101 protein-coding genes, 2 pseudogenes and 1 riboswitch (2 of these 104 cut by a window edge) are annotated in these 115343 nt (G+C 35.6%); of the genes and pseudogenes, 38 read left to right on the forward strand and 65 right to left on the reverse strand.

The window, feature by feature from the left end:
• Together rbsK and HP569_RS05740 are read right to left on the reverse strand one after the other, a co-directional pair.
• A protein-coding gene (gene rbsK / locus HP569_RS05735) for a ribokinase (RefSeq protein WP_182200209.1) crosses the window boundary here: on the reverse strand, positions 1–570 show its 5' portion. It extends 318 nt beyond the left edge of the window; the window shows 570 of its 888 coding nt (coding positions 1–570); its start codon is at positions 568–570; the stop codon falls past the left edge of the window.
• A gap of 2 nt (positions 571–572) precedes the next feature.
• Positions 573–1568, reverse strand: a complete 996-nt coding sequence (locus HP569_RS05740) for a LacI family DNA-binding transcriptional regulator (RefSeq protein WP_182200210.1) — start codon at positions 1566–1568, stop codon at positions 573–575.
• Between the two features lie 252 nt (positions 1569–1820).
• Here HP569_RS05740 and HP569_RS05745 point away from each other — a divergent pair, with 252 nt between their 5' ends.
• The 10 genes from HP569_RS05745 (at position 1821) to HP569_RS05790 (ending at position 12988) form a co-directional block, all read left to right on the forward strand.
• Positions 1821–2501 (forward strand): response regulator transcription factor, encoded by a 681-nt coding sequence (locus tag HP569_RS05745; protein ID WP_182200211.1) that lies wholly within the window; start codon positions 1821–1823, stop codon positions 2499–2501.
• A complete protein-coding gene (locus HP569_RS05750; RefSeq protein ID WP_182200212.1) occupies positions 2498–3877 on the forward strand; it encodes a sensor histidine kinase in 1380 nt (459 codons plus the stop codon). The genes HP569_RS05745 and HP569_RS05750 overlap by 4 nt, the downstream gene beginning before the upstream one ends.
• A gap of 75 nt (positions 3878–3952) precedes the next feature.
• Entirely contained in the window at positions 3953–4987 is a 1035-nt protein-coding gene (locus tag HP569_RS05755) for an ABC transporter permease (RefSeq protein ID WP_182200213.1), read from the forward strand.
• Position 4988: 1 nt separating this feature from the next.
• Positions 4989–5663, forward strand: a complete 675-nt coding sequence (locus HP569_RS05760; RefSeq protein WP_182200214.1) for an ABC transporter ATP-binding protein — start codon at positions 4989–4991, stop codon at positions 5661–5663.
• Positions 5664–5810: 147 nt separating this feature from the next.
• The gene (locus HP569_RS05765; protein ID WP_246366936.1) at positions 5811–6809 is read left to right on the forward strand and encodes a sugar-binding protein; all 999 of its coding nucleotides are present in this window, start codon (positions 5811–5813) and stop codon (positions 6807–6809) included.
• 95 nt (positions 6810–6904) lie between these two features.
• Positions 6905–8260 (forward strand): sensor histidine kinase, encoded by a 1356-nt coding sequence (locus HP569_RS05770; protein ID WP_246366937.1) that lies wholly within the window; start codon positions 6905–6907, stop codon positions 8258–8260.
• Positions 8261–8273: 13 nt separating this feature from the next.
• Positions 8274–9707 (forward strand): response regulator, encoded by a 1434-nt coding sequence (locus HP569_RS05775; RefSeq protein WP_182200217.1) that lies wholly within the window; start codon positions 8274–8276, stop codon positions 9705–9707.
• 108 nt (positions 9708–9815) lie between these two features.
• The gene (locus HP569_RS05780; protein WP_182200218.1) at positions 9816–11111 is read left to right on the forward strand and encodes an ABC transporter substrate-binding protein; all 1296 of its coding nucleotides are present in this window, start codon (positions 9816–9818) and stop codon (positions 11109–11111) included.
• A 90-nt stretch (positions 11112–11201) separates the two neighbouring features.
• Positions 11202–12167 carry a carbohydrate ABC transporter permease gene (locus tag HP569_RS05785; RefSeq protein ID WP_182200219.1) on the forward strand — a complete coding sequence of 322 codons (966 nt, stop codon included), beginning with the start codon at positions 11202–11204 and terminating at the stop codon, positions 12165–12167.
• Positions 12167–12988: a carbohydrate ABC transporter permease gene (locus tag HP569_RS05790; protein WP_182200220.1), complete on the forward strand. Its 822-nt coding sequence runs from the start codon at positions 12167–12169 to the stop codon at positions 12986–12988. The genes HP569_RS05785 and HP569_RS05790 overlap by 1 nt, the downstream gene beginning before the upstream one ends.
• 46 nt (positions 12989–13034) lie before the next feature.
• Here the strand turns inward: HP569_RS05790 and HP569_RS05795 are convergent, their stop codons facing one another.
• The 11 genes from HP569_RS05795 to HP569_RS05845 form a co-directional block, all read right to left on the reverse strand.
• Positions 13035–14015, reverse strand: a complete 981-nt coding sequence (locus tag HP569_RS05795; protein ID WP_182200221.1) for a tagatose 1,6-diphosphate aldolase — start codon at positions 14013–14015, stop codon at positions 13035–13037.
• A 42-nt stretch (positions 14016–14057) separates the two neighbouring features.
• Positions 14058–14999, reverse strand: coding sequence for a hexose kinase (locus tag HP569_RS05800; RefSeq protein WP_182200222.1), 942 nt, complete (start codon positions 14997–14999; stop codon positions 14058–14060).
• Between the two features lie 194 nt (positions 15000–15193).
• A complete protein-coding gene (locus tag HP569_RS05805; RefSeq protein ID WP_182200223.1) occupies positions 15194–16615 on the reverse strand; it encodes a PTS galactitol transporter subunit IIC in 1422 nt (473 codons plus the stop codon).
• 30 nt (positions 16616–16645) lie between these two features.
• The gene (locus tag HP569_RS05810; protein ID WP_182200224.1) at positions 16646–16948 is read right to left on the reverse strand and encodes a PTS sugar transporter subunit IIB; all 303 of its coding nucleotides are present in this window, start codon (positions 16946–16948) and stop codon (positions 16646–16648) included.
• 13 nt (positions 16949–16961) lie between these two features.
• The gene (locus HP569_RS05815) at positions 16962–17438 is read right to left on the reverse strand and encodes a PTS sugar transporter subunit IIA (RefSeq protein ID WP_182200225.1); all 477 of its coding nucleotides are present in this window, start codon (positions 17436–17438) and stop codon (positions 16962–16964) included.
• Positions 17439–17455: 17 nt separating this feature from the next.
• A complete protein-coding gene (gene lacB / locus HP569_RS05820; protein ID WP_182200226.1) occupies positions 17456–17974 on the reverse strand; it encodes a galactose-6-phosphate isomerase subunit LacB in 519 nt (172 codons plus the stop codon).
• Between the two features lie 11 nt (positions 17975–17985).
• Complete coding sequence (gene lacA / locus HP569_RS05825) at positions 17986–18414, reverse strand: galactose-6-phosphate isomerase subunit LacA (protein ID WP_182200227.1); 429 nt, start codon at positions 18412–18414, stop codon at positions 17986–17988.
• A gap of 37 nt (positions 18415–18451) precedes the next feature.
• A complete protein-coding gene (locus tag HP569_RS05830) occupies positions 18452–19228 on the reverse strand; it encodes a DeoR/GlpR family DNA-binding transcription regulator (RefSeq protein ID WP_246366938.1) in 777 nt (258 codons plus the stop codon).
• Positions 19229–19462: 234 nt separating this feature from the next.
• The gene (locus HP569_RS05835) at positions 19463–20323 is read right to left on the reverse strand and encodes a Cof-type HAD-IIB family hydrolase (RefSeq protein WP_182200228.1); all 861 of its coding nucleotides are present in this window, start codon (positions 20321–20323) and stop codon (positions 19463–19465) included.
• Positions 20324–20636: 313 nt separating this feature from the next.
• A complete protein-coding gene (locus HP569_RS05840; RefSeq protein ID WP_182200229.1) occupies positions 20637–21359 on the reverse strand; it encodes a sulfite exporter TauE/SafE family protein in 723 nt (240 codons plus the stop codon).
• An 80-nt stretch (positions 21360–21439) separates the two neighbouring features.
• Positions 21440–22282 carry a sulfurtransferase gene (locus HP569_RS05845; protein WP_182200230.1) on the reverse strand — a complete coding sequence of 281 codons (843 nt, stop codon included), beginning with the start codon at positions 22280–22282 and terminating at the stop codon, positions 21440–21442.
• Positions 22283–22502: 220 nt separating this feature from the next.
• Between HP569_RS05845 and HP569_RS05850 the strand changes: the two genes are divergently transcribed.
• Positions 22503–23753 (forward strand): dicarboxylate/amino acid:cation symporter, encoded by a 1251-nt coding sequence (locus tag HP569_RS05850; RefSeq protein ID WP_182200231.1) that lies wholly within the window; start codon positions 22503–22505, stop codon positions 23751–23753.
• 41 nt (positions 23754–23794) lie between these two features.
• On the opposite strand, the gene HP569_RS05855 is transcribed toward HP569_RS05850, so the two are convergent.
• A complete protein-coding gene (locus HP569_RS05855) occupies positions 23795–24718 on the reverse strand; it encodes a nuclease-related domain-containing protein (protein WP_182200232.1) in 924 nt (307 codons plus the stop codon).
• An 825-nt stretch (positions 24719–25543) separates the two neighbouring features.
• Between HP569_RS05855 and HP569_RS05860 the strand changes: the two genes are divergently transcribed.
• The 3 genes from HP569_RS05860 to mnmH all read left to right on the forward strand — a co-directional run bounded on the left by HP569_RS05860 (position 25544) and on the right by mnmH (position 28554).
• Complete coding sequence (locus tag HP569_RS05860; protein ID WP_246366957.1) at positions 25544–26302, forward strand: glycine betaine ABC transporter substrate-binding protein; 759 nt, start codon at positions 25544–25546, stop codon at positions 26300–26302.
• Positions 26303–26472: 170 nt separating this feature from the next.
• Complete coding sequence (gene selD, locus HP569_RS05865) at positions 26473–27516, forward strand: selenide, water dikinase SelD (protein ID WP_182200233.1); 1044 nt, start codon at positions 26473–26475, stop codon at positions 27514–27516.
• Between the two features lie 15 nt (positions 27517–27531).
• Positions 27532–28554 (forward strand): tRNA 2-selenouridine(34) synthase MnmH, encoded by a 1023-nt coding sequence (gene mnmH / locus HP569_RS05870; RefSeq protein ID WP_182200234.1) that lies wholly within the window; start codon positions 27532–27534, stop codon positions 28552–28554.
• Positions 28555–28606: 52 nt separating this feature from the next.
• Here mnmH and HP569_RS05875 read toward each other — a convergent pair whose 3' ends face one another.
• The 9 genes from HP569_RS05875 to HP569_RS05915 all read right to left on the reverse strand — a co-directional run bounded on the left by HP569_RS05875 (position 28607) and on the right by HP569_RS05915 (position 38636).
• The gene (locus tag HP569_RS05875; protein WP_246366939.1) at positions 28607–29527 is read right to left on the reverse strand and encodes a DMT family transporter; all 921 of its coding nucleotides are present in this window, start codon (positions 29525–29527) and stop codon (positions 28607–28609) included.
• A 241-nt stretch (positions 29528–29768) separates the two neighbouring features.
• Complete coding sequence (gene codA / locus HP569_RS05880) at positions 29769–31031, reverse strand: cytosine deaminase (protein WP_182200235.1); 1263 nt, start codon at positions 31029–31031, stop codon at positions 29769–29771.
• Positions 31032–31034: 3 nt separating this feature from the next.
• Positions 31035–32288, reverse strand: a complete 1254-nt coding sequence (gene codB / locus HP569_RS05885) for a cytosine permease (RefSeq protein ID WP_182200236.1) — start codon at positions 32286–32288, stop codon at positions 31035–31037.
• 307 nt (positions 32289–32595) lie between these two features.
• Positions 32596–33708, reverse strand: coding sequence for a DUF1648 domain-containing protein (locus HP569_RS05890; protein WP_246366941.1), 1113 nt, complete (start codon positions 33706–33708; stop codon positions 32596–32598).
• A 3-nt stretch (positions 33709–33711) separates the two neighbouring features.
• Positions 33712–34155 carry a GntR family transcriptional regulator gene (locus HP569_RS05895; protein ID WP_246366943.1) on the reverse strand — a complete coding sequence of 148 codons (444 nt, stop codon included), beginning with the start codon at positions 34153–34155 and terminating at the stop codon, positions 33712–33714.
• Positions 34156–34644: 489 nt separating this feature from the next.
• Complete coding sequence (locus HP569_RS05900; RefSeq protein WP_246366960.1) at positions 34645–36111, reverse strand: ABC transporter ATP-binding protein; 1467 nt, start codon at positions 36109–36111, stop codon at positions 34645–34647.
• A gap of 14 nt (positions 36112–36125) precedes the next feature.
• Positions 36126–36890, reverse strand: a complete 765-nt coding sequence (locus HP569_RS05905; RefSeq protein WP_425501827.1) for an ABC transporter permease — start codon at positions 36888–36890, stop codon at positions 36126–36128.
• 74 nt (positions 36891–36964) lie between these two features.
• Complete coding sequence (locus HP569_RS05910; protein ID WP_182200358.1) at positions 36965–37939, reverse strand: ABC transporter permease; 975 nt, start codon at positions 37937–37939, stop codon at positions 36965–36967.
• A gap of 19 nt (positions 37940–37958) precedes the next feature.
• Positions 37959–38636 carry an ABC transporter substrate-binding protein gene (locus HP569_RS05915; protein WP_182200239.1) on the reverse strand — a complete coding sequence of 226 codons (678 nt, stop codon included), beginning with the start codon at positions 38634–38636 and terminating at the stop codon, positions 37959–37961.
• 7 nt (positions 38637–38643) lie between these two features.
• Between HP569_RS05915 and HP569_RS14420 the strand changes: the two genes are divergently transcribed.
• The gene (locus HP569_RS14420; protein ID WP_182200240.1) at positions 38644–38844 is read left to right on the forward strand and encodes a hypothetical protein; all 201 of its coding nucleotides are present in this window, start codon (positions 38644–38646) and stop codon (positions 38842–38844) included.
• 255 nt (positions 38845–39099) lie between these two features.
• Here HP569_RS14420 and HP569_RS05925 read toward each other — a convergent pair whose 3' ends face one another.
• Entirely contained in the window at positions 39100–39990 is an 891-nt protein-coding gene (locus tag HP569_RS05925; RefSeq protein WP_182200241.1) for a MurR/RpiR family transcriptional regulator, read from the reverse strand.
• 163 nt (positions 39991–40153) lie between these two features.
• Here HP569_RS05925 and HP569_RS05930 point away from each other — a divergent pair, with 163 nt between their 5' ends.
• The 8 genes from HP569_RS05930 (at position 40154) to HP569_RS05965 (ending at position 48088) form a co-directional block, all read left to right on the forward strand.
• On the forward strand, positions 40154–41536 hold the full coding sequence (locus HP569_RS05930) for a 6-phospho-beta-glucosidase (RefSeq protein WP_182200242.1): 1383 nt from the start codon (positions 40154–40156) through the stop codon (positions 41534–41536).
• 236 nt (positions 41537–41772) lie between these two features.
• Positions 41773–43698: a BglG family transcription antiterminator gene (locus tag HP569_RS05935; protein ID WP_182200243.1), complete on the forward strand. Its 1926-nt coding sequence runs from the start codon at positions 41773–41775 to the stop codon at positions 43696–43698.
• Between the two features lie 326 nt (positions 43699–44024).
• Entirely contained in the window at positions 44025–44348 is a 324-nt protein-coding gene (locus HP569_RS05940) for a PTS cellobiose transporter subunit IIB (protein WP_182200244.1), read from the forward strand.
• Positions 44349–44424: 76 nt separating this feature from the next.
• Entirely contained in the window at positions 44425–44751 is a 327-nt protein-coding gene (locus HP569_RS05945) for a PTS cellobiose transporter subunit IIA (RefSeq protein WP_182200245.1), read from the forward strand.
• Positions 44752–44761: 10 nt separating this feature from the next.
• Positions 44762–45265 carry a hypothetical protein gene (locus tag HP569_RS05950; protein WP_182200246.1) on the forward strand — a complete coding sequence of 168 codons (504 nt, stop codon included), beginning with the start codon at positions 44762–44764 and terminating at the stop codon, positions 45263–45265.
• 21 nt (positions 45266–45286) lie between these two features.
• Complete coding sequence (gene celB / locus HP569_RS05955; protein ID WP_182200247.1) at positions 45287–46642, forward strand: PTS cellobiose transporter subunit IIC; 1356 nt, start codon at positions 45287–45289, stop codon at positions 46640–46642.
• A gap of 349 nt (positions 46643–46991) precedes the next feature.
• On the forward strand, positions 46992–47429 hold the full coding sequence (locus HP569_RS05960) for a VOC family protein (RefSeq protein WP_182200248.1): 438 nt from the start codon (positions 46992–46994) through the stop codon (positions 47427–47429).
• 227 nt (positions 47430–47656) lie between these two features.
• Entirely contained in the window at positions 47657–48088 is a 432-nt protein-coding gene (locus HP569_RS05965) for an alpha/beta hydrolase (protein ID WP_246366947.1), read from the forward strand.
• 204 nt (positions 48089–48292) lie between these two features.
• Here the strand turns inward: HP569_RS05965 and HP569_RS05970 are convergent, their stop codons facing one another.
• From HP569_RS05970 to HP569_RS05980, 3 genes are read right to left on the reverse strand one after another with little or no spacing between them, the layout of a single operon-like run.
• The gene (locus HP569_RS05970) at positions 48293–48892 is read right to left on the reverse strand and encodes a PepSY domain-containing protein (RefSeq protein WP_182200249.1); all 600 of its coding nucleotides are present in this window, start codon (positions 48890–48892) and stop codon (positions 48293–48295) included.
• Complete coding sequence (locus HP569_RS05975; protein ID WP_182200250.1) at positions 48885–50255, reverse strand: sensor histidine kinase; 1371 nt, start codon at positions 50253–50255, stop codon at positions 48885–48887. The genes HP569_RS05970 and HP569_RS05975 overlap by 8 nt, the downstream gene beginning before the upstream one ends.
• Positions 50252–50932, reverse strand: a complete 681-nt coding sequence (locus tag HP569_RS05980; RefSeq protein WP_182200251.1) for a response regulator transcription factor — start codon at positions 50930–50932, stop codon at positions 50252–50254. The genes HP569_RS05975 and HP569_RS05980 overlap by 4 nt, the downstream gene beginning before the upstream one ends.
• 169 nt (positions 50933–51101) lie before the next feature.
• Between HP569_RS05980 and HP569_RS05985 the strand changes: the two genes are divergently transcribed.
• Positions 51102–52007: a hypothetical protein gene (locus tag HP569_RS05985; RefSeq protein ID WP_182200252.1), complete on the forward strand. Its 906-nt coding sequence runs from the start codon at positions 51102–51104 to the stop codon at positions 52005–52007.
• A 100-nt stretch (positions 52008–52107) separates the two neighbouring features.
• Here HP569_RS05985 and HP569_RS05990 read toward each other — a convergent pair whose 3' ends face one another.
• From HP569_RS05990 to HP569_RS06040, 11 genes are all read right to left on the reverse strand, one after another.
• On the reverse strand, positions 52108–53124 hold the full coding sequence (locus HP569_RS05990; RefSeq protein ID WP_182200253.1) for an oxidoreductase: 1017 nt from the start codon (positions 53122–53124) through the stop codon (positions 52108–52110).
• Between the two features lie 191 nt (positions 53125–53315).
• Positions 53316–54632: a 6-phospho-beta-glucosidase gene (locus HP569_RS05995; RefSeq protein WP_182200254.1), complete on the reverse strand. Its 1317-nt coding sequence runs from the start codon at positions 54630–54632 to the stop codon at positions 53316–53318.
• Positions 54633–54672: 40 nt separating this feature from the next.
• Positions 54673–55578, reverse strand: coding sequence for an ROK family protein (locus HP569_RS06000; protein WP_182200255.1), 906 nt, complete (start codon positions 55576–55578; stop codon positions 54673–54675).
• 79 nt (positions 55579–55657) lie between these two features.
• Positions 55658–55975: a PTS sugar transporter subunit IIA gene (locus HP569_RS06005; protein ID WP_182200256.1), complete on the reverse strand. Its 318-nt coding sequence runs from the start codon at positions 55973–55975 to the stop codon at positions 55658–55660.
• A gap of 93 nt (positions 55976–56068) precedes the next feature.
• Positions 56069–56386: a PTS sugar transporter subunit IIB gene (locus HP569_RS06010; protein ID WP_343051106.1), complete on the reverse strand. Its 318-nt coding sequence runs from the start codon at positions 56384–56386 to the stop codon at positions 56069–56071.
• A gap of 322 nt (positions 56387–56708) precedes the next feature.
• Positions 56709–57140 carry a DUF3284 domain-containing protein gene (locus tag HP569_RS06015; RefSeq protein ID WP_182200257.1) on the reverse strand — a complete coding sequence of 144 codons (432 nt, stop codon included), beginning with the start codon at positions 57138–57140 and terminating at the stop codon, positions 56709–56711.
• Positions 57141–57149: 9 nt separating this feature from the next.
• Positions 57150–57320, reverse strand: a complete 171-nt coding sequence (locus tag HP569_RS06020) for a hypothetical protein (protein ID WP_182200258.1) — start codon at positions 57318–57320, stop codon at positions 57150–57152.
• A gap of 14 nt (positions 57321–57334) precedes the next feature.
• On the reverse strand, positions 57335–57559 hold the full coding sequence (locus tag HP569_RS06025) for a hypothetical protein (protein ID WP_182200259.1): 225 nt from the start codon (positions 57557–57559) through the stop codon (positions 57335–57337).
• A 77-nt stretch (positions 57560–57636) separates the two neighbouring features.
• The gene (locus HP569_RS06030) at positions 57637–59082 is read right to left on the reverse strand and encodes a PTS sugar transporter subunit IIC (protein ID WP_182200260.1); all 1446 of its coding nucleotides are present in this window, start codon (positions 59080–59082) and stop codon (positions 57637–57639) included.
• A gap of 1332 nt (positions 59083–60414) precedes the next feature.
• Positions 60415–61416: an LLM class flavin-dependent oxidoreductase gene (locus HP569_RS06035; protein WP_182200261.1), complete on the reverse strand. Its 1002-nt coding sequence runs from the start codon at positions 61414–61416 to the stop codon at positions 60415–60417.
• A 171-nt stretch (positions 61417–61587) separates the two neighbouring features.
• A complete protein-coding gene (locus tag HP569_RS06040) occupies positions 61588–62853 on the reverse strand; it encodes an MFS transporter (RefSeq protein WP_182200262.1) in 1266 nt (421 codons plus the stop codon).
• A 318-nt stretch (positions 62854–63171) separates the two neighbouring features.
• On the opposite strand from HP569_RS06040, the gene HP569_RS06045 reads away from it, so the two are divergent.
• A complete protein-coding gene (locus tag HP569_RS06045; protein ID WP_182200263.1) occupies positions 63172–63777 on the forward strand; it encodes a TetR/AcrR family transcriptional regulator in 606 nt (201 codons plus the stop codon).
• 175 nt (positions 63778–63952) lie between these two features.
• Positions 63953–64051: riboswitch (purine riboswitch) on the forward strand.
• Between the two features lie 75 nt (positions 64052–64126).
• Entirely contained in the window at positions 64127–65317 is a 1191-nt protein-coding gene (locus HP569_RS06050) for an MFS transporter (RefSeq protein WP_182200264.1), read from the forward strand.
• Positions 65318–65771: 454 nt separating this feature from the next.
• Here the strand turns inward: HP569_RS06050 and HP569_RS06055 are convergent, their stop codons facing one another.
• The 12 genes and pseudogenes from HP569_RS06055 to HP569_RS06115 all read right to left on the reverse strand — a co-directional run bounded on the left by HP569_RS06055 (position 65772) and on the right by HP569_RS06115 (position 82296).
• Complete coding sequence (locus HP569_RS06055; RefSeq protein WP_182200265.1) at positions 65772–66500, reverse strand: TatD family hydrolase; 729 nt, start codon at positions 66498–66500, stop codon at positions 65772–65774.
• Entirely contained in the window at positions 66487–67692 is a 1206-nt protein-coding gene (locus HP569_RS06060) for a 7-cyano-7-deazaguanine synthase (RefSeq protein WP_182200266.1), read from the reverse strand. Before HP569_RS06060 ends, HP569_RS06055 begins: the two co-directional genes overlap by 14 nt.
• A complete protein-coding gene (locus HP569_RS06065; protein WP_182200267.1) occupies positions 67692–68327 on the reverse strand; it encodes a hypothetical protein in 636 nt (211 codons plus the stop codon). Before HP569_RS06065 ends, HP569_RS06060 begins: the two co-directional genes overlap by 1 nt.
• Before the next feature lie 190 nt (positions 68328–68517).
• Positions 68518–70401, reverse strand: a pseudogene (locus HP569_RS06070) (DNA/RNA helicase domain-containing protein).
• A gap of 362 nt (positions 70402–70763) precedes the next feature.
• Positions 70764–71201: a MarR family winged helix-turn-helix transcriptional regulator gene (locus HP569_RS06075; protein ID WP_281366443.1), complete on the reverse strand. Its 438-nt coding sequence runs from the start codon at positions 71199–71201 to the stop codon at positions 70764–70766.
• Between the two features lie 188 nt (positions 71202–71389).
• Positions 71390–73081, reverse strand: a complete 1692-nt coding sequence (gene lpdA, locus HP569_RS06080) for a dihydrolipoyl dehydrogenase (protein ID WP_182200268.1) — start codon at positions 73079–73081, stop codon at positions 71390–71392.
• A 57-nt stretch (positions 73082–73138) separates the two neighbouring features.
• Complete coding sequence (locus tag HP569_RS06085; RefSeq protein ID WP_182200269.1) at positions 73139–73579, reverse strand: OsmC family protein; 441 nt, start codon at positions 73577–73579, stop codon at positions 73139–73141.
• A gap of 355 nt (positions 73580–73934) precedes the next feature.
• Positions 73935–75398 (reverse strand): glycoside hydrolase family 1 protein, encoded by a 1464-nt coding sequence (locus HP569_RS06090; protein WP_182200270.1) that lies wholly within the window; start codon positions 75396–75398, stop codon positions 73935–73937.
• Positions 75399–75445: 47 nt separating this feature from the next.
• Complete coding sequence (locus tag HP569_RS06095) at positions 75446–77308, reverse strand: beta-glucoside-specific PTS transporter subunit IIABC (RefSeq protein WP_182200271.1); 1863 nt, start codon at positions 77306–77308, stop codon at positions 75446–75448.
• A gap of 188 nt (positions 77309–77496) precedes the next feature.
• Entirely contained in the window at positions 77497–78339 is an 843-nt protein-coding gene (locus tag HP569_RS06100; protein WP_182200272.1) for a PRD domain-containing protein, read from the reverse strand.
• A 436-nt stretch (positions 78340–78775) separates the two neighbouring features.
• Positions 78776–80875: a tetratricopeptide repeat protein gene (locus HP569_RS06105; RefSeq protein WP_182200273.1), complete on the reverse strand. Its 2100-nt coding sequence runs from the start codon at positions 80873–80875 to the stop codon at positions 78776–78778.
• Between the two features lie 551 nt (positions 80876–81426).
• Complete coding sequence (locus HP569_RS06115; protein ID WP_182200275.1) at positions 81427–82296, reverse strand: SDR family oxidoreductase; 870 nt, start codon at positions 82294–82296, stop codon at positions 81427–81429.
• Positions 82297–82386: 90 nt separating this feature from the next.
• Between HP569_RS06115 and HP569_RS06120 the strand changes: the two genes are divergently transcribed.
• Both HP569_RS06120 and HP569_RS06125 read left to right on the forward strand, forming a co-directional pair.
• Positions 82387–83349 carry a helix-turn-helix transcriptional regulator gene (locus HP569_RS06120; protein WP_182200276.1) on the forward strand — a complete coding sequence of 321 codons (963 nt, stop codon included), beginning with the start codon at positions 82387–82389 and terminating at the stop codon, positions 83347–83349.
• Positions 83350–83366: 17 nt separating this feature from the next.
• Positions 83367–83615: pseudogene (locus tag HP569_RS06125) on the forward strand (DNA/RNA non-specific endonuclease); the annotation flags it as partial.
• Positions 83616–83956: 341 nt separating this feature from the next.
• Here the strand turns inward: HP569_RS06125 and HP569_RS06130 are convergent.
• From HP569_RS06130 to HP569_RS06200, 15 genes are all read right to left on the reverse strand, one after another.
• Positions 83957–84379, reverse strand: coding sequence for a hypothetical protein (locus HP569_RS06130; RefSeq protein WP_182200278.1), 423 nt, complete (start codon positions 84377–84379; stop codon positions 83957–83959).
• A 727-nt stretch (positions 84380–85106) separates the two neighbouring features.
• Complete coding sequence (pntB, locus tag HP569_RS06135) at positions 85107–86513, reverse strand: Re/Si-specific NAD(P)(+) transhydrogenase subunit beta (protein WP_182200279.1); 1407 nt, start codon at positions 86511–86513, stop codon at positions 85107–85109.
• A 3-nt stretch (positions 86514–86516) separates the two neighbouring features.
• Positions 86517–88067, reverse strand: coding sequence for a Re/Si-specific NAD(P)(+) transhydrogenase subunit alpha (locus HP569_RS06140; protein ID WP_182200280.1), 1551 nt, complete (start codon positions 88065–88067; stop codon positions 86517–86519).
• Between the two features lie 428 nt (positions 88068–88495).
• Positions 88496–90406, reverse strand: coding sequence for a beta-N-acetylhexosaminidase (locus HP569_RS06145; protein ID WP_182200281.1), 1911 nt, complete (start codon positions 90404–90406; stop codon positions 88496–88498).
• Between the two features lie 66 nt (positions 90407–90472).
• Positions 90473–92212, reverse strand: a complete 1740-nt coding sequence (locus tag HP569_RS06150) for a glycoside hydrolase family 35 protein (RefSeq protein ID WP_182200282.1) — start codon at positions 92210–92212, stop codon at positions 90473–90475.
• Between the two features lie 66 nt (positions 92213–92278).
• On the reverse strand, positions 92279–92920 hold the full coding sequence (locus HP569_RS06155) for a YesL family protein (protein ID WP_182200283.1): 642 nt from the start codon (positions 92918–92920) through the stop codon (positions 92279–92281).
• A 126-nt stretch (positions 92921–93046) separates the two neighbouring features.
• Entirely contained in the window at positions 93047–95113 is a 2067-nt protein-coding gene (locus HP569_RS06160) for a beta-galactosidase (RefSeq protein ID WP_182200284.1), read from the reverse strand.
• A gap of 58 nt (positions 95114–95171) precedes the next feature.
• Complete coding sequence (locus tag HP569_RS06165) at positions 95172–95993, reverse strand: carbohydrate ABC transporter permease (protein ID WP_182200285.1); 822 nt, start codon at positions 95991–95993, stop codon at positions 95172–95174.
• Entirely contained in the window at positions 95978–96910 is a 933-nt protein-coding gene (locus HP569_RS06170) for a carbohydrate ABC transporter permease (RefSeq protein WP_182200286.1), read from the reverse strand. Before HP569_RS06170 ends, HP569_RS06165 begins: the two co-directional genes overlap by 16 nt.
• A 223-nt stretch (positions 96911–97133) precedes the next feature.
• Entirely contained in the window at positions 97134–98492 is a 1359-nt protein-coding gene (locus tag HP569_RS06175; RefSeq protein ID WP_182200287.1) for an ABC transporter substrate-binding protein, read from the reverse strand.
• Positions 98493–98845: 353 nt separating this feature from the next.
• Positions 98846–100447, reverse strand: a complete 1602-nt coding sequence (locus HP569_RS06180) for a response regulator transcription factor (RefSeq protein WP_182200288.1) — start codon at positions 100445–100447, stop codon at positions 98846–98848.
• Between the two features lie 2 nt (positions 100448–100449).
• The gene (locus tag HP569_RS06185; RefSeq protein WP_182200289.1) at positions 100450–102234 is read right to left on the reverse strand and encodes a cache domain-containing sensor histidine kinase; all 1785 of its coding nucleotides are present in this window, start codon (positions 102232–102234) and stop codon (positions 100450–100452) included.
• A 416-nt stretch (positions 102235–102650) separates the two neighbouring features.
• A complete protein-coding gene (locus HP569_RS06190) occupies positions 102651–103676 on the reverse strand; it encodes a lysozyme inhibitor LprI family protein (RefSeq protein ID WP_182200290.1) in 1026 nt (341 codons plus the stop codon).
• A 261-nt stretch (positions 103677–103937) separates the two neighbouring features.
• On the reverse strand, positions 103938–104417 hold the full coding sequence (rlmH, locus tag HP569_RS06195) for a 23S rRNA (pseudouridine(1915)-N(3))-methyltransferase RlmH (RefSeq protein WP_182200291.1): 480 nt from the start codon (positions 104415–104417) through the stop codon (positions 103938–103940).
• An 89-nt stretch (positions 104418–104506) separates the two neighbouring features.
• Positions 104507–105073, reverse strand: coding sequence for an LOG family protein (locus tag HP569_RS06200; RefSeq protein ID WP_182200292.1), 567 nt, complete (start codon positions 105071–105073; stop codon positions 104507–104509).
• Positions 105074–105432: 359 nt separating this feature from the next.
• On the opposite strand from HP569_RS06200, the gene HP569_RS06205 reads away from it, so the two are divergent.
• From HP569_RS06205 to HP569_RS06250, 10 genes are all read left to right on the forward strand, one after another.
• The gene (locus tag HP569_RS06205; RefSeq protein WP_182200293.1) at positions 105433–106704 is read left to right on the forward strand and encodes a M20/M25/M40 family metallo-hydrolase; all 1272 of its coding nucleotides are present in this window, start codon (positions 105433–105435) and stop codon (positions 106702–106704) included.
• Positions 106705–106716: 12 nt separating this feature from the next.
• Entirely contained in the window at positions 106717–107505 is a 789-nt protein-coding gene (locus HP569_RS06210; RefSeq protein WP_182200294.1) for a DUF3100 domain-containing protein, read from the forward strand.
• Positions 107505–107996, forward strand: coding sequence for a hypothetical protein (locus HP569_RS06215; RefSeq protein ID WP_182200295.1), 492 nt, complete (start codon positions 107505–107507; stop codon positions 107994–107996). Before HP569_RS06210 ends, HP569_RS06215 begins: the two co-directional genes overlap by 1 nt.
• 461 nt (positions 107997–108457) lie before the next feature.
• Positions 108458–108841: a GNAT family N-acetyltransferase gene (locus HP569_RS06220; RefSeq protein ID WP_425501831.1), complete on the forward strand. Its 384-nt coding sequence runs from the start codon at positions 108458–108460 to the stop codon at positions 108839–108841.
• 6 nt (positions 108842–108847) lie between these two features.
• Positions 108848–109378: a DUF5412 family protein gene (locus HP569_RS14425; RefSeq protein ID WP_246366949.1), complete on the forward strand. Its 531-nt coding sequence runs from the start codon at positions 108848–108850 to the stop codon at positions 109376–109378.
• Between the two features lie 193 nt (positions 109379–109571).
• Positions 109572–110192 carry a YesL family protein gene (locus HP569_RS06230; RefSeq protein WP_182200296.1) on the forward strand — a complete coding sequence of 207 codons (621 nt, stop codon included), beginning with the start codon at positions 109572–109574 and terminating at the stop codon, positions 110190–110192.
• Positions 110193–110214: 22 nt separating this feature from the next.
• Positions 110215–112473 (forward strand): AraC family transcriptional regulator, encoded by a 2259-nt coding sequence (locus HP569_RS06235; RefSeq protein ID WP_182200297.1) that lies wholly within the window; start codon positions 110215–110217, stop codon positions 112471–112473.
• A 346-nt stretch (positions 112474–112819) separates the two neighbouring features.
• Entirely contained in the window at positions 112820–113806 is a 987-nt protein-coding gene (locus tag HP569_RS06240) for an ABC transporter permease (protein ID WP_182200298.1), read from the forward strand.
• 13 nt (positions 113807–113819) lie between these two features.
• The gene (locus HP569_RS06245; protein ID WP_182200299.1) at positions 113820–114731 is read left to right on the forward strand and encodes a carbohydrate ABC transporter permease; all 912 of its coding nucleotides are present in this window, start codon (positions 113820–113822) and stop codon (positions 114729–114731) included.
• A gap of 90 nt (positions 114732–114821) precedes the next feature.
• Positions 114822–115343 carry the beginning of an extracellular solute-binding protein gene (locus tag HP569_RS06250; RefSeq protein WP_182200300.1) on the forward strand. Its footprint extends 1080 nt past the window's final position, so the window shows 522 of its 1602 coding nt (coding positions 1–522); it begins with the start codon at positions 114822–114824; its stop codon lies off the right edge, out of view.

Raw genomic sequence — 115343 nt, forward strand, 5'->3', positions numbered from 1 at the left:
CAATTCAGCCGCTTCCAATTCATTTGGTGTAAGATACGTTATTTTTTCTATCATACTTTTTGATAACTTCTGATATGGGGCAGGATTTAAAATAATTGGTACTTGATGCTCCCACGCAATATCTACTGCGCATTTCACTGATTCCATTGGTATCTCAAGCTGTAGCAATAGGATATCCGCGTTCTTGATGATCTCCTCAAATTGCTTCACAACAATAGGCGTAACAGCATTGTTTGCTCCAGGTGCTACAATAATCCTATTGTCTTGTTGAGATAGAATAATATTAGCAACACCAGTTTCTAAAGTATCAGTTTCAATAATTCCCTTTGTCTGAATGCCTTCTAAATGCAGACGCTTTTTTAATTTTTCTCCAAACAAATCCTTACCTACAGCACCGATAAAATCAACTTCTGCACCAAGTCTAGAAGCTGCAACTGCTTGATTGGCACCTTTACCCCCGGGATACTCATTAAATCTTTTTCCTAAAACCGTCTGGCCTTTAGCAGGCATCTTGTCAGTTTCTATCGTTAGATCCATGTTAATACTCCCAACCACACATACCTTTCCCATTTCTATCCCTTCTTTCGTGTAGATTGACGTTTCATAAAGTTCACTTCTAGTTTTTCCATCCGTTTAGGCAAGCTTGGATCGTTTATCTCATCCATAATCATACTCGCTGCTTTTCTTCCCATTTCATAAATAGGTTGAGCCATTGTGGTTAAAGACGGTGAGGTTATTTCTCCAAGAGATATACCGTCAAATCCTATAATGGATAAGTCATCAGGTATTTTAATTTTCATCTCTTCCGCTACTTTCATAGTCCTAATCGCAATCGAATCATTTGCTGCAAATATTCCATCAACATCTGGGTGCTTTTGTAGCAGTGCTTTAATATTTTCTGTTGATGCTTGGAGTTTCATATCGTAATCAGATGTAATTATTAAATCATTAGAAAACCAAGATTCATAAGCAACTGCATCAATATAACCTTTCATTCTATCCTTTGCGTTTAACACAGAGGAAGGACCAGCAATATGAGCAATTTTTTTACAACCAATTTCTTTCAAATAATTTGTAGCGTTACACGCTCCTTCACGATTATTTACTTTTACATAAGAGTAATCCCCTTTTTCGAAAACTCGGTCTAGCAGCACAATTGGTACTTTTATTTTCCCTATATAATCTGGAGATATTGTATCAGAAACAATTATCATTCCATCAATTGACTTCTGTTGTAATGAGTTTAAATATGTTGCTTCTTTTTCATAAGAATTATCTGTATTACAGAGAATAAATGTATAACTATTCTGATTGCATAGATCTTCTACAGCTCTCGCAAGTTCTGGAAAGAAAGGATTAGTAATGTCCGGCACAAGTAACGCAATCATTTTAGATTTTCCTTTAAAAAGCGATCGAGCAACATCGTTAGGCTTATAATCAAGATCGTTTATTGCCTTTTCAACCTTTTCTTTAGTAGCTGACTGAACATAACCTTTCTTATTTAGAACCCTCGAAACAGTAGCAACTGAAACCTGAGCATATTCTGCCACATCTCTAATCGTTGTCATAAACTCTCCCCTTTTATGTAACGGGTTACATTTCTAAGTTTAGATTCGTGTAACCCGTTACATATATCCTAAAATAACAGCCAATTAATGTCAAGGTAAAAAATTCTTTTTTAACCAAAAAACTTAACAATAGATTTATTTGGACTTAAACCGCCCAAACATAGACAACCCACAAAACAATCATATACAATCTAAATAAGAGCAAAATGGGACAAAGGGGTCTGACCCCAATGTCCTAACTGGAGGATGGATATGGCTACGATTTTGATTGTGGATGATGATGTTCATATTTTGGATCTTGTTACGATTAATTTAACTCAGGCTGGCTATCAAGTTGTGCAAGCGAAGGACGGCATCGAGGCGCTTGCTAAATTAAAGCAACAGAAGTGTGACCTTGCTGTTGTTGATATTATGATGCCTTTTATGGATGGATATAATTTAACAAAGGAAATGCGAAAAAAATATGATATACCTATTATCCTTTTAACCGCAAAAAATCAAATCGAGGATAAAGAAGAGGGATTTAAAGCCGGAACAGATGATTACGTCGTTAAACCGTTTGAACCAAAAGAATTAATATTTAGAATACAAGCTTTGTTAAGAAGATACGGTAAGCAAGAAGATGAAACAATTATTCGTTTAGGAAATACAACTATTAATCAAAAGAATTATGAAGTACAAATTGGTCAACAGACTACTCTCTTACCCTTAAAAGAGTTTGAGTTGTTACATTATTTAGCTTCTCACCCGATGCAAGTATTTAGCCGTGAACAGCTGATCGAACAAATCTGGGGAGCAGATTATGAAGGAGATGACCGTACAGTAGATGTCCATATTAAACGTTTACGAGAACGTTTTTCAAAAATAACCGCTGATTTTCAAATTAAAACTGTACGTGGCATTGGTTATTTATTAGAGGAAAAGCAACAATGAAGTCACTTTATTTAAAATTCGTTGTTATTACCATCAGTATCATGATCGCAAGTGGTGTGATTTCTTTTCTATTATCTAATGCTTATTATCAAATAAAATTAAAACCTTATAATGACGAAAAAAACGCTCAAATTGCATTAGATATTGCAACTTTTGTAAACGAGAACCCTTCTATTGATTTAGAAGCATATTTAGAGAATATTGGACATGTTGGTTACCACCTTTATTTGGTCAACTCGAATGGTGAGAACCAATTTTTTGGCTCACCTTTTAGAGATAATACATTAAGTAAATCTACGATAGAAAATGTACTAAATGGTGAAATCTTTCATGGTATGCTTCAATTTTCTGAGGGTACCTTTGTAACTGGTTTTTTTGCTAATGAGTTGGCTAATACAATTGGCGTTCCACTAACATACAATGACCAAAATTATGCACTTTTCCTTAGGCCAGATATTGAATTACTTTTTAATGAAATGCGTAAGTTATTTGCATGGATGCTACTTTTTGCAATTATATTGAGTATTATCATGGTTGTTTTAAGCACAAAATACTTAATCAAACCAATAACAAAATTAACAAAAGCAACAAAAACATTGTCACAAGGCAACTTCAATGTAGCACTGGATATTAAGCGTCATGACGAACTAGGCGAGCTTTCCAAAAGTTTCTCAGATATGGCTAACAAATTAGAACAAACGGAAGATATACGGAAAGAATTTATTTCCAATGTTTCCCATGACATACAATCACCATTATCAAACATTAAAGGCTACACAAACCTATTGCATGATGACACGTTAAGTCCAGTAGAAAAGGAAAAATATATCTCAATTATAAATGGAGAAATAAAAAGACTTTCGACATTAACACGACAATTATTACTGCTTGCCTCTTTAGATCGAAATGAAGATGTTGTCAAAAAAGAAAAATTTCGTTTGGATACGCAACTGAAAGAACTTATTAAAAGTTATCAATGGCTAATTAGCGAAAAAGGGATCATGCTTGGTTATTCTTTACCAGAGACAGAACTCACTGGTGATCCATCTTTACTTTATGCGGTATGGGATAACTTACTTACAAATGCAATAAAATATAATAGTAAAAATGGCAACATAAACATCACGATTGAACAGAAAGAGAACACTGTCTCTATTCGTTTTGAAGATACCGGCATTGGTTTAAGTGAAACTAATATAAAAAGAATCTTTGACCGTTTTTACCGCGTGGATATATCACGCACTAGAACTATTGAGGGGACAGGACTTGGTTTATCTATCGTCGCTAGTATTGTGAAACTGCACCACGGTGAGATTAAAGTAGAGAGTAATGAGAATATAGGTTCCACATTTACTATTGAGCTTCCATTACAATAATTTTTTGGGCTGTTCATATTCCGTTCATATTATTGTTTTACACTTAGCTTGTGAAACAATTTTGGAGGGAATTATATGAAAATAGCATGGAAAGAAATGAAGAAAAACAAAGCGAAATTTTTAATATTAGGCTCAATTGTATTTTTAATTAGTTTATTAACCTTTATCATTTCAGGTTTAGCTAATGGCCTATCTGATGATAATGCTTCACTGATTAAAGACCTCCCTGACGGTCAATTTTATATGAGTGAAGATGCAGAACAAACATATAACTTATCGAGTATCGATAGTGAGACACAAGAAGAAATTCTTAATAAACACGAAGATGCTGCCGCCTTCTCAATACAAAGAGGTTTTGTAAATGATGATGCGGACAAACAGCACGGTGTTGTTTTTGTAACATCAACGGAATCTGATTTTTTCGAAAATGTTAAAAAAGGTGAAATCGTATTAGATCAGTCGTTAAAAGAAGATGGCATTAAAGTTGGAGACACATTAACCAATAATCAATTTGATGATGAATTTGTTGTTAAAGGATTTGTCGATCAAAAGAAATACAGCCACTCACCTGTCGCCTACATTAATACAGAAGATTATCAGCAAATGTATCGTGTAGAAGATATGCAGCTTATTATGATTCCAGATGCTGATGATTCCTTATCTTTTGACGGATTGGAGTCATTCTCGAATAAAGCATTTCTTAACACGATCCCTAGCTTTAGCGCAGAACAAATGTCATTAAATATGATTGTTTGGTTTTTAGTTGTTATTAGCGGTATGTTATTTGCAATTTTCTTCTACATGATGAATGTGCAGAAAATCGGTTTATACGGTATCTTAAAAGCAATCGGAATAAAAACTAGTACATTATTCAAAATGATGTGGACACAAATGTTTGTTATTACATCGATATCGCTTATTTTATCCGTATCATTAAGTCAACTCTTTAACTCTTTTGCTCCTGATGGAATGCCATTTAGTCTATCAATGGTAACTACTATACAGTTAGCGATCGTTTTCTTTGTTATTGGATTTATTGGTGCTACCCTTTCCGGATTACAAATACGAAAAGTCGGTCCACTACAAGCGATTCAACAAGGAGAGGTGTAAAATGAGTATTTTTGAAATAAAAGATGTTCGTAAATCATTTAAAAACGGTGAAATAGAGGAAGAAATATTAAAAGGAGTTAACCTTCCACTTCAAAAAGGAGAAGTTACCGCATTAGTTGGAGCTTCAGGTTCTGGTAAAAGTACACTACTCACTATTGCAGCCGGACTTCAACCTGCATCGAGTGGCCAGTTATTATTTGATGGAAAAAATCTGACTGACTTAAATCAAGAACAAATACGTCAAATTCGTGCGAAAGATTTTGGATTTGTCTTTCAATCATCACATTTGGTTCCTTTTCTTACTGTTGAAGAACAACTATTATTAATGCTAGAAGTTGCGGAGACAACATTAAGTAAACCAGAACAAAAGAAAGAAATCGATAAAATCTTGAAAATTGTAGATTTAGAACAAAGAAAGAAAGCTTACCCTTCTTCTCTATCAGGTGGAGAAAAACAACGTGTGGCAATCGCACGCGCAATCATTCATCAGCCTAAAATACTTTTTGCTGATGAACCTACCGCAAACTTAGATTCCAAGCGCTCTAAAGAAGTGATGGAACTTATTCGCGAATTAACCAATACACTTGGAATTACAACATTAGTCGTCACACATGATGAGGAAATGCTACCATACGTAGATAACATCATAAAAATGAAAGACGGCATCGTAATATAAGCAATGGGCCATTGGGGGCATCCCCAGTGGCCTTTTTTTGGGACAAAGGGGTCTGACCCCAATGTCCCATTTGCTTTACGGGGTAAAAAAGGGTATCTTAATGTTATCTATTATTTGAAGCGCTTACAACTAAAGGGGGAGGATTGGTTGACTACAGGTAGGAGATACTTTCTTTATGTTTTTGGTGGTGTTTTGTTTTTAGTGTGTCTTTTCTTAACGGTTCATTATGGAAGAGAGACATTTTACCTAGAAGGACAAATAAATAACAAAAAGGATTATGACTATCATTTTGTTCTTATTACAGAAGAGGTCGGGAATGATTATTGGCGTTTAGTTGAAAATGGTGCACGTGAGCAAGCAGCAGCAAACAATGTATATTTGGAATATATCGGACCTGAGCAAGCTGATTTAACGGAGAATCTAAACACGTTTGAACGAATGATTGCTGCAAAAGTAGATGGCATTTTTATACAAGGTTTACCCGATAAACGTTTCAATCACCTGGTAAATAAAGCAAAGGATCACAACATACCAGTTGCAACTATTGATGCTGATACGCCGGACAGCAATCGAGATTTTTATGTTGGTACAAATAATTATCAGGCCGGACAATTGGCAGGTGAAACACTAATTAAGAATACATCAGGAACTATAAATGTTGGTATTGTCGTCGGATCAAAAGAAAGTATAAACCAGCAACTTCGCCTACAGGGTTTGAAAGATGCAATCACCTCTGTCGAAAGAATAAATCTTGTCTCGATTGATGAATCAGCCATTAGTGAAATTGGCGCTGCACAAGCAACCTACGCACTATTAAAAAACAATCCAGAAATAAATGCATTATTTGGTTTAAGTGCATTAGATGGCATTGGCATCGTACAAGGCGTGGAGGAAATGAATCCTAATAAGTATCCATTAATTATAGCTTTTGATACCTTACCTGAAACCATCTCGCTAATTGAAAAAGAGAAAATTTTTGCGACAGTAGTACAATACCCCAATCAAATGGGTCAACAAGCAGTTGAGTTAATGCTTGATTTAAAAAAACAGCAAACCATTGATGAATTAAATTTCACCGATACTGGTGTTTTATTAAAAAACGATATTAAAGATGGCGAAAGTTTATTAATAGGTGATGCCAATTGAAATCCATTCGTAGTAAATTAATTTTATATTTTTCCGTCTTTATTCTATTATTTAATCTCGTATCTTTTTCCGTCTTTTTTAGCTCAAACAAATTAATGAACGACTATCATGCTAGCTTTGATGAATTTTTTGTTCTAAACTCTATTTCTCAATCTTCAACAAAGCTCTATGAAGCCAGCAAAAACTATGTTATGTCGCCTGAATCTAGTTATCTAGATGACTATTATGATGCATTAGGCCAACTAAAAGAAGAAAAGCACCTCATAGAGCAGCAGGCACAAAACCAAATGCGTGTACAACTTAAAAACTACCTCAATCTAGTTAACGCTTTTATATATCAAACTGAACTCACGATTGGTTTTGTTCTGAGAGATGACATTGAACGGTATACAGCACATCTAAAAGAAGCACAACGTTCAGCTAACTACATCCAAAATACGACATTAGAATTAATCGATATGGAATTAACCGGCTATCAAGAACTATATAAAGATTTACAAACACGGAATGATTCGTTTCGTCTGTTTATTCTATACCTAACTCTTACAACAGTGATCATTACTATTTTCATAGCTATTCACTTTTCTAGAGAGATTAGTCGACCTATTCAAGTATTGTCTCAAGCTTCTAAACGAATATCAGCTGGTGATTTTTCTGGTGAAGAAATTAAAATTCACTCCATTGAAGAATTAAAAATACTTGCAACTTCCTTTAATCAAATGCGTACAAGTATTCAGAACTTAATCGCTGAAATCAAACAAAAATCAGAGCAAGAAAAACTAATGAAAGAATTAGAGCTAAAGCATTTACAAAATCAAATTAATCCACATTTTTTATTTAATACATTAAATACTGTTTCAAAAACCGCTTACTTAGAAGATGCAAATTTAACCTCTAATTTAATTAATTCTATCGCTAGCATGCTTAGGTATAGCTTAGATGATATGAAGCGAACCGTTCAACTAAAAGATGAGGTCGCGATTATTCATGCATATATCCGAATTCAAAAAACTAGATTTGTAGAAAGAATTACATTTCAAACACAAATAGATGAGTCGTGTCTAGATATTCCTATCCCTCGTTTAACTCTACAACCTATTATAGAAAACGCTTGTTTACATGGTGTAGAGCCAAAAGAAGATGGTGGTGTCATTCTATTACACATTTACGCAACAGAGAGGAATATTGTTGTTGAGGTAAGAGATGATGGTGTAGGCATGACAAAAGAACAATTAAATAATTTATCAAAAGAAGAGCATGTCAATGAAGAACATACCGGTCATTCCACCGGATTAGGTTTAAGAAACGTAATAAGAAGATTACAGTTGTTTTATCAAAAAGAGCATGTGTTTGAAATTGATTCAACAGTAGGCAAAGGCACAACAATAAAATTATTGTTACCTAAGAAAAGCGGTACAGCAAGCCAATCACAAGAAGCCAATGATTCATGAAAGGGGTTAAATGATGCGTATTTTGATTGCTGAAGATGAAATGTTGGAAAGAAAAGCGATGCGTAAATTTATAAAACAACATTTTTCAGATATAGAAGTGGTTGGAGAAGCAGTTAATGGTAGAGTTGCGATTGAAATGACACTTGAATTGAAGCCTGACCTTGTTTTGATGGATATAAAAATGCCAGGAATCAATGGGATTGAAGCAATTGAGCAGATTCTTCAAAAAAATCCAGCAATAAAATTTATTCTTGTTTCTGCATATGATTCTTTTGATTATGCAAAACAAGCCATGCAACTCGGCGTTAAAGAATACATATTGAAACCTAGTAAAAAAGAAGAAACGATTCAAGCGATATTGCGAGTGAAGGATGAGTTAGAGCAAGACAGAAAAGCAGTAGAGAATCAGAAACAATCAAAGAAAATAGCTAAAGAATTGTTTATAAACAAGCTAATGCAATTTGAGGCATCTGATGAGGTACAAGCTTTACAAAATAACTTATTCCCTTCCATGCACACTGGATTTTTCCTTGTGATCGTTCCGTTTAACCAATCAGAGTCTGCTATTTTAGAAGAAAAGATGTTAAGCCATAAGGAATACATATGGCTAGATAAGCTTGAAGAGCAGCAATATAGCTTACTATTTATCAGTGAGAAGAAAATAACAAAAGCCGATGTTCTGAAACTGGCTAGAGAACTACAACTCGCAATAGGTGACCATGTTTACATTGGTGCAGGTAAGCCTTATCAAGCGCTTATTGATCTCTCTCACTCTTATTCAGAGGCAATAAAAGCAGCTACTCACCTATCTAAAGCAAAACAAAAAAATTACGGCTTTAAAGTAGACAAGATACGTGATGATTCAACAAAAACAGAACAACTCTTAGCAGAAATTGAAATGGGTAATGATAAATCCAGTGTTCGTTTATTTATGGAATTAACCGCTCATCATACTCAAGACATACATGAGGAATTAATAAATTTATATTACAAAATAAGAAAAATATTAGAACAAAGAGATATTCCTGTTCCTGAATTGAACTATAAACAACTAACTTCTAAAAAAAATTGGATGGCATTTATTAAGCTTTGCTGTATCAATGTAAAACAACATTATCAATCACAAGATAAAATAGAGCGTACAAAGAAATATATACAAGAAAACTTTGATCAAATGATTAGTCTAGAAGAGTTAGCGCAAATGAACGAATTGAGCGCTACTTATTTCTCTAATCTTTTTAAAGAATCAACCGGATACACGGTAATTGATTACATTACAAATGTTCGCTTAAACAAAGCTAAACAATTATTACAAGACAATCAACACAGTTTAAAAGAAATTAGTTACATGATTGGATACAACGATCCGAACTACTTTAGTCGTGTTTTTAAAAAGTACTATGCCCTTTCACCAAAACAATATCAACAAGCCATCATTAAAATGTGAAGAAAATCGTAAAATAGTGCAGTAGTTTTCGTCCATCACATACAGGTAAAAAATATATAATAAAGATTGTAAGCGGTAACATTAATTAAATACAAGGGGGTAACATGTGTGAAGAAGTTATTTAGTTTATTGTTGTTAGCACTAACAGCACTTATTTTCGTTGCTTGTAACTCTGATACAGCATCAGATTCCGATGGTGGTGATGCTAGTGGTGATGACGGTGGTGACGGAAATAAAACCGTTGAAATATTTAGTTGGTGGACTGGAGCTGGAGAAGAGGACGGCTTATTAGCATTAATTGATTTATTTAAAGAAAAGCATCCAGATGTAGAAGTTGACAACGCAGCCATTTCTGGTGGAGCAGGAACAAACGCCAAAGCAGTATTAGCTACTCGTATGCAAGGTGATGATCCACCATCTACATTCCAAGTACACGGCGGAGAAGAATTAAACGCTGGCTGGGTAGCAGCTGATAAAATGCAACCATTAAATGACTTTTTTGAAGAACAAGAATGGATGGATAAATTCCCACAAGACTTAATTGATATGGTTAGTAAAGACGGAAACATCTACTCTGTTCCTGTTAACATTCACCGTGGTAATGTGATGTTCTATAACATGTCTGTGTTTGAAGAACATAACATTGAAATACCAAAAACATTTGATGAATTCTTTGCTGTAGCAGATAAGCTTCAAGAAGCAGGAGTAACACCATTAGCACTTGGAGATAAGGAAGCTTGGACAGCGACACAAATTTTTGAAAACATTTTGTTAGGTGTTCTTGGCCCTGATGATTATACAGCATTATTTAATGGAGAAATTCCTTTTACTGATGAAAAAGTAGTTGAGGCTGCTGAAATCTTTAAGAAGACACTTGGTTATGTAAATGAAGACCACGCTTCCCGTAACTGGCAAGATGCATCACAGCTAGTTGGAGACGGTGAGGCAGCAATGATTAATATGGGTGACTGGGCAAAGGGTTATTTCTCTAATGACTTGAATTTAGAAACAAATAAAGACTTTGGATATTTCCCTAATCCAGAAACAAATGGAGAATTTGTTATTATCACTGACACATTCGGTTTACCTAAAGGTATCGAAAATGTAGAAGAAACAAAACAGTTCTTATCTGTATTAGGTTCTGTGGAAGGCCAAGATGTGTTTAATCCGTTGAAAGGTTCTATTCCTGCTCGACTAGATGCTGATCCTTCTAAATATGATCAGTATGGTAAAGATACGATGGAAGACTTTTCTGAAGCAACTTTAGTTCCTACACTAGCACATGGTTCTGCAGCTCCAGAAGGTTTTCTAACAAAGGTTAACCAAGCAGTGAATATCTTTGTTACACAACTAGATGTTGATACATTCATTGATACATTAAACAACGCGGCTTCTGAACTATAATTTTTATAAGGTTGCCCCGTATCGCTAGGTTGGTACGGGGCTTTCACTTTCAGACCAAAAACTATCTTCTGATAGGAGGGGCATCTAGTTATGGAACAACAAGTTGATATGAATAAAAAAGTAGCTACAAAACCACATAAAAAGAAAAAGCGAATAACGAAGGATCACTTGCTCGCTGTTAGCTTCCTTTTACCTTCTTTTATTTTAATCTTAATATTTGTATATGGTTTTATCGGATGGACTGGATGGGTTTCATTAAGTAATTGGAATACGTTAGTACCTGACTTTTCATTTGCTGGACTGAAAAACTACATCTATTTATTTGGTGATTATCGCTTCCAAGCAGACCTTAGAAACACAGTCTTTTTCACCATACTTTTTATTGGCGCAGTTATTGTAATGGGATTACTTTTATCTGCATTAATTGATTCAAAAATTAAAGGAGAAACATTCTTCAGAAATGTTTTCTTATTCCCAATGGCATTATCCTTTGTCGTTACAGGTGTCGTATGGCAATGGTTACTAAACCCTTCTACTGGATTTAATCAATTTCTCGAAGTGTTTGGCATTCAACCTAAATGGTATACAGACACAAATATTTTAGCAGGATTCGAATGGGGATCGATTGAATTCGGTTTACCTGTAGCCATTGTTGCTGTTGTTATTGCAGCAGTTTGGCAAATGACTGGCTTTTCACTCGCTATGTATTTAGCAGGACTACGTGGTATACCAGAAGAACTTAGAGAAGCTGCTCGTATTGATGGGGCATCTGAATTTCAAATCTATCGAAAAGTTATTTTGCCAATGTTAACACCAATCACAGTAAGTGTTGTTATTATCATGGCACACATCTCTTTAAAAATATTCGACTTAATTTACGCCATGACTGGTTCAGGTGCAAATTTCGTAACAGACGTTCCTGGTGTTTATATGTTTGAAACAACTTTCCGTGGTAACTATTATGCAAATGGTTCTGCAATAGCCATTATCATGCTATTACTCGTTGCAGTATTCATTGTTCCTTATTTAATAACGAATCGAAGGGGTGACAGCTAATGGCGAAAAATACTGTATTTAAAGTGTTAAAATATACTTTTCTAATAATGATGGCATTTCTCTTTTTAACACCTGTGTACGTCATTATCGTCACTAGTTTAAAACCTTTGGACGAGGTTTCATTAGCTGAAATGTGGACATTGCCATCTACAATTGATTTCACAAGTTACACACAGGCTTTCACTGAGCTTGCTCCTAACTTTATGAATAGTATTTATTTAGTTATACCCGCAACGTTGATCTCCGCTTTATTAGGCGCAATGAATGGTTATGTACTGTCTAAATGGCGTTTCAAAGGATCCGAGATTATTTTTACTGTCATGTTATTCGGTATGTTCATCCCATACCAAAGTATACTTATTCCGCTAATTCAGTTTTTGAGGACGATTGGTCTTTATAATTCGATCACGGGACTTATCTTTACTCATGTCGTTTATGGGTTACCTATTACGACACTCATGTTTCGAAACTTCTATGCGAACATTCCTGATTCGATGATTGAATCAGCCAAAATAGACGGGGCTAGTTTTTTAAGTATCTTTCGTCGAATTATTATTCCACTTTCAATTTCAGGGTTTGTTGTCGTTGCGATTTGGCAATTTACAAACATATGGAACGAATTTTTATTCGCTGTAACCATTACAAACTCCGGAAGCCAACCAGTAATGGTGGCGCTACAAAACCTTTCCGGAAGTCAAATTGTTCAGTGGAACGTACAAATGGCCGGTGCACTAATCGCCGCCATGCCTACCCTGCTCGTTTATATCATACTAGGTAAATACTTTGTACGAGGATTACTAGCAGGATCAGTTAAAGGATAAAATAGGAAAATGGGACATTGGGGTCTGACCCCAATGTCCCATTTTTTTATTTCCATGGTGTCGCTGTTTCGTTTACTGCTTTGATTACTTTATTTAGATTCTCTGTTCCTGTTGTTTCAAGCCAATCTTGGAAAGCTTTTTTGCCATCTTCAGCAAAGGTTTTTACACCGTCTTTCCAAATCGCTCTTCCACATAGACAACCATTGAACGCAGCACCTGCTTCTTTAGCGAAATAAAGTGTGTCAACAAACTGGTCATTGGTTACCCCACCACTTAAGTAAATAAACGGTAGCTTACTCTTTTCTGAGCAAGTGCGATAAAATCCAGCTGCATCTTCTTTGCTAAATACTGGCGCATAATTATCATACTGCTCATTCCCTTCAATATGATAAATAGAAACAGGAACTTCTACCTTTAACAAGTCAATGCCATACACTTCTTTAGAAAACTCTTCCATGAAGAATTCAATAATCTCAGGCTTTCTTTTTGCAAAATCAACACCTTTTGCATCAAGGCCGCTTGCATCATAAGATACAGGCTCTAAAATAAAGAACATGTCATTTTGACGACATTCATCACCTACACGCTTGATGAACGTTTTCTTAATGTCGTTATATTTTTCCTCTTCTGCAGTATCATAATATACAAGTAACTTCACCGCATGAGCACCTTTTTCAACCAGGTCTCTAATGGAGTAAAAATCAACAAGATTAGGTAATCGTCCTTTTTCAGTCGCGTCATAACCTGTCTTTTCATACGCCATAATTAAACCGACATCTTTATTTAATTTAGCAGCAGCTGGCCATCCGTATTCCGGATCAAGTAACAAAGAAGAGGATTGATTACCTAATACTTCACTAATTCCCTCTTTGAAACCAGCTAATCCCTCTTCATAGGAAATTGCTCCATTGTATGATGTAATTATCTTACCCAATGAACCACGCTGATCCATTGCTGTTGCTAAAACAATATTATTCTCATTAGAAATTGCTTCAAGTCCTTTTCTTTTTCCTGGTGTTAGTTGCATTTCATTACCTCCTGTTTTAATTTCGATTTTTATTTAAACGAATCACGAATGCTCTATTAACTCGATACCCATCTGACTCACACACCAATCTATTTTGGTCGGGTCTATACATCCAGTTTGATCTTCCATTACATTTAAGACTCCCATGGATAAACCAAATTTGATTAAAGATTCATCAGTCAAACCACGTGACAGGCCAGCCGAAAAACCAGCAATAACAGAATCACCTGAACCGACTGGATTTTTCGCATCTACTCTAGGATTAGAAACTCTATAGAGCTTGTCATGATGCTTAACAATTGCACCTTTGCTACCCATCGTAACAACAACCCACTCTACATTATCTAAAATGGAGGGCTTTGTTAGCGCCTGTATAATACTTTCATCATCCGTAAAGGACTCACCAAATAAGTCACCCAATTCAATATGATTAGGTTTTATAAGATCTGGCTTCACATCACTCTTTAATGTTTCTTTTAAAAGATCTCCCTTGGTATCTAGCAATACTAGTTTATCGTGCTGTTTAGCAATTGTAATTAGTCTGCTATAAAAATCTGTAGGTATTCCTTTAGGAAGGCTACCCGAAATGGTAATGATGTCAACTTCCTTTATATAGCTTGAAAATGCTTGAAGAAAGTCATTTTGTTCTTTAGCAGATATGACTGGACCAGCTTCTAAAATTTCCGTTTGTTCTTCTCCACTAATAATTGCAATACAGTTTCGTGTATCACCATCAATGGAAGAGAAGAAATCTTTCATATCTAACTTAGTTAATTCTTTTCGAATAAATTCGCCTAAACTTCCACCTAAAAACCCAGACGCTGCAACTTTTTCATCTAATTGATGTAGCACTCGACTAACATTAAGCCCTTTGCCTCCAGCTGTTTTAGAAACATCCGATACTCTATTCCCCTTATCTATATTAAAATCTTCTAAGGAATAACGTATATCAACAGATGGATTTAACGTAATGGTTAAAATCATAGTTATGTCCCCTCACATGGTTAAGATTACAAACACTACTATACGTGATTGAAAGCATTTTCTTGACGAAACGTTCTTTAATCTCTTTTTCTATGTTAAAATATTAGAGCAAGTGGTTTGGAGTAAGAGGGGCACACGCGATTTTCAAACAAAAATCGCATGTCCTCTTTTACTCTTTTTTTATTTTTTATTTTTTAGGCTGCATCTACATCTTCTTTTTGTCTTGCATATTCAGCGTTACGTTTCTTCATCTCTTTTAAGTACCATACGAATAATCCAATATAAGCAGTTAGTGATCCTACAGCGATAAGGATATTCTTAAGTGTAAAGCTTTCACCTAAACGACCAACAATAATTGCGATGAATTTCTCAACTGGCCCTTCCAAAGTAGAGTGAGTAATTAATGCTCCACTTTCTAATCCAGCTGGGAATGCGCCTACAGATTGTGCTGTTTCAGTTACGAATGGGGCAATCGCTGTACCTGACCATAAGAAAACAGGAACCATAATTGTACCAATAATAATCATACGCATAATTTTTCCTCGTGTAACAACCAACAATGCTGGTGTTAAACCAATCGCAATAATACCACCTAATGGAAGAATACCGTTACCAGGCAAGAAAAGAGCGATAACTAACATAATTGGAGCAATAACGTTTGCTGCTGCCCACATTTCTGGACGTGCTGCAAGGAAAGGCCAGTCAATACCAATATTGAACTTTCTTCCTTGGAATTTTGCACTTAAGAAGTTTGTAATCCCTTGTGATAAAGGTTCAACCGCTGCAATAAACCATGTACCTACGACAGAGAATAATTCTAGCGCTACCCCGCCAATGAAGGCTAAAGTAAAGATCGTTTGTACTGGTTGCTGTCCTAAAAGACCAACAAACGCACCCAGATACACACCAATTGCAAATTTACTTCCCCAGAAACCTATTTTCTCATTTAATTGAGCCGCATCGAAATCATATTTATCGATAAATGGGAAAAGTTTTTGGAAAATTTTATCAAATAACATAATTAACGGGTTTAACATGAAATTCAAATGCGTTGTTGTTGTCGGGTTAGAATCCGGCATATCTAACAAGTCATTGAATGTTGGCTTCATAGCATCTGCGTTAATAAATTTCATTACACCTAAAACAGTAACTAAAATGGTTGCTAGGAATAAGTTGTTAGAATAGTACATAACAAGCAAACCTGTAATTGATAGATGCCAGAAGTTAAAGATATCAACATCTAATGTGTCTGTCTTATTCATTAAAAGCATAACAATATTGATGATTACAAGAATTAATAAGAAAAACAGTGTATAAGCTGATCCCCATGTGATTGTCGCCAAAGGAGCCCAACCTACATCAGTAATTGATAATTCAATACCAGTTGATTTAACAAAATCTTTTAGAGCTGGAGCAAAGTTACCTGTTAAAATATCAATAACTGCCCCAATACCAGTTAGTGCAATAGCTAATTTCAAACCACCCTCAACTGCTCTACTAAATTTAACCTTCATCAATAGTGCAAATAGAGTAATAAGGATAAACATCATTGGAGCAGCCCCTAAGTTAATAAGGGGCGAAAAAATAGTGTTAGCAAATTCTATTATTGTTTGCATATTCATCTAACTCCTCTCAATAGTACCTTTTTATTTATTCATTTTTTTAATAACGCTTTCAATTTCATCAAAAACTGGAGCTGACATTGCAGGGATACGATATAGTATTGGCCCAGCTTCTACTACAGGAATTGTAATATCAAAGCTAAATTTAGGTTTTGATATTGGTGCAAAAATATCGTATTCTTCTACCATCTCTTTTGTAATGTCTTTAATTACAACTGCATCTGCTTGAACTTTATAACCTCTCTTTTTCATTTCTTCCTCAAGTGCACTTTTAATTTGGTGACTTGAATTAATTCCTGCTCCACACGCTGCTAGAATCTTAATCATTTTCATCTACTCCTTATTTTTTATTTGTTAAAAAGTCGTAAATTTCTTTATTTGTTTCTAATGCTTCTAATGTTTTTACATTATCCACATCAGTCATAAACGCCATCAGTTCAGAAAGCACATTCGTTTGGTTTGTTTTTTCATTGTTGATAATCATAAATAAATAATTAACATTTAACTCATTATCTGGTGCAATCATGCTATGAAACACAATTGGGTTTGTAAGTTTAACAAACACCACAACTTTAGCATCACAATGCTCTGTTTCTGTATGAGGAATCGCTACGTTAGGTAACCCTTCAGCAACAGGACTTAAATCAAGTCCTGTAGGGTAATTTAGTTCCCTTTCAACTATTGCATCTTTGAAACTATCCTTTACGATCCCCTTTTCAAGAAGAATTTGACTAATTTCTGAAAATACTTCTTCTTGTGTCGTTGCATTACTAGATAGAATTAAATCTTTTTGATAAAGGTTTTCCATCACCGGCATCGCTAACCCTCCTATCTTTATTTATCAGGGTATCCCCCGTTATCCCATTTTTCTAGGAACTCATCAAAATAATGGTCATCATTTTTTGCTTCTTCATTTGCAACCAATGCATCAATTCGTTCAATCATTTTGTCATTCTCTTCAGATTGCTGATATTCAGACTCTAAAAACACATCAATAATATTTTCTCGCAGTCCTTCGCCGACAATTCTTCCACCCATGCCGATTACATTTGCATTTAATACTTCTTTTGCATACCTTGCTGTTTCGACATCACCTACTAATGCAGATCGAATACCGTTTACTTTATTAGATGATACGGAAATTCCAACACCTGTTCCACAAACAACGATACCCAAATCGGCTTCTCCAGAGGTTACCTTTTCTGCTGTTTTCTTACCGTAAATCGGATAATGGGTACGCTCTTTATCATACGTTCCGTTATCAATCACTTCATGACCTTTTCCTTCTAAATAAGCAACTAAATTATTTTTCTCGTCTGTTACGATATGGTCGCAACCAATTGAAATCTTCATCGTCTCACCCCTTAACACATTTTATTTAACATATCTACACGAATTTGATGTCGTCCACCGTCATACGCTGCATCTAGATATGCTTCAACAATCTTTTCAGCTAATTTAGGACCAACAATTCCAGCTCCGATAGCGATAACAGAAGTGTTGTTATGTCCTATAGTCATTTTTGCAGAATGCTCATCAAAAACATTTGCACAGATGATACCTTGATGTTTGTTAGCTACCATAAATGGCCCTGCACCATATTCATCAATAATAATTCCTCGATCTGCTTGCTCTTTTTGTATAACAGATACTACTTTTGTCGTTGCATCAAAGAAATCTAAATTTGCTTCTGGGGTTTGATCTAACACCTCATGTCCTAAACGATCAAGTAATTCCTTTATTTGTTGCTTTAGTTCAAAACCTTTGGAATCACTACCAATAGCAATCTTCATTTGTAATCCTCCCATTCCATTAAATAACCAATCTATCTTAATTGATTATTTTACATTTATCTTTGTAATAATCTTCGTACTCTTTCGCGATTCGGTTATCCGTAATAATTGCAGTTAATTTTTTAGTTTCATACAATACCTGGAATGCTTCCACGCCAAACTTACTACTGTCAGAAACAATGTAACGATTATAAGAATTGTCAATAACAATTTGTTGTACTACTCCCTCTTCTTCATCTGCGGTAGTAACAAAATCACCGTATATACCATTTACACCAATGAAACATTTTTGAACTCTAATATCTTGGATGACTTTGCGGGTGAAATAACCAACAAACGTACCTGTCTTTTCTCTTAACGTTCCACCAATCAAAATCAACTCGTGCTGTGTTTCATTTTTAAATTGATTAAAAATAGTAATAGAATTTGTAATTATCTTTACATTGTTAGCCGTTATATATTTGTATATGAGTTCTGTTGTTGTTCCTGCTCCTATAAAAACGGTATCGTTATCTTCTATTAATTCAGCCGCTTTCTTTGCTGCATACTTTTTTGATTCAGTATTAATTGCCTTTTTCTCTGTATGGGAGAGCTCAATATATTTGTCATCACTAGACTTCCTCTTTGCACCACCGTGAATTTTTTCAACTAACCCTTGTTCTGCAAGCTCATTAATATCTCGGCGTATAGTCATAGGTGTTACATTTAACTCTCTTGAAACATCAGATATTTTTAAAAAATTGCTTTTATCAAGTAATCTAATAATGTTTTTTTGTCTAATCTCTTTCAGGTTATTCACCTCCCAAATGTTCAATTATGTTTCTTTTTGTTATTATGTGTTCATTTTAAAACATGAAAGCGTTTAATGCAACACTTAATTTTAAATTTCAATTATTGTTCACATTTTGCAACATCTTTTAAAAAACATACATATAGAATCTCCTTTTTAAATATGCGTTAGAGCAGGATTGATGATATGAAATGTTACCATTAAAAAAAGTCTATCTGCTAGAGATAGACCTTTAACTCACCATTTACTTTTACATTGTTAGACTTGTATTTGTTCTAATATTTTATTATTCAAATATTGTTGTAGTCCATTTTCATCATTAGTACCTTTTGTTACCTCATTAGCTTTCGCTTTTACAAGTTGGCTAGCATTATTCATAGCAACTGCGTATCCCGCCATTTCAAACATTGGCAGGTCATTTTCTCCGTCTCCAACTACTAATAGATCTTTAGGTTTTACATTAAAACGTTGTAATAATAAGTGCAGTCCTGTCGCTTTTGAAACTCCTTCAACCATAATTTCAACATTATGATCAGAGGAAGAAGATGTAGTGAACGGCATATTGTTCTTCATCTCTATCAAATACTGTTTCCATAGATTAATTTTGTTTAAATGTTTACTAAAAAAATATATTTTTACAATATCATCAGTAATTAATTGCGGCTCCCAACTGATTTTTCGTTCAAATGCGTCATAGCGTGCATTTCTTTCATTATCACCTAATGTGGGTGGGACATCTCCATACACCTCTTGTGCCATTAAGGATTTATCTTCTTCCAACGCAAAACGATTCCCTTTTTTCGTATGTATTTCATAGTAGATTCCATTCGCTTTAGCTTTTGCAATAACTTGATTTACTAGATTCGGCTCTAAAACATATTGAAACACCTCTTGATTATCAGCATAACAACCCATCCCGTTAGAAGTAACAGCACCATCATAAGGGAAATCCACAGGTAACACATCACCAATTTCGCTCATCGTTCTCCCAGTAGAGAGTATTATTTTTATATCTTTGTCTCGGATATTTTTTAAAGTGCCGATCAGCTCTTCGCTTACCGTATTATTAGAATCCAATGTAGTCCCATCCATATCTAACGCAATTGCCTTTATATTCATGGTTACATCCTCCAAGGTCTTATTTTCATTCAATCTTTGATAGGTTATTTTGCACTATAATATGAAGTCTGCATCATAGTGGACATATAATTATGTTTCTTTTTGTTCTTTTAATACAAATAACAAACATAATAGAACATGTATATAGTACCATAAAATTAGAGTTTAGGATATCACGTTAGTAATAGATTAAAAAATGTTGTTTATTTGAGTTATTGTCTTGCATGAGAATTGAAAGTTTAAAGCGAACACAAATAAAAAACACTAGTTGAATATACTAGTATTTTTTACACCGAAAAGTTATGAAAATTGTTTACAAAAACCCTGCACTTTCCATTAATAAATAGAATCCTGTAAACAATAAGATGATATATGTAATAACCCTAAAGACTGACTGGTTAATCATCTTAAACAACAATTGACCAAGGTACAGTCCTATGAATACTAAAGGTATTGCCCATGCACTTGAAACCCAAATGGTTTGATTCGTACCAACGAAAACTACTTGAATAATTAAACTAACAAAGTAAATAAACAAATAGAAAGCAAGTGTCGTCCCTCTTAATTTTGCTTTTTGTGTATCTGTCCCTGAAAAATATAATAATAATGGCGGGCCAGGCATACCAATACTAGTTGTAAGCGAACCTGAAAGGCCACCTACTAATACATCTCTCTTTTTATTTTGATTCACTCGAAACTGAAGGATAAGCATAATCGTTAACACGATAATAATAAGGCTGACTCCTAATTTTAATCGGTCTATGTTAATCAATAAAAATGTACTAGTTCCTATTGGAAGACCAATAATACTTCCTACAATAAATCTTTTTAATATTTCAAAATCAATATCTTTTCTAATTTTCATGATTAATGCAATCGATATGATTAGAGACAATATTAGATTAATTTGAATAGCTTCTGCTGGTTCAAATAATAACAGCAGAAAAGGCGTAGCTAAAATAGAAAAGCCAAACCCTGTACTTGTCTGGAGGATCGAAGCTACCAAAATAATGATAATAAATAGTAATGCATCCATGTAAATCCTACTTTCTTCGTATTAAATCTGTAAAAAATTCACAACTGTTGGTTGATTTCACGACACAAAAAATTTTTAGATTAAACTTCTTCTCCGGCGACTACTGGATTTTCTTCATAAGAGACCCAGTCACTATAGCTCCCCGCATAAAGCTTCACATTATGAAAACCAGCCATTTTTAAAGCAATATAGTTAGGGACAGCGGTCACTCCAGACCCACAGTAAACAATAATTGGTTGTTGTGAATCTAATTCTGAGAAACGCTTTTTTTGTTCTTCCTTATTTTTAAAAGTTCCTTGGTCTAAAGCGTCCACCCAGCATTTATTGATCGCACCTGGAATATGCCCTGCTCTTCTATCTATTGGTTCTACTTCCCCTAAATATCTTTCCCTCGCTCGCGAATCTATTAAAGTAACAGATTTATTCTTTTCCGTAACTATATCCTTCACTTCATTATAAGAAGCTAACATATCCTGCTTAATATTTGTTTTAAATGTAGACGGCTCGGATACAGGAATTTCGTTTATTGACATATATCCTGCCTCAATCCACCCTGTAAATCCTTCATTTAAAATGTATACCTCTTCATGTCCGATATACGTCAGTAACCACCAAAATCGACTTGCATATTGGCATTCCCCACTGTCATATACAACAACGGTTTTTGTATGATCTATTCCAATTTTCTCAACCTCACGTTTAAATTGATCCACTTCTGGAAGAGGATGCCTCCCTCCGTGTTCTCTCACAGGAGCAGATAATTGTTTTTCTAAATCAAAATAAAAGGCACCAGGAATATGACTTTGATGATATAGCTCAGTACCTTTTCTCTGATTACCTAAATCAAAACGACAATCGACAATTTTCACTTGCTCATTTTGCAATTGCTGACTTAACCATTCTTTGCTTACAGTAACATTCATTTGATCAACCACCCATTTACAAGTTTTTTATCAAAGACTTAAAATTTTTATTTTCATTACTAATATTTTTGACTAATCTTACTTTAATTTTATCACAACCTTATGCTCCAACGATGCACACACTTAAATAAAGTACCTCATCAAAGACCTATAATTTGGTTCATCTGCCTCTCTCGTTTATAATGAGTAAGCAGGACAAAACATTAGGGGTGAATACAAAATGAAATTGTGGAATTTATACAAAAATACATCTTTTATATTAAAAATGACAATTGGTTTCGTTTTAGGTATTCTTGTTGGTGTTATAGTCGGTCCACCGGCTGAGGTAATAAAACCACTTGGTACCATTTTAATAAATTTATTAAGTATGATTGCTACACCGGTAGTCTTTTTGACCGTTGTGCTAGCCGTAAATAAAATGAACCCGAAAGAATTAGGAAGAACAGGTGGAAAGTTGATCTTATATTATGGGACAACAACAGCTGCTGCAGTTTTAATTGGTCTTGGCTTAGCACTATGGATTAACCCTGGTGAATCTTTAACGTTACCTAGTGTATCAGTAGATGAACCGGCGAACCCAAGCTTTTCTGAGGTTCTTTTAAATATTGTACCAAGCAATTTATTCACTGCTTTTAGTAGCGGTAATTTAATGGCTATTTTATTTATTGCTATTATTGTTGGATTCACGATTTCCAATATGACTTTTTCAAACGATGAAAAAATGAAAAAGTATGGCACTTATTTACAAGACTTTTTCGAAGCAGGTAACGCATTATTTTTCAAAATTTTAAGCGGAATTCTTCTTTATGCACCAATTGGGATTTTTGCCATTGCAGCTTCCACCTTTGGAACACAAGGCTGGGGTACATTTACCTCATTACTTAAATTTACTGGTGTCTTCTATCTTGGAATTATTTTGCTCTGGGCATTTATTTATACTGGCATACTACGAATTTTCAAGGTGCCTGTTCGACATTTTTATGCTCAGACAAGAGAAGCCTTTACTACAGCGTTTTTCACATCAAGTAGTATTGCCACTTTACCAGTTGCGATGGAAAGTGCTAAAAAGGCAGGAATTTCAGACAAAATTGTTAATTTCAGCTTGCCATTAGGCGCTGTCTTCAATTCTGATGGAGGCGCACTTCGGATGGGTGCTTCGATCGTGTTCGCAGCAAACGTTACAGGCGCTAACTTTTCTTTGATGGACCTTGTTACTATTGTTATTGTAGGGACCCTTCTATCGATTGGAACAGCTGGGATTCCAGCAGCGGGACTCGTTACCTTAGCCGCTGTCTTAACACTTTTCGACCTACCTCTAGAAATTGTTGCATTAATCGCAGGCGTTGATGCTTTAATAGGAATGGGTGGTACCGCGTCGAATGTCGTAGGAGATATCATTGGTGCTGCAGTAGTGGATAAGTCAGAGAAGAAGGCTACACACAGTGGTCAGTTAGCTGTGGATAGTGAATAAAGATATGATTCAAAACACTTCGTAATGGAGTGTTTTTTCATTTATGGATGAGCCTCCTCTTCCTTAATATAATGTACATTCTTTGTTTCTCCTCTCTTAGAAAAGTGCTTGAGCAACATACGTTTACACCTTGCTTGTGCAATAGAATTACCACACCATTTTGAAATGATGCCTGAGGTTAACTTCTCACTTGGAAATAGTTCCTGAAATTCATTAATGCAACGAATGATCGAGTCACTTGCTACTTCTTCAGTTTCACAATCACTGCATTTAATAGTACGATTGATTAACTCCGTATTCATAGAACCACATTGACAGCACGGAATTCCTTTTTGCAACTCATCAAATGTATACGATAGGCTATTCTCTGGCAAAAACTCTTGATGAACAGATGACTCTAAAACCTTGACTATACTTTGGCTTTTTTTGCTGCTGTATTGATTTTCATTTAATTTGGTAAGAAAAGATTGGATGTTAGAATGGAAAATGATTTGCTGATTAAGTGGTGTTTGATAGATCGTACATTGTGGATGAATAAAAATAATATAAGATTTGAGAGGCGATTGAATACCTTTAGACTGTAAAAACATCCGAAATAATGAAGTGGCCCGATTGCGTTGAAGGATAGGATTCTCTATTTCCTTATTAGGAACTTTATACAATATATCCTTATCAAAATAATATTGTCCCTGATAGTTTTTTATTTCAAAAAGATAAATGGCATCATTTGTTATAACACATGAATCTATTTGAAAATATTGTTCGTTGTGCCTTAATAACAGATCATTTAACATGATAAGTTTTTCTCCGTATTTTTTCGTATAAGCATCGAAGCGTAACTCTCCTTCATAACCGAGTGATAAATTTTGATATTTCTTATAATCTCTAGCACTTAACATTTTTCGGTTACTCAATAATTCTAATAAAAGAAGTTCTTTTGGCTTCTTACGTTCTTTTACAATCATTTATTTCACTCCTATATACAATGTATGGATAATAGATTCAATTTAATGGATCATTTTGGAAGAGGAGATTTATTAAGTAAGATGACATATGGGACTTTGAGCATTTGGAGTAGAATTCCAGCATGTTTTGTTTGTAAAAATGGATATTTCGGTTACTGCAGGGGGATTTTCACCTCACTTTGTTTGAATTAGCACCTATTTCGGTCATTAGCACTTATTCTTCAACTCGCTTTGTTCGAAAACACCTCTTCAGTTGAATATCTATTACTACAGTGACATTATTCTACATAAATTAACATATCCCTTCCCTTTGACGATTTAATTTTTTAACTTGGACAAGTCCGGGACTTAAAATTCCACCTCTATCTTAATATACCTTCCTCTTTCAGCTTGGCGAAATGGGACATAATATATTCAGATAAGAAAAGGAGGGATCGTTTAAGATGCCAACAAAACCTATGACTGAAAACTTAGCCAAAGAATTACTTGAAAATAAAAATGCATATTTGACTGCAGAGGGACAAAGGATATTAGAATCTATAGTAAAAAAGTAGAATAGCCTTCTCACAAAAAAACATCCAATGAGTCCGCTCATCTCGCTTATTTGCTTAAATAATAATTTTCTAATATAATAATTTCTTATATTGTTTTAAAATAACTTACCACAGAGGAGCATTTATTATTTTTAAAAAACAGAGCTACAAAAACAAATTTACTATTTTAATCTTAGTAGGATTTGTACTGTTACTTTCAGCTTGTGGAACAACTGAAAACGACAATACAACAGAAAACAATCAGAGCACAGACGAAGTAACAGAAATATCTATTGGACTTGACCCTTATGATTATGCCACGGTACCTGCGTATTTATCTCAGGTTATCCTAGAACAAGAAGGATATAATGTAGAGATTGAAGAAGCGGATGTTGGTATTCTATATGAAGCATTATCGACACAAGGAATTGATGCTTTTATTGATGTTTGGCGCCCTAATTTACATGAATCTTATTTAGAAAAATACGATGATACCTTCGAAACAGCAGGTACGATTTTCTCAGATATGCCTCTTGGAATCGCTGTTCCGACGTACATGGAAGATATTAATTCTATTGAAGATTTAGCTAAAAATGCTGATTTATTCGAAAATGAAGTTTATGCTATTGAACCAGGTAGTGGGATGGCATTAACAACAAACGCAATGATTGAAGATTACGAAATGGATGAATTTGAGGTCAAAAATAGTACAACTGCAGCAATGTTAACAGAAGTACAAAATTCGATTGACGATAAGGAGCCAATTGCTTTTAATGCTTGGCGTCCACACCCGATGTTTGTTCGATTTGACATTAAATTTTTAGAAGATCCACGTAATTCTTGGAAATTAGATGATATTGAGATTGGTGTAACACCTTCATTTGAAGAGGATTCACCAACTGCACATACCCTGTTCTCTAACATGGATTTAGATATTGACATGGTTGAACAATGGTTAATTTCTATTGACGAAGGTAAAACACCAAGGGAATTAGCAGAAACTTGGGTGGAAGAAAATCCAGATACTGTTGATCAGTGGTTAGAAAAATAATCTATGAAAAATCATGTCGTACACCCTACGGCGTGATTTTTTTATTATTTCTATAGAATTTCGAAACAAAATTATATCGCACTATTAGATAGGGGTCTATTAGTGGTAAGATTAATAGTATACTTCATAAAACAACAGCATTATATTAAATGAAAAAAGGATGAGCGAGCATGGAAGAAACAATTAAACTCACTACATTAACTTCAAAGGGAGGTTGCGGTTGTAAAATTGGCCCAGCAGATCTGGATCAAGTACTTCGACAGCTCCCATCAACCGAGAAGAATCCTAATCTAATTGTCGGGCTTGAAACAGGGGATGATGCTGGTGTATACAAATTAAATAACAACACAGCTTTAGTTCAAACCGTTGATTTTTTCACACCCATTGTAGATGACCCTTATGATTTTGGACAGGTTGCCGCCGCTAATGCCATTAGTGATGTATACGCAATGGGCGGGACACCAATTACCGCTTTAAATATTGTTGCATTTCCGATTGCAAATTTAGACAAATCGATTCTCTCAGCTATTTTACGAGGGGCAAGTGATAAACTCCAAGAAGCTGGCGTTACTTTAGTTGGCGGTCATTCGATTGATGATCAAGAACCAAAATTCGGTTTAGCTGTCACTGGAACTGTGCACCCTGATAACATCAAAACCAATGCAAACGCTCAGGTTGGAGATCAATTAATTTTAACAAAGCCTATTGGTGTTGGAATTTACACCACATCACTTAAAAGAGAGCTATTAACAAAAGAAGAAATAGCAACGGTCACTAAAGTGATGGCTACATTGAATAAAGATGCTTCGGAATTAATGCAAAAATACAATGTCCATGCTTGTACTGATGTCACTGGCTTTGGATTACTTGGACATGCAACAGAAATGGCGCAGGAAAGTAAAAAGGAAATTACACTACATTATAATGATATCCCGATGCTTGCCAGAGTTCGCGAGTTAGCAGACGCTGGCGCGATCCCTGGTGGTACAAAAAATAATTTAAATCATGTAAAGGATAATGTTACTTTTTCAGAAAAACTCGACCAAATTGACCAATGGATGCTTGCAGATGCTGTAACGTCTGGCGGATTGCTATTAGCAGTAGCTAAAGAGGATGCCGATGCGCTTCTTAACGAACTACATCAAAACAATATCGAAGCAGCTCAAATTGGTGAAATTACGAAAGGAAAGCCCGGTCATATTCAAGTAAAATAGGAAGTGAAATAAGTTATGTTTGAAGATATCAAACCAGAAGACTTGTATCAAAAGAAGACAAATCAAAAACATACGATAGTAGACGTTCGTTCACCGAAGGAATTCGAGGAATCAACCATTCCAGGAAGTATCAATATCCCTCTCTTTTCAAATGAGGAGCGCGCAGAAATTGGAACAGTATATAAACAAGAAAGTCCTGAGATAGCAAAACAAAGAGGGCTTACCCTTTTTTCGAAAAAACTGCCAGATTTTATTGCAGCTTTTCAACAACTGGATACACCAATTACCGTTTTCTGTTGGCGTGGTGGCATGCGTAGTAAAACCGCAGCGACTATGATTGACCTGATGGGGATGGAGGTTACCCGTTTAGCAGGAGGCATCCGTGCATACAGGGAATGGGCAGTTGATTTTTTAAATACTTTAGACTTCTTACCGGAGCTTATTGTATTAAACGGACATACAGGAAATGGGAAAACAATTATTCTAGAAAAACTAGCGGACGAAGGATATCCCGTTATTAACCTCGAAAAAATGGCTGGTCACAGGGGTTCTATTTTTGGGCAAATTGGATTAGAACCTACCAATCAACGGACATTTGACTTTTTATTATTAGAAAATTTACTTGCTTATAAGCAGAAACCTTTTATTCTAATTGAAGGAGAAAGTAAACGAATTGGTAAGGTATCACTACCAGAAAAGCTCTATCAAAAGAAAGAAGCAAGTAGACAGCTGTTTATTGAATTGCCAATCGATCAACGGATCAAGCATATTTTAGAAGATTATCAACCTTGGAAAAGTCCTGAGAAATTCACGGAAGCTTTTCGTATTTTAAAACGACGAATTCATACACCAATTGCTAAAGAAATTGAGCAACATCTGGAAAACAATGCGTTTGAAGCAGCAGTAGAATTACTATTAGTACATTATTATGATCCTCGTTACGATTATGCGTCAGCTTATCCAGCCAACCAACAAACATTGATAGAAGCACAACATGTTGAAGAGGCGATGGAAAAAATTAAACAAGAAATCCAATAACGGTTTAAATCCCAATTCTACCATATAAAAAAACGCCGAGGCAGCCACATGGCTACTTCGGCGTTTTTCGATAGTTAACGATAACGATACCTATCGCAACCATCACAATCGCACCAATAATCATCACATTTAATTTTTCTCCAGGGATAAATATCGTTGATAATAACACTCCTGATACCGGTACAATAAACTTATACATCGTAATTTTACTAGCTGGATGATACTTTAATAGTGAATACCACAAAGCAAATGCTGCCGCTGATAAGAAGGCTGAATACAATAACAATCCCGTTCCAAGCGGTGTAAACTGTATCGCATCCGCTTGCAGTTGAGGAAATCCAATTCCAAGCAGCACGATTGCTCCTAAGCTTAGTTGCCAGCCTGTTATTGCAAATGGATGAATACCTGACGCTAGTTCTTTTGCCATAATTGTTGCAATAGCACTCGTTACCCCTGCCATAATCATATATCCTTCACCAGTCCATTCAAAAGTTAACTGAAAAGACTCTCCCCAGTTCGCTAAAACAATTCCAAGGAATCCTGCTGTAATTCCGATTAATTTTCTCCAATTCATCCGATCATTTTTATAATAAAAATGTGCTAATAATACCGTGAAAAATACACCACTTGATGAAAGAATTGAGCCTTTCATCCCAGACACAACTGCCAATCCATTATAGAAAAAGTAATATTGTAGTGCTGTTTGGATCACACCTAATAAAACTAGGACGAGCAATTGTCTTTTGGTCACTTTGATTCGCTTCGCATCCATAAATGCCAGCCATACAAGGACCATGATTCCCGCCAGTAAGAAGCGGATACCAGCAAACACCATCTTAGCAATCACATCATCTGGTGCCATTTGTAGTTCACTGTAACTTATTTTTAATACGGGAAAGGCGCTTCCCCATAAAACTGAACAAAAAATAGCGATCGCAATTGCTATATGCGGCTTCATTAACAATTTATTCAAAACCTGTCATCTCCTCATTCTGTCTACCATACCGTTTATATTCATAGAATATCCATTCGGATAAACTATATTTTAATAAAAACTCCACTCAACGACGTTCCGCCAAACAGACAAAATCAATCATATCAAAGAAGTAAAGAATAAGAAAGATTTCTGACTTACTATACATCCATTTAAAAAACTAGCTACTTCTAATCATAGAAGTAGCTAGTTTCATTTCATTTATTTCTTATGCGACCTTTTATCTTTCAAAATCAATTTCTATTTCTTTATCTAAAAATACAGCTGCTTCTTTTGGCTTTGTTTCTGCTAATTTCTTACCATTACGATACGACGCTAGCACTTCTGCCTGCTTACGAACGGCATCATAACGATTTGTTGCATTTAGAATAATAAAGTTTGCTGGTTTGCCTACTTCAATGCCGTACTGATCTTGAATATTTAGTGTGATCGCACTATTATCCGTAATAAAATCAAAGGAGTCTACAATTTGTTGATATCCCATTAATTGAGTCACATGAATTCCCATATGCAACACTTGTAACATGTTGCCTGTTCCAAGTGGATACCACGGATCAAAAATATCATCATGTCCAAAACAAACATTTAAACCAGCTTCGTTCAATTCTTTTACTCGTGTAATTCCACGGCGTTTTGGATAATCGTCAAAACGTCCCTGCAAGTGAATATTTACTAGTGGATTTGCTACAAAATTAATATTGGACAGCCCTAATAATTTCATTAATTTTGACACATATGCACCATTGTAGGAATGCATAGCGGTTGTATGACTAGCTGTTACTTTATTTCCTAAGCCACGTTTATAAGCTTCTAAAGCGACAACCTCAACAAATCGAGATTGCTCATCATCAATTTCATCACAATGAATATCGACTAAACGATCATATTTTTCCGCCAAGTCAAAGGCAATCTTCATTGATTCAACACCGTATTCTCGCGTGAACTCAAAGTGTGGAATACCTCCAACTACATCTGCTCCCATTTTTAACGCTTCTTCTACTAATTCTGTCCCATTACCATTTGGATAAGATAGATACCCTTCTTGCGGGAAAGCAACTAATTGGAGATCAACATAGTCTTTCATTTCTTCTTTTACTTCTAACAATGCTTTCATAGCAGTAAGGGATGGGTCACATACGTCAACATGTGTACGGACATGCTGAATCCCTTGAGCAATTTGCCACTTCAACGCTTTTGTCGCCCGTTCCTTCACATCTTCAACGGTTAATGACTTTTTACGTTCCGCCCATGTAGCAATGCCTTCAAACAAGGTGCCACTTTCATTCCACTTTGGCTCACCTGCAGTTAATGTCGTATCTAAGTGGACATGCGGTTCAATAAATGGCGCACTTACTAGTTTTCCTTTTACATTGATTGCATCCTCTACAGGTTTTGCCGCTTCAATTTTAGCAAATTTCCCATCTTTAATATGAATATTCCAATGTCCTTCTTTTTTCGGTAATGCTGCGTTTGTTATAATCAAATTTTATACCTCTTTTCCTAATGCCAACCCTTTTTCCGTATTTACTACCTTCTCTAATACTAATGTAAGACCAACAAATAATACAATTGCACTGAAAATACCATTTAACGGTGGAATACCTGGTAGCCATTGTGCTGCCGCGAACCCACCTACCCAAGCAATGATTGCTGGCCAACGAATTGCTTGAAATGTCATTTCTTCTAATGTTGGATATTGCCCTTTTCTTAGTATGAAAAAGTCTGCTAAAACAATTGCGCCGATTGGTGGTAGCGCACCGCCTAGTAATGTTAACCAACCAACAAAGTTATTAAATAACCACACCGAAAAGATCGTTCCAACTATTCCATTGAAAATCACCATCTTGCTTTTCTTTATTTTTGTTATATTTGAAAATCCTAAGCCAGATGCATACAAAGCATTATCGTTTGTTGTCCAAATATTTAAGCCTAAAACAATAACTGCCGGAACAATTAATCCTTGGACAAACATCACTTCCGAAATATCGCCTAATCCAGTAGAAATAGATCCTACAGCACCAAATAAGAACATAAGCGTGTTTCCAATAAAGAAAGCAAGAACCGTTGTAATGACAGCCGTTCTTTTTGTTTTTGCAAAGCGAGCAAAATCTGGTGTTAATGTTCCACCACTTGCAAATGACCCAACACAAATCGTTAATGCAGCCGCCAGACCAATCGATGCTTCTGGTTGATAAGCGAATAACTCTGCCATACCGCCTAAATCACTAACCGCAATTCCAACCGATACACTTCCGAGAATTGCAATTGCTGGTACTGCAATAAAACTTAAGATAGCTAATGCTTTCATACCAAAGAATGCAGAGCCAGTCATCACAATCCCTGAAACAATAATTAATGTCAACATATCTATTCCTGTAACCTTATGAACTGGTACAGCAAACATCGCCAATCCGACACCAAACCACCCTACTTGTGTTGCACCTAATAGAAACGACGCTAGATAAGAGCCTTTTTCCCCAAATGCATATCTAGCAAGTAAATGCGTGGACAAGCCCGTTTTCGCTGCCATATAGGCAAGCCCACCTGTATATAAACCAAGAATTAAATTACCAAGTAAAACAATCCAAATAAATTGTTTCATGCTTAATCCAAGCCCTAATTCTCCTCCAGATAACATACTCGCTGAGAAAAAGGTGAAGCCTAACATGACAACTAGCATTTTAAAAAAACCATTTCGATATGATTGAGGTACTGCCTTTAGTGAAAATTCTTTATCCATTCTATCTTCCTCCTTGACTGGTTACTGGTACCAGAGCCGAGCAGGTTTTTTGATGATAGAATCGATTACGCGTTGTATATTCTTCTCAATAAAAAAAGCTTCCTGCCCGACCGACAAGAAGCTTTTGAAAATAGACACACACATGTATAACGATACACCTGTCGTCTATTCTCAAATCCGTTATCCTTGTCAGCCTCACGGGACTGAATTAAAGGTACCAATATTTAATTGAACGTATTATCTCAAGATTACTTCGGTTTGTCAATGTTAAAAAATCTCAGCTTATTGATCTCGTCTATATCTGTGACTATATTAGAAAAGAGAATACTAAAATTATTACAAGCGGAAGAAAAATAACAAAGTACCCAATTGGATTAGCAAAATTTAATGTCCAGCCAATACCGAATCGTTTTTCTACAAACACAGATGGGTCGTTACGGTTAAAGTAAAATAACCCGCCTTTCCAATACTGATCATCATCTACACTCTCAGTTTTATTATGAGATGAATGGTCAAGTACCAGAGTTCCTTCAAAGTCAGAGTCCACTCTCCCTACTTTAACAGCTAAGATAAGGGCACCCGCCAATATAATCAACATAAAACCAATTGGTAGAAGGACAAGCAGCCCATTACTAAACAAGTCTTCGTATAAAAGATTTAGTTGTAAAAATGCAAACAATAAGGTCATTAACACATTCGTTACAAACAAAAACCAACTGGTGTATTTGCGTAATCGCAATTGACGTAATTTTGATGATTGAATATTACTGGCATTTATTTTAATACCTGATCGTTTCGTAAACAGGTTAATACTGAAAAACATCACTTGCAACATGATTAACATAATTGGTAGGTTCAACACTGACAACCAATCTTTATTCGTAAATGCATCTGGCATCCCGTCTGGACCCCAATGTATCGGAATTTGATTTGGTAATTGATCAAATAAATTACCCGACAAAATAATCAACATGACTGCGATCACCGCGGGAATTAAATGAACATACGAAGGTAGCATTTCATCTTTTGAACGAGCGGTTAAGTCCGCAACCCGTATTTGCTTTACCTCACCAAACCAATTCTTTTCTTGTTTTAAGTGAGTCATTTTATAATGAAAATAGAAATAAAAGGACAAACCCGCTATTAAAATAATAAACGGAGCAATACTTCCTATAAGCACCAGTTGAGTTTCACTAACTCTACCCGTTTGACCCCAAGTGAAAAAGCCAACAATTGCTGCTATTGCAACTAGCGCTGTTAGAATCGCATAAACCTTTTTGTACTGCATCACCTTAGGGTGCTGTGCTTGCTCATATGGGATGGTTACCCCAAAAACAACCGTGCGCTTCACAAAGAATGGTATTCCAATCTGAAATAAACTAATAAACAGGATGGTAATAAACAAAATAGTAAATTCCATCATTTAATCCTCCCTTACAGTAGAAATTATGTTTGTAATTAACGTGTGTATTTTTGTTTCATCCATACCACTTAATAATGCTTCAACCACCATTGGTTTAAACTCACTAGACAGATGTTCAAGGCGTTGGGTGGTTATTTTTTGATCTTGCGCTTTGATGACAGCACCTTTTTTAGCTACAATTTCAATGATCCCTTTTGCTTCGAGATCATGATAGCTTTTATTTACCGTGTGCATATTTACACCAAGATCCCCCGCTAGCGCTCGAACGGACGGTAAAGTATCCCCTGTCGACAACTCTCCACGAACAAGGCTCTCCATAATCTGTGTACTCAATTGCCTATACAAAGGAATATCCAATTCACTATTTAAACAGATCACAACTACCTGCCTCCGATCTTTATTTTTATCTCTATCTTTCACTTTATTTTTATCTCTATCTTTCACTTTATTTTTGTTCTATATTAAGTATAACAGATCTGTTCTATATAGTCTATAACACATTTAGTTGTTCGCTGTTTTTTTCTAAAACGAATGTCCTGCCAATGATATGTAATGTTAAATAGAGCTATCAATCTATATTGCTATCATTCTAAGTGACCGAGATGACGAATTTATGGTGATAACGGGTTCTTAGAACTGCTTTAAGTTACCGTTCGAGGCGATTCATACTGATAACAGGCACTTAAAACGCCCCTATGTTACCATTTGAAGCAATTCATACTGATAACGGGCGCTTAAAACGCTCCTAAGTTACCGTTTGAAGCAATTCATACTGATAACGGTCACTTAAAACGCTCCTAAGTTACCGTTCCGTCCAGTAAATGAATAAAACGGTAAGTTACAACACACAAAAAAGGAGGTTAGCAAGTGCTTCACCTGCTAACCTCCTATTTGATACAATAGAAATAACATGCTGTATGTCTTTCACTACTTTTATCTAAATTTAATGTCATTAAAATCAATGATGCGATGACTAACTCGTGATAATAAATGATAATCATGGCTAATAACTAATGCACCAATTTTTCGTTGCTTAATCACCTTTAAAAGCATATTCCAAATTTCTGCTTGAGTAATCGCATCATGCATCGTTGTGATTTCATCAAGAATCAAATACTCGGTTGCATCACTAAAAGCACGAGCAATAGAAAAACGTTGTAACTCGCCACCTGATAGCTCACTAGGCCAGCGCGTTAACCATTCTTCACGAATACCCAGATTGGAAAGCATCTCTTCGTTTAATACGCCGCTTTCCCGAAGTACCTTTTTCATAGTCCATTTCGGGTTAATTGCCTGTTCAGGGTGCTGCCATACCATTTGAATTGGATTTGCTTGAGTCTTTTGTTTGGCCGTTTTGTCGATCGTTACCATTCCGCTATTCGGTTTTGTATAACCGGCAATAATTTTTCCTAACGTTGTTTTTCCAGCACCACTGTCACCCATCAACCCCACAATTTCGCCTGGGTGAATATCGAACGAGATGTTATCAAAAAGTGGTGTTCCGTTATCTAATTTATAGCTTAGATTTTGAATCGAAAGCTTTTCGCCGGGATCTACAGCGGATTCTGCATCACGACTTTGCGCTCCGACTTTTGCAGAAGGATTAGCAGAAAAATGATTTTGAGGAAGTGCATGCCACAAGGATTTAGTATAATCTTTTTCTAACCCTTCCCCTTCGCCAGTAAATGCTTTAGCATCAACTGCTTCAATGGTTTCTCCTTGATTCATAATTACAAAGCGATCTGCCACCTTTAACGCTGTATCAATATCATGCGTAATAAACATAACGCCTTTTCCATCATCCGCCATCCCTCTGATAGAGCTTATTACATCAGCAAGGGAACGTGCATCTAGTCCGGGTATGGGCTCATCTGCAATAATTAAATCGGGATTACCAATTAGTGTAATCGCAGTCAACACCCTTCTTGCCATTCCGCCAGATAATTCAAATGGATAGTGCTTGTCTACATCATCACGCAAATTAATTTTTCGGAAAATTTCTTGTTGTGCTGTCTTTCTATTATTCACTTTAGAAACAGATTGCACTTGTTTTCCTATTTTCATTAACGGATCTAATGCATTAACGGACTGCGGAATCAAAGAAATCTCTTTACCTCGAAGCTGCAATTGCTTCTCGCTCGTAAGACGTTCCCCTTTGTAATAAACGTCTCCCGTAGCAATCGCATTTTCAGGAAGGATGCCTAATACTGCATCAGCAAGCAAGCTTTTTCCCGATCCACTCGCCCCAATTACAGCAACCACTTCTCCTTGTTTTATTGTCATATTTAATTTTTTAATGACCTGCATTTTCTGTTCACGCAGTCCTTTTTTATACACACGAAAGGAAAGTGCAAAATCTTTTACTTCTAAAAGAGGAGCTCTGTTTGTTTCATTTTTCATTACACTCAATGACCTTACATTCCTTTCTGTCCATGAAACGGATCGACCCATTTACATAAACTTTGTCCTAATAAATCAAATAAACCAACCATGATTAATAACGATAGACCTGGGAATACAGCAAGCCACCATTTTCCAGTAGACAAATAGCGCATGGATTCCGATAAAATAACACCTATCGCTGGTTGCTCAGAAGGCAATCCAAATCCTAAAAAGGTAATAGATGCTTCGTGTAAAATAGCATGCGGAAATAACAACGTAAATCCTATAAATAACTGTGGTAGAAGATGTGGAACAATATGATGCTTCCCTACCCACCAACGTGATTTACCTAGTTGCTGAGATACGCCTACATATTTAGCTGTTTTTATTTGAAGCATTTCTGATCGTAATAAGCGGGTTAAGCTAGGCCAATGTGTCAAAGATAGACCAATGATTACACCTTTAAAACCTCCACCAAATGTGAAAGAAATTAAGAGTAACAAAACAAGGTGTGGCACACTGAGGAATAAGTCAACCAACCACGTAACCATTCGATCGGTTGTTTTATTCCATGAAGCAAAAAGTGTAAGTAATAATGCGATTACTGAACTCGCTAAAGCAGCAACAATACCAACACCAAAGCTTAGCGTTAACCCTTTAAGTGTTCGTGCTAACATATCTCTTCCAAGCCAGTCCGTCCCAAACAAGTGAGCTAGCGACGGTTCACCATTCATTTCTCCAGGATTAATTTTCAATTGCCCTTCACTAATAAATAGTCCAGAAAAAATCATTAACATTAACATTACAATGGAAAAGACTATGATATAGAAGGTGCGTTGCCTTAAACTTAAATTAAACCGTTGACGCCACATCACAATTCACCCTTTCGAATCCGCGGATCAACCACTTTATATAAAAGATCTGCTATAAAGTTTCCAGCGAACACAAAAAGTGTACTACATAAAACGATACCTAGCAGTAAAGGAACATCTCCACCAAGTCCAGCTTCTACAACTGCTTGCCCTAATCCTGGATAAGAGAAAACCTGTTCAGCAAGAACCGCTCCACCGAATAACTCTCCAAAAGAAGAAAAGTGAAGGGAAATAGCTGGTAAGGAGATGTTACGTAAACCATGTCGCCAAACTAATTTCGAACCAGATTCACCTTTTGCTCTTGCAAAACGAACATAATCACTATTCAACACATCAATTAATTTTTGTCTCGTATGCAGTGCAACGTTGGCTACACCTACTACACTTAACGTTAATGCAGGTAAGATGAAGTGCCTCAATCGTTCTATAAATGTGACGTCATCAGCTAGAATGCCAGCTGGTGTACTCAGCCCAACTGGAAACCATCCAAGTTGTACGGCAAATAGCATTAATAACAATAAGCCCAACCAAAAGGCAGGAGTAGATGCAAGCGTGAAACAATAGCCTTTAATGATTCTATCAAGCCATGTTCCTTCCTTCATCCCTGCTACAATCCCTAAAATAAAGCCGAAGAGGCCTGAAAGCATCCAGGCCACACTCATTAGCGCTAATGAAGCAACAAATCGTTCGGCAATTACTTCAGCCACGGGAGCACGATAGATCAGTGACGTTCCCATGTCTCCTTGTAACAAATGGGTACCCCAGTTAAAAAATTGTTGCAAAACAGGCTCGTTTAATCCCCAGTATTCCGCAATATTTTCTCTTTGTTCAGGGCTTACACTAGTCATGTCTGCACCTATATAAGACCGCACCGGGTCAATCGGTGAATTACTCACCAATATAAATGACAATGTACTTACAGCCAGTAGCAGTAATATTATTTTAAAAACATTTTTAAACAAATAAACACCCATTTGTTTGATACGCAATATTTTAGCCTTCTTTCCAATGCCACTGTTCGATCGAGTCTGTTAGCGGCCAACCATGTCCATGTGGTTGTATTTTTTGGTCGCCAATTTCTAAATCCTCATCAACAAAATACAAGTGACCAAGGTTAACAAGCCATACCCACGGAACGTCTCCTTTACCAGAGAATCCTGTTTCGCCATCCCACTGTGCTTTTTTCCAATAGCTATAAGCCTCTTCTTGAGATGTAGCATTTAATGCTTGCTCCATATAATCATCGACTACTGGATTAGAATAATAATTTGCATTGTAATAACCAATACCTTTCGTATTACTGCTATACAGATTATATAACTCTAACGGTGTGTAACTTCCCCAGCCCATCATAATAGGTTGAGAATACATCACTTTCTCTATTTCATTCCAGCTCAAACCTTTTGTTTCTACATCAATGCCAAGTGGCTTGATCATTTCAGCAAAAGAAATAGATAATGATTGACGAATTTGATCTCCAGCAGGGTAAACAAGTTGAAATGCTGCTTGTAATCCATCTTTCTCTCTAACACCATTATCGTTCATTACCCAACCAGCTTCATCTAACATATCCTTTGCTTCTTCCATTCTATCATCTTCTACAACAACATCCTCATTCCACCAAGGAAGTTTGTCTGCAACAGAATAAGCTGGTGTACCAAATCCTTGCACAACCCCATTGAACTCTACAGTTGTAGCAGGTCTATTATTACTTAGCCCTATTTCTACAGTTGCGATTATCGCCGTACTTCTATTCGGTGAAATTCCATCTACAATGCAAATCCTTGGTGTTGTTATTGTTCTTGGCGCCGTTGCTTACCAAAACAATCTCCATCGAGTCCTCATTGATAAGATGAAGGGATCAAAAGGTACAGCCTAATATAAACAAAACTTCTTTGTTCAGGAGAGAGTTTTCCTCCTCGCAAAAACAAGCCATTCTCGCGCTTTTTAGCTAGCGAGCGAGAAAAAACACTCTCAAGTGATTAAAATCGCTTGGGAGTGCGTTTTATTCCGGTTGTAGAGCAGGGTATGCAGATGGAACAGTGATGCAGTTAGAAAACACTTATCCATCTCTTGCTTAATAAATAATAATAACCCCATATGGACAGTAATACCTGACCATATGGGGTTATTATTATCTAGAAAGAGGCGATCCCTTCCCTTCTTCCATTACTTCATTAGAACTTTTACGGTGATCTGAATGCTCAGAAACACGAATTTTATTGGCTAAATTCTTTTCATAATCAACAGAAAAAACACTTGCATAAAGGACGTCTAATAAGTAAGTGATTGAATTACTCGAAGTAAAGCTGCCTATTTTTGAATATAACTTTTCCCGTGTAGTTATTCTAAACACATAATCTGCATGTCTGCTTAATGTATTTTCCCCTATACTTGTTAGTGCAATGATCGGAGTATTTTGTTTCCTTAACACTGGTAACACGCCGGTTACGTCATTTGTCTCTCCCGTATAGGAAATGACGATTGCGCATGTATCAGCATCACAATTCATCGCCTCATCATATGCATCTCCAACACATAAATTTATCTGCTTACCAATCTTAATCATCTTTGACTTAAAATCATAGCAAAGAAGTAAATTATTATACTGCGAAAAAATCTTAATCTGTGACGATCGGTTAAGGAGTGCTGATACTTGCTGTAATTCATTATGGTCGATTAAGGACAATGTATCACTAATCGTTATTTGATTTAATGTCGCCATTTTACTAGCAACAGTCATCACATTATCATTTGCATCAAACGGATAATTAGCATCAATATCTTGAAAGTGACTATTCAAATAATCAATTTCTTCTAGGAAAATATTTTTCATTTCAATCCAGCCGCTATACCCTAACTTTTTAGCAATACGAATCAAAGTAGATGGATGCGTGTACGTACTTTCTGCTATTTGCTTGGCTGTTTGATCCTCAATATTTTCCCGCTGCTCAAACATATATTTTATAATTTCTGCCTCTGCTTGAGAGAATAGATCTTGCTTCATTTTCTCGGTTAATAACATCACGATCACCCCATTATTCTTACTATATCATATTTATCGTAAATGATATTTACAAAATGAGTGATTTTTTGTAAATGTATTGTGAACGGTGTTGGAGATATTCTATATAACCTTGTTTCCGCTTACAGATTTCATATAATAAAAGAAAAAGGAGGAATCATACATGTCAAAAGGTTTAAAGATTGTAACTATTGGTGGCGGTAGCAGTTATACCCCCGAATTAGTGGAAGGCTTTATTAACAGATATGAGGAACTACCTATTAAAGAAATGTGGCTTGTTGATATAGAAGAAGGTAAAGATAAAGTAAATATAGTAGCTGAAATGGCTCAACGGATGTGGGATAATTCCCCGTATGATGTAAAAGTGCATACAACATTAAATCGAAAGGAAGCATTAAAAGGTGCTGATTTCGTTACAACACAATTCAGAGTCGGGTTATTAAATGCTCGCGTGAAGGATGAAAGAATTCCGTTATCTTATGGAATGGTTGGCCAAGAAACCAATGGAGCTGGCGGAATTTTCAAAGCATTCCGTACCATCCCAATTATATTAGACATTGTGGAAGACATGAAAAAGCTTTGTCCAGATGCATGGTTAGTTAACTTCACTAACCCAGCCGGAATGGTAACTGATGCAGTCATTCGTTATGGTAAATGGGATAAAGTAATTGGGTTATGTAATGTTCCAGTCGGTGCGATGATGGCTGAACCGAAGCTACTTGATAAAACAGCAGATGAACTAATTTATTCATTTGCAGGGTTAAATCACTTCCATTGGCATCGTGTGCATGACTTGAAAGGAAATGATGTAACGTCAGATATTATTGATAAAATGTATGACAATGATTCTGGGATTCCAGCGAATATTCATGACATTCCATTCTTAAAGGAACAATTAAAGCAAATGAACATGATTCCTTGTGGTTATCACCGTTATTATTATCGTTATGAAGAAATGTTAGATAATCTGTTAAAAGACTACAACGACCCGACAAAAGGCACACGTGCACAAATAGTAAAGCAAACAGAGGCTGAATTGTTTGAGCTATATAAAGATCCAAACTTAAATTATAAGCCACAACAATTAGCTGAACGTGGCGGCGCCTACTATTCAGAAGCAGCTTGCGAAACGATCGCTTCGATCTACGCAAACAAAAACACACATATCGTCGTATCCACAAAAAATAACGGTGCAGTACCAGACCTAGCGCCTGATGATGTAATTGAGGTTTCGGCTTATGTTGGTGCATCTGGCGCTAAACCAATTGCCTTTGGTTCATTCCAACCTGCTGAAAGAGGTTGGCTACAATTAATGAAGAATATGGAATTATGTGTAGAAGAAGCTGCGGTTACAGGTGATTATGGCACAGCTTTACAAGCATTTATTATGAACCCACTCATTCCAAGCGGCGAAACAGCACAACGAGTATTAGACGAACTGTTAATTGCTCATAAAGACCACTTACCACAGTTTGCAGAGAAAATTGCGGAACTCGAGAAATCCGGTATTACAGTAAAGGATGAAGTGGCTAGAGAGTTGAAGTGAACAATATAAATGACGATCATTTAATCAAAACCAACAAACATCCGTTGGTTTTGATTAATTTTTTTAAAAGTTTTCTATCTTATTTAGACCTCAGGCATATCTTAATCAACTATTCTCATAACTTATTTTTTTCTTGCATATTAGTATATATATCAAATTATTTTTAAAGGACACTTTTTTTACGCAAAAATAATGATAACGTTTACATCTTATTTATTTATAAGGGGAGCCAATCAATGAATACTCGCCTCAAACAAATTTTACAAAAGTTACTAAACCTTAATGATTCGCAAACGAGTACAACGCTTGCTAGAGCATTGCAAGTTAGTCCGAAAACCATTCGCAATGATATAAAGAAATTAGGCACTCTACTAAACAATGACATCGCATATATTGAATCGATTCGAGGAAAAGGCTATTCTCTTCATATTACGAATGAAGAGAAATTTAAGAATTTCCTGCAACAGAATGTTGATGATAGCAATAACATTGTTTCAACAGAACATAATGACCGTGTACAATACTTAATAAAAAGGCTATTGTTACATTCCTCTTATATTAAGATAGACCAACTTGCTGAGGAATTATTTATTAGTCGAACAACCTTACAAACAGACTTAAAAAAGGTACGGACTATTTTCTGCGATTTTGACTTATCACTCATACATAAACCAAATTATGGTGTAAAAGTCGTTGGTGAAGAAATGAAGATTCGCTTCTGTATTTCCGAAAACCTTTTTAATCAACAGTATCAAGAATTAGATGAAACAATTAGTGGATTAGAGATCCTCCCCCAGAGTGAGGTTAAGGTAATTCGACATAGCATTCTCAATAAATTAAAAAAGTACAAATTAATCATCAGTGATATAAGTTTACTTAATCTAATAACCCATATATCTATTGCCTGTAATCGAATAAGAAATAACCAAGCAGTAAAAATATATCAAGACGAACTAACAAAAATCACAAATAATATCGAATATACCATTGCACAAGAAATTGTAATAGAAATCGAACAGAAGTTGCATGTCTCTTTTTCCACAAATGAGATAGCCTATTTAGCAATTCATTTACAAGGGTCTAAGAAAACACATTCCGAGTCCGATATCGAAACTGCAGAAATTGTTTTAGAGCAAGACATACAACAGTTGGCAAAACAAGTAGTTAATGAGATTGATCGTGTATATTCTCTAAATATTTCTGATGATAAAGAATTATTATTAGCATTAAGCTTACATTTAAAACCTGCAATCAATAGATATATGTATCAAATGAATCTAAGAAATCCTCTGTTAGAAGAAATAAAAAGTAAATACCCCTTCTCATTTGAGGTCGCACTTACAGGTGCAGAGGTTATAAATAATAAATTAGACATATCGATTGACGAAAATGAAATAGGATACATGGCTCTCCACCTTGAAACAGCAATGGAGAGACAAAGAAAAAATAATAACCATAAAAAACGTTGCTTGCTAGTCTGTGCAACTGGTTTAGGAACCGCACAGTTGCTATCAATAAAATTAGAAAATGAATTTAGTCATGAGCTCAAAATAATCGGTACTACAGAATACTATAATTTAACTAAACAACCACTGGACAACATTGACTTGATTATAAGTACAATTCCTATTCAAGAAGACTTAGATATTCCGATCATTGAAGTTAGTACAATACTTCGGAGTCAAGATGTTAACAAAATCAAAAAATTAATTCACAACGATTTTGAAGTTATGAATCATTATATGCGCGAAAAATTCACATACTTAAAACAAGAGATAAACTCCATGGAAGAAGCAATTGAATTTTTAGGACAAAACTTAATTAAGGCAAACATGGTAGAAGATAATTTTATTAACTCTGTTCTTGAACGAGAAAGATATTCCCCTACTAGCTTTGGGAATCTAGTTGCTTTTCCGCACGCTATGGAACCACAGACTAACGAAACCTTTTGGTCCATTCTTACGTTAAGTAATCCCATTCAATGGGGAGATAACCCAGTACAAATTATATATTTACTAAATATAAGCAAACATAATAAAATGGATGATTTAAAACCAATGTATGACGTTCTAATGAAGTTGTTCGAGAATCATACCTTATTACAAAATTTACTTCAATGTGAAACTTATGATACTTTTAGAAAAACAATAGCAAAATACTAAAAACAATCTAATGTAGACTAAATAGGTCTACATTCTTTTTTACTGTCAACTTTTTACCGTTGACAACGGTAAAAGATCATCTACAAATGATAGCGCTTTCGTTTTATGATATAAACATAAAGATAAATCACTCCTATTATCTTTATAAAAAGCATTTTTTAAAATCAACATGTTTGGTACTAAGTGGTATAAAGGAGGTGAAATCATCTCACATCACCAATCACCATAAGCCAGTCATAAAAAACAAAAGCAACAATAAATTTATGATTAGTTCACAATAGTACAACATTTGGCTGAAATAATTTTTCTGAATGGAGGAGTATTAGATGAAAAAAGTATTAATTATTTGTGCAGCTGGTATGTCTTCTTCTTTAATGGCAAAGAAAGTGACAGAATTTCTCAAAGAAAGAGGACACGACATTGAAGTAGAAGCTGTATCTGTTAATGAGGGTGGCGAAAAAATTAAGCAAGATCTTTTTAATCTATACCTAGTTAGCCCTCAAACAAAAATGTATTATAAACAACTAAAACAAGCAGGTGATCGTTTCGAAAAGCCAGTTGTTAATATACCACCACAAGCATATGCACCTATTCCTATGGGGATAGAAAAGTTAGGTAAATTAATCCTACAAGAACTGCCAAACAATTAAAACTTGAAGTGATTGCTTTTCTTTATAAAAATAACTCCAATTATAAAACCTAACTTTAAATGAGAGGAAGACATCGATGGAACAAGAACAAATTGAAAGTGTTGCTTTCAAAATCATAATGCATAGTGGCGAAGCGAGAACAATTATACATGAAGCATTTCAAGAAATGAAGGACGGAGAATTTGAATCCTCTAGCAACAAGTTGAATCAAGCAAAAGATGCATTATTATTAGCACACAAAGCACAAACGAAATTGCTTCAGCGTTATTCGTCTGGCGAGGAAATTAAAATAGATATCATTATGGTTCATGCTCAAGATCATCTAATGAATACGATGACTTTGAGAGATATAGCGTTAGAAATGTTAACTTTGCATAAAAAAACACAAAAGCTGATCAAATGAGGGATGTCTTATGAAAAAAATCGAAAAAGAGAGCGTAGAAGATAACAGAAGGAAATTAGCAATAAAATCAATGTATTATAATCGATATTTACTTGTAAGATACGTTTCTGCATTATTCTTTTTCACAAATTTATACTGGTTAATTTCCTTATCAATGAGTAGTTCGAACATGTACATTCTTCCTTTAGCATTGATGATTATTATATTATTTAGTGTTGCTGAACAAGTAAAAATATTTAGTAAGCATACAAATAATCCAAAACTTACTAAATACTGCTTTATGGCTATATTCTTCACAAATATTCTTTTAATAATTTCAACTTGTTTCTCACCTATTTTCACTAAGTTATATCCATTTCTCACTAATCAAGTTAAGTCTCAATTCATGGTTTTAACTGTTTTGTCTTTGGGATTACTGTTAAGCACCCTCATTCTTTTGCGTTTATACAAGATTAAACAGAATACAGATAAGCACTTTACACGCATTAAAGCGTATGAAGAAGCTATAAATTAATCATAGAAAAGGGGTATTTCAATGGAATCGGAAAATAGAGCATTCGGTTTGTTAGAAAAGTATCTGATGGGTCCTATGAGTGTCGTTGCTTCTTGGCGTTTTGTACGTGCAATTATGGGGGCTGGGGTAGCCTCAATACCATTCATTATTGTTGGTTCGATGTTCTTAGTGTTAAATGTGTTACCACAAGCTATGCCATTTTTGCAAGATTTTTTTGAGGGTACCTTCTTTAAGTTTAGTGATTTGTATATGTTGGCTAATAAAGCAACCATGGGCATACTAGCTTTATATTTTGGGCTTGTGATAGGCTATGAATATACTAAAATATTTGCAGAAGAAGAGGAATTAAACCTCTCTCCATTAAATGGTGCATTACTATCAATGTTTGCTTTCTTTATGACTATTCCTCAACTAGTTATAGAAAATGGGAGCATGTCTTTATTTGAGAAATCAGGTGATGGTACAGCAATTATCTCTGGATGGGAGGTTGCTGGAGACGGATTAAGTCGTTTAGGAGCTACAGGAATATTTTCTGCGATTATCATGGGGATTATTGCTGTTCAACTATATAGACTTTGCGTAAAACGAAATTGGCTTGTAAAAATGCCTGATACAGTACCTGATGGTGTTTCTAGAGCATTTACAGCATTAGTACCAGCATTTGTCGTCGCTATTGTTGTTCTACTAATCAATGGTGTACTTGTAATGGTGGGTACTGACATATTTAAACTGGTTGCTATTCCTTTTGGATTTGTTGTTAATCTTACTGATAGCTGGATTGGCCTTATGATTATTTACTTTTTAATTCATGCACTGTGGATCGTGGGAATCCACGGAGCCAATATTATGGGTGGATTTCTATTACCTATCGCTCTGACAAACATGCAACATAATATCGATGGAGCAAACATACCATTTGCTGGCGAGTTTCAAAATGCATTCGTTGTTATGGGTGGTTCTGGAGCAACATTAGGTTTGTGTATCTTCATTGCATTTCTAGCTAAATCAAAACAATTAAATGTTTTAGGAAAAGCAGCACTCGCACCCGGTATATTCAACATTAATGAACCGATAATTTTTGGTCTACCAGTCGTCTACAACCCATATCTTGCAGTGCCCTTCTTTTTAGCACCAATGGTTTCAGCAACTATAGGGTATTGGGCTATCAAACTACACATTGTTCAACCAGTTATTGCACAAGTACCTTGGCCAACACCAATAGGAATAGGAGCATTTATTAGTACAGGTGGATATTTCATGGCGCCAGTTGTTGCATTAATTTGTGGTTTAGCAGCATTTCTAGTTTGGCTACCATTTATTAAAATGTACGATAGTAAATTAGTAAAGCAAGAACAAGGCGGACCAGCAGTACTTTAAGCTTTCCAATAAAGAAAAACAGTTCACAAATAAAGATGCTATTCTTTCAGACAGAATAGCATCTTTATTTGTCAACTTTTCTTATTCTCTGGTCTGGTTTCAAAGTAGATGGTATGAAACAGATACTATGACAGAGAAAGTATCTGTTTTACCAAAAATCTATATTTACAACCAATTATTTGGGTTAATTTCTATAATTTATATAAAATTTTGATATAATTAAGTAAATAAGCTAGATTAAAATAATACCCAAACAGTACATGTCATAAAAGATCAATGATTTAAGTAATCGATAAGAACTCTTTGGTGATACGTTTTTTAGAACTTCAAAACATAGGAGGTATGAGATATGAAGGTCCACAAAATAGATCATGTCGGTGTAATCGTAAATGACCTGCCTACCGCTAAAGACTTTTTTATTGACCTTGGTCTTGAAGTATTAGGGGAAGCGGAAGTAGAAGGAGAATGGGTAGAACGGATAATTGGGCTTAGTGACGTTAAAGAGACAGTTGTAATGTTAGGGACGCCAGACGGCGAAGCAACTATAGAGCTAGTCAAATTCCATATGCCATTAGATAAAAAAGGGATTAAGGAATCGTTTGCAAATACATTAGGTATCCGGCATATTGCATTTTCTGTTGAAGATATTGAAGAAATTGTTACCAAGTTGAAAATGAAAGGCGCGGAACTTTTTGGTGAAATACAAAATTACAAAAACACTTATAAGTTATGCTATATTCGTGGGCCAGAAGGGATTATTTTAGAGTTGGCAGAGAAAATCAAATAAATGTTGAAGAGACTTTAATAAACAAACGTAGGAAGAATCTACTTATTGTACAATTAACATTCATATCCCTATTTCTTAATAGAATCTGATTAAGGAGGTTATCATTTGAAGAAACAAGTGTTGTTCATTCACAGTGCAGGACCCCAGGGAAGGAATCAAGGAAGTAGTCACTTAATCGCCTACTTACAAAAAAAATTGGTTCGAATTTTCATTTTAATTCTCCAACCATGCCAGTTCCTGAAAATCCAAATTACGCTCAGTGGAAGGACATACTAAAAGAAGAACTTTCTAATTTGGACGATAACTCTATTCTGATCGGCCATTCACTAGGTGGATCTGTCCTTTTAAAATACCTTTCTGAGGAAAATTGTGAGCCATCTATCTCAAGCTTGTTTATAATGGGAGCACCATACTGGGGCTTGGATGAAGATTGGCCATCTAAAGAATTTCAACTATCCGATGATTTCGCTTCAAGACTGCCTGAAATCTCACAAATCCATCTATATCAAAGCCGCAATGATGAAATAGTCCCTTTTGTTCATTTTGAGTGCTATGCCTATAAACTTCCACACGCGAAGACTAAAATTCTTGAAAACAGCGGGCATTTATTCCAGCAGGATCTGCCTGAACTCGTTTATGATATCAAGTCATCTAAGTAAGGGGGTAAATGTGTTGGCGTTAGATCTGTAAGACGAGTCTACGCCGTATGGCCATCATTGAAATCATGTATTAGGTAGTCTCTTCCGTCTAACGCAACACTGTCATACCCTCTTCGAATAGATTTTCAATACATAATTGCAAACTGCTTTGAGCACCTTAAATACCATTCTTCGTTTTGATGAATTTTCGGATTTAACCTAATTCTATTCATCCGCTTCTTCGGTATAAAAATACAAAACTTTACCTGTAACTGCATCCACTTCAGCTTCTACTTCTCCTCCGTCAACCAGTTCAATTTTCACTTCATAGATATATCGACCGTCATCTTCATCAAGCTCAGATTCTATATTTAACTGCTTATCATTATCATCCATACGTTCTAATACGATATCACTCGCTTCGACAGCTGTGATTAATCCATCGTTTTCGTCCAAAGGTTCTTGAACTCCAGGTTGCTTCTCATCCTTTGGCTGGTCAGCTGTTTGTTCCTCTTTTTTATCTTCAGTCTGGTTTTGTTCATCAGCTTTACCTGATTGGACAACCTTTTCCAATGCATCAATGTTAATAATTGCACCATCCACATCATCCACTTTAACTTCATAGACCCGCCCATCCTTATCAAGCTTAACAATATAATAGCCAGACTCTTTGATCGTATCTTCAACCGTCCCACCATAGAGGTCCTGCGCACGTTGACTGGCTGTCTCTGCTGATAGTGATTCTGTCTGAAATGGCCAAAAGTAAACAGCAATAATCATGACAAGAACACTCACTATTGAAATAATACTGATACGCTTAATCATTAGTTTCGCTCCTCCTTTCTATTCCTTCTATAGGAAAATCTACAATGAATTTAGTTCCTTGTGGCTCGTTCGCTTGTACCTGAATGGTTCCACCGTGTGATTTAGCAATCTCATAAGCGAGCGCCAAACCAAGCCCTGATCCACCTTTATTACGACTACGAGATTTATCAACACGAAAGAAGCGATCAAAAACATGCTCCCATTCTGCTGGATCAATACCTGGTCCGTGATCTGAAACAGTCAGCTTGATATTTGATTTGTTTTTCTCTAATGAAACAATTATTGGCGCTTCACCATATTTAACAGCATTATCAAGCAGGATAAACAGTAACTGTTGATACTTTTCTGCATCAATTAATACTGTTAATTCTGGACCATTTACAGACATTTCATCATTGGTTATCTGCTGCATTCGTTGGACAGCCTGCCTGCTTAACTGTGTAATATTATGTTGTTCTAAATCTAAAGCCCCTTGCTGATCTTCACGAGCTAAATCTAATAACTGTTTTACTAAATGCTGCATCCGAATCGTTTCAGAATGAATAGCTTCGATCGCTTCATCTCGTACAGAAGGGTCACTCTTTCCCCACCGAGACAATACGCTAGCATAGCTATTAATAACAGTTAGTGGTGTTTTAAGCTCATGAGAAGCATCCGAAACAAATTGCTGTTGACGAGAAAAATTACCTTCCAAGCGATCAATCATTCGATTAAACGTTCGAGTTAGCAAGCTTAATTCGTCATTCGTGCGGCTTTTTTGAGAAATGGTTTGAAAACTACCGCTTCTCTCCATATCATCCATCGTTGTGATCAATGCTCCAATTGGGTTAGTAATTAATCTTGCTAGTAAACGAGCACCAAATACAACTGGAAGCAAAATAAATAGTGCAGAGACAAACAGAACCCCTCGTAATACCCCTAATGTCTCTTCTTCTTGGACCAAACTTTCCGTAATCTCTAACGTTACTACTTGTCCATCACCCCAAATAAATGGATAGAAGACTGAGGCTGTTCTTCCAATGGAGGTCTTTCGTATAGCAGTTTGGTGATTTTCAGAATAAACAGGATCTACTTCACGCAGCTCTGGGAGGCGCGTGCCTATCGAAAGTACTTTTTCATCTGAGGAAATAACTCGTATCATTCCATTTGTAGGGGTGGATGCTTTAATTAATTGTGCGGTGGACTCCCCGCTGTCACTTTTCTGTAAAGCTTGTAAAATATCCTCGGATTGGTTATCTAACCGGTCTGTCACAGTTTTCACTAATAAATGATCTGATGCAAAGTAAATACCAATATGTGCAGCTAACAGAACGACAACAAGTAAGCCTGTGGTTAACAGTTGAATCCTTGTCTTTAACTTCATGTTATCTCACGCAATACGTAGCCGACGCCCCGAACCGTTTGAATTAAGGTTGCTTTAGAATTTCGGTCAATTTTTTGTCGTAAATAACGTATATATACATCCACAACATTCGTCTCTCCCACATAATCAAAGCCCCACACATTTTGTAATAGTTGATCACGGGTTAAGACGATATCTTTATTACGCAATAAGTAAATTAATAGATCAAATTCTCTTGGTGTTAATTCTATTAGATGACCTGCTCTTGTTACTTGTCTCGTTTGCAAATTTGCAAATAGATCTGCCACTGTAAAAACTTCAGATTCAACTGCTTTATCACGTTGGCGCAAGCAAACACGCACTCGAGCTAACAGTTCTTCCATGTCAAAAGGTTTCGTCACATAGTCATTCGCTCCTTGATCTAGTCCCGATACTTTATCTAATACCGCATCACGAGCTGTTAACATAATGACAGGGGTTGAATCACCGCTTGTTCTCAAACGACGTAAGATATCCATACCACTACGTTCTGGAAGCATCACATCTAGCAAAAGTAAATCCCAAGACTCACTTTCTGCCCGCATTAGCCCTTCATCACCTGTCTTAGCAGTTACCGCTTCATATCCTTCATGCTTCAATTCTAATGCTAATACACGTGCGATAGATGTTTCATCTTCCACAATCAATATCCGTGTCATTCTGCTTCCCCTCTCTCATTACGCCTAAATATTCTACTTATATTATAGCATTACACACTAATTAATTTACCGTTTCCACATATTCTAATCAAATTCTAATTTTCTTCTAAAGATGTTCTTATTTTTGAAGGATACAATGAAATTAACAAATTAAACAAGGAGGCAAACAATGAAAACTTTACTATTAACTACAATGGCTGGTGCATTATTATTCACAGGAGGATTTGCTGGAGCTGAGAATGTTGATGCAACAAACACAACAGACCAACTAAAACTACAAACAAATATTTTAAACAACTTAGAGCAATACACAGAATACGAGGTACTCGATGATCAAATTGACGATCTAGAAGATTACAACGTACAAATCGTGGAAGACAACCAAGGAAAACGTGTGATTATGTTAACGAATAATAATCAACAATTCAAAAGTATCTTTATTAAAGAAACAAACAGATTGAAAATCATTGATTTCGGCAAAGGACCAATTTTTAATCAAGTGATCACAGGTACAGATTTTCCAGAAGTAGATGATGATGACAACGAATCAGAAGAAGAAGAAGAAAATGAATCAACTGTAGATGTTGATGATTTTATCGAGTTTGACACATTAGAAGAAAAAATCAATGCAGATGATGATCATGCGCAAATCGTTGAAGATAACGAAAGCAAACGCGTGATGCTTGTAAGCAACGAAGATAATCAGAAGCAATATAAGAGCATTTTCGTGAAAGATACAAACAGACTAAAAATTATTGACTTAAAAGGCGGAGAAGTTTTTAATCAAATCATTCAAGCAGAACAACCAGAGTCTGATGATGATGAAAATGAATCAGAGGAAAACGAATCAGCTACCGACGTTGATGATTTTATCGAATTTGACATATTAGAAGAACAAGTCAATGCAGATGATGATAGTGCACGTATCGTTGAAGACAATCCGCACAAACGTGTGATGTTCGTAAGCAGTGAAGATAGCCATAAACAATACAAAAGCATTTTTGTAAAAGATACAAATAGATTAAAGATTATTGACTTACAAGGCGGACAAATATTCAACGAGATTATTAAGTAGATAGGACGAAAAGAGGTAAGGCCAGACTAGGCTTTACCTCTTTTTTTATCCAAATCTCACAGCTGACTTTTGCGTTGCTACACAAGCATTAGGCAGTCATTCACCTTAATGACGCTACACCTTTTTCCAGCATCTCCATCTGCAGTAATGTCTCTTCGTCAGTAATCGTCTTTTCTTTTCCATTTATAATAGCTTGGTACAAGTCATCGTAAATTCTTCCGTAGTCACCATCGACTGATTTAACGGTTTCCTCATGCATTGTACCTTCTGCATCGATATAGGTCAGGACGCCATAATGCTCTAACGTATCTACACCAAAGTCTTCATTATCAGGCATGTAAAATTGCTTTAAATGCTCTTCCTGACGATCCTTTGTTTGTTTTACAAAATGGCCTTTCTTTCCGTAAACGATAAAACTAGGTCTTTCTTTGATTCTAAAATAACTCGACTTCACCGATATTTTTAAACGACCATAATATAAATCCAGATCAAAATAGTCATTCATTCTGCCTTGTCCCAATAATTGCCGTACATCATAATGCACATGATCTGGCTTACCAAAGTAACTAATAACCTGGTCTAACGTATGGCAACCATGTCCATACAAAAAGGAGGAGTCAGAATCAAACGCATGCACCGATTCAGGTATATGCGGACGATAGTAGTCAAAGTGCATTTCAATTTCTAATAATTCGCCGAGTTTGCCGTTTTCAATAACCTTTTGAACGGTTAGAAAATCACTGTCGAACCTTCTATTCTGATAAGCTTGAACGATTAATGCTTTACTTTCGGCTAATGCAAATATTTCTTTTGCTTGTTCTGAGGTTTCCATAAATGGCTTTTCAACTAAGCAATGTTTATTATGCTCTAATACTTTTTTCGCGTATGCATAATGACTATCATGTTTCGTGCAAATCACAATCAACTGGATGTCTTTATCCTGCAACAATTCATCTAAATCAGCTGTATAATGAACACCTGAAATCTTCTCCCACTGATCACGTTCAGGGCTTCTTCGATAAATTGTTTTCACCTTAATATTCTCTCGTTGCAAGGCGAAAGGCAGATGATATCTATTTGTGCTTTTACCATTCCCAATATAACCAATCGTTAGCATGTGATCCTCCCTTTATGAAGAAAATTAGTCGTTAATATTTGTTCCTTTGTCTGTATTATACCACGTACAAATAATTATTTAGTTAACTACTAACACGCACTACCAAGATTTAATGTATAACAAAAAAACTGCCACTCATCCTATTCACAAGGAATAGACAAGCAACAGCTTCATATTAATTATTCATTTTATTATTTAAAAAATAGTGGTAAATGTTCTTTATGCGCCTCTAACATTTCATCTACAATTGCTTTTGCTGTAGTATCAGATGCAACTAACGGATTAATCGTTAATGCTAATATAGCTAAATCACGATCTCCTGTTACAGCAGCCTCAGACGCAACACGTTCAAATGATTTGATCTGTTGAACGAGACCGCGTACAGGTACAGGTAAGTCACCCATCGCGATTGGTTTCGGTCCTTCTTTTGTGATCACACAGCTAATTTCAACAGCGGAGTCATTAGGGATGCTCGCAATTGCACCATTATTTCTTGTATTAACTGGTTGAATATCTCTTTTGTCATTATAAATACTAGCGATCAACCGAACGGCCGCGTCAGAATAATATGCACCGCCACGTTGCTCTAATTGTGGTGGTTTAATGTCTAGATTAGGATCTTTATATAGTTCAAATAAATCTTTTTCTAGCTTATAAACGGTTTCTGCGCGTGTTCCTACTGTATCTGCTTCTTCTTTCACTTTTTCAAAAGCTTCACGCGTTTTATAGTAATAATTATGATAGTAAGATGGGATTGCCTTCAAAGATCTCAATAGTTCTGGCTCCCACTCCATACCTTGTATATTCTTCACGTTACCTTCTTCGTCTAGAGAAGTTAAGTTTTCAATTAATTCATCCATTACGCTAATGCCATCTAATTTAATATCTAGGCCGTAAACCATGTGATTTAATCCACCAAAATCAATTCGGACTCTAGAGTGGTCAACATCCATTAGCTTGGCAGCTGCACGCTCCATACCGATTGGTACATTACATAAGCCAACAACTTTATCAATATTAGAATATCTTAATACAGCTTCTGTTACCATTCCAGCTGGGTTTGTAAAGTTAATTAACCATGCATTCGGACAAAGCTCTTCCATCTCTTTACAGATGTCCAAAATAACCGGGATCGTGCGCAATCCTTTAAACAAGCCACCGGGTCCATTTGTTTCTTGACCTAAGACACCGTATTTTAACGGAATACGTTCATCTTTTCCACGTGCTTCCAATAAACCTACTCGAAGCTGTGTCGTAACAAAATCAGCATCTTTTAACGCTTCTCTACGATTTAGCGTTAAATGAACATCAATCGGTAAGCCTGCTTTTTTGATCATACGTTTTGCAAGATTACCTACAATTTCTAATTTTTCTTGACCTGCTTCAATATCAACTAACCAAATTTCTGATATTGGTAGCTCATCATAACTTTTGATAAACCCTTCAATTAATTCTGGTGTGTAGCTAGAACCGCCGCCAATTGTTGCAATTTTTATGCCTTTATTCACAAGATAGCCCTCCTAATAATATAAAAAATTATCTATTTATTTAAAATGCCGGATTATCTTTTTTGGCGGTTTGCATTTTCTTAAAATGATAATAAGCGCCAAGCATGCCTGCATCATTGTGATACTTACATGGTACAACCGGTATTTCAAACTCATGCCAGTAGTGATATTGTTTCAACTGTCTATTAATTGTTTCAAATAAGTAGGATTGTGCACTAACTCCCCCACCAATTAAAATTTTCTCCGGATTCAATGTTACACAGAGGTTAAAAATCCCTCTTGAGATATGTCCAACCCAATCATCAATCATTTTCTTTACATGCGGGTCGTTTAATGCAGCTTCAAAAATAGCTGTACCTTCCACATTTTCATCCGTTTGCATATAGCGCTTATAATCTGTAACTAGATTAGAGAAGCCCGCCGTCTGGTGCATATTTTTCTGTTCACCAGAAGTAAGATCTGTAATCATCATGCCATATTCACCGGCCCTGAGGTTAGAACCACGATAGATATCTCCATTTAAATAGATACAGCCACCTATACCTGTTCCAACTGTCATACAGATAAAACTTTCGCATCCTTGTGCGTTGCCTGAATTCCCCTCTGCTAAGGCAGCACAATTACCATCATTTTCTGTCTCTACTGGTAAGGAAAATTCTGTTTCTAGTAGATCTTTAATATTCTTTCCATCTAATGCGGTGATTGCTCCTGCACGTTCGGAATAACCAGTATGAACATCTATGTATCCAGGCATACTGATTGCTATACCACGAACATCAGAGCTAGCTTGATAAGTGCGAACGGTTGCAAATAAGTCAGTTAAAAATCGATCAAGATCTTTTCTCTCTGTCTTATAAGCACCTGTCGTTATTATTTCGCCATTTGAATTAATCAATCCGTGCTTTATTTTCGTACCCCCGAAATCAAAAGCTATTACATTGCTCATCTAATCACTCACAATCTAATAAAAAGGATCATTACTTCAATGATCGTAATGATCCAATTTATAATCGGAATTTATCTATTTAAGAACCAAATCGTTTATACATTTCAATCATTTCTTTTACTAACTCTTTGATTGTTTCTGTATTCATCAATTGGTCTTCAGCGTGCATTAGGAACAGAGAAAAAGATAGTTCCTCACCTGCAGCCTCTTTTTGGATTAATGAAGCATGTGCTTTATGCCCTTCAACAAAGAATGCTTGAGACTCATTTAATTTTTCTTCTGCTTGGTCGAAGTCTCCATTTTTAGCTGCATAAAGAGCTTCCATTACTAAACTTTTTGCTGATCCAACATTACTAATAATTTGAAACGGAATCATTTCTATATTTTCTTCAGTCATTTTCATTACACCTTTCAGTAACAACTTAAATATGTTTTATTTAAGCTTAATTTTCAAATTTTGATTTTCCCTATAGTGAATCGTATTATCTATTTATTTGTTTTCAATCATTTCTAAAGCAGTAGCTAGTACTTTTTCGCCATTCATCGTTCCATAATCTTGCATATTAATTGCGTCTACAGGAATACCTTTACCACTTAGTTCTTTTTCATATTGAGCTTTCATATAACGAACTTGTGGTCCTAGTAATAGTACATCTACATCTTTCTTTGCAAAAGCTTGGTTAGATTCTGAAGCTGAAACCGCAAAGATATCTGCTTCTAAACCTTGTGCTTCTGCTGCCTTTTGCATTTTTGATACTAATAAACTTGTACTCATTCCTGCTGAACAAACTAACATAATTGTTTTCATTGAAATTCTCCTCCAATTTTTGTGCCCTAAAAGATTTGGGTTTTTTTATATTTTTTATTGAAAACATTCTTACGGTTGAGCATATAAGCCTTCTCCTTTTAAATGATTTCAATCATTAGATAATAAACTTTTATCCTTATATTTAATCCGAGCAAACATCTCTTTAAAAGATGCGATACGTGTTTATCCTTCTCGATAAAAGTTAGTTAAGCCAAAAGATTTGCTTTTTTCGGATGTAGCTTCAAATTCACAATACTTTTCCTCTCTAGTCATTTTTATAACAATGGAGAGATTTAACAGATAGCCTTTTTCATTTCACTAACTATCCTGCAATTTTTTTTGCATAATCCTCTTCAATTAATTGAAGCATTTGTTTAAAACGCTTCTTCTTCATTGGGGACCAAACAATACCAATCAATGTATCATTCATACTTTGCATAAAACCGAATGATTCCATTTTCTCATGGTAATGCAATTCACAGTTTTCACTGTCTATAGAACGAATCTGATAGGATACTAAAAAGTCATTTTTATTGTTCGTTGTCCTATACTGATAAGATTCATTTTCCATCGCTTCTTCAATTTTAATGGTTGCATGGGAATGCTTTGAAAAAGTTTTCGTGTATTCGAATCCTTTCAACTGTTTAATGGTCAATTTTTTGTCTGTTTGTGCTTCTATATCGGCCAAAACAGATTTTATAATTGTCTCATATAAAAATTCGGCTGGAACTTTCATTTGTTTGACTATTTCCATTGGATTCACCTAATCTTTTTTCGTTTTTTTCTTATCCCTAATAATAAAATAAATTCCGACTGCAATTAGGAAGATAGCAGTAGTTAAATTAAAAATATTATATGTCCCTGTTTTTGCATTAGCACTTACTACAAATAATAGAAAGCCTAAACTAAGTAGAACCAATCCCGATTTACTCATTTTAATCACCCTTTTTATTCAACAGGGGAAACACGGAAGAACAGAACAGTTCCCCAAGGTTCACTTTTAATCACTTTTTTTGCTAGTTTTGATGCACTTTCTAAATCTTCCATATTCGTTTCAAAATAAAGGTTAATTCCCTTCTTTTCTTTATAGGAAAATTCAACACCATCTTCATTATAGTTGTTTAATAGATCAATAACCTTATCCTGGTGCACTGCTGAAGTAATTTCGATCAATTTTAAATCTCCTTTCTATTAATTATAAGAAGGATAAGCCACTTCACATTACGGAAGCGGCCTCCTTCAGTTAAGCATTATCCTTGTATTGAGTTGTCATCACTTTGTGATTCTACTACTGGATCATCCTTAGTTAAATCCGGATCTAACTTGTTCGCTGCGATAACAAATGGAAGCCAAATTGCGAATGACGCTAGCATACCTATCAATGTAACGATTGGTGCACGCCAGTCTGCCCCTGTTGCTAAGAACGATAGTAAGAATGGAGGAGTTACCCATACCACTTGCTGTGAAACTGGATCAACTAATCCCCAAATTGTTGCAAAATAACCAATTGAAACGGATACTACTGGTGAAAGCAAGAACGGTATGAACATGATTGGGTTTAATACGATTGGTAAACCAAACATGATCGGTTCGTTAATGTTAAAGATACCAGGACCTACTGAAAGGTTAGCGATCGTACGGTAATCTTTACGTTTAGAGAACAATAGAATAGCTATAATTAGGATAATAGTACCACCTGATCCGCCATACCAAGCATACGCATCAAATGAACCACGTACCCACATATAACCTTGTTCAATTACTAAATCAGTTCCACCTTGTTGGAACAAGTTCACGTTTTCTAATTGCGCAACCCCGAATACACCTTCCAAAATTGGAGCAAGTACGTTCGGACCATGGATTCCAAAGAACCAGAATAGTTGTACGAATAGAGCAACTAAGATAACTGCTCCAAAACCTTGAGACAAGCCTAGAAGTGGTACAGCTACAGTTTCCTGCAACCACTGTAAGAATGTCATACCAGGATTAATCTTAGAGAATACATAATAGAATAGACCAACAACATACAATGCAACAGTCGCAGGAATAATCGCTGCAAATGCTTTAGAAATAGCTGGCGGAACAGAATCCGGCAACTTGATTGTGATATCTCTTAACATTAATTTAACATAAATCATCGTAGCAACAAAGCCAACGATCATTGCAGTAAAGAATAAGTTAGCATCTAAGTTATTTAATGGAATCCAGCCCCAACCTGCTGCTGTGATTCCTTCAGTAGTCGCTGCCCAACCAGCATTATTAATTTGTTCTACTGTATCTGGATTTAAATTTAAACCTGTGATTGAACCAGAGAATGAGAATGTAATACCAGCAACTGAAGCCGCTGTAGAAACAATCCCACCAGATAATTCGTTTACGCCATATACTCTAGAAAGATTGTAACCCCAAGAAAATACGAAAATTAGACCGGCAATTGCAAGTGTTCCACTCCAAACGAAGCCGTTAATTGCAATTATATCTCTAATTATCGGGATTTCTCCCCCATTATAACCTTCAAAAAATTGTGGTGGTAAGTCACGTAAAAGTGCGTTAAGCATAACTGCTACAGAACCAGCCATTGTTGCTGGGATTGTTCCGACAAAAGCATCCCTTAGTGCTACTAAGTGCTTTTCTCCCCCAATTTTACCTGCAATAGGTAGGAAATACTTCTCTAGCCAAGTAATTAAAAACTTCATTAACAATACCCTCCCTTTACGGAATAATAAAATAAGATAAATACTAACACGATGTCACTTCTTGGAGTATCTTGTTTTGCCTAGCCCTTTCTATATTCTCTACATCACTCCTTTCAAGCCTGAATAACTAAAGGCTTAAATAGTCTTACTTGCTTGTAGTACCGCTTTTGTCAATCTATTAACTATTAACTATTTACTACTAACACGAACTGACAAAAGAAGTCTATAAAACATGTATTGTTAACAACAGATAGAACAATGTACTTTATAAACATTCTCTTGTTCTATCTGTCGACTCAACCATTTTTTGGTAATCGTTTTTAGAAATATTCTTTCTGAAATATGAGTAAGTGCTTACGTTTTGTTATGTATTACTTTTTACACTCGTTTCCAAAATCGTTGCCGCTAAATGAAAACGCATTCATTTGGAGCATTGTTAATTTATTTAATCCTACCTACTAGGATGATAATCAATCTTTTATAAAGGTTTGGAACTTGTAATAACTTAAATTGACTTAGGAAGGAAGCGTGTCAATTTGTTACAACAAAGATGGCATCTAGTATTGTTTCATTAAGCCAACTTTTAATAACGATTTTGTTTAGACTAAGAGGACGAATAACTGACATAGATAGTGTGTCATGTAGCATGGAAGCAAATAATTGGACTCGTTTTACATGATTAAAACATCCAATATCTCTTCTATAAATCCAGCAACCTACTATTCTATAGATATTCCATAAAATTGAGAATATCACATTCTTTTAAACTAAAGTTACTTGATTTACATTCATTATACTTACTGATCAGTCATTTGTATACTCTTTTTTATACTTTTTTAAAAAGTATCTCAAAATGTTAGTATTTTTTGTGAACGTATTGTTTATTATCATACAACTAATACATTTAATAATACAATATAACATTTGCGAAAAGCAAGATTAAATTTTATAAAACAATAGAATTACCGCAAGATACTTATTACTTAAATTGATTTAACGCCTTCTATTTTAGATTCTTTTTCACATTAAAAAAACAACCGAAAACCCTTTATATCGAGGATTAACGGCTGTTATAATCACAAAAAAATCTTAACTGGTTTTAAAAGTTTTTTTAACTTTTTCTCACTCACCATTCTTTTATGAAACAAATTTAAATTTTTAACAAGAAAATAATTTGTAAATAAAATACAAGGTTAAAAAAGTAAAACGCATTCAAATGTATCGGACTTTTTACACATTAAAAAGTTAAAAATTAAAGAAATATGCTAGAATCAAAAAAGTTGTTATGACAATTTTAACCCTTTTGTATAATAAATTGATTGTAATGACTAACTATAATAATTCTTTTGCTAGAAGGCGATAAACATCTAGGCGTTTTTCCTGTGAATGAGGGATACTGCAAATCATTGCTTCATCATAGCCATAATAAGCTTGTTCTTCCTGTAATGTAGCAGCAATTTCTTTTGCATCACCAACAAGATGCACGTTACGATTTTGATCAATAATCATTCGATCCATCTCTGTTAATGGATAATCGCGCGCTTCTTCTGGTGTCATCACGTTTGTGATTTGTCCACGCATGAATAACAACCGCCATATATCCTGTGGCTTCGCTTCGAATTCAGCTTCTTCCTTTGTCTCAGCAACTGTTACCATATAAGACACGTTTATTTCTGGTTGTTGCATAAATGCAGAAGGCTGGAAGTTCTTTTTATACATATCTAAAATCTCTTTGGATAGCTGTCCATTGAAAAACTGAGCAAATGAATAGCCAACACCTCTGCGCCCTGCTTCAACGGCACTATTACCACTTGAACCTAATAGCCAAGCTTCCGGCAAGACAATTTGATCTGGTGCTGCAATGGTTTTATGATAGATACGATCAGCTGGCACTTGATTATTAATTAGCTGTAAGGCTGTGTCGAATTTTTCATACATATTATTTAACATCGGCTGACGGCCTTCAGATAACGCATAAATCGCATGATTATCGCCACCAGGAGCACGACCAACCCCAAAATCTACCCGACCCGGTGCATAGGCACTTATTGTTTTGAACACTTCTGCCAATTTCAAAGGAGAATAATGCATCATCATCACTCCGCCAGTTCCGATTCGAATACGGTTTGTTTTAGCTGTTAAATAAGCTGTTGATATTTCAGGAGCAGAACTTGCAAACACATTCGCATCTGGACTAGCATGATGCTCTGCCATCCACATACGATGATATCCTAATTGATCTCCTAAAATCGCTAGCTCTTCCGCTTTTTTCAATGCGTCTGCCGCTGTATTCCCTCTCGTAATTGGTGCTTGATCTAGAATACTTAGTCTCATCTAGAAAACTTCCTCTCCATAAAATCGTTCTTATTCGATCCAGTGTAAAATACTAGCTATAGAAAGTAAATTATTATGATCCTACATTAGTTCTTATATTATTAGAAAAAAGGCGCAAGGAAACCCCTGCGCCTTTGTGTAACTTATTATTTTATTAGATCTACGTATCGATTAATTCCACAAACCGTCGTCTTCAAGCTTCTTCTTCCCTTTGAAAGCGAAGATAACAAGTACGATATTAATGATAAGCATTGCGATAATTAAGTATAGTACAGATGTATAGCTACCAGTAAGGTCAAACACGAAGCCATAACCAGGTAACGCAACAATTCCTGCTACCGCTAAGCCGATACCAATCGTTGCATAGATTTCACTGTATTCTTTTCTTCCAAAAATAGAAGTAGTAAGTAATGGTCCTAATGTGCCGATTGATGCAGTTACAAATCCAAAAATACCAATTGCTACGGTGAATATAATTGGATTACCAGGAACAAAAATTAACATGGCAACGGCTACAATCCCACTAAGCATTGAAATAATTGCCGTGTTTTTTGGTCCAATTTTATCAGACATGAAACCAAACGCTAACGCACCTACTAACATTCCAACCATGAACGCACCCATTACTTGACCAGCAAAACCAACATCATATCCAATCCCAACTGCATATGGTCCGATGTGTTGCGCAAAGCTTCCGATCGCTGTCATGAAAAATAGGAATAACAGCATTGAATAGAAAGCCATCGACTTTTTAGCTGCAGCAAATGTTACACCACGTTCTACTTCCTCTTCCGAAGTACCGTCATCATTTTTCTTGTTCTTTGCACCATATGGTAATAGACCTTTATCCTGTGGTAATTTACGAATTAACAACAGAACAACTGGAATAATAATTGCAACAGCACCAACACCCAGGATCATGTAAGCATTACGCCATCCTTGTGTTTCAATCAAGCTTCCTGCTAATGGTTGAATAAATGCACCGAACAATCCAACTGCTGCCATCATAATCCCCATTGCTAAACCATTCTTCTCTTTAAACCAACGATTAATTAGGACAGGACCTGCCATTGTCGTCACAAAAATCGCACCGAACGCCATTGGAACAGACAGGATATACCATCCCCATACAGAATCTAGAAAACCAAATAAAGCGAAAGATCCACCTTGTAAAATAATTGCTAGAACCAAAAGACCCCTAATATCATATTTGGCCATCAATTTACCTGCTAAAGGCAGAAACAACATTGTTACAATTGAAGAAATGCTAAGATAAATAGATAAATTCCCAATGCCAATTCCTAAGTCTTTTGATACTGGAGCTAAAAACAATCCTCCGGCATTATTCAGACCACCTCTTGCTAGACCAATCATAATAGATAAACCAATTAATACAAACCACGCAAAGTGAATCTTACCCTTTTTTTCCATCCCCATCGTTCAAATCCCCCTTTGTTTAACTTGAAACATATAATAAATTAACTTATTCAGTCTTCATTTCATCCCCTATGAAGCTGAATTCCCCTATGCAAAAACACCCCTTTAATTTTCTAAACATTCACTCCATTTCCTAGATATATTATTTTTGCACCTTCATCATAAAATGCATTGACTAACAAGTCAATCAATGCTACTCAATTTTGACGAAAATATGAAATCGTTATCATTTTTTAATTTCCCTATTCTTTTTGTATGTGAAAAATGGTATAATAGAAAGAATTTATTAAAAAAGACATACGAGTGAGGGGGATGATTATGGCGAGAAGCGAAGAGCAGTTTAAAGAAATACGCGATCAACGATATGAAGAAATAAGCAACGCTGCACTTAAAATTTTTGCACGCAAAGGATTCGCAGGTACAAAGATTAGTGATATTACATCGTCTATTCACCTAAGCCATGGATTACTCTATCACTATTTCAAGTCAAAAGAAGATATCTACGTCTCTCTTATTACAAATGTGCTAGATTTGTTTAACCAAGCGATCCATGAAGCAGAACAATTACCTGGCACCCCTTACGACAAGCTCTACTGGGTAACTGAGCTCACGTTTAAAGGTGATGCTGGGGTTGCGCTTGATCGACACATGCTGATGATGGGAGCGCTACACGCTGATTTCCTTACAGAGCAAACGAAACAAATGATTAAACAACGCTACGAAGCATCATTAAGACGTATTGGTGATCTGGTCAAGGCTGGCCAACAGGAAGGTATCTTCAAGCAGGGGGATCACATGGAACTTGCAGCCTATTATATGTCCCTTTCACAAGGACTAATGCTTTGGAATGCAAAAGGATTATACCCAATAAACGTTACGGCAGACATGGTGATGCAACCATTACTAGCCAGCGAACAGGCATAAATACAACAAGCTTACAAACGAGTGAGCTTGTTTTTTATTTCGTTTGGAGATCTTTTGAAGATGCTCGGCGCGAAACGATTATTTATCTAGCATTTTGTTTCATTAGACTAGTGGAAAAAGAATTATTTTTAAAAAAAAACTTGATTAATTTCACAAAAGCTAGTAAACTGATTTGGTGTTTAATAAATGATTTACCTGTATAACCTCAGAATATGGCTTGAGGGTCTCTACCAGGAACCATAAAATCCTGATTACAGAAAATGAACTATTCATTTTTTGTAATCAGGATTTTTTTATTTCCAAATGTTATAGAGAACATAGATACATCAGAAAAGGAGAAGAACAACATATGAATTTAAAAGTTTTTATACTCGCATTATCCACCGTAGCAGTTGGACTTGTAGAATTAGTCGTTGGAGGTATCCTGCCATCGATTGCAAAAGATTTAAACATTACATTAAGTTCTGCAGGACAATTAATTACAGTTTTCGCACTAATATATGCTATTGCAGGACCTGTATTACTAGTATTAACTAGCAAAATGGAACGAAAGAAAGTATACCTTATCTCTTTATTTGCATTCTTCATCGGTAATATTATGACTTATGTCAGCCCGACATTTACCTTGATGATGGTTGCAAGGGTATTAACAGCAATGAGTACAGCATTGATCGTCGTTCTATCTTTAACGATCGCATCAAAAATTGTCGCACCAGAACACCGTGCAAAAGCACTTGGTCTTATTTATATGGGGATTAGCTCATCGCTTGTAATGGGTGTACCATTAGGAATTTTGATTTCTGAGCAATTCGGCTGGCGTATTATCTTTCTTGGCATTGCAATACTAGCAATCGGTTCATTTATTCTAATCTCGATCTTTTTAGAAAAGATCCCGGGCGAAAAAACTGTGCCATTAAAGCAACAATTAAAAGCAGTGAGCAGCTTTAAATTAGGAAGCGCCCACCTTGCGACATTGTTTATGTTAGCAGGACACTATACCTTATATGCATATTTCACACCATTTTTAGAAACAGAACTTGGTCTAAATTCCACTTGGATTAGTGTTAGTTATCTATTATTCGGTGTTGCAGCAGTGAGCGGTGGTGCATTTGGCGGAATTCTTTCCGATCGAATCGGCCCACCAAAAAGTATCATTGCAGTGATCGTCGCATTCGCTGCCATTCTATTCATCTTGCCATTTACTACATTCTCGATAGTAGTATTCATTCCGGTGATGATGATCTGGGCAGCATTAAGTTGGAGTCTAGCACCACCACAACAAAGTTATTTGATACAAACAGATCCTGTTACATCAGATATTCAGCAAAGCTTTAACAACTCAGCCTTACAAGTCGGTATTTCACTTGGATCAGCCTATGGGGGAGTCGTGTTGAATTTCTCAAGTTCGATTTCTAATATGGCTTGGTTCGGCGGTATCCTTGTTATTATTTCCTTAGCGTTTGCAGTGTTTTCTTTAACGAGAAAGACAGCTGTAACGGACAATGGAAAAGTTGGATTGGGTGTAGAGGCGAATGGTTGATTAGGGATTATAGATTAAAGGAAAGCACCACTCATGGTTTTGGGTGGTGCTGTTTTATTGAGAAGAATCAAAATAAGGTATGCTAATATTCACTATAACAGTTTGGATAATTGACCTTTACTTCACTCTTATCCATTGCCAGTATCGTCGCTTGCCTTTTTTTGTAAAGATACACTATCTTGATACTGTTGCAGCGACTTATCAAAGGGGAAATGTCCCCACAGTGTTTAGCAGGACCATACAGTTGAATCTTTGTGCCTTTAATTCACCTTTCTATTTATTTTATAAAACATTTTTGCTTTTATTTGAACTCGGTCTAACTGATCTTAACTAACTTTTTCGACAAGTGCAATTCATTTAATTCTAAAATAACCAGTCCATTTGTGATATCGCTAAACTATTTAGGAGATTATATAAATCTACATAAAAGAGGTAAATAAGCCTTATTAAAATACTATGAAAGGTCCTTTTCTATAAGTAATCGTTTAAAATTTTTAAATACTATCTCCTTAAAGTCTGGTATAAATCGTTCAATTTCCATATAAATATTACTTATATCTTTTGGATAAATTATTTTTTTATTAAACCTAACAAATGGTCCATCAGTTTCAAACAATAGCAAGTTTTTAGGAATTCGCTCAATGGCTTTTTGACCACTCTTTGTTAAAAGCATTTTAGGGTTTATTGAAAAATAATACCCATTATCTACAAATTTATCCAATGTAGTTAATTTCCCAGAATACCAATGTAAAATAGCATGTTTTACATTATTATTCACAAGTACCTTTAACACATCGTCTTCTGAATGGTTTGAATGTACTGAGTACACTCTTCCTTTTGAAAAATGTGGCGAAGTAACAAAGTCGAATATCTCATACTGTTTTTGTCGTATTTCTTTAAATTCCTCCTTATAGTCTAATCCAACTTCTCCGATATACCTTGTGTCACTAATATATTTTTCAAACAGTTGATATTTAAACTCAAAATCACTTGCAACTTGTGGGTGATAACCCAAACATAGTCTTACATATTTATAGTTGTTAAATGCCTTTTGATGTTTTTCGTATAATTCAGGTAAGTTTGTGACAAACAACGTATAAATACGGTTCTTTTCATAACTGTCAGCTATTTGATTTGGATATGGATAAAAATCTATATGGACATGAGTGTCAATTAGGGGCATACTTTTCTAAAAACCTTTCAAATTCATTTGAGAACTTCTGGAACATTTCCTTATTACATTTTAAGTAATCCTCAATTCCTTGATAATACTCCTTTTTTACATCCAATTCAAAGTAAATTCTTTTCTCTCTAATTAGATTACAATAGTCTATAAAGTACTGAATGTTAGATTCATAATCCTTTCGATAAGGATCTTTTGTAATGTCAGAGTACTTTATATTATATCCATAATAGTATTTATCATCATACTCTTCATTATCATAAGCTGCAATTGATATTTTTCTAAGTAAGCAAGGAATACATATGCCACACTGCCCCTTATGTATTCTTTCTGGATGTGTCCTACTCTGACCACATGTAAAAGTATGTTTAATTTGTGATTTAAATTTTAAATCCATTTTATTAATAATTTGTCCTTTTGTTTCAAACATGAAAGGCTGATTTATTTCAATTTCAAAATTCTGTTTAAAAAGAATTTTATTATAGAGATATATGGTCTTCGGGTGAGTTGTTTTTGTTGTAAATCTACCGGCGATTTCTGGATTTAATGAAAGTATTCCATTTTCGTACAAATACACTTTCTTAGAGTTATTAAAAAAAGAATTGGCGACTGCAAGTGCTATATACAATAGTGATCTAGTTGCTTGAGTGTAGGTTTTCTTTCTTAAATTTGGTTTATCTATTAGTAAAATTTTAGATTCTGCACTATAAATTTTTTTATAAAACTCTGCAACCTTCCTTTGTCGAGTAGCTTCCTCGCTCTTGTTAACAAATCCAATATAATCGCTATTTATCCCATTCTTAAAATTAAAAAACGCTCCAGATAATGAGTCTAATCCTCCTGAAAATAATGTCGTGTTAAAATCTGAATTAATTGAAAGTGTAATATTTTCAAAGGGGTCAAGTTTATTTTTATAAAAACTTAGGTTATATTCATCACCCGAAACCCAATTAGCAAGTTCTTCAATATCTCTTTTGACACCCTCCCAAAAAAAGGGCTGAAAAAGTGGAATATCTAACTTTATTTTTCTTGGCCTATCCCCAACTTTTGCTTCATAAATATCTGCACAATAGATACCACCCATTATAGCAACAAAATCTAATGGTCTAATGTTTGATTCTTCATCGCTATATGAAAAATCTTTTAATAAGTCTTTGTGTAGGTTAGCAAGGAATTGATAATCTAGTGCCATCAAAATATCCCGAATTCAGCATTATTTGTATTTTTAGTAATTACCTCTAATAAGTTGTTGAACGAAAGCTTCCTATCAACAAATTCATTTACTTTAGAATATACTTCAGTATTCATTATTTTATCCGCTAGCGTGGAAACCATTTTCTCTATCTGTGTATATGATAAATTTTCATAGCTATCCTTTAGGGTTTCGTATAGGTCATTCAAAAGAAGTTGGTAGACTACTTGATAAAATAATAGTTGTGAAAATACATATACATTATAAAATTCATCATCTATTAGATGACCCATAACAATTTTAAGTGCCTTCTCTAAAACTTTGGAATTAATTTTGCTCTCTTCTTCAATTTCTTTTAATATCATTTCTATAAATTCTTGCTGTGTAAGCTCATCTTCAATCATTTCTTTTTTTGTTTTGCCATTAAACCCGTTACTATTTAAGGAAATAAACTTTTTAGTTACTACCTCTATTGAAGTGTTAACTACTTCTTCATTATCCAAAGATTTTTTTAAAGATTCCTGAGACAAAACCACTCTGGAGATATCAGGAGCAAATTCATTTAATTGATCTAAAGGCTTTTCTTTAAGTAATTTTTTTATTTCATTATTCATGTTCTTTTTTGAGGTTCCCATTATATAATCCCTCTTTTCTAAAAAGATTTTTTTATTATTAAAAAATAAAATATACAATTATTTTAAATATAAACCCAAATTATATCTCCTAATGCGGATCGATCCTCTCTAAAAATAACATTATCGTTTTTTATTCATATCCACCCTCCGACTTAGCAACTTCTCCCCAATTAGTAAAGAATTCATTATTTTAATAATTTCTATTTATATGCTCCAATCTCTTTTCAAAATAAGTGGCTAATTCTTCATCGATACAATATATATAGCAACCTTTTTGTCCTCTAGTCATTAACGTTCTATAAGTATTTCGAATCACTTCGTCAGCGGTTTTTGCAGCTTCCTCTGGGTTTTCTTTAAACATCTTCTTAATACCAAATAACGCTCTATCTGTTTTGGCTCTTTTCGTATAATCGATAATTAATTTCTCATCAACACAACTTAAATCATCACCAATAATAACACCGACATAATCGAATTCAAGTCCCTGGCATGTGCGAATACAACCATCCTCATTTATAGAATCTTTGTCTATTGCCCATGTGGCTGTATTACCAAGGTTCCAGCTCATTCTAAAGTTATGCTCCGGTATAACAATGTCAACATAATCAGGTTTTTCTCTTCCTTTTTTGTCCCAATTCCAACAGTATCCCGCAACCATCCTTGATTTATTATTGTTCTCGTTTAATCTCTATATCTCTGACTTAAGCTCATTCGGATCATCGAATACACGGAAATCATATTGTGTAGCCATGTACTGACTGTTGACTGTCTCTCTTATTTGTAGTACATCATCAAGCCAAGCTAAATAACCGTCTGATCCATTACATCTAAACTGTGATTCCAAATGCATCACCTCAATATTTGCGTTATTCTCTTTTGCAAATTTTTTAATTTGGTTCGGGCTACCAACATCGTTAATCGTTACCTTCTGTCTTTCATCTATGAAAAAGATTGAAAACTTCGATGCATTAATAATTCCCTTTGTTTGATTTTCTCCCAAGTTTTGAAACATTCCTGATTTCTCGTTTAATCGATGCGTTTCATCAACAATCAGCGCATCAAACTCATCTTTTGGAGCGTCAATATAGCTACCAGAACCCTTAAAAAGGTTTTCAATATACCCTTTGCGAAAATCTCGCTTTAGTTTAGTGGAATATACATGCCTTAGCGCAACGTTTTTTGTAACATATTGACTCACCATATGTCGCTTTGTTAGCTCTACTAGTAAATTTATTGCTAATACAGACTTACCTGTGCCAGGACCACCATTTATAACTAATACTTGCTTAGTTCCTGTACGAACAGCTTTTTCGGCCATATATATAGCTTGTTCATACACAACCTTTTGATCATCAATCATAATAAACTCTTGATTACCTTTTAACATTTGATTTAGAGCATCTTGCAGGGACTTGGATGGTCTAATTTTTCCTTTTTCAATTTTATACAGGTTTTCTTTGTTATCCCCTACAGTAATATAGCGTTTAATAAAGTTACGTAGTTTTTGAGAATCGCCTTTAACAAATATCGGAGCCTGTTCAATATAGAAGCTGTAGATATTATCAGATAGAGGATCATCTTTTTGAGTGATATAATTATGTAAATACGCACAAGGATAAAGTTGCATTTCCTCCTTCTGTGCATTTTCATTATAGTCTTTAATAAGCGAAGCATAGGATGAAGCTTGATAGGATGGATGAGTTGTTTCTCTAATCCCTTTGTTTAAATACGTTTTTACAATAGCTTCCTTTCCCTCTACTTTCTCTACGGCTTCCCACTGTTTCAATTCCAGAATGATAATTGAATTTTTCTCTTTATTTCTTCCACTAATAATAAAATCTACTCTTCTTGATGTATGTGGGATTTTAAATTCTATTGCAACACCAGCTTCATCAGGAATTTCGCGATCACTTAATACTCTATACATATATTGCATAGAGTTGTCCCAAGATCGTACTTCTCTCTCATTAATTTTCCCAATCTTTTCAGTGTAGTTTTTAGTAATATTGTTTACTAGTTCATCATTAAATACGTCATCAAGAAAGTCTGTCTTAGTAGATTCGTATACAATCATGCTCTTCAACTCCGTTTGTCTGAATTGATGTAGTTGTTTATGTAACGGTGAATACGGTTTTTAATTTTTGGATAAATACCATCTAGGTAATTTTATTTATTATTAAACTTATTCATCATAGTAAATTGTACCATTTTATTGGATATAAAAACATATCATTCTATTATTTTGTGACTTTTAATTCTTATGTTTGGTAGATTTAGCTTAATGTTTGAACATAGGATATTCGGTCGCAATAAATAAAAAAGAGAGGCTTCACCTATGAATAGTGAACCCTCTCAATATATTTATATTATTTTATCAAGTAAGTTCTATCCTTACTATGTCCATATAAAATCACCCATACAACAAATCGACCGTTTTCACTCTTTCACAGCATTCTTAGTCATTGTCTCCAATACTTGTTTGAAGATTTCAAGATCCTCTTCAGGAATACCTTCGACGACGTAATTTTTAAAATTCTCGGCAATAGGAAGTAATTCGTGATACCCTTTTTCTCCCTTAGGACTCAACTCTAGTTGTTTAATTCGCTTATCTTTAACGGATTCTAAACGGTACAAAAAGCCCTCTGATTCCATCTTTTGAATGAGTCTGACAACGCTTGGTTCTTTGATGCTCATTTTGTCTGCCAGTTCTTTCTGTGTAATACGTTCATTATTATATATATAATACATCGCAGTCCACTGACTTCTTGTTATATGATACGGCCTAAATTCGTTGTCTAGGGCTTCTTCAAATAGTTTTGAACTCTTGTTTGTAATGCAGGCAAGACAGTCATCCAAATTAAACAATATAAGCACCAACCATTCTTAACTTTTTTTCGGTGTTATTTTCCATCTCACTATTATAGCAAATAATTAGTGTAGATGCTGAAAAATGCTTCAATTTGGATACGTATTATATTTCATCGAACAATCTCTTTTCCTATTACTCAGGATAAAATTACTAAAGTACTCGTTCTTGGCATTTCTTTTAATTGAAGTTTAACCTATGCTTCGTGCAGCGCTCCGATACTTAATCCCATTGCCGCTTCGTGAATTACTTCAGCAGTAGTTGGGTGTGCAAAAATAGTTTCCGTAATTTGCTGTTCGGTAAGGTCATTTGCGATCGCAAGCGTGAGGCTACTAATTAAAGAAGAAGCATCTGGGCCTATAATGGAACCCCCAACAATCTTTCCAGATGGATTATCTTTTATCAGTTTAATAAAGCCATTCGGCTCATTCATTGTTAGTGCTTTACCATTACTAGAAAACGACACCTTACTTACACGATAATCGATTCCTTGCTCCTTACATTCATATTCCTCCAGTCCTACGCTAGCAATTTCCGGAGAGGTAAAAATAACATTAGGTACAGCAGTATAATCCATTTCTGCTTTTTCTCCAAGTATTGTATCGACAGCATTAATACCTTGGTGTGATGCGACATGAGCAAGTTGCATAATGTTAGTCACATCACCAATTGCGTAGATGTGCGCCACATTTGTTCGCATCTGTTTATCAACTGCAATCCCTTTGCCCTGCTCATTTAACTGAACCCCAGCCTTATCAAGATCCAGCCCATCTATATTTGGTTCACGACCGATCGCAACGAGAACTTTTTCGCTCACTAATAGCTCTTCTCCACTAGCTGTCACATAGGTTACAACGGCTTGTCCATTATTCGCTTGTTGAATTTTAGATACTTTTGCTCCAGTATGAACATGGATTCCTGCCTGCTGTGCTTGTTGTTCAAGCGCTTCTGTTACATCACTGTCTAGCATGTTAAGAAGACGGTCCATAAATTCTACCACGTGCACCTCAACGCCAAGGTTACGGTAAAGAAAAGCAAATTCCATACCGATGACGCCACCACCGATGATCGTAATACTCTTTGGTAATTCCGTATTAGATAGAGCATCTGTGCTGTTCATGACAAATGGTAGGTCAATACCTGGAATATTCACCTTAGAAATTTTTGAACCTGTCGCTATGATGATATCCTTTGCGGAAATTTCGTAGGTCTTTTCACCAGTTACACCGACTTTGTCTTCAGAAAGGAAGGATGCATTCCCACGGATTACCTGGATATCGTTCTTGTCCATTAAGAAGGCAATACCAGATACGAGTTGATCCACTACTTCTTCCTTACGACGAATAATCTGCTTCATATTTACTTGAAGACTTGAGCCTGTTTCGATTCCAAACAAAGCACTATGCTTCACGCTATGGCAAATCTCTGAAGATTTAACGAGAGACTTCGTAGGTATACATCCTACATTTAAGCAGGTGCCTCCTAATGTCTCTTCTTTTTCTACTAAAGCGACACGAAGCCCTTTTTTCGCTGCATAAATCGCAGAAACATATCCACCTGGTCCAGCACCAATAATGAGTAAGTCCACATCCATTTCATTCGTTGTTTCTTCCTCGTTTGTTACTTGCTGGTCGAGTTTAGCTTCTGTGTTATTCGCTTCGATTGGCTCCATTTCTAGAAGCACTTGATTTGAGGAAACCTCACTTCCTTCTTCAACAAGTATGTGAGTAATGACTCCATTTTCAGTGGCACTAATTTGGCGATTGCCTTTACTCGTTTCAACTTCCATTACGATATCACCAGCTAACACCTGGCTACCATTAGAAACATGAATTTCTCCGACTATTCCCTTTTTCCCACCTGGAATTAAAGACATCTTAATTTGCATCGTTATTCTCCTCAATTGTATAAGAAGGGGTTATGTAGGCCCCTTCTTGTCTAAGAATTAATATCTAACTACGCCTGATTGTACTAATTTCACACCGTTTGCAAGACAATCTCCTACTGGACACACCTTCTCAATGAATTCCGCGAAGGCTTCTGCTTTTTCTTGAGATTCGTTCGTTTTAAAATGCATAGAAAAACGAATTTCTTGAAAGCCTGGTCTTACATCAGCAAGTCCCATGAAACCATCCGGATCTAAATCGCCTTCCAATTCAACATGAAATTCTTCAAAAGAAAAATCATGCGCTTCGGCAAATGCACTTGCAACGATAGATTGGCAAGCACCTAGTGCACATAATACTATTTCAACAGGATTCATTGCTTTATCCGTTCCGCCTAAATCCTCTGGTTCATCTGCAAAAATTTTAAATCCTCTGGAATTACATTCAACTTGAAGGCCCTCTGGTAATTTTTTCGTAACTGCTTTAAATGTAGTCAACATAATTTTGTTCCTCCTAATAAAGTTTGTGAAGTATTTAACATATAAATAGATCTTAGCACCGTTCTTTTAAAAAGTAAATAGTTAGCTAAGTAACTTTTATTTAGTAATTTTTAGAAAGTCATATAAAGATGGGGTCAAACCTTGAAATAATAACAAAAATGACTGGAGAAGAAATTGCTAGCTGCAATGCATTCCTCTCCGGTCAAATCGTTCACGTCATATATTTTAGCTTAACCAGGAAGGATAGCTCCCTCCCGGTTAAGCTTTGAAATTTGATAACTCGCTTAAAAATAAGTGTCTTTTAATCATGCAAGCAAACAACGAGACGTATTTCAGTCATCATTAGATTGCTAACTTATAATTTTTCTCCATTAGTTGCAATAACTTCTTTGTACCAGTGGAATGAATCTTTTCTATAACGTTCCAAGCTTCCTTCACCTTTGTCATCTTGGTCTACGTAGATAAATCCGTAACGTTTAGTCATTTGAGAAGTACCACAGCTAACTAAGTCGATACATCCCCAAGTTGTATAACCCATCAAATCAACGCCGTCTTTAATCGCTTCTTTCATCTGAATAACATGCTTTTCTAGATAATCAATTCGATAATCATCATGCACTTTACCATCTGCTGTTAATTCATCTTTCGCTCCAAGTCCATTTTCACACACAAATAAAGGAATCTCATAGCGATCATAAAGCTTGATTAGTGAAATACGTAATCCAATTGGGTCAATCGGCCAATCCCATTGCGTTAACTCTAAGTGTTCATTTTTGATAGGACTATCAAAGGTACCCGCAAGCTTAGAAGCATCTTCTCTCGCTTCTGTCACGTGAGACATGTAGTAACTAATTGCTACATAATCGACCTTTCCTTCCTTCAAGATCTCAGCATCGCCTTCTTCCATTTCAACGTTAATATTATTATCTTCAAAATAACGTGTCATATAAGTAGGATATTCTCCTCTTACTTGCACATCTGGATAGAAATAATTCAGTTGATTTGATTTTAGAGCTTGTAGCTGATCTTCAGGCTTTGTTGTTAAGGCATAAGATTCGATTTGGTTAATCATACAACCAATCTTGCCATCTGGAATGATCTCTTTCATTGCTTTAACAGCTAATGCACTAGCTAAAAACTGGTTATGGGAAGCTTGATAAGCTGCCTCTAAAGGATCATCAACTAAATCAGCTAGCACACCCGCTCCTGTGTATAAGCTATTTAGATTCATATTCATTTCATTAAAAGTAATCCAATATTTCACTTTGTCTTTATAGCGATTTAAAATAACACGAGCAAATTTTTCGAACAACGGGATTAACTGTCTGCTAACCCAACCGTTGTATTTTTCTGTAAGCGTGATTGGCATCTCGTAGTGTGACATCGTTACTAATGGCTCGATGCCGTATTTTTTACATTCATCAAATACCTTATCGTAAAATTCTAATCCCTGTTCATTCGGCTCATCCTCTAAGCCTGTTGGGAAAATTCGCGCCCATGAAATAGAAAGTCTAAATGTTTTAAATCCCATCTCGGCAAATAAAGCAATATCTTCTTTATAACGATTATAAAAATCAATTCCCCAACGCTTTGGAAATAAATAATCATCTGGATTCTCTTTGTAAGCTTTGAGCTCCTCTGAGCTAACGTTAAATGTAAAGTTATCTACTTTTCCCTTTGCGTATGGATCTTTGTATGCCGCAAAATCTGATGTTGATAATCCCTTTCCATCTGTCAAATATGCTCCTTCTATCTGGTTCGCAGCAGTCGCGCCTCCCCAAAGAAAGTCTTTTGGAAAGCCTTTATTGTTTTTGTTCATTTAAAATTCCTCCTATAATAATTGTAATAATGTATATTTGTCTAAACCTACTTGATTAAAACAAGTAAATTTTGATCACAAGCGTTAACTTCCTTTACACCACTAGGTAAAACTTCTAAATACTCAGGAGAGTTTGCTACGATAACAGGTGTTAAAGTAGAAATCCCTTCACTTTTTAAATAATCTAAATCAAACTCAATTAACTTATCTCCCTTGGTAACTTGCTGATCTTTTTCTACAAGTACCTTAAAGCCTCGCCCTTTCAAATCGACAGTATCAATGCCAACGTGCACAAGAAGCTCGGTTCCATTTTCAGAGAGTATGCCAACAGCATGCTTCGTAGGAGGGATAGCAACGATTTTACCAGTAAAAGGTGCATAAATGACTCCTTCAGATGGTTGGATCGCTACTCCTTTTCCAACTTTTTCAGATGCAAATGTCTCATCTGGAACTTCGGATAAAGCAACCACTTCTCCTGACAGCGGAGATGAGATCTCAAGTGGCTTCTTTTGTTGTTGCTCTATGATTTCTTCACTTTCCTTTTGTGATGTTTCTTTTTTTGAATCTTCGTCATTGAAACCTAACACTATCGTTACTATTAGGGCCACCGTAAAACTCACAGCAACTCCAATTAAAGCAAATATTAAGTTGTTCGTTCCAGAAATGATATACGTCGGCAATGACATGATTCCTGGAATGGTAAATGCAGTTGCTTTTACTGAAAGTGCACCAAATATCGCACCACCAGTTGCACCACCAATCAAACTAGCATAAAAAGGTTTCTTTAATCTTAATGTGACACCATATATAGCTGGCTCTGTAATCCCGAATACTGCAGGTATTAAAGAAGAAAATGAAATTTGTTTTGTTTGTTTGTTTTTCGTCTTTAAAAGCACACCTGTAACAGCACCTGCTTGAGCAAGGTTTGCCACTAAGTTCATTGGTAAGAGCATAACATCATGCCCATAACGCTCAAAGCTGGCAAAAGTACTTGGGAAGAAGGCATAGTGCATACCTGTAATTACGATAATTGGCATTAATCCTCCCATTAATAAACCTGCAGCTAAACTAGAGAATGAGAACATAGCAGAGAAAATAGATTCTAAGTATGATCCTAAATACATTCCCATTGGAGCTAAAACGACTAACATAATTGGAGCCATAATTACTAAGCTTAGTAATGGTATAAAGATAATATTTAAGGATTTAGGAATAATCTTACCTAACAATTTATTAACATAGCTCAATATCCAAACTGTTAGAATAATAGGTAAAACAGAAGATGCATAGCTTGCCATCGGAACTGGAATCCCCATAAACAGTAAGCTTTCTGTTCCTGCGTTAGCGTACTCAATGATCTGTGGATACATGAGAATACCAGCTAAAGAAACAGCAATTGATGGATCAGCATTAAACTTTTTAGCAGATGAAAATGCTAATAAGAAAGGTAGAAAATAAAACGTTGCGTCTGAAATAAAATGTAAAAGCTCATAGCTTGAAGATGCCGGATCTAACAAACCTAACGCAACAAATAGCGCTAATAGACCTTTTAACAACCCAGCCCCAACAATGGCTGGCAAGATAGGAGTGAAAACACCTGATATTACATCAAGAAGTCCCTCAAAAAAGTTTCCTTTGTTTTTTCTTTTCTCACTTGGCTCATTATTATTAGTTAATAAACTAACTTCTTTGTGAACATCTTCTACACCATGTCCAATAATGACTTGTAATTGACCACTTTTAAACTGAGCACCTAACACGCCTTCAATATTTTGAAGCTTATCTAGACTTACTTTTGATTCATCTTCTACATTGAATCTTAATCTTGTGATACAGTGCCAATTTTGAATAATGTTACTTTTACCTCCAGAAAATTTAACAATTTCCTCTGCAACTTGCTTCTTACTCATAACTCATTCCTCTCCTTTATTCAGTTTTAAAAACCTATTACTTCGCCTTACTCTTGCAAATCAACTGTTGTTCTAATGGTCGATTTAATATATTGCAATAAAAAAACCTAAGCAAGACGTCTTATTTGTTTAAATAAGTCGTTTGCTTAGGTTAATGCCTATTGGTAACACACCTAAGTGAAAGTTATTTATTTTTTGTTTTCTCTTACAAGCCTTTCAATGTGTATAACGAGATACACAATCTCATCATCTGAGACGATCCAATTATACTCTTTTTCTATCATATCCTTAATCATTAGTGCACAAGCATGGCTGCGCATATATTGTGACTGAATGAGTTGACGAAAATTACTATCCATTTCACCTAGCTGTTCAACTTTTTTCTTATTGTTATTCCTTGCAATAAAATATCGCAAATGTGTAATAAACCTCGAATAAGTTATCTGCTGTTTGTTTAAATTAATCTCAAATAAGCGCTGAACAATGCCAACTATATTTTTAATAATACTTGTTACTTGAACCGTTTCTTCTATGGTGATGTTTTCTAATTGCGCATTCACAATATGGAGAGCAATAAATGCAGCTTCCGCATCTGGAAGTGTTACATCTAGCTCTTTTTCAACAATAATTAGTGCCTTTTTACCTATCTCATGTTCCGTGTGATATAAATGCGGCACTTCCCATTGAAGAGGGTTCTCGTTATTAATTTGATTCATATTTTTCACCGCAAAATCCAAGTGATCTGCTAAAGAAAATAATAATGACTGATTTAAATTTTTACCTAATTCAGCTTCAGACATAGTAATAATTTTTTGTGTCGCCGATAAAACATCCGGCATGATACCTTCAATTCGTTCAGTCGTCTTCTCTTCATTAGACGGACGAAATACCTTCTGAGCTTGCTTCTGATCGATTTGATCTCCTGGCTTCTTTTTGAAACCGATTCCAGTTCCAAATAAAATAAATTCTTCTCCACCATCATTTTCAGCTAATATGATATTGTTGTTTAGTGACTTTATAACTTGTAACATACTATTCACCCCTATAAAATCAATAAAAAAACACCAATATCAAAAGTAACCATGAAATGATAGATTCAAATCTAGTTAAATTTGACTTGGTGGTGCCTGTTAGACTCAGTAACACTCCTGCGTCAAATATATAATTATATCTTACAAATTCACTATCTCATGCGTAAAGTGATTTGTCAAGTTTTTTTATTGTTTTTTCGTATGGTTTTCTTAAATGCATTATAACACTATCGCCTAAAAGCTATAATTTATTGATTGGTATGTTCTATTTTTTTCATCTTCCATTATAGTTTTTTATGACCAACAAGAGCTTTACTCCATTTTCCCAAAAAAATAGAGTATGTCTCTTAATAAAAGACATACTCATCGAAAACAAAACTCCTGTTGTTATCATTAACTAAAAACAATCGCTGTTAACGATTTAATTTTTCTATATCTAACTAATCGTATGCATCAACTCATACTGACACAGTCTCAATTCGAAAAAGGTTAGTGGATCACGATAGGTTTCAGGTTTTTCGTGCATCTTTTGTAAGACATGTGTATAGCTTTCAATATCCCCTTCGACCTTCTCCATTTCAAGCTTCAATACATCCTGTGGTTTGGAGAAGAACCTGTTAACGTCCCACTCTATAGACCTCTCAAAGAATTCTAGTTGCTGGATGAATGGGGTTATTAGTTCCTCTGCTACTTGACTATAATCCTCGTTTTCAACGTAGTTTATATATTTACTATGAAGCATATCATTATTCTTGGAAATGGAACCGATTAGCTTGCCTGCCCCTTTAAAAAATAGCTGGGAAGCTGTATTGCGCCGTAACACATTTATTTTCTCAAAGTGCAGCAGTCCGCGAGCTATCCGTTCCAAATCTCTTTGCCAATCATCTAGCACTTTAAAATCACCCTCCAGGGCAATCTTTTCTTCATCAAATTGCTTATTAATCATCTGACTTAATTCGTCACATGCTACCTGATCTTCCCGGAAACCTCTTTTACAACCGTCAATCCACTGTTGTATGCCGTGTTTTACATCATTGTTCACAAAGTTTGTCATAAAGGTCGCAATGCATCTGTTCATTTCTTCATTTAAATCTTCATCAATAGTAGAGAAATCACTATCCTCATGAATAATACTAGAACTTTCCTGTAATTGTTTAGGTAGATCGGACAACACACGTTGGATTAAGGAATTTTTCATCTTACGGAAAGCATCCGTCATGGCATAAGCCGCTTCCTTCTCCATCGCTCCAATCTGCTGATGACTATGCTGTAAGCTAGCTAGTAATGCTTCATTCCAATGAATATCTTCTTCTATGCCTTTTTCCAATTCTATTCTTTGTTCCAGAAGAAACGCTATGGAATCTTTAATTACTTTCTGAATTTTTGACGGACTAGTAGATTCCATATTGTAGCCCGTTAGCATAGGACCAATATACTCCGTTAAATCATCTAACAATCCCTCTTCATTTGCCCAAGCTTTGATAGCATCAAAAAGCTTCATACCATCTTTTCTAGCCTCTCGATTCGGTGTTGCGTTTTTATACAAGTATGTCGCTCTATTAATCAGATTGGCATCAAGCATGGACGGGACAGTTTCATCCCATGCAAGTATCGCAGTAGATGAAATCAACGCATCCGATTCGGAAGTTATCTCTAACCAATTTGTTAAATGAATATTTACCAAAGCAGAGATGTCCTTTATTAAAAATTCACCGCTAATTAAATCGAAGTACCCTTCTTGATACAAATTCGGAAGCTTCTCCCACTCAAAAGGTAATTCATCTTGTAAATCAAAAAGAAGCCGATTAATAACGTTTAGCCACTCTAAATAATAAGGAGTTGGCCTGTAGCTATCCCATAATACTTCTGTAAAGCTTTCGAAACGGTCACGATCCATGTGCAGTAAATCAATCAGCAAACTATTAAAATAGTCTGGTCTATGATTAACATTTAACCCTTTTTGAGCATACCCCGACAAAACATCAATCCAATAAGTTGATTGTGTTCGAATTGCCTCACCAACTGCTAGTTCAATCGCATTATCCCAATCGTTAATATCCTCTAAATAAGCCTGGGCTATCTCTGTTAGACGGGGATAATCAGGATTCGACCTAACGGCTTCTTTAATTGTATTAACAGCCTTTATTTGATTACCTTGTTGTACATACAAAGATAACAGTTGTAATGAGACTTCTGATTTTAGAGCAAGTGATGACGTGTTGACCTGCCTATAAAGCCCTTCTGCATCTTCTAATAATCCTAATTCCATATGGGCATCTGCTATATTCTTCTGTGCCCACGGAATCAGCTCCTCCTCTAGTGGCTGCTGCCATTTAAAAATCGCTGCTTCATAATCCTTATTCAAGAAATAAACTTCTCCTTGGGCGAAGCGAATCGCTGATAGGTTAGGCTGCTGTTGTTGCATTTCTTCTATGTACATGTCACCCAATATCTTGACTGCGTTCCCTTGTTTGTTACTTTCAGCTATAATCGTTTGATAATAGGATTTACTAATTCGTTCATTCTCCGTTGTCACAATAATCCCTCACATCATGTTTTTTTGATTCTATGAATCTGATTACTTCATCATACATCTATTCGTATTCCTTTCATGCTTGTACCATTCGTGAAATAGTGTGATTTACATATACCTCACAAAAATTCATATGTGTATATACTATACGGGCGGAATCTTACGTTTATGGGGATTTATGCACTATTTTTTATGTTAAAACAGCAGAAAAATATGGATATTACTTTTTTGAAAAACCTATTGGAGTGTACTTTATTCATGAAGGTGGTACTAAATGGAGTATTGCAAAGGGTCTTGATGGAATCGGCGTTGATGATCTATTCAATGTTAATTTAAATATTAAATCAACCAAACTTAAAATTGGACAAAAGATTATTATTTAACATTGGTAAATGCCCAGTATTCGCACAATAAAGTAGTACCTCAGAAAAAAGAGATTTTAAGCGAAAGGGCTACTGACGACTCGCCAATAGCCCTCTTTATTAATAAATCTTTGACTTTATTGTTATCAGTTGCATCTATTGTTTAGCATTATTCGACTTCAATGTAATAAATTATTCCTCTACATGTTCTTTAAAGTAATTTCCCCAGTGAGGTTGGGTACCATCTATGTCTTTAAATCCATAGATGTCTGAAAGCTCCCACGTGCTTAATGTTTTCCCATTAAACTTATGCACTTCCGAATCTAAAGCAAGATGTTTAAGTGCTTCACCGATATAAAAAGGTGTTTCAGAGGCAATGAAGTGTTTGTCGACTTTTACACCTTCTCTCCAATTTTCTTCTGTAACACCAAGTGTATCAAGCATTGCTTCCGAACGCAGGAAACCAGGAGTTAATGCTATAGAAGTAATATTGTAATCCTTAAGGTCTTGTGCCAATGCCTTTGCCATATGAATGTTAGATATTTTCGCAAGACTGTAGTAAAAGTTCCCTCGATAGTCATAATCTATCCCGTCGGTTATTTCTACAACTAGACCCTTGTTTTTTTTCTTCATTAGAGGTAACGCATAATGTATGGTTATGATATGGGCCTGAACGGCCTGTCGCTGCATCTGTAAACCTTTTTGAAGATCATGTTCGGCTACGTCTTTTCCCCATTCGGTCAATGGGTCACCTCCCCATATATCATTGACAAGGATGTCTAGTTGCCCATTCTGTTCTTCTTCGATTTGTTGGATAAGATTCTTAACTTGATATTCATCCGTATGGTCGACTTTTACAGGAATGCCCGTTCCTCCTGCCCTAGTAACAAGCTCTGCACTTTCTTCAATAGTTTCTTTTCGTTCCATAGGCGATTGTTCTTGTCTTGTCGTACGCCCTGTAACATAGACAGTAGCGCCGGCTTCACCAAGTTTAATTGCCATAGCACGACCTGCCCCTCTTGTTCCCCCAGCTATAAGTGCAGTTTGATTTTCTAGATTCATATTATATCCATCCTTTCTTTTCTTGTATTCTTATAATAAATTAAATATATGACACCTTATGTCATAATTAAAAAGTTAGGGGAGCAGCAAATGAAAGCTGAAAGGTTAATTAAGGTTTTACTTCTTTTACAGCATGGAGAGATTATATCTACTCGTGAAATATCTAAAGAACTTGAGGTTTCAGAGAGGACCGTACATAGAGATATGGTATCATTAAGTGCTGCCGGTATCCCAATTTATTCTGAACGTGGCCCAGCGGGAGGGTGGAGGCTTGTAGATGACTGGAAACAAAAATTAAGCTGGTTGAAGGAAAAAGAAATGATGTCATTATTTTTACCTCATGCTGAAAAAATAATTAATGATCTGAATATGGGTGTCTCCTCAAAGAAGATCAGGGATAAGTTACTGTTATCTTTTCCAGAAGAAACCAAACAAAGTGTAGTGAAGCTTTGTGAAAGAATACATGTGGATATGGGCACGTGGAAGAATACTCAGGTTGAAGCGAATAAGGCTATGGAAGTAATGAAAGAAGCTGTCATGAACAATAAAAAAGCAACTATCAATTACAAAAAAGCAAATGGAGAAGTAAAAGAATATATCATTAAGCCACTTGGACTAGTAGCCAAATCAAGCACTTGGTATGTGATAGCACTGAATAAACAAGATGAATTTCGCAGCTATAAGATTAATAGAGTTATTGATTGTGTATTAACGGATGAACACTTTACCAGGCCATTGAATTTTAATTTATCGGAACATTGGGAGGAATCTAAAAAACAATTTATGCACAGTCTGCCTAAGTTTCGAGTTAATGTTAAAGTGTCACCTTTTGCCTATAAACGAATTATGTTTTCTGGACGTTTCGTCCAAACAACAAATAATGAAAAGATTACAAAAAATGACTGGGCAGATATAGAATTAACTTTCAACACAGAAGATGAAGCTGTTAATTTCATAGTAGGGTTTGGAAACGAAGTGAAAATTATCTTTCCAATGGATTTAATAAATAAAGTAACAGATAGGGCAAGGGAAATAATTGACCTATATAAATAAGTATTATAAGTTCTCCTCCTGAAGAAGTGAATGAATCACTCGGTTTAACAAAGTGTGAGCCTACCGATTCAGCAAGCTCTCACACAGAAGAACGTAATATTTCCAACATTGATACTAATGGTAATGGACAGGTGACAATTAAAGAAGCAAAAGCAGCTTGTTTGAGAATGCCAATAACTAGTGAGCATTGGTTGTACCCTCATATACGACATAATGATGGAGATGGGATGGTTGGAGAGTATATACAAAAAGCACCTTCTAATTAAAGTGGGTGCTTTTTTGTGATACTGTAAATGATACACTTTTAATCAAAATATCGTTCTATTCACCTTTAAATAAAACTGCTAAAACGTTGTGTTGTAGGTGTTTTGTTATATCTTCATATTCATGTTAAGCATGTACCTTATTCTGCTGTACCCTGTCAGTTGAATTTATAACATTTAGTGCTTCCTTATTTAGCCGTTATAATGTAGAAAAGGGGAGGCAGGGGAAATTGGAGCGTTTGGCTTAGGGGGAGAAGTTACATTTTTAAATAAATAAAATTCATTTATATCATCGATTATTATGTAAGCTCTGAAGCATCTTCAAAAGCCATTTATCACATAGTTCACCTAATCCTAGTTCCATACCAATCATCATCCAGTTTTATTAGATCATATTGAACATTTCTATTGCTATAATAACTCTCGAGTGCATCCCGACTTTTACTATATACGATATCATAGGTATCGCCATCAACTCGTTCCCAATCAAAAACGAAGATGATGAGGGACTGCCCATCACGCTCATAATACCTTAGCCTGCTTAGTTCGCCGCCCAATAAATCATTAATTTGGTTAATCTTATCCTGCAAACTAGGCTGCACTTCATCATCAAACATATTTGGAACACTATAAAGCAAGCTACCCCATGGATTACTCCTTTGCCATTCCAGTTTACTTTTATCTATATGATCGATCCCATCCTTCACGTCTTCAAACAACTCTCGCTGGTCCTCAAAGAAATGATAATATCGAACGTTGGTCTTCATATAGTTTATGAAAAACCAAAAGCTTAACGCTATGATTAGAACTATAATAACAAGCCTAGTGATTTTCTGACGTAACATATTTTCACCTTCCGTCAAAATTAAGTGAATTTTTATATGGGTTACTACGGATTACTAAGGCGAGAGGTTTGTTTGTTTTTCTTACATAATTATAAACAAAACCAAATTAATAGCTATAATAGTTATTAAAAATCCAAATATCATATTTTTAGCAGTAAATTTTATTGTACCCTTTTTTAATCCCTTAATTATTAAAATAAGTGTCATTATATTAATCAATGTAATAACAAAACCTATGTCCATTTATTCATCTCTTCCTTCTTATTTTAATCTTACCCCATACCAATCACCATCCAGCTTTATTAGATCATATTGAAGGTCATATTCAATATCTACCACCTCAAAAGACTTATTACCATATTGGCACTCCCAGTCAAAAACGAAACTGATAACACTCTCCCCATCGCTTTCAGAATATCTAACTTGACTCAGTTTTCTTTTCGATACTTTTTATCTAAATCTATAATTCAACAAAACACTATAATAATCCTCTGACTAGGTAATATTATTGATTATGGAATTTGAGTAAAATTATTATCTATTGGAAAAATCAAACACATATTTACTTGCTAGAGTAATAGCACCCCTTATAAAAAACCCTCATAAATGAAAAGAAATTTTTCACATCTACGAGGGTTTTCATAGTATCTTATATCGATTTCAATATAGCTTCAGTAGTCACTTTCGCATCCCCAAAGCACATACTTGTGTTTTCTTTAAAGAACAACGGGTTTTGGACACCAGCATAACCTACACCCATGGAACGTTTCATCACGACAACATTTCTCGCTTTCCATACTTCCAGAACTGGCATGCCGGCGATTGGGCCGGTTGGGTCATCTTGTGCTGCTGGATTCACCGTATCGTTGGCACCAATGACGAGCACTGTATCTGTTTCAGGGAAGTCATCATTGATTTCATCCATTTCCATCACAATGTCATATGGCACATTTGCTTCAGCTAAAAGTACGTTCATATGACCAGGCAAACGACCTGCAACTGGATGAATCGCAAAACGAACAGCTACTCCTTGATCACGTAGTTTTTTTGTCATTTCTGCAATTGGGTATTGTGCTTGTGCGACAGCCATTCCGTAGCCTGGTGTGATGATAACAGAGCTTGATTGCTTTAACATTTCTGCTACGTCTTCTGCTTTTATCTCACGGTGTTCACCTTGTTCCCCAGCAGACGTAGCATTTGCACCTTGATCTCCAAATCCACCTGCAATAACAGCAACGATCGATCGATTCATCCCTTTACACATTACATAAGATAGAATCCAACCAGACGAGCCTACTAAAGCACCCGTAATAATTAACAGGTCATTCGATAGCAAGAACCCTGCAGCTGCGGCTGCCCATCCAGATAGAGAGTTTAACACCGAAATAACAACTGGCATATCCGCTCCACCAATGGACATCACCATTTGCCAGCCGAGATACAGAGCTAATACGGTCATGATGACGAGATAAATAAGTGCATTAAGCGACGTTGCTTCGACAATAAATAAATAGAAAAGAATGACAGAACCAACTAGGAGGATTACATTCACTGCTCCCTTGAAAGGATAGGAAAGTAATTTCGATCCAATCATGCCATGCAATTTACCAAAAGCAACAATAGAGCCCGTAAAGGTGATTGCACCAATAAGTACACCGATATATACCTCGATTAACTCAATATTTAAATGAACATCACGGACTGGCACGTGTGTATATATTTTTATAAAACTATTATAACCGACTAACACGGCAGCCAAGCCTACAAAACTATTCAAAGCCGCGATCAACTGTGGCATTTCTGTCATCTGGACCTTTGTTGCTGAAAAAACACCGATTAGCGCACCAAGCATTACTGCTACTACAACGTAAATCCACGCTTCCATATCGAGGTCTATGCTCAAAACAGTCGCCACGATGGCAATAACCATACCAATCATGCCATAAATGTTCCCGTTTTTAGCTGTTTCTTGTTTAGATAGACCCGCTAAGCTGAGGATAAATAGGACACCCGCGATAATATATGCTACAGTTAGTAACCCTTGAGATAATCCCATTCCTTACACCTCCCGATCCGTTCTAAACATTTTCAACATACGGTGTGTGACCATAAAGCCACCAAATATATTAATAGATGCGATTAAAATACCAATAAAAGCTAAAATCCGCACTGCTAAAATATCACTTGTAATCTGCAATAATGCACCAACGATGATAATCCCGGAAATCGCATTGGAAACAGACATCAACGGCGTGTGCAATGCAGCTGTTACCTTCCAAATGACGTAATAACCAACGACAATCGCAAGGAAAAATACGGTGAAATGCGATAAAAATTCTGGTGGTGATACTTGCCCAATCCAACCAAATAAAAGTATCGCAGCTATACCAAAGCCATATTTCCATCCAGTACGTTTTTTTGGCTGTTCTTTTAGATTTGTTTCTGTTTCTGGTTGATTTTCTTCTTTTTTTACTGGCGCAGCAGAAACACTAATTTCAGGTGGCGGAAAGGTTATTTTCCCATCACGAGCTACCGCCATGTTGCGTAAAATCACATCATCAAAATCAATCGTAATATTTCCGTCTTTTTCTTTACATAGTAATTTTGTTAAATTGACCAAGTTAGTTGCAAACATATCGGAAGCTTGCCCTGGCATACGTCCTGGAAGATCGGTATATCCAATAATTTTCACACCAGATTCTGTTACAACTAATTCATTAGGAACAGTGTATGCACAGTTACCACCCGTTTGCGCGGCCATGTCCACAATGACTGATCCAGGCTTCATGCTATCGACCATCTCTTTTGTAATAAGCTTCGGCGCTGGTTTCCCTTGAATCAATGCAGTTGTAATAATAATATCTACTTCTTTCGCTTGCTCTGCGATTAAAGACATTTCCGCTTCGATAAAAGCTTCAGACATTTGTTTTGCATATCCAGAGTCGGTAGCACCATCTTCATCGATGTCCACCCTTAAAAACTCTCCACCCATCGATTCAATTTGCTCCGCCACTTCCGAACGTGCATCAAACGCTCGAACAATCGCGCCAAGCGAACGGCCAGTACCAATAGCAGCGAGGCCAGCTACTCCAGCCCCAATAACAAATACCTTCGCAGGCGGCACTTTACCCGCTGCAGTTATTTGTCCATTCAGGAAGCGCCCAAACGCATGTGAAGCCTCCATTACCGCACGATATCCACCAATGTTGGCCATCGAAGACAAGACATCAACAGACTGTGCACGAGAAATCCGTGGCACCATATCCATTGCTAATACGTTGATTTTCTTCTCATTAAGGCGATGAATTAATTCCTCGTTTTGACGCGGTAAAATCATACTAACTAACGTCGCGCCTTCTTTCATCTTTACGATCTCTTCCTTGCTTGGAGGGTTTATCTTGTAAACAATGTCCGATTGCCAAACGTCAGCAGTACTTGCAGTAATCGCTCCTGCCTTGTCGTATTGCTCATCGGTAAAGCTAGCGCTCTCACCAGCTCCAGCTTCAACCAAAACATCAAAACCGAATTTCTTTAGTTGTTCAACAGATTTCGGAATCGCAGCAACCCGGGTTTCACCGACATAGCTTTCCTTTGGTATACCTATATTCATCCCAATACTCCTTTCTCATTTTGTTGATTTGTGTCGTATTTCACATAAATATGTATAGTGGATCGTGTAATGTTTTTTGTGAGGTGATGGACACATTTTTACTTTACTATATTAGATCGGTGTAAAAAATCTATAAATTCAGTATATTCAAATTAGTCATAGATGTATATAGTTATTTTATGTTGAGGGTGTAAAATATACCAATTGTTTAATGAAAAGGTGGTCCGAGATCTCTGCTTTTGTAAAAATCTTTTCAGGAAACTTTTGTTGAACATGTTCCTCTTAGGTCAATTATTTTATTACCGCCGTTCTTTTGTCCACATTTAATCTATAAAATTATTAAAGTGATAAATTTTAAAAAGACAAGTTCTATTTGAACTTGTCTTCTTATATGCATTCTTTTTGTTGTGAGTTATCAAAATGTTTAATTAATAAATTTGAAGAACATGGAAAAACACGTTAGGTGACGCCATACGATAATAGTACGTAGACCAACCTATTCCTGTTTGTTTGTCGAGATTAGCATTAAACGGTAATCTCTCTTGTTCTAATTCATCAATAAATGGCAACGTTCCTGTTAAATAATCATTGACTCGCTCTATTGCTGTTTCTAGTCGTGCTACAACTCCACCGTAGCGAATGTCCATGACTTCCCAACCAAATGGCTTATTTAAGGTGTACCATTGTTTTTTATGTGATGCTTTTAAGGTGCTTACTTTTTCAATTAATTCTGGTATAACTTGATTGGCGATCGTCTTAAGCACAGATAGATCTTTTTCATCATAGGCTTTCTTAAGTCTCACACCGAGCATTGCTTTTTTAGCTAGGACCGCACTCACCTTTTCAGGCACGTCCCAAATAAAATCTAAGGCTTCATCAGATGAACGATGCTGTTTAATTTTTTCTTCAAGCTCTTCATAATGTGTTGAAAGATCTAATCCTTCTAAATGTTTATCAAATACGCCTAATAGCACATCTTGCCATAGTAAGAATTTTGATGGATTTGTTTGATCAATTCCTCCTTCTTCTACTCCTGGCACAAGATCTAATTCGGCCAGCAACAAGTACTTTTCTGCGGAAATACCGGTACAGAACTTTGTCCGTTTATACCAATCTTCTTGACTGACCACTTGGTTATAGTGATGTTCGGCAAATAATTGCAGTCCTAGCATCGCTGAGTAGAAGTTATTTTCAAAGCCATCATCTCCCCATAAGGTAACAAATACATCTTTTACACCTTCTTCTTTACTAGCTTGAAGAAGCGCTTCACTTGCTTTTAATGAAAAGTCGTATTTAGTCGCAAATGTATTCCAAACCCATATTCCTCCAGCTACTACTGGTGTTCTTCCTAGTTGTTTGTGTTTTTGAATCAGGGTTTGATAGTGTTCTTTTTCTACATGATAATAATCCCAATAGACTAAATCGACTTCTTTAGGAATATTCTCTTTAAAATCCTCGGAAATCTCCGTAGATAGATCATACTGATTATCACCCGACTCAGAAGCTAGCTTGATAAACATATCACTCCACATCATCACATCTAAGTCCAATGCTTTAGTAATAGCAGTCACTTTTTCTAGATGTTCGGTCATAATTTCTAAACGAGACGTATATCCATGTTGATTTAAATAATGACCTCTGCCAAGATCTTCAGCTTCATCCATGCCGATATGTATGCGTTGACTTCGGAATGGTTTGGTGGCGGCTGTGATAAGTTTTTCTAAGAAGTCATAAGTAACGTCTTCCCCTGTCAACAAGACACCTCTTGTATCTTTTAAGTGCGCCGCTTCCTCCCATTTTAAAAACTCATCTAGGTGGGCTAAGGTTTGTATACACGGAATAAGCTCAATACCAAATTGATATGCGTAATCATCTAATTCCTTTAATTCTTGTTCTGTGTATCTACCACGCAAATAACCAAAATACGGATAGGCTTTGATTTCAAATGTATCTTCCATATATAACATCGCTGAGTTAAAGCCCATTAATGCTAACTTTCTAATCATGCGTTTAAACTCATCTACACGCATCACAACGTTTCTTGATAAATCAAACATTGGACCAACCGTATCAAATAGCGGGGATTCTTGTATGAAGAAACCTTCTTCTTTCTCGGTTAAATGCTGGACAAATAAACCGACAGCCCGGTAAACATGATAAGTTTCTCCATATTCAATACTTCCTTTTCCGTTTTCGTAACGAATCGTTGTTTCTTTATTTTTACTTTTAGTAATTGTAAGTGGCACACCTGATTGGCTAAACGTCACACCTAAGTCTTCTTCTAACACTTTTAGTGACTCTACAATATTTAAGCCGTTTTCGATTAAAGAAATCTTCATTATCATCATCCTTTAAATTTTATCGTCCTAATTTTACTGTTTTATACTAAGCTTACTTAAGTTTGGTTAACCCAACCTAGGACAATCCGTTAGCGCGATATCCGTCTTCGTTGTACCTTCTATTTCAAAAATTATCAGTTCATTTTTGCCTTGATTTAGTAATGGACCTGGTAAATATAATGTTTCTTGAGGTCCTTTATTCCAATATCGACCCAAGTTAAAACCATTGATGAAGACAACACCTTTTGTCCAACCTTCAAGGTCAACAAATGTATCACCGGTGTCATCAATCGTAAACGTTGCTTTATGGAATGTTGGACCATTCGATTTGTTTACATTTGAGAACCTTAAAGACGATAAGTCATTAAGAGGCAACGGATGGATAGTCCAATGATACAAAAATTGGAATCCTAACCTGACTCCTTCTGTCACGCCTTTATAATCTTTCAAGTAAGGACCGTAATTGATTCGTCCTAAATTCTCCACAAAAATCTTAAGTTCCGCACCTTCTTTAGGTATATCAATCTCTAGTGATTTAGGATCCCAGCGCTCAACGATTCCTACAAACTCATTACCCAAAAAGACAATCGCTCGATCGTGAACGTCTTGAATAGTTAACGGTGTTTTCTTTCTCGGACCTGTCACATGTGTTTGATATAATACAAAGCCATAATCTTGATCTAATTGTTCCATCGTATCAGGTGTTGTTCGGCAAACCGCTTCTGATAAGTCATCTAGTGAGTCAAATAAGCAAGCTCGTTCAGTCACTGGCGTGCGACCATAATGCATCTTTTTAATTTCTTCCGGTAATTCTAAAGGTGGTAAATCCAGATGTTTTTCTAATGTTTTTCTCACTTCATAAAACTTCTCTGTTGGATCTCCTGATTCACTTAAAGGCGCATCGCTATCATAACTTGTAATAGTCGGTTCGTATTGGTCAAACTTTAAAGCGCCATTATAAAAGCCGAAGTTCGTGCCCCCATGGAACATATAGAAGTTAACTGACCCATTTTGACTTAGAATATCATCTAGGGTATTAGCTACATCTTTTGCCTCGCGCACATGATGGTCTTTTCCCCACTGATCAAACCATCCATTCCAAAATTCCATACAGACTAATGGTTTATTTGTTTGATATTCCCTCAGTTTATTGAATGACCCCGTCGCATCAGAACCAAAATTTACGGTTTCAAGGACATCTGGAATCATCCCGCCTTGAAGCATGGGATCTTCAGCTCCATCAGAAGTAAATAATAAGACATCGATCTCTTGTTCAATCAGTTTATTTTTAAGCGCCGTTAGATAAGCCGTATCATTTCCATAGCTACCATATTCATTTTCAATCTGCACCGCAATAACAGGGCCGCCATTCGTACAAAGTAAGGGTTTGATAAGTGGCAATAACACATCATAATACTTGTACACGCGATCTAGATAAGGCTGGTAAGAACATCTTAGCTCCATGTTTGGATCTTTTAATAACCATGATGGTAACCCGCCAAACTCCCATTCCGCACAAATATACGGCGAAGGTCTCACTATAACAAACAACCCGATCTCTTCAGCTATTTTAATAAATTCAACAAAATCTGCTTGATTAGAAAAATAAAAGTGATCGGGTTCTCTTTCATGAAAGTTCCATGGAATATACGTTTCAACGGTATTAAAACCACATGCTTTTAGCTTTAATAGACGATCTTTCCAATACTCAGGTACGACCCGAAAGTAATGAATAGCCCCTGAGATAATCCTTACTTTTTTACCCTCATAGATGAAATTTTCACCTTCAATTTTAAAAGTTGCCATGATGTACGCTCCTTGATATTGATTTAGAACTGGAATCAGAAGATGACTCGTGAATATTGAAACACGTTATTTTTTTTGTAGTAAGCTATTTCCTTTTTGCTCAATTTTAGAAAAAGCACGATAAGCACTATACATGTCCAGGTAACCAAATAAACTGATGCCAAATAAGATGCCGACACTTGGGAAAAGAATTAAAAGAAAGCCTAAAATAGCCCCTACCGCTAGGAAACCAATCACTTCAAGGGGACGCATTAGTGGAATAACCATACTATATTTAATAACTTGTAGGCGTTTTTTTAAGTCATAATGGACAAAAACAGGGAAGACAAAGAACAATGAGATAATCAAAACATAAAATATCATTAAAAACAGATAAAACATGATTTGAAAAATTAAGCCTTCTTGTGATTTGAAATAGACTAAATCAAAAAAGAGAATATAGCCAACGCCAAAATAAAACAGCCCGAAGATATTCGCTTGAATAAAGTGCTTCTTATAAGCTTGCCAAAACATTTTAAAAACAGAGACATCTTTTTCTCCCATCAACCATTTCCGCATCACAACAAACATAGCTACAGTTGCCGGTGCCCAGCCAAACACACCTAATCCCGCTACCGTCAAAAGAACCCACAGTCCATTCACATATGCAAAACGTGAAATCCATTCCGTTGCCCTATATACGCTTCCTTTTAAACTCAATATCCCCATGTAAATTCTCCTTTGTTGAACAATGACTCCATCGATAAGTTATTGTGACATTTAATAAAGTTTTGGGACTATAAACCTGATGATTTCATCGGTGACAGTCCCGCATTAAATTTTACGTATGCACGATTACTTTAAGCTTCTTTCAATAACTTTCACACCATAGCTTTTAAGAATAAGTGTGTCAGATATCTCGTCGTCATCTAAAATATTGGTATAACCGATATCTGTTAGATTGATTGTGGTTTCTTCTTCATTAAAATTCATAATGAAGATATACTCATTCTCGCCATCTGTTCGACTATGTGCATGCACACCTTTTGGTAAGTCTTTTTGCAGTACTCTTTTTACACCCGTTTCATCAATTAACTTTGTCAAAAAGTCATTGTAAAACGGTCTATCATTTCTAGACGCAACATAAAAGGCTTTTCCTTTACCAAATGCATTCACTGTTAGTGCTGGTCTACCCGCATAAAAGTCCTTCGTATAATAGGCAAGTGCTTCAGCGCCTTCTAGATGAATTAAATCGCACAATTCTCTTGCGATATATTCTCCGTCAAGACCTAATCTGTTATTGTCGTTCATTTTCACACCATTTGTTTGACCATCGTGCAGACTATCAATCTCTTCTGAACGAATACCAAGTGTTTGACGTAATGGTCCAGGGAAGCCATTTAAGAAACATAGATCAGTATTATTAACGATACCAGACCAATACGTCGTGACAAGAATTCCACCTGCTTCAACAAATTTCTCTAGTCTCTCACCTACACCTAATTGCATCATATAAAGCATAGGTGCAACAACGATTTTATATTTCGAAAAATCTTTATCCATCGAGATCACATCAATATTGACATGATTTTCCCATAAAGCTTTGTAGTAATCAAAAACTGTTTCTTCATAGTTGATGCCTATATTACGGGGGCCTTCAGCATCTTTAACAGCCCAGCGGTTTTCTGTATCAAATATGACTGCCACTTCAGCATCAACCGTGGTACCAACAACTTTTGTTAACTTCTCTAAGGCCGCACCTACCTCTTGAACATCCGAAAAGACACGATTGTTCTCCGCACCATAATGATCTACAACAGCACCATGGAACTTCTCATTGGCTCCGCGGCTTTTGCGCCACTGAAAATATTGAACCGAGTCCGATCCATGCGCGACAGCTTGTAAGGAAGATAATTTATGCATACCCGGTCGTTTTAGTTTGCTCACATCTTGCCAGTTTGTCGTACTTGGTGTACTTTCCATTAATAGAAATGGCTGACCATCTTTAAATGACCGAAACATATCATGGTTAAAAGCAATCCAGGCAGCTGTATCGCTTTCTTCCATATTTGAATGCCAGGCCGGATAAGAATCCCAACAAACGAAATCAAGTTCTTTGGCGAATTTCGCATAATCCAATTGATCAAATAACAGCATAAAGTTCGTTGTACACGGTAAATCAGGGTTCGCTTGTTTAAGTGCGTTCACTTCATGACGATAAAAATCAATCGTTTGATCGGTTACAAATCGCTTCCAATCCAGATTCAAGCCATGCAACAACGTTTCACCATGTGGTGCAGGTGATTCGACTTGTGAGAAATCTGAATACGTGTGACTCCAAAACGCTGTCCACCAAGCATGATTGAGTTGATCTAAACTTTGATACTTATCTTTTACCCAGTCCCTAAAAGCTTGTTGGCAATATTCACAATGGCATTCTCCGCCATACTCATTGGAGATATGCCAGCCGATCACAGCTGGGTGATGGGCGTATCGCTCTGCTAACTTTTGATTCATGATAGTCACTTTTTCACGGTAGACAGGTGATGTATAACAATGGTTATGGCGATGCCCGTATAAATTCCGTACGCGATTCGGTCCTACACGCAGTACTTCTGGGTACTTCTCTGCCATCCAGGCTGGACGTGCACCACTTGGTGTGGCTAAGTATACATAGATGTCATTTTTCGCAAACTCATCTAAAATATGATCAAGAAAATCAAACGTAAATTGACCTTCCGTTGGCTCAAGTGATGACCAAGAGAACATACCCATCGACATCACATTACAATTTGCTAACTTCATCAAGCGAATATCTTCTGCTAAAACGTCCGGGTAGTCCTTCCACTGTTCCGGATTATAATCAGCTCCGTGCATCATCTTAGGCACTTTTGCACTTACAGCATCAAACTTTTTTATCAATCCCATCACCTGCTTTATATATAAAATATTGTTTAAACACTATAATTTAAACGGATGATTAACCTTTTACCCCTGTCATTGTAATCCCTTCAATAAAGTATTTCTGTAAGAAGGCAAAGAGCGCCATCGGAATGAGTACAATGAGACAGGATCCTGCCATTTGTAAGGCATAGTTTTGTCCGGCTTCTAATTGGAAATACTCCAACCCAACAGTAACTAATTGTTTTTCAATATCAGATATAAAGATAAACGGGTTGACGAAATCGTTCCATGTCCAGATGAACGTGAATAACGTCATTGTAATGAGTACCGGTACGGATAACGGGATCATAATCCTAAAGTAAATACCAAAGTGCGAGGCCCCGTCAATAATAGCTGCTTCCGATAAGTCCTTTGGAATTCCCATAAAGAATTGCCGTAATAAGAAGATAAAGAACACATCAAATGTCGCAGGTAATATAATCGCCCATTGCGTATTGTTTAAGCCCATTACGCCGTAAAGTAAGAACCGCGCTACAATCGTTGTATCTTGCGGAATCATCATTGCACTTAAAAGAAGTAAGAATAACAACTCTTTTCCTTTAAACTCAAGTCTAGCAAAAGCATAAGCTGCCATCGTGACAAACACGCCACGAAAGATAACTGTTAAAACAACTACTCGGATTGAGTTCCAATACCACTTAAAGTAGTATTCATGATTAAATAATGTTTCATAGTTAAATGTAAATATTTCGTCTGGAATAATATTCAACGGATTAATAAATACATCTGCGGGGGCTTTTAATGAGGCTGAGATCATGAACACAAACGGAATGATCATCAGCAAGCCAATGGCTAACATAAAACCGTTAAAAGATACTTTTTTTAGTAATGAACCCATCGTTTTTGCCCCTTCCATTGAATAATTGTTAATACAAGCACGATTAAGAATAGAACAATCGCTTGGGCTGATGCGTAACTATAGTGATTTAACGCAAAAGCTTCTTCATAGATGTTTAACGAGATCACACGTGAAGCATTACCAGGACCACCATTAGTTAGCATCCGAACCGTTGCATAGTTTTGGAATGAGCCAATAATACTCGTCACTAATAAGAAAAATGTTGTTGGTGAAATCGATGGTAGCGTCACATGGAAGATTTTTTGCCATTTATTTGCTCCATCAATAACAGCTGCTTCATAAAGTGATTTATCAACACCCTGAATGGCTGCTAAAAAGACAATCGTTTGGAAAGCTAAACTCTGCCAAACGTTAATGAGTGCAATTGTCGGTAACGCTGTATCAACACCGACTAACCAAAGCGGTAAGTTCTCTATACCTAACATAGCTAGAAATTGGTTGACTGGACCATTGGTTGGGTTTAAAAGGATGGACCAAATGAGCGCTACCGCAACAACGTTCGCAACATACGGCATAAGAATCATAGTTCTGGCAATACCTCTTAAGGCAAAGGTTCTATTTAGTAACAGAGCTAACAGAAAGCCAAAAATCATGACACCAGGAACATAAACGAGTGTATATTTAAAACTTTTCACAAATGCACTAAGGGCAATTGGATCATCGAAGATTCTTAAATAATTTTCAAAACCAATAAATGATGCGTCACTTAATGGCTTTAATGTGTTGTAATCCATGAAGCTTATAACAAAAGAATAAATAATCGGAAAGATATTTAGCGCTAAAAAACCAATCATGAACGGTAAGATAAATATAATAGCCGCGCCTTTTTCTTTATAAGGCATAAGACGAATCTTATCTAAAAGGGAACGTTTTGGAGCTGTTGACGTACTTTTCATTGTTGTTGCCTCCTATCGATAAAACTTCACTTCACAAGTTATATCTAGTCTATTTTCGGATTGCGATCTTTATATCAGCAGTGATAGACACAAGATTTTCATGTTTTTTTTCGCTTTTTAAGAGAAAAAACGCGGGTTTGGTTCTATTACCAAGCTGCGTTTTTTCCCTTTAAAGCTTAAAAACATTTATGCTTACATCTTAATAAATCAACCTTATGCTTATTTACTTGTTTGTCTCAGCATCCTTAATCGCTTTGTCTGCACGCTCTTTAATTGCTTGTACGGTATCTTCCAAAGATTTTTGACCAACTAAGTACAGTTCACCTTCTTGTAGAATGATACTTCCGTATTCTGCCGCAGCTGGTCCAACAATTTTCTCATCAACAAAGCCAAGCTCATTGTTGAAGAGCGCATTATTCATTTCTTCAGCTGTTATTTCTCCATTAACATCTTCCGAGAATTTTTGGAAGTGTGCAGCAATTTGATCTTCTGTTAAATCAACGCGTGCTGGTAAGTCACCAGTATATTTGTACTGGTTTTCAGCCATCCATTTCACAAATTCATAAGCTTCTTCTGGGTGTGCAGCACTCTTATTAATACCGTATCCAGAATCAACACCAAAGTTATTGCTTCCTTTACCATCAGCTGGGACTGGTAACTGTGTCACGCCAACTTCCCAATCACGTGGATACGTTTCTTGGTCTACAAATAGACTCGTATACCATGTACCGATAAAGTGCATACCATAGTTACCTGACATGAAGCCATCCCATGATAATTTGTTTGATTTATACTCTAACCAGCTTGGTTGAATTTCATGAACATTACCTAAATCACCAAAGAACTTAAGTGCTTCTGCAAATTTAGGGTCGTCATAATTAGACGTGCCATCTTCTTTGTAACCTTCAACTTCATATTGTCTTGCAAGCATGTATAAGTAATTATCGTAATCTAACATATAAGAACCATAAATCCCATTGTCTTTATCATTTAGCTTTTTAGCTGTTTCAATATACTCATCCCAAGTCCATTGTCCAGATGGGTAAGGAACACCTGCATCATCAAATACTTTTTTGTTGTAGAATACTGCCCATTTACCTGCTTGATAAGGCAATACATATGTTTTACCTTCTTCATCTTTTCGTAGGAATTCACCATAAATGCTATCTGCATCATAGCCATCTTCCGCCATAACGTCATCTAATGGTGCAAGCCATCCATTTGACATATACTTTTGAATTAAAAGAGGATTTGTTAGACGAATAACGTCAGTGTCATCACCCGTAACAAGTTGCACATCAATTTTCTTGAATATTTCAATACCATCGCCAGGTACAACAATTTGTTCTACTTCGATGCCTGTTTCTTCTGTGAAGTCTTCGTACATTTGTTGTACTTTTTCTTCTTCACTACGTTTAGCATCTTCAAAAATAGTAACTTTTCTTACGTCATCATTGCTTTCCCCGCTATCACTTGAAGCATCTGAATTACCTGATGTATTTTCATCAGAACCACAAGCTACAACGACAAACATTAATACTGACAATAAAAGTGCTAATACTAACTTCGCATTTCTTTTCATCAACTACCCCCACCTTTTGTTTTAATTGAAAACCCTTACATTTTTATTATATAGACGCTTTCACCTGGTTGACATGCAATATATTATTGTGTTCTTATCTTTTTTAATCCAATTTCGAAAGCGGCTAACTTGATTTTTTCTTATCCTGTCATTTTTTACGCTATCTTTACTTTTTTTGTGCTAGGTTTAATTAAACAGGTAATCGAATGGACATATACTGGTCCGACGAAAATCATTTATTATGCTAAATCACTCACTCCACAACAAAACCACCATGTAGGACCCTACTTTGTCCATAGGTGGCTTTAAATTTATTATCAAGTATCTAAATAATTCGTTCAGGCATGAATTATTTATTCTTGTGGCTTTGAGCGATAGCGTCGTGGTGAGACACCCGTATTCTTTTTGAATACCCTACTAAAGTAATACTCATTATCATATCCAACCATTTGTCCTACTTCGTAAATTTTATAATCGTGTTCTCTTAAATATATTTTGGATTGATTGATTCTAATTTTAGTTAAATAATCAATGAATTTTTTCCCGGTCTCTTTTTTAAATAAGTTACTAAGATAAGACGGAGATAGATTCAAATAGTTCGCGACACTTTCCAGCGTGATGTCTGTTGCATAATTTGCCTGAATATAACGTTGAGCTGAAGATATTATTCGAGAATTTTCATTAAGTTCTTTTTGTTCCTTATTCCAATCTTTATAAATGTAAGTTAGCCATTTCAAGAAATCAGATTTTCCGGCCATTTTATCAATCCATTTTAATTGTTGAGCCATCCAATCAGAAGCAACCTTACCTTTTCTATAAGAGATAAGATATATAATTGTGGAACAATACCCTTTTAATATTTCCATAGACACTGCTTCTGTTTCTTCAACCTTCGTCCTGATAGTTGTTAACGCTTTTGAAACATTCGCATTTTCATGTAATTTGATAGAATCACCTAAAAGCTCCAACTCTTCATTTAGATTGATCGCATGTGTTACCATGTTTAATTTACAAAACTCACTATGATGCATAATATCTTCTTCATTTAAAGACATTTGATATTTATGAATGTCATGGACTTGTTTATACGCCGCATGGATTTGATCACACGTGTTTACTGGATGACTTACCGAAATTGATACTGAAAAATTCAAATATTGTTTGATGGCATTTTTTATCGTATGTGCTAAATGATCGGCTCTTTCTATCGATTCTTCTTCTGTCATTTCTTCTTCAGAATATTGAATAACAACAAACTCTTTTGTTTTTGTGGACAAAGCAAAGGTGAATTTATATTCAGAAACAATTTCATTCAACATATTTAAAATCGCATAGTTTAAGACGTGAATTTCTTCGTCTTTATATCTTTCGTATATATCCATACTATCTGTATAAAACATTAGACAGACAACCTTGCCGTCTGGTAGGTTTAAATTAAGCTCATCTAATCTTTTTTTATACTCATAATCCTTTCGAATCCATCCGTATAGAAGATCTTTAAAAAACTTGTCTTTAAGGTGCGTTTTTTCCTTCGTGTCATTTCGCTTTCGTTCAGGTTGGCTTTTCACTGACTTCTCTGACTTTAATGTGATAGTAATTTTCTTTAGCTGTTCTAACAGTTGTCCAGGTTGTACTTCTAGTTTAATTAAATAATCACTCGCTCCACTTTTTAACGCTTCTTTCACATATTCAAAATCATTAAAGGAACTCAGCACAATAAATTTGGTCTGGCTATTATGTTCTTTAATCTTTCGAATAAGTTCAATACCATTTAGGACTGGCATCTTTATATCGGTAATAATAATATCAACATGATTATTCATATAAAAATCATAGGCTTGTTTGCCGTTTTCTGCTTCTCCAACGACGGTAAACCCATGTTCTTCCCAAGGAATGAGTGATTTTATACCAACTCTTGCTAACATTTCATCATCTACAATTAATACCTTATACATTGTCAGTCCTCCACTTCTACATCATCTTTTAGGCTATGACTCCTTATCAATGGATAGATTATCTTTATTTCAGTAAACATACCGACCTCGCTTTTAATACTTAATCCATATTGCTCGCCGTAGGTCAGCTTTAGTCTCTCATCAACATTACCTATACCTATACCGGCCAACTCAGACATTTTCATCTGAATCGCTTCAATTTGTTGTTTATCCATTCCAACTCCATCATCCCAAACATCAATCACAATTAAGTCGTCTTTTTGTTGGATAGCTATAATGATTTTACCTGGTCCTTCCTTAGGTTGGATTCCATGGAAGATCGCATTTTCTACAATAGGCTGTAGCATAAACTTGATACACGAGGTCGTTAGTAGATCAGGTTGAATATAATATTCAACATCAAACTTATTGTTATATCTTAACTTTTCAATGTATATATAATCTTTTAGATAGTCGATTTCTTCTTCTAAGGTTGTGAATTGTCCAGGTGATTTAAATTTACTTCTTAATAACCTTCCTAATACTTCTATCGCTTCTTGAATTGGTTCTACTTTTTGAATAATGGCCATCCAGCGTATCGTATTTAACGTATTATATAAGAAGTGTGGATTAATTTGTGCTTGTAGTGCTTTATATTCGGCTGTTTTTTTCTTTTCTTGTTCTTCAAGGTTTGTTTGGAAAAGTTCTTGGATCTGATCAATCATATAATTAAAGTGTTGATTCATTAACCCGATTTCATCATCCCGTTCGATGTCCGCTCTGGCTGTAAGGTCGCCGTCTTCAACCTTCTTCATTGTACTCGTTAATTTTTTTATCGGTTTCATGATGCTCGAAGAAACAAAATACCAAATGACCCCCGCTAAAATAAATGACACAAGAAAAATACCTGCCGTATACAAAAAGATCACCTTATTACTTTCCATTAGAGAGTTATAAGGAATTGTTTCAACCGCTAACCAATCAAAGCCTTTAATTTTTTTATGTGCAATTAATAATTTTTGACCATTTTCATCTCTTTCCACAAAATAATGGCCATCCGCATTTTGACGTATGGTTTCAATCCCTTTATACTCACGACCGACCACTTCGTTTTCTGAATCAAATACTACTCTATTATCATTATCTATAATAAATAATTGCCCTCCATCTTGTAACTCGATGTTACTAAATAGATTAGAAAAATATTGTGGACGAAATGCCAAATAAATAATCCCTAAATTTTCATTTGTTGATTGGCCTTTGATTGATCTAGCCAAACCAAGAACATTTTGATCTTGTACTCTATATTCAGCTAAATTATTGTGTGTCCCTAACCACATTAATTGATTATTTGAGTCTTTGATTTCTTTAAACCATGCTTGTTGTTGAACTTTATCAATATTAAGGGTACTCACATCATCACCATATAAAAAATTGTTACCGCTTTCACTAAAAACAATAAGAGAAGAGATATAAGCAAATATATTGGTGTTAATCGAGTAGTTGTCCAATTCTTTGTCAACTTTTTTTACCCCAACATAAAAATCTGACGAGCTCGTATAATCTTCCATCAGTACCTCTCTGATAACAGGATTTGCAGCAATATATTTCGTCAGGTTTTCCCATTGTTTTAATTCTTTTTCAATGTTATTTGAAATAAAACTCAAATTCTCCACAAAGGAATCACTTACTTTTTCCTCGATCAAATGACTGGATAAGAAATATGTTGTCAAACTGATTGCAGTCGTAGGCAATATTAAAACAAAAAGAAAAGATAAAATTATTTTTTTCAATATACTTTTCTTCATTTTATACACCTCCTTCTTTCAATAATTATCTCGTATGTATAATAAAAGTTAATATATCTAACTATTTATGCGTATGCTCTTATATAATAATTTACCACGTCGGTCAATGGCTTCTTGAAAGTTGTTGTATTCTTACAAGTAATGTGTGTTAATACAGATGTCACTACAATAAAGTCAGATGTCTAATAGTTTTGTAGCATAAAAAAGGAGCACCTCGCTAATCTTTTATATTGATAAGAATACCAAATTAAAAAGATTGTGGGTACTACCTACAGTTATAATATGAGGTGTATATGACCTTACTAACCTACCTATTGTCTTTAAATCATTGATGCTATAAAAATCTAAATAATAAACAGAGTTAATGATCGCAAAAGCTAACGTTCTAATTTAACATCTAATTGACTCCGAATTGTTTAAAGAAAATTTTCAATTAAAAAGTATGTTCTTTCTCTTGTAGTGTTGGTTAACACATCTTTTGCATCAAATTGATCGCGAATTTTTTCGTGATGTGCATCTTTTTCTTGAACCCACTTAATTTGTTTTTGTTTTAACAGTTCAAAATTATCCTTATCCATTGTCTCGGATAAAACACCCCATACTTCATTTAGTAATCCATCCCAAGCATCAAAGTAATCTCCATAAGCACCGACCGGAACGTCACCTTTATGTTTCTGTTCAATATTTTCATCTATTATCCTTGCCTTATGTGCATATTTGTCTTTCAGGTTACTATAACTGGGAGACTTTCTTTCTTGCTCTCTTTCATACTTTGCTTTTTCTATCATATCATCCATCGCACGTATACTACTTGAATATTCACGAGATTTGATGGGAGCAGCTAATAAGTTTAACCGCTCTTTGGCTTCTCCTAATTTTCCCTCCTCAACCAACTCCATAATATAATCTGATTCTGTATTAAAATTTTCTAATTCAGCATCACTTATTTCTTTTGTTTTTTCATCAGCTTTCACTACACCTTCTTGTTTCTTCTGTTCCTCTTGTTCTTTATCTCTTTCAGCCTCTTTTGCTGCACGCTTCTCTTCTTCCGCTTCCTCACGTGCTTTGTCTTCTTCAATGTTGTCTATCCTAATAAACTTAGCATTTTCTATTGGTTCACCCATCATTTGTACAAGCTTGATCGTATCTTTATTTTCAAAATAGCCCTCAAAGAAAGGAATTGGAACTCCGTCTTCCGGATTTATAATTTCTATCATGAAAGTATCACTTTGTGTCTCTGTCAGTATATATTCAGCAGTTATAGATTCAGATCTATTTATTAGTCTCTCTTCACTTATTTCTATGTATTGTCCTGTCTCACCATCAGCAACTGCTTTCCAAATCCCTAAAATTTTCCCCTCTGTAGAACCGCCACAAGCTGTCAAAATAAATACAGCTACAAGAAAAATTAATAAGAATCCCCATTTTTTTCGCAACGCCATTTTCTATCTCCTCATTTCTGTTGTATAATTTTCTAAATATGACTAGTTCTATTATACCTTTTTTTCAAAAATATAGTAGTTTATAGTCTAAAGTTATCACTACTTTTTTCATATATTTTATTTGGATAGATTATGCTTGTTTTAAAAGAGGATATTAAGTCTTCTGTTTGTGAATTTTTTGTATTCTCAACGTAAACGTCAAATAGCCCAGACCTATCACATTCAGGTTTGGGCTGTTTGACTATTTGTACTTATTTATTGTTATTTGTGGTAAGGTTCATTTCTATTAATCCGAAAACTCCGATACACCTGCTCCACCAACACCAACCGCATTAACTGATGCGGCAAGGTCATTTTAGAAAAGGACAAGGCAAAGTCGCTACGTTTCCGTACCGCTTCACTCAATCCAAGTGATCCACCGATTACAAATGTTACCTTGCTTTTTCCGTGTGTAGCTAATTGATCCATCTGCTGTGCTAAACCTTCTGATGTTAGTTGTTTACCCTGAATCTCTAAGGTCACGACATGGCTATCAGCATTAATTTTTGCAAGGATTCGTTCTCCTTCTTTATCCATTACTTCTGTCATTTGTGCTTCACTTAGTTTTTCTGGTGCCTTTTCATCAGGTACTTCGATTAATTGAATCGTTGCATAGCTTCGTAGTCGTTTGACATATTCCTCGATACCTTGCTTCAAGTATTTTTCCTTCAATTTTCCGACGCTTATAATGGTAATATTCATAGGCTTGTCCTCCGATGATTGCTTCGAATTTCCTCTTTAATTTTTACTTTTCCCATTTTAATCGATAGGTAAGAAACATCACTCTATCGTTACGCCCACTTATTAATAGCTTTAGGCTGATAATCCTTCAATCGTTCAATCAATGTCTTAGAATCATCCTCTATTACAATCAACTCTTTATAACCTTCTTTTACAAAGCCCTGTTCGGTCATATGGTCAAACAATGTCATGATCGGTTGGTAATACTGATTAATGTTAAGCAGTGCGCATGGCTTCTGATGATAACCTATTTGCGCCCAGGTGAATACTTCAAACCATTCATCTAATGTTCCGGTTCCCCCGGGTAGCGCAATAAAGCCATCAACATAGTCAGCGATCATCGCTTTTCGTTCATGCATGGTTTTAACGATATGTAATTCTGTCAGTTTTTCATGGGCAATTTCTACACTTTGTAGCTTTTCAGGGAGCACACCAATAACTTTTCCACCTTTTTCCAACACACCATCTGCTACTGCACCCATCAAACCAACATTCGCGCCTCCATATACGAGTTCAATGTTTGCATCGGCTAAGCAATTACCTAATCTACGTGCTTCCTTCATATAAATTGGATCGTTGCCTTCGCTTGATCCACAATAAACGGCTAAACGTTTCATCTCTTTTCCCTCACTTACTAATTTATTTATGATTAACACTTGTCTTTCTGTGTATTCTAAATATATGTCATTTATTCTAATACAAGATCAACATAAGTGAAAGATAGCTTACCCTTAAAAATAGAATGCCATTTTCTTTTCTTCCTACAATTGAATAAGTTACCTAAATGTTCCTTTTCCGTTTGTTCTCCCTTATTTTTGAAATGAATTCGTTATAAAATTGATTAAACACGAACATTACTATTGGTTTTTTGTTGGAAAGTTCGAAATTGCATTGACGAGTTATGTCGAATGATGATATAAATAATACTATTAGTTTGGCTATAAATTTTTTAAAATACAACGAGGTGATGACGCTAATGAATTTCTCCAAGCAATATGATGCTATAAAAGAAATAGCTGATCAGATCTATGCCAACCCTGAATTAGGTTATAAAGAAACGAAAACGAAAGAAACGATTATCAATTATTTAAAACAAGTAAATCCAAAAATTCAACTAACTGATTTCAGTACGACTGGTTTCCGAACGACTTTAGGTAATGAAGACAAACCTCTACATATTGCTTTTATTGCAGAGCTTGATGCGGTATATGCACCGTCACATTTCCGAGCAGATCCTGAGAATGGTGCAGCACACAACTGCGGGCACTACACACAGGTTGCGATTGCACTGGCATTATATCAACAGCTGTTTGAAAGTAAAGAATATGAGCAATTTGATTACAATCTTTCCTTTATCTTTGCACCAGCAGAAGAATATTTAGATTTACCATATAGAGAAAAGCTTCGTGAAGCAGGAACGATTGAACATTATGGTGGTAAGCCTGAAGCGATGCGTTTAGGTGTATTCGATGATATTGACTTGGCTATTTGTGTTCATGCAATTGGCGGAGAGTTCGATAAACGCACGATTGAAATTAATTGTGATTTGGCTGGATTTTTATATAAAAAATATCACTTTAAAGGCAAAGCAACACATGCTGGGTTTGATCCATTTTCTTCAGTGAATGCGTATAATATTTCTACTTTGTTTAATACAGCAGTGGGATTGTCTCGTCAACAGCTTGATGAAAAAGAGCAAGTTCGTATTAATCCGATTGTGATGGATTCAGATATGTCTACGAATGTGATTCCGAATCATATTACCGTTGGGACGGATCTTCGTACACAGTCTGTTGACTATATGAAGGAAGTAGCAGAGCGTTTGGATGCTGCTGCAACTGGGTCAGCTCATGCATTAATGGGTGAGGTTGCGATTGATACACAAATGGGCTACTTACCATTTAAACAGGATCATTATTTATCTACATTCGTGGCAGCTGCTTTTGAAAAGAACAGCACGATTGAAGAGATGATGAATAACAATGCGATCAGTGCGGCTGGTGATATCGGCGATCTATCTTATATGATGCCATGCATACAAATTGGGTACAGCGGTTTTACTGGCACAATTCATGGTGATGATTTTATTGATGTCGATCCAACGTTTATTTATGACGAGTTTCCTGCATTTTTAGCTGAAGTTTTTAATGAAATGAATGGAAAGATCGATAAGGAAAAATTATATCGAAGAACATATCAAGATTACGTAGATTTAATTACATCCATTACAGACCAACAGGAGAAATAGGAGGGTACGTAGATGAAGAAGAATTTTGTTTATTTATTAATCTTTGCCGTATTAGTGATTACAGCTGCTGAATGGATCGGTTTTCAAACGATTACGATTGGGTCCATTTCGATTACCTTGCTTCCCTTAGTTTTTGCTATTTTACTTACGATGTTTTTAGCTATTAAGGCGTTTCGTGTTGGATTTATGAAAAAAATCTACAGCAAAGAAAATGTTGGGTTTGCTAGTAAGTATCTTATTTTCATTATGCTTCCGCTTATGGCGAGATACGGCGCGGATGTTGCCCCTCAAATTGGAGAGATACTTCAGGTTGGTTGGGTATTTATCATTCAAGAGCTTGGTAACTTAGGTACTGTTCTGATTGGTTTACCGATTGCCGTTTGGTTAGGATTACGCCGTGAAGCAATTGGTGCGACACTTGGTATTGGGCGTGAAGGCGAATTAGCTTATATCTCTGAAAAATATACCCTTGAATCAAAAGAAGGGCGCGGTGTACTGTCTTTATACATTATTGGAACATTGTTTGGTGCGTTATTCTTCAGTGTGTTTGCGCCAATTTTACTCGATTTGGGGATACGTCCAGAAGCATTAGCGATGGCCGCTGGTGTGGGGTCAGGTAGTATGATGACTGGTGCTGCCTCAACATTAGTAGCACGATTACCTGAAATGGAAAGTACGATATTGTCTTATGCGGCTGCTAGTCAGCTATTAACAAGCTTTTTAGGTACCTTTACCATGATCTTCTTAGCGGTGCCGTTACAACAATTCATGTACAAACTTTTGGTAAGAGGTGATCGATAATGGAGAAACGCTTAGGCTTAAACCAATACGTGAAATATGCACTTGTACTTTTGCTTAGTGTCGGGTTGATTTTATTTACTCAAGAATTGAAAGTGCTGAAATATCCAGATAGCACACCAGTTACCGGCATGACGATTGCTGGTCTTGCTAGTCTATGGTTATTTTCAATGATTGGTATCGGCATTTCTAGTTTATTAAGTAATTCAAAGATTGGTTTTATTCGAAATTTCCCTATCCTTGGTTGGGTATCAATTACGTCATTGATTATGTGTCTGCTGTTCGACTTTTTCGTTACAGCGATTCAAGCGGTCGATTTCCTTTCGATAACCACGCCGATCCTAACGTTTGCTGGTATTTCTGTAGCAGATCGTTTAGTTGATTTACGAAAAACCTCCTGGAAAGTGGCGATTGTTGCCGTATTCGTCTTTGTCGGTACGTATGCCGGCAGTGCGTTATTGGCACAATTCGGTCTAATGCTCGCAGGGAAATAAGATTTTTTGATGAGACAGATGATGATGTCATGGGATTGGGATTAAGGTTGGTCTATTGGTTTTTAAGTTACCGCTACGAGCATTTATAGCCGTTAACGGGCATTTAAGATCGGTTTAAGTTACCGTTTGAAGGCTTTTTTTATACGAACGGGCACTTAGAGGGCGTTTAAGTTACCGATTTGGACAATTTCTCCCATGAACGGGCACTTAAAACCCTCTTAAGTTACCATTCAGGTCACCAATCAGCCAAAACGGTAACTTAGCCAAAACAAAATAATAATCTTCTATAAATTAGAACGCACACAATATCAGATTACGATGTTGTGTGCGTTATTTCGTATATACACCAAACAATATATGGTAAAATGATAACTAACCATTTAACGGGAGGCTGATTCGTTATCGAACAAATAGCGATAGAAGTGTTAGAGACGGAAGAAGAACTTCGGGAGGCTTTTCCAATTGTGAAGGAGCTTCGTGGGCATTTGGATGAGCAAACATTTTTAGCGTTAGTACAGGAATCACAAGTGAAAAATCAATATCAACTATTTGCACTTTATGATAAAGGAAAAATTGCTGCTGTTATTGGATTTCAGCCAATGATTACACTTTATTATGGGCGGTTTGTTTGGGTTTGTGATTTAGTTACGACAGCCGATGAGCGATCTAAAGGATATGGGAATCAATTGTTGCGCTATGTAGAGAGTTGGGCAAAGGAACGAAAATATCAGGCGATAGCATTATCATCCGGATTACAACGAACAGATGCACATCGGTTTTATGAGGAGAAGATGGGATACGACGCTGTTAGCTACGTGTTCAAAAAGGATTTAGGAGAGGAGTAGTTAGCCGTGATTAAGAAAACAGCAAATAGCGGGACCTATGCCATATTGCTGTGTTTCCTCCTTGTGGTCCTGCCCTTTATTGTGAAATATTATTCGCATTGGGATGTTGCATTACCAACTAGTCTAACATGGGTAATCTGTGTGCTTACTTTTATTTACACAGTGAATAGTTTTTTTGTTCAAACGACCCTACGCGGAAAAATTATTGGTTTCCTCGCTATTCTTATTACAGGACTATTTAGTATATTAGTTGGTTTATGGTTGTTTTTTATGGCATTTGGTCTAGGAAAAGAATTACTCGATACAACAACCTCTCCTGATGGAAAATACACCATCGATTTTTATCTAATCAATGGTGGTGCAACAACATCTTTCTTAGTGACTGGTGAATTAGATGGTCCATTGTGGACAGAGAAAGAAGTGTATCATCAATACAGAATGGATCAGGTGACATTCGAATGGATCAATAACCATACGATTAAGATTAACAAACGTACATTAGACTTAGCAAAAGGCGAAATCTATCGTTTGCCATAAAAAAACAAGTATACGCAGAACGATTCTTTTATAATTTAAAACGCTGATATAGTAACAAGACAATTAAATTGTTTACTTAAATTCCCTAAAGTCTGATTGACAAACATTCGACATTTTTTTAAGATTAAAATTAACCGCAAAATGGTTGCGTTTTCATTTTGCGATTTATCATCATGAATTGCAGGTGACTATTATGGAAAATTTAAACGGTGCTTTTAAATGGTTTTATGATGGGGGGAATTGGCTGTTTAAGCTAATGTATCTTCATTTACTATGGGTGGTTTTTACATTGGCAGGATTGATTGTTTTAGGACTTTTTCCTGCAACGGCAGGTGTTTTTTCTGTTATCCGAAAATGGGTTGACCGAGATTATGACATTTCTATCTATCAAACGTTTATGGAAACATATAAATCTTCGTTTCTTAAAATCAATGGGATCGGTTATATAATGGTCTTTATTGGTTTGTTCTTGCAGTTTGATTACCTTATTTCGAAACAATTAGTAGGCTCTCTCTTTATACATATTATTCTACTTATCTTTATTTTGCTTTATTTCCTTACACTTTTTTACTTGTTTCCGTTGTTTGTTCACGTTGAGTTGAAACCACTTCAATACATCAAACAGTCTTTATTCTTGATGCTTGCTAGTCCATTACATTCCTTTGCAATCACCCTTAGTATTATTGTTATCTATTATCTATTTGTCTTTCTTCCTGTTGTATTAATTATGCTAGGTGTACCTCTAGTAGCCTATCCAATGATGCATTTATTCCACCATGCATTTAATAGAGTTCAACAGAAAAAATCGGCTTGAATTTGGAAGGAGGATTGCGAGGGTGCAGCTGAGAAAAAGATTACAATCCAAATTACTTGTTAAATATATTTTGTCCTATTTATTTGTTTTTATTGTTCCTTTTACCATAATGAGCTTCATTGTCTATCAAAATTCCATATTAGGGCTTCGAGAAGAGGCGACAGACTCCATTCAAAATAAAATGAAGCAAGCAGATCGTTATACGACTGAACGTATGAAAGAGCTAGATCAATTAGCGGTAAGAATGGCAAATGACTTTAACTTGACTCCTTACATGATTAAACACCCTTTTTACAGTAAAAATGCAATTAATCAATTACATAACTATAAGGCAAACAGTTCTATTATTGATAATGTTTTTTTATATTATCAAGATGACCCTAGAGTTTATTCATCTGAAGGAACAGCTACACTTTCTACGGTCTTTGAACGTGTACCTCCATTTGATGAATGGTCTAAAGAATCGTTTGAAAAAAGTATAGAATTTACAACAAGTCTTATGTATACAGGAGAAAGTGAACAGTCAACGAATACGCTTCTATCTTTACATCCAATACCAAACGGTAATCCCCATCCATATGGTGCGGTAATGTATACGATAAAAGAGTCAGCACTTGTCGGGCTAATCAGTGACGTTTTAGGGGATTTCAAAGGAAACACATATATTCTTGATTCATCTAACAACATTATTACAGCATCAAGGTTAGACGATAGTATAACGAATAAAGCAATACAGTCACTAGCAGAAAATAAGGAAACCAACGGAGAAATTAACTACAAAAACGAAAAATATCACATGAATATAGAACATTCGGATTACAACAACTGGAAAATAATTTCTCTCGTTAATGTCACCGAATTTAATAAAGCTTTCTTCAAACAAAAGTTATTTAATTATTCCTTACTCATTCTCCTGTTATTATTAGGACTTGGTATTGCAATCTTATTTGCAGACAGACAATATCAACCTATTAGAAATCTATTTGAAAAAATGAATTTTAAAGAACGAACCAAAGAAGCCAATCAAAATAATGAACTAAGTACGATTAATCACGCCATCTCAGACATTTATAAAAGTAATCAAGCACTCAATGATACGATTGATTTACAAAAGCCTTTTGCTCGTGATCAAATGTTGCTTCAGTTATTGAAAGGAGACAATCTAGAGCAAATACAAGAACATAAAGAGTTATTTACTATACTAAATATTGAAATGTATCATAACGCTTATTTCGTCATTATTCTAAATGTGATACCTGCAACAGATGAAAGCGAGCAGCTTAAGATTCAAGCAGACATGTTGTCACAATTAGAAACGAAAGCACTCGTCTCACTTTCTATTCATCCAATAGATCTCTTTAATAATGCAATAGCATTAATTGTGAGTAGCGATTACACCGTAGAACAAATTGTTGAAAAACGCGAGGCAATTATTACGGATATCAAAGATTTTATTCAGAAGAAAACTAAAACAAATCCGAGTATAAGTGTTGGAAGTCCGTATCCTAAAAAGAGCTTAATTAACCGCTCCTATATTGAAGCACTTGCTGCAATGGATAATTATCAGCCTTCTGATCCTCAAGGTACTGTCTCTTACTTTGAGAATCGAACAAAAACCGAAACAGAGGGAATTAATTATCCAGATGAGGATCTTGTAAAATTAACTCAAAGTATTAAGCACGGAAATAATGATGTTGCAAATGAAGTTATTGATACCATTTTTAAAGAGCTTCAACAAGCACAGCTAGAAGGAACATATTTAAAGGCAATCTACTTTGATATTATAAATACTGTTCTGAAAGCTATAAATGAGTTGGGAATTTCTAAAGACATTGGAGATATAGATAAACTAGTTCACTTTGGTAATCCAGAGCAACTAAAACAAAATCTCAAAAAAACTATTGCGAAAGCTTGTAACTTAATTAATACCAAGAAAACCAAGCTCAATCAACAATTATTTGATGATATAACAACTTATATTCGTCAAAACTACAATACCTATCATTTAAGTCTTGAGAATATGGCGCAACATTTTCAACTGTCTATCCCATATTTGAGTAGATTTATAAAGGAACAATTTGGGGTTACCTTTACCCAATATGTTTTTTCATTAAGGTTAAATGAGGTGAAAAAACAATTACTAACTACAGATAAATTAATTAGAGATATTATTTTAGAGGTAGGATATAGGGATGTCTCTAACTTCAACAGAGAGTTTAAAAAAGTTGAAGGTGTAACACCAGGACAATATCGTAAACTAAACAAAGCTGACAAAAAATAAATACTTTTAGTTTTTACCGGTGTATATGCTTGTGATATACACCGGTTTTGTTTTGCGTCCTCCTTTCTTCTTTCTTTTTCTTGTTAACGTTGTTAATCCAATGTGTAAATTTTAATCTTTCATGTGTACCAGTATGATAGGCTTTATATCACCTTTATTAAGAATTACATATAAAGATAAAAATCACATACTAGACAACAGCAAAGGCCTTTTATGTAAACGCTTTATCAAATTACCTTTATTTCATTTTCTTTTTTTTAGTAGCGTGTAATAAAAAACACATATTGAGCAAGTTTCTCCTCCATGGTGTAATGTAAGCACTTACAACAAAAGGAGGGACGACCATTTGAACAATACGGCTAACACTTTAGAAAAAACACATCAACCAGCACCAACACACTCAAAGAAATACTATCGAAAAAAAAGATGGAGAGAAACAAGAAAAAAAATACTACTAAATTGGCAGTTGTATATTTTGATCTTGCCAGCATTTCTTTACTTCTTTATTTTTCATTATCTTCCTATGTACGGTATTCAGATTGCTTTTAAAGACTTTCTACCTGCAAGTGGTATCTGGGAGAGTGAATGGGTAGGTTTTGAACACTTTATCCGTTTCTTTGATTCTTATTATTTCTGGGATCTTATAAAAAACACGCTTGGTATAAGTATTTATGAATTGATCGTTGGTTTTCCTTTACCAATCATCTTAGCTCTTTCCTTAAATGAAGCGAAGGATAATTTTTATAAAAAGTCAGTTCAAACCGTAACCTATGCCCCACATTTTATTTCCGTTGTGGTAATGGCAGGTATGGTAATTGCTTTTCTAGCTCCTACTACAGGTATTATAAACCATGCAATTCAGTTACTAGGATTTGATCCAATTCCATTTATGGAAGATCCTAAATGGTTTAAGACTGTATATGTTATGTCTGGTGTCTGGCAGAACACAGGTTGGGGTACAATTATATACTTAGCAGCGTTATCTGCTGTCGATCCACAACAACATGAAGCAGCGATTGTTGATGGTGCAACTAGATGGCAACGAATTTGGTACATTAATATTCCGACAATTATTCCAACCATGGTTATTCTATTAATTATGAACGTAGGTAACATCATGGCAATGGGCTTTGAAAAAATCTTGCTATTACAAAATCCATTAAATATGGAATCTTCCAATGTAATTGCTACTTTTGTATATCAAGCAGGTTTGTTAGACGGACAATATAGTTTTGCTGCTGCGGTTGGATTATTTAACGCCGTGATAAACGCTATTTTACTAGTTAGTGTAAACTACATTGCAAGAAAAACGAGTGAAACTAGTCTTTGGTAAAGGAGGTTTTAACGTGAATGCACATTCACACATAAACGATTTGAAAAGTGATCGAATATTTAAGTTTTTCAACTATTCATTTCTAACATTAGCCTTGTCGATTGTTCTCTATCCATTAATTTATATCATTAGTGCATCAATCAGTAGTCCAACAGCCGTTAACTCCGGTGAGATGTGGCTATTTCCTAAGGATATTACGTTTGAAGGCTACAAGTTGATTTTCGAAAATGATGCGATTTGGCGTGGGTATCTAAATACAATTATGTACACTGCACTAGGAACATCTATTAACCTGGCTGTAACACTTCCTGCTGCATATGTGTTAGGAAGAAAGGACTTTGTTGGGCGAAACTTTTTTACAGGTATGTTTGTATTAACCATGTTCTTTCAAGGTGGATTAATCCCTACTTATCTAGTTGTAAAAAATCTAGGCTTAATTGATACGATTTGGGCAATGGTACTTCCTAACGCGGCAGCAATCTGGAACATTGTTATCGCTCGTGTATTCTTCCAAAGTACCATACCAATTGAATTAGAAGAGTCTGCGAAAATTGATGGTTGCTCTAACTTCAAACTATTCTTTAAAATAGTACTTCCTCTTTCTGCTCCAATCATTGCTGTTATGGCATTATTTTACGGAGTTGGTCATTGGAATAGTTACTTTAATGCATTAATTTATATATCTGACAGAGCCTTATATCCTTTACAGATGGTGCTTAGAGAAATACTCGTATTACAAGATATGGCCTCTCAAAGTACCAATGTGACCGGTAGTATGGCGGAAGCAATACACAGTAAGCAACAATTAGCAGCAATCATTAAATATGGAGTAATGATTGTTTCTACTTTACCTATTATTATTGTTTATCCATTTTTACAAAAATATTTCGTTCAAGGTGTAATGATAGGTTCTCTAAAAGGTTAATCATACACTCGTATTTTAAGGGGGTGATCGAAAATAATCTAACAGTACGATACACTAAAACATTAATGACAAATAGAGAGGGGAAAAAATATGAAAAGAATTTTATTATTGTTCATTGTTTTTCTATCTTTTGGAATACTAGTAGCTTGTTCTTCAGATGATGAAGGTGGAGAAAACGATCAAGCTGCTGATGTAGAGGTAAATAAAGAAGGGTACCCAATTGTTGACGAAAAAATAACACTTTCTATGATTGCACCTGGTAGCGGTCTGGCGGAGTGGGAAGACATGCCTTTCCTTCAAGAATACTCTGATCGAACAAATGTTTATTTTAATTACAACACACCACCTGTAAATGACTTCCAAACAAATTTAAACCTTGCTTTTGCAAGTGGCGATATTGAAGATGTTATTTTCGGTGCTGGTTCTGATAACTTGACTCCTGCCATGGAAGTTGACTATGGCGCACAAGGTATTTTACTTCCATTGGAAGATTTAATTGACGAATATGCACCAAACTTCAAAAAGCTTTTAGAGGAAAGACCTGATATTGAAAAATCTATTACAGCAGTGGATGGACACATCTATTCTTTACCAATGGTTAGTGTTGAATAT

The organism is Paraliobacillus salinarum (assembly GCF_014083865.1).
GTDB lineage: Bacteria > Bacillota > Bacilli > Bacillales > Amphibacillaceae > Paraliobacillus > Paraliobacillus salinarum.

What these genes read in the sequence shown, in the direction of transcription:
- HP569_RS05740 (WP_182200210.1), bottom strand. Translation starts at nt 1,568, where the DNA reads ATGACAACGATTAGAGATGTGGCAGAATATGCTCAGGTTTCAGTTGCT.
- HP569_RS05745 (WP_182200211.1), top strand. Translation starts at nt 1,821, where the DNA reads ATGGCTACGATTTTGATTGTGGATGATGATGTTCATATTTTGGATCTT.
- HP569_RS05750 (WP_182200212.1), top strand. Translation starts at nt 2,498, where the DNA reads ATGAAGTCACTTTATTTAAAATTCGTTGTTATTACCATCAGTATCATG.
- HP569_RS05755 (WP_182200213.1), top strand. Translation starts at nt 3,953, where the DNA reads ATGAAAATAGCATGGAAAGAAATGAAGAAAAACAAAGCGAAATTTTTA.
- HP569_RS05760 (WP_182200214.1), top strand. Translation starts at nt 4,989, where the DNA reads ATGAGTATTTTTGAAATAAAAGATGTTCGTAAATCATTTAAAAACGGT.
- HP569_RS05770 (WP_246366937.1), top strand. Translation starts at nt 6,905, where the DNA reads ATGAACGACTATCATGCTAGCTTTGATGAATTTTTTGTTCTAAACTCT.
- HP569_RS05775 (WP_182200217.1), top strand. Translation starts at nt 8,274, where the DNA reads ATGCGTATTTTGATTGCTGAAGATGAAATGTTGGAAAGAAAAGCGATG.
- HP569_RS05785 (WP_182200219.1), top strand. Translation starts at nt 11,202, where the DNA reads ATGGAACAACAAGTTGATATGAATAAAAAAGTAGCTACAAAACCACAT.
- HP569_RS05790 (WP_182200220.1), top strand. Translation starts at nt 12,167, where the DNA reads ATGGCGAAAAATACTGTATTTAAAGTGTTAAAATATACTTTTCTAATA.
- HP569_RS05795 (WP_182200221.1), bottom strand. Translation starts at nt 14,015, where the DNA reads ATGCAACTAACACCAGGAAAAAGAAAAGGACTTGAAGCAATTTCTAAT.
- HP569_RS05800 (WP_182200222.1), bottom strand. Translation starts at nt 14,999, where the DNA reads ATGATTTTAACCATTACGTTAAATCCATCTGTTGATATACGTTATTCC.
- HP569_RS05805 (WP_182200223.1), bottom strand. Translation starts at nt 16,615, where the DNA reads ATGCAAACAATAATAGAATTTGCTAACACTATTTTTTCGCCCCTTATT.
- HP569_RS05810 (WP_182200224.1), bottom strand. Translation starts at nt 16,948, where the DNA reads ATGATTAAGATTCTAGCAGCGTGTGGAGCAGGAATTAATTCAAGTCAC.
- HP569_RS05815 (WP_182200225.1), bottom strand. Translation starts at nt 17,438, where the DNA reads ATGCCGGTGATGGAAAACCTTTATCAAAAAGATTTAATTCTATCTAGT.
- lacB (WP_182200226.1), bottom strand. Translation starts at nt 17,974, where the DNA reads ATGAAGATTTCAATTGGTTGCGACCATATCGTAACAGACGAGAAAAAT.
- lacA (WP_182200227.1), bottom strand. Translation starts at nt 18,414, where the DNA reads ATGAAGATTGCTATTGGTAGTGATTCCAAAGGTTTTGAACTAAAGCAA.
- HP569_RS05835 (WP_182200228.1), bottom strand. Translation starts at nt 20,323, where the DNA reads ATGAATATAAAGGCAATTGCGTTAGATATGGATGGGACTACATTGGAT.
- HP569_RS05840 (WP_182200229.1), bottom strand. Translation starts at nt 21,359, where the DNA reads ATGGATGCATTACTATTTATTATCATTATTTTGGTAGCTTCGATCCTC.
- HP569_RS05845 (WP_182200230.1), bottom strand. Translation starts at nt 22,282, where the DNA reads ATGAATGTTACTGTAAGCAAAGAATGGTTAAGTCAGCAATTGCAAAAT.
- HP569_RS05850 (WP_182200231.1), top strand. Translation starts at nt 22,503, where the DNA reads ATGAAATTGTGGAATTTATACAAAAATACATCTTTTATATTAAAAATG.
- HP569_RS05855 (WP_182200232.1), bottom strand. Translation starts at nt 24,718, where the DNA reads ATGATTGTAAAAGAACGTAAGAAGCCAAAAGAACTTCTTTTATTAGAA.
- selD (WP_182200233.1), top strand. Translation starts at nt 26,473, where the DNA reads ATGGAAGAAACAATTAAACTCACTACATTAACTTCAAAGGGAGGTTGC.
- mnmH (WP_182200234.1), top strand. Translation starts at nt 27,532, where the DNA reads ATGTTTGAAGATATCAAACCAGAAGACTTGTATCAAAAGAAGACAAAT.
- codB (WP_182200236.1), bottom strand. Translation starts at nt 32,288, where the DNA reads ATGGATAAAGAATTTTCACTAAAGGCAGTACCTCAATCATATCGAAAT.
- HP569_RS05890 (WP_246366941.1), bottom strand. Translation starts at nt 33,708, where the DNA reads ATGGAATTTACTATTTTGTTTATTACCATCCTGTTTATTAGTTTATTT.
- HP569_RS05900 (WP_246366960.1), bottom strand. Translation starts at nt 36,111, where the DNA reads ATGAAAAATGAAACAAACAGAGCTCCTCTTTTAGAAGTAAAAGATTTT.
- HP569_RS05905 (WP_425501827.1), bottom strand. Translation starts at nt 36,890, where the DNA reads ATGTTAATGATTTTTTCTGGACTATTTATTAGTGAAGGGCAATTGAAA.
- HP569_RS05910 (WP_182200358.1), bottom strand. Translation starts at nt 37,939, where the DNA reads ATGGGTGTTTATTTGTTTAAAAATGTTTTTAAAATAATATTACTGCTA.
- HP569_RS05925 (WP_182200241.1), bottom strand. Translation starts at nt 39,990, where the DNA reads ATGTTATTAACCGAGAAAATGAAGCAAGATCTATTCTCTCAAGCAGAG.
- HP569_RS05930 (WP_182200242.1), top strand. Translation starts at nt 40,154, where the DNA reads ATGTCAAAAGGTTTAAAGATTGTAACTATTGGTGGCGGTAGCAGTTAT.
- HP569_RS05935 (WP_182200243.1), top strand. Translation starts at nt 41,773, where the DNA reads ATGAATACTCGCCTCAAACAAATTTTACAAAAGTTACTAAACCTTAAT.
- HP569_RS05940 (WP_182200244.1), top strand. Translation starts at nt 44,025, where the DNA reads ATGAAAAAAGTATTAATTATTTGTGCAGCTGGTATGTCTTCTTCTTTA.
- HP569_RS05945 (WP_182200245.1), top strand. Translation starts at nt 44,425, where the DNA reads ATGGAACAAGAACAAATTGAAAGTGTTGCTTTCAAAATCATAATGCAT.
- HP569_RS05950 (WP_182200246.1), top strand. Translation starts at nt 44,762, where the DNA reads ATGAAAAAAATCGAAAAAGAGAGCGTAGAAGATAACAGAAGGAAATTA.
- celB (WP_182200247.1), top strand. Translation starts at nt 45,287, where the DNA reads ATGGAATCGGAAAATAGAGCATTCGGTTTGTTAGAAAAGTATCTGATG.
- HP569_RS05960 (WP_182200248.1), top strand. Translation starts at nt 46,992, where the DNA reads ATGAAGGTCCACAAAATAGATCATGTCGGTGTAATCGTAAATGACCTG.
- HP569_RS05965 (WP_246366947.1), top strand. Translation starts at nt 47,657, where the DNA reads ATGCCAGTTCCTGAAAATCCAAATTACGCTCAGTGGAAGGACATACTA.
- HP569_RS05970 (WP_182200249.1), bottom strand. Translation starts at nt 48,892, where the DNA reads ATGATTAAGCGTATCAGTATTATTTCAATAGTGAGTGTTCTTGTCATG.
- HP569_RS05975 (WP_182200250.1), bottom strand. Translation starts at nt 50,255, where the DNA reads ATGAAGTTAAAGACAAGGATTCAACTGTTAACCACAGGCTTACTTGTT.
- HP569_RS05980 (WP_182200251.1), bottom strand. Translation starts at nt 50,932, where the DNA reads ATGACACGGATATTGATTGTGGAAGATGAAACATCTATCGCACGTGTA.
- HP569_RS05985 (WP_182200252.1), top strand. Translation starts at nt 51,102, where the DNA reads ATGAAAACTTTACTATTAACTACAATGGCTGGTGCATTATTATTCACA.
- HP569_RS05990 (WP_182200253.1), bottom strand. Translation starts at nt 53,124, where the DNA reads ATGCTAACGATTGGTTATATTGGGAATGGTAAAAGCACAAATAGATAT.
- HP569_RS06000 (WP_182200255.1), bottom strand. Translation starts at nt 55,578, where the DNA reads ATGAGCAATGTAATAGCTTTTGATTTCGGGGGTACGAAAATAAAGCAC.
- HP569_RS06005 (WP_182200256.1), bottom strand. Translation starts at nt 55,975, where the DNA reads ATGACTGAAGAAAATATAGAAATGATTCCGTTTCAAATTATTAGTAAT.
- HP569_RS06010 (WP_343051106.1), bottom strand. Translation starts at nt 56,386, where the DNA reads ATGAAAACAATTATGTTAGTTTGTTCAGCAGGAATGAGTACAAGTTTA.
- HP569_RS06015 (WP_182200257.1), bottom strand. Translation starts at nt 57,140, where the DNA reads ATGGAAATAGTCAAACAAATGAAAGTTCCAGCCGAATTTTTATATGAG.
- HP569_RS06020 (WP_182200258.1), bottom strand. Translation starts at nt 57,320, where the DNA reads ATGAGTAAATCGGGATTGGTTCTACTTAGTTTAGGCTTTCTATTATTT.
- HP569_RS06030 (WP_182200260.1), bottom strand. Translation starts at nt 59,082, where the DNA reads ATGAAGTTTTTAATTACTTGGCTAGAGAAGTATTTCCTACCTATTGCA.
- HP569_RS06035 (WP_182200261.1), bottom strand. Translation starts at nt 61,416, where the DNA reads ATGAGACTAAGTATTCTAGATCAAGCACCAATTACGAGAGGGAATACA.
- HP569_RS06040 (WP_182200262.1), bottom strand. Translation starts at nt 62,853, where the DNA reads ATGGGGATGGAAAAAAAGGGTAAGATTCACTTTGCGTGGTTTGTATTA.
- HP569_RS06045 (WP_182200263.1), top strand. Translation starts at nt 63,172, where the DNA reads ATGGCGAGAAGCGAAGAGCAGTTTAAAGAAATACGCGATCAACGATAT.
- HP569_RS06050 (WP_182200264.1), top strand. Translation starts at nt 64,127, where the DNA reads ATGAATTTAAAAGTTTTTATACTCGCATTATCCACCGTAGCAGTTGGA.
- HP569_RS06055 (WP_182200265.1), bottom strand. Translation starts at nt 66,500, where the DNA reads ATGCCCCTAATTGACACTCATGTCCATATAGATTTTTATCCATATCCA.
- HP569_RS06060 (WP_182200266.1), bottom strand. Translation starts at nt 67,692, where the DNA reads ATGGCACTAGATTATCAATTCCTTGCTAACCTACACAAAGACTTATTA.
- HP569_RS06065 (WP_182200267.1), bottom strand. Translation starts at nt 68,327, where the DNA reads ATGGGAACCTCAAAAAAGAACATGAATAATGAAATAAAAAAATTACTT.
- lpdA (WP_182200268.1), bottom strand. Translation starts at nt 73,081, where the DNA reads ATGCAAATTAAGATGTCTTTAATTCCAGGTGGGAAAAAGGGAATAGTC.
- HP569_RS06085 (WP_182200269.1), bottom strand. Translation starts at nt 73,579, where the DNA reads ATGTTGACTACATTTAAAGCAGTTACGAAAAAATTACCAGAGGGCCTT.
- HP569_RS06090 (WP_182200270.1), bottom strand. Translation starts at nt 75,398, where the DNA reads ATGAACAAAAACAATAAAGGCTTTCCAAAAGACTTTCTTTGGGGAGGC.
- HP569_RS06095 (WP_182200271.1), bottom strand. Translation starts at nt 77,308, where the DNA reads ATGAGTAAGAAGCAAGTTGCAGAGGAAATTGTTAAATTTTCTGGAGGT.
- HP569_RS06100 (WP_182200272.1), bottom strand. Translation starts at nt 78,339, where the DNA reads ATGTTACAAGTTATAAAGTCACTAAACAACAATATCATATTAGCTGAA.
- HP569_RS06115 (WP_182200275.1), bottom strand. Translation starts at nt 82,296, where the DNA reads ATGAATCTAGAAAATCAAACTGCACTTATAGCTGGGGGAACAAGAGGG.
- HP569_RS06120 (WP_182200276.1), top strand. Translation starts at nt 82,387, where the DNA reads ATGAAAGCTGAAAGGTTAATTAAGGTTTTACTTCTTTTACAGCATGGA.
- HP569_RS06130 (WP_182200278.1), bottom strand. Translation starts at nt 84,379, where the DNA reads ATGAAGACCAACGTTCGATATTATCATTTCTTTGAGGACCAGCGAGAG.
- pntB (WP_182200279.1), bottom strand. Translation starts at nt 86,513, where the DNA reads ATGGGATTATCTCAAGGGTTACTAACTGTAGCATATATTATCGCGGGT.
- HP569_RS06140 (WP_182200280.1), bottom strand. Translation starts at nt 88,067, where the DNA reads ATGAATATAGGTATACCAAAGGAAAGCTATGTCGGTGAAACCCGGGTT.
- HP569_RS06145 (WP_182200281.1), bottom strand. Translation starts at nt 90,406, where the DNA reads ATGAAGATTTCTTTAATCGAAAACGGCTTAAATATTGTAGAGTCACTA.
- HP569_RS06150 (WP_182200282.1), bottom strand. Translation starts at nt 92,212, where the DNA reads ATGGCAACTTTTAAAATTGAAGGTGAAAATTTCATCTATGAGGGTAAA.
- HP569_RS06155 (WP_182200283.1), bottom strand. Translation starts at nt 92,920, where the DNA reads ATGGGGATATTGAGTTTAAAAGGAAGCGTATATAGGGCAACGGAATGG.
- HP569_RS06165 (WP_182200285.1), bottom strand. Translation starts at nt 95,993, where the DNA reads ATGGGTTCATTACTAAAAAAAGTATCTTTTAACGGTTTTATGTTAGCC.
- HP569_RS06170 (WP_182200286.1), bottom strand. Translation starts at nt 96,910, where the DNA reads ATGAAAAGTACGTCAACAGCTCCAAAACGTTCCCTTTTAGATAAGATT.
- HP569_RS06175 (WP_182200287.1), bottom strand. Translation starts at nt 98,492, where the DNA reads ATGAAAAGAAATGCGAAGTTAGTATTAGCACTTTTATTGTCAGTATTA.
- HP569_RS06180 (WP_182200288.1), bottom strand. Translation starts at nt 100,447, where the DNA reads ATGTATAAGGTATTAATTGTAGATGATGAAATGTTAGCAAGAGTTGGT.
- HP569_RS06185 (WP_182200289.1), bottom strand. Translation starts at nt 102,234, where the DNA reads ATGAAGAAAAGTATATTGAAAAAAATAATTTTATCTTTTCTTTTTGTT.
- HP569_RS06190 (WP_182200290.1), bottom strand. Translation starts at nt 103,676, where the DNA reads ATGGCGTTGCGAAAAAAATGGGGATTCTTATTAATTTTTCTTGTAGCT.
- rlmH (WP_182200291.1), bottom strand. Translation starts at nt 104,417, where the DNA reads ATGAATATTACCATTATAAGCGTCGGAAAATTGAAGGAAAAATACTTG.
- HP569_RS06200 (WP_182200292.1), bottom strand. Translation starts at nt 105,073, where the DNA reads ATGAAACGTTTAGCCGTTTATTGTGGATCAAGCGAAGGCAACGATCCA.
- HP569_RS06205 (WP_182200293.1), top strand. Translation starts at nt 105,433, where the DNA reads ATGAATTTCTCCAAGCAATATGATGCTATAAAAGAAATAGCTGATCAG.
- HP569_RS06210 (WP_182200294.1), top strand. Translation starts at nt 106,717, where the DNA reads ATGAAGAAGAATTTTGTTTATTTATTAATCTTTGCCGTATTAGTGATT.
- HP569_RS06215 (WP_182200295.1), top strand. Translation starts at nt 107,505, where the DNA reads ATGGAGAAACGCTTAGGCTTAAACCAATACGTGAAATATGCACTTGTA.
- HP569_RS06230 (WP_182200296.1), top strand. Translation starts at nt 109,572, where the DNA reads ATGGAAAATTTAAACGGTGCTTTTAAATGGTTTTATGATGGGGGGAAT.